Genomic DNA, 115,343 nt, shown 5'->3' on the forward strand with positions numbered 1-115,343 from the left:
TCGTGGCTGGCACTAAGTCATCAAAAAGCCACAGTTGACGCAGTTGCCGCGTTGAAAAAAACCGCCCCCAAAAGGGCGGTTTTTTATTGTGTTCGCGAAACCAGCGGGCTGAGTCGAAAGCGTCGAGTCAACACAGTAAGCCGGTCAGCAGGAGTCGTTTGCCAGCGAGGACGCTCATGAATTCTCCCAATGAGGTCCGTGCTCCACGCACTCAAACGTCTTGTAGATGAGATGTGCGGATTGCGCAGGTTTATTGGGTAGAATTCCCTCACACCGCAATTGCCTACTGACCAACAAGGCCCCTATGACAACTGGCTCGCGATGGGTTCAAACGCCTCGTGCACTTTGGTGCAGCGTGATTCACAGGCTATCGCGTGTCGGTCTACCGGTTGTGCCGCGCTCCTCGCGCTCGGCGTGCGCTGTCGCGCTGTGCGGCGTGTCGCTCCTCGCCGGTTTGCTCGCGGCGCCCGAGGCCCAGGCAGTCTATGCGATCGCGCAATACGGCGAGCCGAAATACCCCGCGGATTTCAAGCACTTCGATTACGTCAACCCGGATGCGCCGAAGGGTGGCACGCTGGTGCTGGCCAATCCGAGCCGGCTTACCAGCTTCGATAAATTCAATCCGTTCACGCTGCGCGGTAACCCCGCACCGGGCGTCGACCTGATGTTCGAGAGCCTGACCATCGGCAGCAGCGACGAAGTGGCGTCCGCCTATGGTCTGCTCGCTGACGACATCAAGATCGCGCCCGACGGCCTGTCGACCACTTTTCACATCAACCCGCGCGCGCGCTTTTCGAACGGTGATCCCGTCACCGCGGACGACGTCAAGTTTTCTCTCGACACGCTGAAGAGCCCGCAGGCCGCGCCGCAATTCGCGTCGATTTTTGGCGAGATCACACGCGCAGTGGTTGTTGATCCGCATACGATCCGCTTCGAGTTTCATCAACGCAATCGCGAGTTGCCGTTGTTGGCGGGCAGCATGCCGGTGTTTTCGCACAAGTGGGGGCTGAAGCCGGACGGCAGCCGGATCGCGTTCGACCAGTTGGCGTTCGAGAAGCCGATCGCCAGCGGCCCTTATCTGATCGATCAGTATGAGAACGGTCGCACGATTGCCTACCGACGTGATCCGAACTATTGGGGCGCGACGTTGCCGGTGCGGGTCGGCATGAACAACTTCGATCGGATCGTCTACAAGCTGTATTCGGATAGCACAGCGCGGCTCGAGGCCTTCAAGGCGGGCGAGTACGACGCACTGGTCGAATACATCGCGCGCAATTGGGTGCGGCGCGACGTCGGCAAGAAGTTCGATAGCGGTGAGTTGATCAAACGCGAATTCCCGCAACACAGCGGCATTGGCATGCAAGGCTTCGTGCTCAATACACGGCGGCCATTGTTCCAGGACGTGCGGGTGCGCAAGGCGCTCGATCTCGCGCTCGACTTTCAGTGGCTGAACCGGCAACTGTTCTTCAATCAGTACACGCGCATCGACAGCTTCTTCGCCAATACGGAATTGCAGGCGAAGGGCACGCCTTCGCCGGGCGAACTGGCGCTGCTCGACCCGTGGCGCGCCAAGCTTGATCCGGCCGTATTCGGTTTGCCGCCAAAGCAGCCTGACACCGATCCGCCAGGCTCGTTGCGCGCCAATCTGCTGCAAGCGCGCGCGTTGTTGCAGCAGGCGGGGTGGACCTATCGCGACGGCGCCTTGCGCAACGCTAAAGGTGAGCCATTCCAGTTCGAGATTCTCGACGACTCCGGCTCGTCCGCGCAGTTTGAGCCGATCGTCGCGACCCTCATCCGCAATCTGCAGAAACTTGGCATCACCGCGACGTTTCGAGCGTCCGACTTCGCGGTCTATCAGAAGCGACTCGACGCATTCGACTTCGATGCAACCACGATCCGTATGGCGGATGTGCAAGTGCCCGGTTCGGAGCAGATCGACCGGTTCGGTAGCAAGGCTGCGGACACGCCCGGCTCGGACAATGTGATCGGGGTGAAGTCGCCGGCCGTCGATGCGATCCTGGGCGCGCTCGTGCATGCGCAGACACGCGAGCAGCTGATCGACGCGACACACGCGCTCGACCGCGTGCTGATGCATGGCTACTATGTGATTCCGCAGTGGTACAGCGCTTCGCACCGGGTGGCGTTCAAGCGCGGTCTCGCGTGGCCGAAAACGCTGCCTCTGTACTATGGCGCGGAAGGCTGGATCACGTCGATGTGGTGGTATGCACAGCCACAAGCGACGGAAGCGCCGCAAGCACAGTCGCACTGAACGCGTCCATTCATTCACCGCCTTCGCACCGGAAACGACGCCATGTGGAGCTACATCCTCAAACGCCTGCTGTTGATGATCCCGACCTTGCTCGGCGTGCTGACGCTGACCTTCGTCGTGATCCAGTTTGTCCCGGGTGGCCCGGTCGAGCAGATGCAGCACGAGCTGCGCAAAGGCGCGGAGAATGGTGCGCCGTTCGGCCTGCGCACGCATACCGGTGTCGACGCGCAGCAGATCGCGCAATTGAAAGTGCTCTATGGCTTCGACAAACCGCCGCTCGAACGCTACGGCCTGATGCTCAAACGCTTCTCGACGTTCGACCTTGGCCAAAGCTATTTCCGCCACCAGAGCGTGTGGTCGCTGATCATTTCGAAGTTGCCGGTGTCGATCAGCATCGGCTTATGGACGTTCTTTCTGACGTATCTGATATCGGTGCCGTTGGGCATCGCCAAAGCGGTGCGCAACGGTTCGCGCTTCGATATCGCGACGAGCCTCGTCGTGCTGGTCGGTTATGCGATTCCGGGTTTTGTGCTGGGTGTGCTGCTGCTGGTGCTATTCGGCGGCGGCAGCTTCCTGCAGTTGTTCCCGCTGCGCAATCTCACTTCGGACAACTGGGCGCAACTGAGTTTGGGCGGCAAGATCGTCGACTACCTGTGGCACATCACGTTGCCGATCACGGCCTCGGTGGTGGGCAGTTTCGCGGTCGTCACGATGCTGACGAAAAACGCCTTCCTCGACGAGATCCGCAAGCAATACGTGCTGACCGCGCGCGCCAAAGGTTTGTCGGAAAAACGCGTGCTGTGGAAGCATGTGTTTCGTAACGCGTTGCTCCCGTTGATCGTCGGCTTCCCGGCGGCGTTCATCGGTGCATTCTTCACCGGCAGCCTGCTGATCGAGACACTGTTTTCGCTCGACGGACTCGGCCTGCTGTCGTACGAATCGGTGGTGCGGCGCGACTATCCGGTCGTGCTTGGCACGCTCTATCTGTTCACGCTGATTGGTCTCGCGACCAAGCTGATTTCCGATCTCTGCTATGTGTGGGTCGATCCCCGCATCCAATTCGAACAACTGGAGCGCTGATGAATCGAGCCCGTCTTTCAGCCGATGCGGCGGCGCGCACCGAACCGGCTCGCGCGTTCGTATCACCCACGCCCGCGCGCCGCGTCTGGCAGCGTTTTCGCCAGCAGCGTCTTGGCTACTGGAGTCTGATCATCTTCGTCGTGGCTTTTGCAGCGAGCCTCGCCGGGCCGCTGTGGTCGAACGACAAGCCGCTCGTAGTGCGCTACGAAGGTCAGTTGTATTTTCCAATGTTCAAGACCTACGCGGAGACCACCTTCGGCGGCGACTTCCCGACGCCCGCCGACTATCTCGATCCGTATATCAAGCATCGTTTCGACACGCCTGGTAACTTCGCCGTGTATCCGCCGAACCGGTACTACTACGACACGCTGAATTACTTCTCGAAGGCGCCGAACCCGGCGCCGCCATCGCGCGATAACTGGTTCGGCACCGACGACCGTGGTCGCGATCTCTTCGCGCGTCTTCTGTACGGATTTCGCGTGTCGGTGGAATTCGCGCTGGTGCTCACCTTGATCGGCACCGTGCTCGGGATTGCCGCGGGCGCCGTGCAGGGTTACTTCGGAGGACGTATCGACATCATCGGGCAGCGTCTGATCGAAATCTGGAGCGCCATGCCGGAGCTTTACCTGCTGATCATTTTCTCGTCGATCTTCGAGCCGGGGTTCATTCTGCTGATCGTGCTGCTGTCGCTGTTCGGCTGGATCGGTTTATCGGATTACGTACGCGCGGAGTTTCTGCGCAACCGTCATCAGGACTATGTGCGTGCGGCTCGAGCGATGGGGCTCTCGAACTGGCAGATCATGTGGCGGCACGTCTTGCCTAACAGTCTGACGCCGGTGATCACGTTTCTGCCGTTCCGCATGAGCGGCGCGATTCTCGCGCTCACCAGCCTCGACTTTCTCGGCCTCGGCGTGCCGTCTCCGACCCCGAGCCTCGGCGAACTGCTCGCGCAAGGCAAAGCCAATCTCGACGCGTGGTGGATCTCGCTGTCCACGTTCGGCGTGCTGGTTGCGATGCTATTGCTGCTGACGTTCATGGGCGACGCGCTGCGCAACGCGCTGGACACACGCATTTCCGATGCCATGCGCGCAGGAGGCAACCAGTGAGCGCCATGGTACAGAACGACGCAAAACAGGCTCTGACGCCGCCGCTGCTGGAACTCGATCATCTGCATGTGACCTTCGGCGACACCGTCGCGGTGAGCGACGTGACGCTCGCGATTCAACGCGGCGAGCGGGTCGCGCTGGTCGGCGAATCGGGCTCGGGCAAGAGCGTGACCGCGCTGTCGATCCTGCGTCTGTTGAGCGACGCGCAGGTGAGCGGGTCAATCCGTTTCGATGGCCAGGATCTGCTTGCGAAAAGCGAGCGTGAGATGCGCGGCATGCGCGGCTCGGACATCGCGATGATCTTCCAGGAGCCGATGACGGCTCTCAATCCGCTCTATACGGTCGGTGACCAGATTGCGGAGACGATCGTCGTGCACGACGGCGTCACGGCGAACGAGGCGCGCAAGCGCGCGGTGGCGTTGTTGGGACGCACGGGCATTGCCGAGCCCGGCAAGCGTGTGAACAGTTATCCGCATCAGCTCTCAGGCGGTCAGCGGCAGCGCGCGATGATCGCGATGGCGCTCGCGTGCCGTCCGCGCCTGTTGCTGGCCGATGAGCCGACAACGGCGCTCGACGTGACCATCCGCGCGCAGATCGTCGAGCTGCTGCTGGAACTGCAACGCGACGAAGCCGAGAAGCGCGGCATGGCCGTGCTGCTGATCACGCATGACCTGAATCTGGTGCGCCATTTCGCGCAACGCATAGCGGTGATGGAGCAGGGCGTACTGGTGGAAAGCGGATCGGTCGAGCAGGTGTTCGAGTCGCCGCAGCATCCGTACACGCAACGTCTGCTGGCGAGCCGCCCGCAACGCACGGTGGTCCCTGTGCTGCCGATCTCGCCGGTGCTGCTGGAAGCGCGCGATGTCTCAGTCGATTTCAAAACGAAGCTGCCAGGCTTTAGCGGCTGGTTTCGCTCGGGGCATTTCCGCGCAGTCGCCGATGCGAACGTGTCGGTGCGCCAGGGCGAGACGCTGGGGATCGTCGGCGAATCGGGTTCGGGCAAATCGACGTTGGCAATGGCGCTGCTCGGTCTGCAACGCACGGTGCATGGCGAGATCGAGTTTCAGGGCAGGGCGCTCGGCAGCTATCGCGGCGCCGAACAGACCGCCTTACGCTCGAATATGCAAGTTGTCTTTCAGGACCCGTTCAGTTCGCTGTCGCCGCGGCAAACCATCGAGCGGATCGTCGGCGAAGGGCTCGCGCTGCATCGGCCACAAATGGGCCAGGAGGCGCGGCGCGACAAGGTGGTCTCGGTGCTGCGGGAAGTCGGTTTGGACCGCACGGTGCTGTACCGCTATCCGCATGAGTTCTCCGGCGGCCAGCGTCAGCGGATTGCGATCGCGCGGGCTCTGGTGCTGGAACCGCGCATCCTGATCCTCGACGAACCGACCAGCGCGCTCGACGTGTCGATCCAGCAGCAGGTGCTGAAACTGCTTGCCGGGTTGCAACAGAAGTACAACCTCGGCTTCGTTTTTATCAGTCACGATCTGGCCGTGATCGGGGCGATGGCGCATCGCGTCGCGGTCATGCAAAACGGATCGATCGTCGAAAGCGGCGACGTTGAGCAGATTTTTGCGACACCGGAGCACCCTTACACCCGAAAGCTGCTGAAAGCGGCGCTGGACCACTGATTTTGCACTCTTTCACCAATTGGGTGCGTGTCTCGATTGTATTTTTCTATTTGTTTTGACACGTGAATACTTACTGGCTAGTATCGACCAAACTTTTTTCCGTAGCCCACTGATTTTTAGGCAAAAAATACCGACCAATGCAGCACAGAAACCTAACCCAGGCTTGCACGCGCGTCGTCGCCGGGATGTTCATTGGCGTCTTGATGGCAGCAGCTCCCGGCGCGTTCGCCGACGAAGTAAGCAGTTTTAATCAGAATGCCTCATTTTCGACCCCGAGCGGGTCGAATTCTTTGTCCCCCCTCAATTCGCAATCGGCCGCTCCTGACAGCGACGGCGGCGCCAAATCGTTCCTGTCCGGCATGGCCGGCAAAGCGGGCGACGTGGTGGTCGGCGCGCTGAACATGATCGGCGTTCGCTACCGTTGGGGTGGTAATACGCCCGATTCGGGACTCGATTGCAGCGGCTTCGTTCGCTACGTGTTCCAGGACACGCTCGGTATGGCGCTGCCGCGCCGAGCCGAGGAAATGAGCCGCGTCGGCGAAAAAGTTCGCGTCAGCGACCTGAAGCCGGGCGATCTGGTGTTCTTCAATACGATGCGCCGCACGTTCTCGCATGTCGGCATCTACATCGGCGACAACAAGTTCGTGCATTCGCCTTCCACGGGCAGCACGATTCGCGTCGACGATATGGATAGCGGGTATTGGGAAAAGCGCTTTACTGGTGCACGCCGGATCGAGACCTCCTATCAGGAAGGCGAAGATCTGCGCAAGCGCGTGAATGCGTCGATCGGCGGTAATCAGTAACTGATTCAGTTCGCGCCAGCGGTTCTGGTGCGACAAAAAAAGCCTGCTTCGTTTGAAGCAGGCTTTTTGCGTTTTGGGCGCTTACCGATGTGGCACGGAATCTTCCGCGCGCCGGCCGGTATAACCGGCGCGATCCTTCCGGGTTACACCGCGGCGCGGCTTGCGGCCATCTTGCGTTGCAACTCGGGCATCATCTTCGCCACGGCTTCCTCGCCGGCCAGGATCGCTGCGTTACGCTGCGAGAAATCACTGCCGCTCATCGCTGCCAGATTCGGCCGGATCACGATGTCGGCGTACTTGTCGAGTTCATAGGCCTTGATCGTCTGGCCCATGATCGTGAAAGTCTGCATCAGCACGTCGAACGAGCTGGCTGTGAGGCCGCTTTCCGGGCGCTGCGAGATGTCCACGGCGATCACGAAATCCGCGCCCATCTTGCGCGCGAATGAGGCGGGCACCGGGCTCACCAGGCCGCCGTCCACATACTCGTGACCGCCGATCTTCACCGGCTCGAAAATCGACGGCACGCTGCATGACGCGCGCACCGCAATGCCGGTGTTGCCACGCTGGAACAGGATCGGCTGGCCGGTCTTCAGATCGGTGGCGACCACGCCGAGCGGCTTGGCCATCTTCTCGATCGGACGGTTGTTGAGCGTCGTATTCAGGTAGTTCTGCAGCGCGACGCCTTGCAGAAAGCCGCGCGTGCGAAACGGCATCGCCCAGTCGCTGATCGACGCTTCGTCCATGGTCAGCGCGAGCTTGTTCAGTGCAAAGCCGTTCATCCCCGAGGCGTATAGCGCGCCCACCACCGAACCCGCGCTGGTGCCGGCCACGAGGTCGACCTGGATATTGCGCGCCTCGAGTGCCTTGATCACGCCGATGTGCGCGAAGCCGCGCGCGGCGCCGCCGCCTAGTGCAAGGCCGACGCGGATCGGCCGCTGCGGTTTGTCGAGCGGTGGCGGGTTGACGGTGGGCGTGGTGGCGACCGGCGTGCTATCGGTCTTGCTGCCGCCAGTCGTGGTGCAGGCGGCGAGCACCGCGGAGGCGGCCGCCAATGAGAAGTTGCGACGGGCAAGGCGAGGGGATGACGGTTTCAACGGGTTCTCCAGCAACGGCAGGGGCGGCGCGATCGGCACAACCGGTGCCGCGATCAGGCGGATAGTCAAACGGACGGAATGGCCGGTGGCGATTCCATGCGCCGTGGTTCTATCCCCACCCGCAGCGCGCGCACATCATAAATCAAAGCTCCGGGCACGCGTCGCTCCGGTAATGAAACGTTGCAGAGGAAACGCTCAAGCCTCCCGAGGTGCGCTTGCCGTGCGTCCTGAGTACTGCCACTGGCCATTCGGACGAGGGCAGGCACCGCGTGTTCGGAAGGTATAATTCGGCTCTTGAATTTATTTCCTTCGTGTCCGTGCAAGGCAGCTTTCTGCTGCATGGACGCGGTCCGCTGCCGCGCTTCACTGGCCATGTTCGCCACGGCGCCGGCGCCTGTCTTCCGAGTAACCGCTAATGACCACCTCCGTCCGTACCCGTTTCGCACCGAGTCCCACCGGCTTCATCCACCTCGGCAACATTCGCTCCGCGCTTTATCCGTGGGCGTTCGCGCGCAAGATGAAAGGGACCTTCGTGCTGCGGATCGAGGACACCGACGTCGAGCGTTCCAGTACCGAAGCGGTCGACGCCATTCTCGAAGGGATGGAATGGCTCGGCCTCGATATCGACGAAGGCCCGTTCTACCAGATGCAGCGCATGGACCGTTATCGCGAAGTGCTCAAGCAGATGCAGGGCGAGGGGCTCGTGTACCCGTGCTACATGTCGACGGAAGAACTGGACGCACTGCGCGAACGCCAGCGCGAGGCCGGCGAAAAGCCGCGCTATGACGGCACCTGGCGTCCGGAACCCGGCAAGGTCCTGCCGGAGCCGCCGGCCGGCGTGCAGCCCGTGCTGCGCTTCCGCAATCCGCTTTCTGGTGTAGTCGCATGGGACGACGCTGTGAAAGGCCGTATCGAGATCTCGAATGAAGAACTCGACGACCTCGTGATCGCGCGCCCGGACGGCACGCCGACCTACAACTTCTGCGTGGTGGTGGACGATCTGGACATGCGCATCACGCACGTGATTCGCGGTGACGACCACGTGAACAACACGCCGCGTCAGATCAACATTCTGCGTGCGCTCGGCGCCGAACCGCCGGTTTACGCGCACTTGCCGACCGTGCTGAACGAGCAGGGCGAGAAGATGAGCAAGCGTCACGGCGCAATGAGCGTGATGGGTTATCGCGACGCCGGCTTTCTGCCGGAAGCGGTGGTCAACTATCTGGCGCGTCTGGGCTGGTCGCACGGCGACGCGGAAATCTTTACGCGTGAACAATTCGTCGAATGGTTCGATCTGGAGCATCTGGGCAAGTCGCCGGCTCAGTACGACCACGACAAGCTGAACTGGCTCAACGCGCACTACATCAAGGAAGCGGACAACGCGCGCCTTGCCGAGCTCGCCAAGCCTTTCTTCGCCGGGTTGGAGATCGACGAAGCTGCCATTGCGCAAGGCGCCGATCTGACGTCGGTGGTGGGCTTGCTGAAGGACCGTGCATCGACGGTGAAGGAAATCGCCGAAAACGCGGCGATGTTCTATCGCACGCCGGCGCCTGACGCCGAGGCGCTCGCGCAGCACGTCACGGATGTGGTGCGTCCGGCGCTTGCCGATCTGGCCGCTTCGCTCAAAACGGTCGAGTGGACCAAGGAAGCGATCGCTGCGGCGTTGAAGGCCACGCTCGGCGCGCACAAGCTGAAGATGCCGCAACTGGCCATGCCGGTGCGTCTGCTGGTGGCGGGCACCACGCATACGCCTTCGATCGATAGCGTGTTGATGCTGTTCGGCCGCGATGTTGTCGTGAGCCGTATCGAAAAAGCGTTGGCTTAAGCGCGTTCGCGTTTGCATTAAGAGGGTTTGCATGCGACTTGCGAAAAAAGTCGCATGCAATTGCGCAAAGGGTATTTACAAAGCGCAAATTGGCCTCTAAAATCTCGTTTCTGTTCTGCAAGGGGGTATAGCTCAGCTGGGAGAGCGCTTGCATGGCATGCAAGAGGTCAGCGGTTCGATCCCGCTTACCTCCACCATCAAATCAAATTTGATGTGCCGCAGACAGTCACTGAAGTCCGAAAAGCCCTGATAAGTCAGGGCTTTATCTTTTTCCGGGGTGGAAGCATTCCGCCCTGTTCCGACATGTTCCACGATTTGCACGTACCCAAACTCGTACCCCAAACTGGGTCGCGTTGATTTCCTGTTTTGGGGTACGTCGTGGGACAACTGACTGAACGACAAATCCGCTCTGCCCGGCACCGCGACCGGGAGAGACGCGGTGAGGCACGATATGCGCGGGCGCCGCGTCAGCTTTTCGGCCACCCGAATGCCTGAATCGATTTGACTGGGTGCGCAATTGAAACCGCAGCGCGAATTTTGCCGGGCATCGGTACATCGACGACATGCCAGCGTCCAGCCGCCGGCAGATCGACGAAGGTTGCCGTGGCGTTGGCGCGGAGGGTCAGCGGTTCGATATCGATGGATGGCCGCTTTAAAGCGTTCGACAGGCTGCTGTAGCGCGCGGACTGAAGAGCCTCGTCCGCGTAGCGGAATCGGTCTGCGTGACGATCCGGCACCCCAGTCGGCCAGATGCTCGCACGGGCCTCGCCTGGTATGGCCGTCTCGTTTCCTGGCGTAGGCATCGCGACGCCGAGGCCGAGCGCGCCCGAAGCGATGCCGATCACGATCCAGATTCCGCCGTATGCGATGTCGATCGCAACCGGGTGGCTGTCGGGAGGAAGCTGAACGCCCGGTTGCTCGGCATGGTCATCGATGAATTTCACCTCGTGCGGGGCCAGGTCCAGCAGATTCGCCACGATCCAACGCAGCACCACGCGTGCGGCAACGAAACGTTTGCGCAGTGCGGAGTTTGGATTCAGCCTCGCGCGCCCACGCTCGGTTTCCGAGAGCCATCGGTCGCCTTCCTGGATCGAGACCGGCAGCCATCCAGCCCGGAAGCGCCACAGATGCAGTTCACCCGGGCGCGGCACATCGATCCAGGACGGATACTGCCGCGTCATCCGATGCGCGGAAAATGTGATCTCGCAGGGATCGGGCATGGCGTCGGAGGAACCGTCGTACGGCGTGCCGTACGCCCGGACAGGGAGGGGTTGGGCGAGTTGAATGGGCATGCTCAGCTCCTCCATGCCAGTTTGGCGTTCATCGCGTTTGTGCGTCCGACGAGTTCAACGTACGACGGGTCAGCGCAGGATCGCGGGCGATCGACGTTTCGGAAAACGGAATAGTCAACCAGCGTTGCGCGGCGTAACTGCGCGTACCGTCCGCGAAACGAGGCGAGGCGGGATCATCGGATTCCGACGACGCGATGAGCGTCTGTGCAAGCACGTCATCCCCGGCGAACGACACGATCTGCAGGTAGCTGTTGCCGTTCGGATTGACGTTCATCGAATAGGCACGGGAGTCGAACGGGTGCGCCGCGCATGCGGCCGTGAAGTAGCCGCCCGCGTCGCAGCCGCCGAACAGGGCGATGCGTTCGTCGTTGCGTTGCACGTAGAGCGCTGCGCTGCGCGGTGCATCGATCGCGATGCCGGCTTTCTCGAGCGCGGCCATGACGTCGTGCAGGGAGGCGGCGAGTCTGGCGGGGTCGGCCGCGATACCCGCGGGCGTGGTCAGCGGCCGGGCGGGGTCGAACGGCACGGCGTACAGTTGCGCGGGCGGAATCAATAGCAGACGCCGCCACCATTCGTCCCAGAGCGTCGCGCCGACCGCATTGGCCGAGGCGGTGTTGTCCCACGCGGCGAGTACGCTGCAGGCCTTGCGCAGTTCGTCGGAATTCACGCCGGCCGGCTGGCCGCCGTTGCACAAACGATCGAGCGCAGGTTGCTTGAAGAGGATGGCCGACATCGAACGGCTGTCCAGCGCGGCGCGGCTGAGCGCGTCGGCGGAGACGCCGGCCGGATTGCTTTGCAACTGTGCGGCGATCGCGTGGCCGAGACGGGTGCGCAGCGATTGCTGGCCACCCGTTGCGCCGACCACCTGAGCAAATCCGGTCAACGGCGCGGCGGGGTTGCTGAGCCAGTAACTGCCGTTGAAATTGCCCGCGTAGTCACGCCTCAACAGGCTCGGCATCTGTGCGACCGGCAATGCGCCGCGCTGAACCGAGCCGCTTTCGACACGCCAGTCGCAATCGCTGCGTGAACCGTCGAGGAACGGCACGCCCGGCATCGAGTGGGCGAGCGCTTTACCCACGGGCGGCGTGCAACGCTGCGCAAGCTCGTCGGGCACGTTCGGTACCGCGCCGATGTCCGCATACCACACGCGCGGGTCGCCGCGACCAATGGCGAGCGTATTCACCCACGGCACCGCCGCGTTCTTCTTCTGGATGCGGATGAAGTCGTCGAGCGAAGCCGCCTGGTCCCATTCGAGGAAGTTTTCGAAGACGCGGAAATTGTCCGCGTTGATGTCGCGCAACGCGAACGCCTGCTGTGCGTTCCATGCGAGTGCCGGCGACATCGCGCCGAGATTGACGAGCGGCCCGAAGCGCGAGCGATACAGCGTGCGCGAAACGGCATGAAGCGAACCGTCCGCGGCGCGCACGTCGACGCTCACGCGCGTGGGCGTCATCGCCTCGGCTTTGCCGTCGACCTCGTATGTGGTCGGCGAGCCCGCTACAAGATTCAGCTTGAACAGGCCGAAGCGCCTGGCGGTGGAGACCGTATGCGTCCACGCGACATTCTGGTTGAAGCCCATCACAATCAACGGCACGCCGAGAAAGGAGACACCGCTCACATCGAGCTTGCCGGGAATGGTGAGTTGCGCCTGGTAAAAACGGTCGGGACCGTTCCAGAACCAGTGTGGATTGCCGAGCAGCATCGCGCTGCCGCCGCGAGTGGCATCCGCTCCGAACGCAAGGCCATTGCTGCCGATGCCGGCATGGCCGCCGAAGTCTGCGAGCGGCGCGTTGGCGGCGAGCGTGGCTGCGGCGGACGTGAGCCCTTGCTCGTGCAACGCGCCCTGCTGCGACTGCGGAGCGGACACGGGCGGCTGTGCCGTCGCGATCGCTGCGACGAAGCGGGTTTCCCCGCCCGCGAGGTTCGCAGCATAGAGGCGCCGGTAAACATCCGCCACGTTGATCTTGCCGGCCCAGGGCGCGGCACGGCATGCCGCGTTCGCTCCGGGAAAATCGCCATGCGCAAGATCGCCGACATACCGGTTGTAGCCCGCGACGAAGCCGTCGATCAGCGACCGCATATCGGCAGTCTGGTTCTTGCGATAACGCGCGACTGCTGCATCGTCGTCGACAAAACGGAAGAAGAAATCCGCGTCGAGATTGGTTGGCTGTCCGAAGGTAGCGTCGGTAGTCGGGCGCGCATCGGCGCCGAAGTAGCGCGAGCGTTCGCCACGATAGGTGACGAATCCGTCTGCCATCGTGCACAGGTTATCCTGCGCCTGCACGTAGCCATAACCGTAGCCGAGGCTGCCCCAGTCGTCGGCTTTCAGATGTGGAATGCCGAGCGCCGTGCGACGGATCTCGACCTGATAGGGGCCCGTGAGCGCGGCCTGATCGGCGCTCGGGGCGACACAGCTTTGCAAGCCGAGGGCGACGGGCAAGGCGGTCAGCAGACGGGCAAAACGGCTGCAACGGCTCAGAAAAACGGTCAGAGGCATGAGATCTTCACAGACAGGCTGTTATCGGTGACGGGAACGCGGCCGCGGCGCCGCATCATGAGGCACTGGCCGCAACCTGCGAAGCTGCCGGCACGCGCACGGGCCGAACCTCTTCGACAATGCGGCCTTCTTCGAGCCGGATGTAGTGGTCGGCAGCGCTGAAATAGCGATCGTCGTGCGAAATCACAATCAGGGTCTTGCCCTGGCGTTTCAGGTCCGGGAGGATTTCGGTGTAGAAGATGCGCCGGAAAGTCGGGTCCTGGTCGGCGGCCCATTCGTCGAGCACCATCACCGGGCGGCGTTCGAGATAGGCGTGCACGAGAGCGAGCCGCTTGCGCTGCCCGGTCGACAGATCGGTGGTCGTGAACGCGCCGTCGCGTACCGAGACCTTGTGGGCAATCTCGAGCCGTTCGAGATATTTTTGTGCTTCGGCGGTGAGGGCGGCTTCGCCGGGAATCAGCGTGTCGAACAGGTAATAGTCGGAGAACACCGCCGAGAAAAGCTGGCGGTAGTCGTCGAGATGTTCGTCGCGCACCGCTTCGCCGTTGAGCAGCAACTGTCCTGCGTCAGGCTGATACAGTCCGAGCAGAAGCTTGATCAGCGTGGTTTTGCCGCAACCGTTCTCGCCGACGATAAAAAGCGTCTCGCCGCGTTCGATCGTGAGGCTGAGCGGCCCGAGTTCGAAGCCGCTGCCCGCGCTGTCTGTATCGCTTGTGCCGCTATCCGCGGCGGGGGCATCGCGTTCGTCCTGCGGCCGGGCGAAGCGATAGTGGGCACCGGCAAGCGCGATCGTATCGAACACATCGGCGAGACGCTCGGGCGAGCCGGTTTTGTGGCCGGCGACGAGCGACGGCTCGCGGGTCGAAAACCGGGCGGAGAGTTCGGCGATGCGCTGAAATGCAACTTGTGCGCGGCCGATCGACGGCAGCGCGCCGACGATCTCCTGGATCGGCCCTTTCATATACAACAGAACCAGCACGAAGCCGGTGATGATCGTGCGGTCCGCGCCCGGCGACCACGTCTGCAACGTCAGCATCAGACCGACCACGATAAAGAACAGCAGCGAACCGAATGCATTCGCGCTGACGAAGACATTGGCGGCGCGCACGCGCAGCCGGAAGATCGCCTCGATGGTGCCGGACAGTTCGTGCTCGAAGACGAAGCTGCGGCGCTGGCCGTTCAGACGCAGTTCCTTGGCGCCTTCAGTGATCGAGCGATAGTGTTTCTGCAGGCGATCTTCGGCTTCGCGCGCCGCGCCGAAACGGCGAATCCCCACGCGCCGCGCCAACGTTTGCACGATCGAGCCGAGAGCGATGGCGACGAGCGCGATGACCAGCAACATGGGTGACAGCACAAACAGATAACCGAGACAGCCGACGATCGTCGCGGTGGCGATGGCGAGGCTCGAGAACATGAACGAAAACGAACTGATCGTATCGATGTCCTGATTCAGTGCGGTGATCAGCCGATGGCTGCGAAACTGTTCGATCTGACCGATCGGCGCGGCCATGATCTTTTCGCACAGATTCTTGCGCAGCATCGCGATGACGCGCTGGCCGACGAGGTTGTTGCCGATGTCCGAGATGACTTCGCCTGCAAGCGCCAGCACGCACAGTCCGGCGAAGCTCCACAGCAAGGTTGGCAAGGCCGCGGCGCCGTCATGCAGCGTGCGATTCGTGACTGCCAGCAGGGCGGCGGTGGCGATGCCGCTCGCGGCGCCCATGGTCGTGGCGAGTACGGTAATCGGCCAGAGTCGCTTAAGCAATCTGAGCAGTTCCGCAAGCATCGTGTTCTCCTGGAATATCTAAAGTTCTAGTGCAAAAAGACTGAATGGTGGGTCGTGCAGGCGTGCTTTAGCGGCGCCGGCCGAGCAGCCACATCAGATAAGGTGCGCCGATCAAGGTCGCGACAAGGCCCGCCGGCAGCTCGCGCGGCATCAGCAGCGCACGGCCGAGCCAGTCGGCCGTGACGATCGTCAGCGCGCCGATCGGCGCGGCCAGCAGCACTTGCTGCAATGGCCGGCGCGCGCCGAGAAGACGCGCGAAATGCGGCGCGGTCAAGCCGACGAAAGACAGCGGACCGACGACCAGCGTGGCGGCAGCCGTCAGCAGCGCGATCAGACATAGCAGCGTAAAGCGGGCGCCGCGCGTCGATACGCCGAGCGCGCGCGCCGATGCTTCGCCAAGCGGCAGGATCTGCAGCCAGCGGTTACACAGCGGCGTCAACGCGCACAGGACGACGCACAGAACGAGTGCGAGCGCCGCGTCGATTGGGGTGATCGTGTAGGTGGAGCCGGCGAGCCATTGCAGCAGCGTCGCCGCTCGCTCGCCGCCACTCGCAATCGCCACCGCGACCACCGCCTGGAACAAGGCGCCGATGGCAATGCCCGCCAGCAGCACGCGATCGGGTGCGAAGCGCGAGCGCTGCGAAAACCAGAGGATCGCGAGCAGGGCGCTCAAGGCGCCTGCTGTGCTCGCTGCGATACGCTCGATGTGTCCCGCGTCATTCCATCCGATCACCAGCGCGATCAGACCGAGTGCCGCGCCGGCGCTCACGCCGAGCACCTCGGGGCTGGCGAGCGGATTGCCGGTCACCCTTTGCATCAGCGTGCCGGCTACCGCGAGCATGGCGCCCGCGGCAAGCGCGGCGGCTGCGCGCGGGACGCGCCAGATGGCCACGCGCGAGAACTCGTCGAGGCTGCTGAAATGCCAGCCATGTGGGCCGTGGCCGAAATCCAGCGCGAGCGCGGAGACGACGAGCATGAGCAGTGCGATGCCAAAGAAACGCCGCCGCAGCGAAGCAGGGGGCACTGAATGACTGCGGGCGATGTCTTCGCTGCTGGCCGGCAGCCGCGTGGCCCGATGCATCCGGGCGAGCAGCATCAGCATCAACGGTGCGCCGAACAACGCGGTCGCCGCGCCGGTCGGAATCAGATCGCCCATCGCGCCGGACAACTGTTGCACCGCTTGATCCGTGAGCCACAGAATCAGCGCACCGCACAACGGCGCGATCACCAGACGCTGCGACAGGCGGCGCGCGCCCACCATCTGTGCGAGCGCGGGCGTGGCCAATCCGACAAAGCCGATGACCCCGACCGCACTGACGACGGCCGCGCTCAGCACCACCGCGAGCGCCAGCGCGACGAGCCGCATGCGGCGCAGCGACAGACCGAGACTGCGGGCATTGGCGTCGTCGAGACCGAAGAGCGTCATGGGCCGTAGCAGCAGGAACGCGATCCCGCCGCCGATCGCGAGACGCGATGCGAGCATCGTCACGTTGCTCCAGTCCTGCTGGATGAGCGAGCCGCCGCCCCAGATGAACAAGCTCTGCAGATACGGTGCGTAAAACAACTGGAGCGCGACGCCGATCGATCCGCAATACAACGTAACGACGAGTCCCGCGACCGCGACCGTGACCGGCGCGAGCCCGCTGCGCCAGGACAGGCCGAATACGATCGCTGCAGTAATCAGCGCGCCGCCGAGCGCGACCCACTGGCCGGCGCCGCCGAGCAGCGCGGGCGCCCATAGTGTGGCGACCGTCAACGCGAGTTGCGCGCCGGCCGAGACGCCGAGCGTCATCGGCTCGGCGAGCGGATTGCGCAATACCTGCTGGAAGACCGTGCCGGCGAGTCCGAGAATGGCGCCGCACAACCAGCTGACCACGAGACGCGGCAGCCAGCTATCGTGGGCGATGATCTGCTGGATGTCGTGCGTATCCGGCGACCACAGCGCGTGCCACCACAGCGACGGCGGCAGAATCGCAGAGAGACTGTCGATGCTTAGCGCAACGGCTGCGGCGAGCACGAGCAAAGTCAGCGCGGCGGGCAGCCACGGACGTGTCACGAGATGCGGTGCGTGTGGGCGGGCGATATTCATAGGCGTGCCTGCGTTGCCACCGCGGCGTCGGTTGCCGGGGCGCGCGTGAGCGTAGCGGTCAGCGCCTCGGCAAAGCGCGCGGCCGAAGGCAGCATGCCGAAGCCCCAGAACGGCGGCAGCATGGCGACACGTCCCGCGGCAACCGCGGGCAGCGCGTGCCACAGGCGGTTCGAGCTCAATGTGCGCGCGACGCCGTTCGGCAGCGGATCGAAATAGAGCACGTCCGCGGTGGGCGATACGGCGAGTTTCTCGAGCCCGGCCACGCCGATACCCCAATAATCGGTCGGACCATGCCAGGCATTGGCGACATCGAGCGCATCCATCACGTCCTGGAACAGACTGCGCGCGCCGTACACGCCGACATGCCGGCCATCGAAAAAACGGATCAGATAGAGCGGCCGCTGTGGATCGGGTCCTTGCAGCCGGGCGCGCCGCGCTGCGATTTGCGTGCGGCTTCTGGCAAGCACGCGCTCAGTCGCGTCGATCAGCGCGTGGCCCGCGCCGGTGCGGCCGCACAGTTCGGCCAGTTGCAGCGTGACGTCCTGCGAATGGCGATAGGGCGCGCCGGTGTCGGTATAGACGGCGAACGCACGCACCGGCGCGATACGCTCGAGCATCGCGCGCTGTGATTCCTGGCTCGAGTTGATAAGAATGAGATCGGGCGCGAGTTGCTGTAAAAGTTCGAGGCTCGGCGCGAGACGCAGCCCGACATCGGGCACGTGTGCCGGCACGAGCGGGGTGACCACGCTGTCGTTATAGGCCTCGGTCTCGGCGACACCCACGGGCGTGATGCCGAGTGCCAGCAGCGTTTCGACCAGTCCCCAATCCAGCACGACGAGGCGCGGCGCGGGCGCTGGCGTGATGAGGTTCGCGGCCGCGCGCGCGCCGGCTAGCGGGGTGCCGAGCAAGGGCGCCAACACGGCGGAACGGAGAAAATCGCGGCGTCGCATATCAGCGCGCCACGCCGAGCCGGCTACCGTTATGCGGATGCACAACGATATCCATTGGAATGCCGTAAATCGATTCGAGCACGTCGGCGCGCATGAGCGCTTCGGGCGTGCCGCTTGTCAGCAGGCGGCCGCTATGCAATGCGATCAGTTCGTCGCAGAAGCGCGCGGCCAGATTGATGTCGTGCAACACGATGACCACCGTCAACGCGTGGCTGTCGGTCAGTTCGCGCAGAAGCCGCAGCACGTCGATCTGATGCGCGATGTCGAGTGCGGATGTGGGTTCGTCGAGCAACAGGCACGAAGCGCCTTGCGCGACCAGCATTGCAAGCCAGACGCGTTGCCGTTCACCACCCGACAGATGATCGGCCAGTTGCGACGCGAAGCGCGCCGTGTCGGTGAGATGCAGTGCTTCGTCGATTTTTGCGTGATCCGCCGCACGCAGGCGGCCGAGCGCGCCATGCCACGGATAGCGGCCCAGCGCGACCAGCTCACGCACGGTCATGCCGGTGCCGGTGGGCGGATTTTGCGGCAGGTAGGCCACCTGCCGCGCGAAGTCGCGGGCGGGCCACGCGGCGACGCCGGTGCCGTTCAGGCGCACCGTGCCGCGCGTGGGCGCCTGTTGACGCGCGAGCAGCTTGAGCAAGGTGCTCTTGCCGGAGCCGTTGTGGCCGATCAGCGCGATCATGCGTTCCGCGTTCAACGAGAGGGTGAGCGGTTGCAACAGGACCCGGCCGTCGGCTTCGAACGACGCGCCGTCAAGCTGGTATAACGCGCGGGGCGCCGGCCCGGCGGTGTCGTGATGTGCCAGGCTCGCCGGTCGCTGTTCGAGTTGCTGCTGGGTCATGTCGTTCAACACGCTTTTCCTTTTTGCTTACCAGCGGTAGCGGGCGGTGGCGAGGACTTCCACTCCGTCGCCGTACGTGCAGGTCGCCGAGCTGAAGCAGGACGCGACGTATTGACGGTTGAACAGGTTCTTCGCGTTCAGCGAGAAGAGCCAATGCAGACCGGTGTCGTAGTGGACAGTCGCATCGAACAGCGTCACCGACGACACCTTGATCGAATTGGACGCGTCGTAGCTGGAGCCGAGATACCGGACGCCACCGCCGAAGCCCAGGCCGCGCATCGGCCCTGCATGCAGGGTGTAGTCGAGCCATGCGGACGCGATGTTGCGCGGGATGCCCCACACGCGCTTGTTCTGAAGCGACGTCGTATCGCCCGAGATGGTCGTCGTCGTGTCGTTCGACTCGGTGGTGACGTCGTTCAGGTAGGTGTACGACGCGACGAGATCCAGGTTGTTCGTCAGGCTCGCATGACCTTCCAGTTCCAGGCCGCGCGCGCGCACTTCGCCGGCTTGCGTGTAGTAGCCCGAGTGGTCGAGGTCGGAGGTCAGCACGTTATGTTCGGTCAGGTTGAACAACGACGCCGTGATAAAGCTGTTGTAGCCAGGCGGCTGATACTTGACGCCTACTTCATACTGCTGCGCGGTGGTCGGCTTCGCCATGCCGCCGCCGTAGAGCTGTCCCACCTGCGGGTCGAACGACTTCGAGAAGCTCGCGTACGGCGCGATCCCGCTGTCGAACAGATAGACAAGACCGGTGCGCCACGTGAACGCACGCGCTGATTGCGCTTCGTAAGAGGCGGTGACGGGATTGTTGTCGTCGGCTGAAACCCAGTCTTCGCGCGCGCCGATCAGGAAACGCCACTTGCCCCACGCCATCTGGTCTTGCGCGTAGACGCCAAACTGTTTCTGGCGAATCTGGTCGTAGGAGGTTTCGGCCGGCATCGTGTTGTTGCCGTAGACCGGGTCGAACACATTCAGCGACGATGCGTTGAACGCGGCACCCACGTCTTCACCATAGAGCACGCGCTGGAAGTCGAAACCGAACAGCATGGTGTGCGAGACCGGGCCGGTATTTACCTTGGCTTGTGCCTGATTGTCGATGCTGAAGACCTTGGCGCTTTCCTTGTTGAAGAACGTGTAGCGGTTCAGCGTGGTGTTCGAACCGGAGGCATAGCCGTACGGGAACACGTTCGCGAGATCGTCTTTCACGTAGGTGTAGTGCGTGTTCTGGCGGAACGTCCAGGTCGGATTGAACCGATGTTCAAACTCGTAGCCCACCGAAAGCTGCGTGCGCGAATGATGATCGAAGTCAGGATCGCCCACGTTCGTGTGCGACGAGATCTGGCCTGCCGGGTTGAACAGTACACTGCCAACCGCGGGGACGAAGTTGTAATAGCCGACGTCCGGATCACGCTGGTACTTCGCCAGAACCGTCAGCGTCGTGTTTTCATCCGGCTTCCACGTGACGGCCGGCGCGATGTAGATGCGCTTCTGCCGCGTGCCTTCTACCTGAGTGCGCGTGTCGAGCCCGGTGGCGGTGAATCGGTACGTGAGCTTGCCGTCGGTGGTCACCGGGCCACCCAGATCGACGCCCGCCTGCATGCGATTGTGGCTGCCGGTGGTCACGAAGACTTCGTGAATGGGCGTGGCGGTAGGTTGCTTGCTGACGAGGTTCGCTACGCCACCGGGCGCGGCCTGACCGTACAGGACCGATGCCGGACCGTGCACGATGTCGATGCGCTCGAGCCCGTACGGGTCGAAACTCGGGATCGCGTAGCCGAAGCTGACATCGCTCGGCATCCGGGCGCCGTCCAGATACTGCTCGAGGTAGAAGCCGCGGCTGAACAGATAAGACGCGCCGGCCGCCGAAGCGCCGCGGATTTCCGGCAACACGCTGGCGGTGTAGCGCAACGCTTCAGCAACCGTCTGCGCACCTTGTGCGGTCATCTGGTCGCTCGTCACTACCGACACCGATTGGGGCGTCTCGATCAGCGGCGTGTCCGTCTTGGTCGCCGTCACGGCCGTGATCGGCACGTAACCGTCAGCCGATCCGACGCGCGAGTTGTCCCGATTGCCCGTTACCTTGACGGTCGGCAAGCTGGACACTTCGGCGGTTTTGCCCACCGCGTCGTCCGTTGACGATTGTGCGTACACCGCCGATGTTCCGCTCAGCAGACAGAACAGCAACGCATTGCTCAGCGCGGTCGATCCGCGCACCCCGGTACTCATGTTAATTCCCCAATTGACTGTTAATGATAGTGAGAATGATTCGCAATAAATATAAAACTGCTGGTTTGGCTAGCTCTTGATGGCTATCGATACATCTTTGAACCGGGTGGGGGTACGACGGAAGTGCGGGCCGTTACGCAGGCCGCATAGCAATATAATCTGATAGCCTGTCGTCAGTCAGGACAACATTGACATAAAAATGGACATAATTGGCTGAATCGATGTATCAAACGAAAATAAAGTGTTTAGTTGGGCCATGACACGACCCAAACTGCAAACGTTCGGCGAGAGTTTTGCCGGTCGAAAAGTGATCGCGCAAGCGATCGACTACGTCGACGGAACGCATGAAATCGCCCACTGTCATCATCGCGCGCAACTGGTCTACGCAACCAGCGGCATCGTGCGTGCGATTACGCCGCTCGGTCTGTGGATGCTGACGCCCGGCAACGCCCTGCTGATCGGATCGCAGATCGAGCATGAATTGCATATGGTCGGACAGGTCTCCATGCGCACGCTGTACATCGAGCCGGACTCGCTCGCGCCGCAAAAACAGGAGTGCCGTGTGATCCCGGTCGGCGATCTGCTGCGCGCCACGATTCTCGGCATGTTCGACTCCGGTCCCGATGAAGCCGGCGAGAGCCGCACGGCTCTGATCGTGCCGTTGATCCTGCGTCTTCTGGAAGATGCCGCCGACGCTGCAGACGCCGCAGACGGCGCGCGCACCGCGCGCCTGCCGCTGCCTGCCAATGCCCGCCTGCGGAACATCTGCGAAAGTCTGATCGCGCAACCCGCTAGCAACGACACGCTGGAGTTGTGGGCTGATCGGGTCGGCGCCAGTTCGCGCACGGTTGCCCGGCTGTTTCGGCAGGAAACGGGCATGAGCTTCGGGCAGTGGCGCGAACAGTTGCGCCTTGCTGAGGCGATGTCCAAACTGTCGGTCGGCCACGCGGCGAGTCAGGTTGCGCAAGACCTGGGTTATGCCGACGTGCGCACCTTCACCGTGATGTTCAGGCGCGCGTTCGGCAGCACGCCCCAGAAGTTCCGCCAACAGTTCCGCGAACCGCCCGCCATATGACGTAGCGCGAGCGTACGCGGCACGGGTCTCCAGCAGCAGGCGCGATGTCATTCGAATAGTCCACGTACGCTGTCGAGCAGCATCGGGTGATGCATGATGCTGGTGTGTCCAGCGGGGATTTCCGCCAGCACGGTTTCGCTTGCGCCGGTGCGCGACGACCAGTCGCGCGGTTTGCCGCTGTCGATCGATTCGGTGGACCACCAGAGCGAGAGCGGTGTGCGTAGCGCCGGCATCCGGAAGGTCTCCACAATACGGCCGTGCTCGAGAATTACGTCGCAGGCATCTTCGAATAACGTACGCTCGGCGGCGTTCACACCGCGCGCGGCATGCTGTGCAATCCAGATCCGTAACGCTCGGACTTCGGCCTGCACGTTGTCGTCGAGATCGCGATCGGGCAGTGCGTCGATGATCCCGGCGAGCGCGACCTGTTCACCGCAACGCTCCAGTTGCTCGACCATCGACATCACCACCCGTCCACCGAACGACCAGCCGAGCAACCGGTAGGGCCCATGTGGTTGCACCGCACGGATACGTGCAACGTAGTCGGCTGCCATGTCGTCGAAGTTTTCCGCATACCAGGTGCTGTCGCAGAGCAACGGTGCCTGCAAACCGAACAGTGTCGCCTTGCCGTTCAGCGCTTTCGCGAGCGACCGGTATTCGGCCACCAGGCCGTGGCCCGCATGAATACAGAACACTGCATGCGGGGCGCTCAGATCGTTGAGCGGGACAATGCCCGCAGGAAGCGGCCCGAACCGCGCAGCATGTTCTTCCGCCGCCGCCGCCGCAGCAGCAGCGGAAGGCGGCGGTGCGAGCCGTGAGCGCGCGAGGGCGCCGAGTGCGACCTCGAGACGAACGCGCTGCATCCACAGCGCGAAGACCGCGCGATCTTTTTCGACTGCCTCGGGGGAGTCCTGCAGGAGCGATGGGACGAGTTCGTAAGCCGCTGATTCACCCACGTCGGGGCGCGCCGTTACATTGTGCGATTGAGCAGGCGCGGCATCGGCGTCGGCATCGATCAAACCGAGCAGCACGTCCTCGAAGCGGCGCGTGAGCCGCGTTACGCTCGCCTCGCTCAGCACGCCGGGGCTGTACCGCCAATGCACGCTCAGGCGGTCAGCGGAGATCAGCGCGCCGATATCGAGTGCGTGATCCATCGTGTCGCTATCGTCCGCTTGCGCGCCGGAGCGCTCGCCGGCAAAGCCGAAGCGGCCATCTGAAGGGAGTGCCTGATCGAATCGTCCGAGATAGTTGAAGCGCAATGACGCAACCGGCAGTGCGGCAATCGCCGCGCGGCTTGCGTCCTCGCCGAAGTACTGCAGTGCGCCCCACGAAAAGCCTTTGTCGGGCACCGCGCGCAGGACGTCGCGCACCATGCCGAGTGTGTGCGCCGGGTCGGCATGGTGCGGCAACGCAAGCGGATATTGCGTCGTGAACCAGCCGACTGTGCGGCTCAGATCCACGTCCTCGATCAGATCTTCCCGGCCGTGGCCTTCGAGATCGATCAGCAGGCGCGCTCCGCCGGCCCATGGCCCGAGCGTCTGCGCAAGCGCTGCCAGCAGGATTTCCTCGGTGCGCACGCCGTCCGCACGTGAGCCGCGCTGCAGCAGCTGCTGGGTCGCGTCCACCGTCAACTTCACTGTCACCACGCGGCTTGCCGACAGACGCCGGTCGCCTTCACCCTCGAGCGGCAGCGCGGCGGTCGCGCCATGCAGCATGCGCTGCCACCACGCCAGTTGCCACAAACGTTCGGCCTGCTGCGCGTAGCTGGATTGATGCGAGGCCCAGACGCTCCACGGCGTCGTGATAGCCGGCAAGGCGGCATCCGGGCGTTCATACAGCGCCTGCAACTCTTCGAGCAGAACGCGCCATGACACGCCGTCGACAACCAGGTGATGAATCACGATCAGAAGACGCCGCTCTGCGCCCGCTTCGAAATACGCCGCGCGCAGCAACGGCCCGTGTTGCAGATCGAGGCTGCGATGCAGCGCCGCACCGGCGGTGGCGAGGTCGGCTTCCCATGTCTGCGGCGCGAGCAGTATGTGGTGCAACAAGGCTGCCGTTTCAATAGAGGCGACGCGTTGCCGCCAGCGCGGTGCGCTGCCGTCCGGCACGCTGACGTCGCGTTCGAACCGCAGGCGCAGCGCGTCGTGCCGCGCGACCCATTGCTGCAGCGCGCCTTCCAGCGCGGCGGGATCGAGCGCGTCGCGTACTTCCAGCAGGACCGCCTGATTCCAGTGCGCGAGCCCGTGCGGATGCTTGTCGAAGAACGCGGCCTGGATGGGCGTCAGTGGCTGCGAGTCGCGCAGTTCGGCGGCGCTTGCGGACTGCGCGTCTGCATCGACATCGCGCGCCACCTGTGCCATTTGCGCGATGCTCGGATGTTCGAACACCTGCTTCGGCGTCAGCACGAGACCCGCGGCGCGCGCACGGGCCAATAGTTGCAGACTCAGAATCGAGTCGCCACCAGCCGCAAAGAAATTGACGGTCACGCCGCCGACCTCGCATCCCAGCACCTGTTCCCATATCTCCAGCAACACCTGTTCGCGCCGGTTGCGTGGCGCCACGCGCTCCGCCGCCGGCGCCGTGACCGGTGCGGGCGCCGGCAATGCGCGGCGATCGAGCTTACCGTTCGCCATTGTCGGCAGACGCTCGAGCGTGATGAAGGTGGCCGGCATCATGAATACCGGTAGCCGCTGCGCGAGCGCCTCCTGCAGCGCGCCGGTTTGCGCGTTGCCGACGACGTAGGCGACCAGTTGCTGCTGTTCGCCGTTCGCGTGCAGGACGACGGCCGCTTCGGCCACCTCCGGGCAATCACGCAACGCCGCTTCGATCTCGCCGGGTTCGATGCGCTGGCCGCGCAGCTTGACCTGCTGATCGAGCCGGCCGAGAAACAGGATCGCGCCGTCTTCGCGTACGCGGCACAGGTCGCCGCTGCGATAGAGGCGCGCGCCGGGCGGCCCGTCCGGATCCGGCACGAAGCGTTCAGCGGTCAGCGCCGCGCGGCCGAGGTAGCCGCGCGCTACGCATGCGCCGGTGATGCACAGCTCGCCTGCGCCGCCGTGCGGCATCCGGTTGCCGTCGGGATCGAATACGACGGCGCCGCGTCCCGGATAAGGGCGGCCGATCGGTACGACCGCCTGCGCGGCATCCGCGCCGCACGTGACGTGGTGTAACGCGGCGATCGCGGTCTCGGTCGGTCCGTACAGATTGTCGAGTGCGATGTGCCGTAGTGGCCCGCGTTGCCAGCGCTCGAGCGCGTCGCCCGGCAAGGCCTCGCCGCCCACCGTGACCTGGCGCAGCTCGCGCAGCGCTTCGGCAGACGGCGCGCTGCGCTGCCACTGCTGCCAGAGCGCCGTGGGAATGCGTGCGAAAGTGACTTTGCCGTCGACGAGCGCCGCATTCAGCGTGTCGAGCGTCCACGCCTGCGGCCCACGCATGCGCACGGCGCCGCCGGCGAGGAGCGCCGGCAGGAGCTCGTGCAACGCGACATCGAAATTGATCGTCGACGATTGCAGCATCACGTCGTCGGCGCCAATGCGGTAAGCGTCGCAGAAGTCACGCAGATGCAGGCTCAGCGCTTCGTGATCCAGGGCGACGCCTTTCGGACGGCCGGTCGAGCCTGAGGTATAGAGCACGTAGGCGAGTTGGCGGGGATGCACGGGCTCGTCCCAACCAGTGGCGTCTTCATTGGCGACGTCGTCGATATCGATCTGCGGGCGGGCGGCGAACAGTTCGCCGAATCGAACCCCAGGTTGGCCGCCGGGTTGGTCACCAGACGGATCACTGCGGGCGCGATCCACGATGACGGCGACCACGCCCGCATCGTCGAGCATGTCACGCAGACGCTCACTGGGGTAATCAGGGTCGAGCGGCACGTACGCGCCGCCCGCTTTCCACACCGCCAGCAACGCGGCCGGCAGTCCAGCCGACCGTGTCATGCAGACGCCCACGCGCGCATCGCGTCCGACGCCCACGCTTTTGAGGCGGCGCGCGATCCGGTTGCTCCACTGATCGAGCTCACCGTAGCTCAGCATCGCGTCGCCGCAGTAAACCGCGGGCGCGTCGGGTTGCGACGCCGCGCGAGCAACGATGCGCGGCACCACGGGCAGAAACGGATAGCGCAGTTCGGCCTGCGAAACGAGCGCCGCGCCGGACAACGCGATGTCGCCAGGCTTGAGCGCCGGGTCGCCGACGAGTTGTTCGAGCACCGCGCGATAGTCGCGCGCGAAGCGTTCGATGGTGGCGGCGTCGAACATGTCGCGCGCGTAGCCGAAAATCGCCCGCAGGCTGTCCGGCGCTTCTATCACGTTGAGCGTGAGGTCAAAGCGTGCCGTGCCGGCGTCGCTGTCCACCGGCGTGGCACGGAGGCCCGGCAATTCGATGCGCGCGGCCGGGTCCGCGTAGTCGAGATTGAACATCACCTGAAACAGCGGTGCGTGAGACAGATCACGGTCGGTCTGCAACCGGTCGAGCAGATGCGCGAACGGCAGGTCCTCGTGCGCCTGGGCCTCGAGCACGGTATCGCGCAGTGTGCGCAATTGCTGCTGCGCCGGCAGCGATGCCGATATCCGGCTGCGGATCACCAGCGTGTTGACGAAAAATCCCATCACCGCGTGCGTCTCAGCGCGTTGACGTCCCGCCACCGGCACGCCGACCCAGATATCGGCTTCGCCGCTATAGCGATGCAGCAGCAGGTTGAAGGCGTGCAGCAGCGTCATGAACAGCGTCGCGTCGTTGCGGCGCGAGAGGTTTTTCAGCTGGGTCGCGAGCACTGCGTCGAGATCCAGCGCGTGACGCGCGCCACTGCCGTCGCGCAGCGCCGGTCTGGGCCGATCCGCAGGCAGCGACAACACGGGCGCGGTGCCCGCCAGTTGAGTGGTCCAGTACGACATCTGCCGCGCCAGTGTGTCGCTGTCGATCCACTCGCGTTGCCATAGCGCGACGTCGCTGTACTGAAGCGCGGGTCCTGCGGACGATAGGGCGTGGCCGCGCTGCGCCTCGCCGTAAAGCGAGACGAAGTCGCGAATCAGGATACCCATCGACCACGCGTCCGAGACGATGTGATGGATCGCGATCTGCACCACATGCGACTCGTCGCTTATCCGCAGCACCTCGAAACGCAGCAGCGGGTCACGTTCGAGGTCGAAGGGCAGCGCGGCGTTGTGCAATAGTCGGGCGCGTAAGCGCGCCTCGCGGTCTTCAGCGCTGGTGTGGCCCGCCGTCGCGCGCAGATCCTGATAGACCGCGCGTATGCCCGTGTCCGCTGCGCGGGCAAACTGGAATGGCACGCCGCCGTCTTCTCCGAAACCCGCTCTCAATACTTCATGACGCTCGACGAGCGCCGCGAGCGCTGCATCGAGCGCGGCCGTATCGAGCGGCCCATCGAGGCGCAGCGCGCGCGAGATGGTGTACGCGTTGCTGGCGGGGTCGAGCCGCCACAGGAACCACAAGCGTTCCTGGGCGTGCGACAGCGGCGCACGTGCCGGCCGGATCGCGAGCGGCACGATCGGCAGGATCGACCCGTCGATGCCGTGCTCGCGCAGCCGCGCCTTGAAGCGGGCCCGCTTGTCGGCGGGCAAGGCGGCATAACGCTGCGCGATTTCGAGGTTTTCTTGACTTGCGTCGGTGGGCATAGGGTGTCTCAAGTTCTCAATCCAGTTCGGCCAGCAACTGTTTCATCGTGTCGCGTTGGGCGGCTTGCGCCACCCGGGTTTGCGCCTGCGCATCGGATGCCTCGCGCAGCGACTCTGCAAGCCGCGCGACGGTGGCTTGCGCGAGCACGGCGGCGAGCGGCACGGTTTGCTGCAAGGCGCGCGTGAGCCGCGCGGCGATCTGCACAGCGAGCAGGGAATGGCCGCCGAGGGCATAGAAGTTGTCGTGCACGAACACCGTCGGCACGCCGAGCACGTCCTGCCAGACCTCGGCGATCGTCTGCTCGACCGGATTGCGCGGCGCGACCGCGGGCGCGTCTGCCGGCGGCGCGGGCGGTGGCAACGCGCGGAGGTCGAGCTTGCCGTTGGGCAGCATCGGCAGGCGCTCGAGCATGACGAAGGCGCCAGGTATCCACGTTTCGGGCAAGCGCGCGCTTAGCGCCTGGATGAGCGACTCGGTCTCGACCATGCCGACCACATAGGCGATCAGGCGCTGATGCTCGCCTTCGCCGTGCAGCGCGACGAGTGCCTGCGTGACGCCCGCGCAACTGCGCAGCGCCGCTTCGATCTCACCCGGCTCGATACGCTGGCCGCGCAGCTTGATCTGCTGGTCGATCCGGCCGAGAAACTGCACCGTCCCGTCCGCGCCGAAGCGGCACAGGTCGCCGGTTCGGTACAGACGTGCGCCGGGCAAGCCGTCTGGATCGGGAACGAACTGCATGGCCGTCAGACCCGGCCGTCCCAGATAACCGCGCGCGAGACAGTCGCCGCTGATGCACAGTTCGCCGATGCCGCCGTGCGGAACCCGCACGCCGTCGTCATCGAGCAGCGCGACGCCGCGGCCAGGATAGGGACGCCCAATCGGCACGATCACGTGCGCTTCGTCGGCGGCGCCGGTGCGGTGATAGAGCGCCGCGACCGCGGTCTCCGTCGGACCATACAGGTTGTCGACGTGGATCGCCGCGAGCGGACCGGCGCGCCAGCGGGCGAGCGTATCGCCGGCCAGCGCTTCGCCGCCGACGGTGATCTGCCGCAAGGATTGCAACGCCGCCGCGGGCGGCGCGGCGCGCTGCCATTGCTGCCACAACGAGGTCGGAATGCGAGCGAACGTGACGCCGGCGTCGACGAGCGTCGCGTTCAGCGTATCGATGTCCCACGCATCGGGGCCGCGCATTTCGACGCGGCCGCCTTGCAGCAGCGCGGGCAGCAACTCGTGCAAGGCGACGTCGAAATTGATCGTCGACGATTGCAGCACGACGTCGCCGGCGCCGATCCCATAGACAGACTGGAAGTCCGCCAGATGCAGGCTCAACGCACGATGACTGAGCGCGACACCCTTGGGCTTGCCGGTCGAGCCGGAGGTGTAGATCACATAGGCGAGTTGTTCCGGCTCGATCGGTTGATGCCAGACTTCCGGCGCTGCGTCTTCTGCGCTCATGACGCCGTGGTTCGCTTCGGCCGCATCGGCGGTATCGATGCGGATCACCTCGCGTCCCGCGAACAGCGCGCCCAGTTGCGCGACGCACGCAGCATCGGCGACCACGTGGCGCACGTCGGCATCGTCGAGCATGCCGGCCAGACGCTCGCGCGGATAGGTCGGATCGAGCGGCACGTAGGCACCACCGGCCTTCCAGATGCCGAACAGCGCCACCGGCAGACCGACGCCGCGCGTCACGCATACGCCGACGCGCTGATCGCTGCGCAGGCCCGCGCGCTTGAGCCGCGCGCCGATGCGGTTGCTCCAGTCGTCGAGTTGGCGGTAGCTCAAGGTCGCGCCGCGGCAGGCGAGCGCGATGGCGTCCGGCTGGCGGGCGGCGCGCGCGCTGAAGCGCGGCATCACAGGTTCGAAGTCATAGCGGCGTTGCGGCTGCGAATCGAGCGTCTCGCCGGACAACGCGATGTCGCCGAGCCGCGCAATGCGACGCACGTGCGCCGGGTCGCGATCCACCACGGCGGCGGCCAGTTGCGTCAGGATCCGCTCGTAGTCCGCGGCGAGCCGCTCGATCGTCGTACGCTCGAAACGCTCGCCGTCCCACGCCCATTGCAGGTCGATCCGTTCGCGTGGCAGCACGGCGAGCGTCAGCGGGTAATGGGTGCGATCGGCGCTCTGCTGCGCGCGAACCGTCAGGCCGTCGCCGTCCGCGTCGAGCGCTCGATCGAGCGGATAGTTTTCGAACACGAACAGCGTGTCGAACAGGTTGTCGCCACTGCGGCCGGTCCATTGCTGGATGCGCGTGATCGGCGTGTGTTCGTGCTCGCGCAACGCGTGGTTCAGCGTGTGCAGCTCGCGCAGCCAGTCGGTGGTTGGCGCACTGGCGGGCGCGTCGACCCACAGCGGCACGCTGTTGATGAACAGGCCCATCATCCGTTCGACACCGGGCAAGTCCGCCGGGCGGCCGGACACGGTCACGCCGAAGGCGGCGCGATGACGGCCGCCGTAGCGTGCGAGCAGGATCGCCCACGCGCCTTGCATCAACGTGTTCAAGGTCACCTGGGCGCGCTGCGCGGCTTGCAGCAGGCGGGCGTGCAGACCGCCGGCGAGCCGCGTCGACCAGTCATGCGAGCCAGGTTCGCGTTGCTGCGGACGCCCGAGGCTAGGTGCAAGCAACGCCGCTTCGTCGGCGTGACTTGCGAGGGTGCGCCACCAGTCGGCATGATCGCGGGTGGCGGTGTCGTGTGCGAGCCAGCGGACGTAGTCGCGATAGGGTGCAATAGATGCCGTCGGCGCACTGGAAGCGCGGGTCGCGAGCTGCGCTGCGTGTGTGCCGCTGCGCGTGCGGGCCCGATACGCTTGCGACAGCGCATTGAGCAATTGCGCGCTGCTCCAGCCGTCGAGCAACGCATGGTGGCTGGTCCACACCAGATCGTGTGCACCGTCAGGCCGCGCGAACAGCGCGACACGCATCAGCGGCGCGCGGCCCGGATCGAAGTCGCTGCGCAGATCGGCGCCGAGCCATTGCGCGAGGCGGGCATCGTAATCGGTGGCGTGGGCACGCCAGTCATGCGTCGCGAATGGCACGACGGCATGTCGATGCACCACCTGAAGGGGGCCGCTTTCCTGGCCGAGTTCGAAATGCGTGCGCAGCACCGGATGCTGGTCGAGCATGTCCTGCCAGGCAGCGAGTAACGCGCGTGGGTCGAGCGCGCCGTCGAGCGTCAGGCGCAACTGGTTCAGGTACATGCCCGCGCCGGCCGTGAGCAGGCTATGAAACAGCAGACCTTGCTGCAGCGGTGTCGCCGGATAAATATCTTCGATGTCGCCGAGCGGCAGCCGCATGGCTTCCAGCGTGGGTTGGCCGATACGCGCGAGCGGGAAGTCGGCGGCGGTGGCACCCGGCGGCGCATCGACACAATGCGCGATCAGTTCGCGCAGCGCCTGCGCGGTTTGCGCGGCGAGTCGTTCGACCGCGTCCGCGTCCAGTACGTCGGGACTGAAGCGCCAGTGAAGATCGAGCACGCCGTCCACCACCAGCGCGGTGATGTCGAGCAGGTGGTCCATGGTGTCGGCGCCCGCAAGCGGCGCACCGGCGAAGTCGTGAGAAAAGTGCAGACGCGGGGCGCCATCCGGTGAATTCACCGTGTGACTGCCGGCGAGCGCCTGATCGAACTGGCCGAGATAGTTGAAGCGGACCTGGGCGCGAGGCCAGAGCGCGAGTGTTGCCTGACGCCCGGCGTCGGTTATTCCGTCGAGCGAGGCGCTTCTGCCGGCCTCGCGCAAATGACCGAAATTAAGCCCTTGTTCCGGCACGGCACGTAGCGCCTCTTTGACCGCGATCAGTGTCGCCGCCGGCGTCTGCGCGCGCGGCAAGGCGAACGGGTATTGAACCGTGAACCAGCCTACTGTTCGGTCGAGATCGACGGTATCGAGCGAGGTGCTGCGGCCGTGAGCTTCAAGATCGATCAACACCGGCGCGTCATGACTCGACGACGCGCCGAGCGTTTGCGCAAGCGCCGCAAGCAGCAGGTCGTCAGGACGGGTGCGATAGGCATGCGATGTGTGTTGCAACAGACTACGCGTGCTGGTTGCGTCGAGTTCGATGCTGACCGTGCGGCTCGCGGCGAGACTGCGATCGACCATGCCTCGCGCGGGCTCGCGGACGAGGTGGTCCGGCAACGCACGTTGCTCAGCCGTGAGCGTGTGCGCCCAATAGTCGAGTTCCGCGGCAGCCGGTGCGGCACTGTTCGCCTGGGCGTTGACCCAAGCGCTCCAGGGCGTTGTGAGGGTGGGCAAAGGTTGGTCGGCGTAGAGCGCGCGCAGGTCGTCGAGCAGAACGCGCCACGACACGCCGTCGACCGCGAGATGATGAATCGCGATCAGCAGGCGGCGGCGTGAGCCCGCTTCGAAATAGCCGGCGCGCAACAGCGGACCGTGCTCGATGTCGAGACTTTGCTGGATCGTCGCGCCTTGCTGCGCCAGCGCGTTGTCCCAGTCGGCGGAATCGAGTTCGACGTGGCGCAGCAGCGCAGCGTCCTCGCGAGCGACCACACGCTGCTGCCAGCGCGGGGCGTCACTGTTACCGTTGCCATTGCCGTCGCGCGTGAAGCGCAGTCGGAGCGCATCGTGACGCTGGACCAGCGCGGTCAGCGCGTCGCTGAGGCGGTCGGGATCGAGCGCCTCAGCGGTGTCGAGCAGCACGGACTGATTCCAGTGCGACTCGCCATCCGGACGTTTCGTGAAGAACGCTGCCTGGATCGGCGTCAACGGCAACGCATCGTGGTGCTCGGCGGCGCGGCTTGTCGCATCGGCGCAAGCAGTCATGAGCTGGGCCTGCTGCGCGATAGTCGGATGCTCGAAGATCTGTTTGGGCGTGAGATGCCAGCCGGCGTTGCGCACGCGCGAAATCAGTTGCAGGCTCAGGATCGAATCGCCGCCGGCTTCAAAGAAGTTGACGGTGACGCTGGCCACGGGATGGCCGAGCACGGTCTGCCAGATATCGAGGAGGGCGGCTTCACGGGGCGAGCGCGGCGTGATCACGGGCGTGTCGTCGTCCTGCCATTCGGGTTCAGGCAATGCGCGGCGGTCGAGCTTGCCGCTGGGCGTGAGCGGCAGCGCATCGAGCGTGACGATGGCCGAGGGCAGCATGTGCGCCGGCAGTGAACGGGCGAGCCGGGTTCCCAGCACACGGGTGTCCGCTTCGCCGGTGATGTAGCCGATCAGGCGCTGCTGCGCGCCTTCGCCCCTGATCGCCACGGCGGCGTTCTTCACGCCGTCGCAGGCACAGAGCGCGGCTTCGATCTCGCCGGGCTCGATCCGGTAGCCACGCAGCTTGACCTGCTGGTCGAGGCGGCCAAGCGGTTCGGGGCGGCCATCGTCGCGCAGCCGGCAGAGGTCGCCGGTGCGGTAGAGGCGGGTACCGGGCGCGCCGTCGGGATCGGGCACGAAGCGCTCGGCGGTGAGAGCGGGGCGGCGCAGATAGCCGCGCGCGAGATTGCGGCCGCCGATGCACAGCTCGCCGAGTCCGCCGTCGGGCACGGCGAGGCCGTGCGAGTCGATCACGCGCAGCACGGTGTCGGGCAAGGGATCGCCGTGAGTGATGGGCTGAGCGGTGAAGACCTGGGCGCCGGCGGAATAGATGGTGGTCTCGGTCGGGCCGTACAGATTCCACAAGGCCACGCCGCGGGCGATCAGCGCGGCGGCGAGATCGGGGTGCAGCGGTTCGCCGCCGCTCAGGCCGAGCAGCGGGCGGTGCGGCACGGACAGATCGGCGCGCCAGCCGGCTTCGAGCAGCATGCGCCAGCCGCTGGGGGTGGCCTGGAAGACGGTGGCGCGGCTCGCTTCGAGGCGAGCGGCGAGCGCGATGCCGTCCCGGGCGGTCTGCGAGGAGACGAGTTCGAGCGGCACGCCGCGCACGAGCGGCAGACAGAACTCGAGCAGGGAGATGTCGAACACGGGTGCCGATTCGCTGAGCCAGAGATCGTCATCGCGCAGGCCGGGGCGCAGATCGATACTGGCGAGGAGGCGGTCGAGCGCGCCGTGGGTGACGCCGACGCCTTTGGGCCTGCCGGTGGAGCCTGAGGTGTAGATGACGTAGGCGAGCTGGTCGGGGTGGAGGGCGGGTAGTGTGTGGGTGCGGTGACCGGAGTGGGAAACGCAAGCGTGCCGCACGGCGGCGAGCTCGACCACCTGACGCCCGGCAAACAGCGCGGGGCTGTGCTGATCGGTAACCGTAGCGGCATCGGCGAGCACATGCAGCACCTGCGCATCCTCGAGCATCGCGGCGATGCGCTCGGGCGGATAGGACGGATCGACGGGCAGATAGGCCGCGCCGGCCTGCCAGACGCCGAGCATGGCGGCGAGCAGCGCGGGGCCACGGGCGACGCAGACGGCGACGCAGGCGTCGCGCTGCACGCCGTCGCGCAGCAGCCGCTGGGCGATGGCCGAAGCCTGGTCAAGCAGTTCACGATACGTGAGGCTCTCCTGCTCACCGGCAAGGGCAACGGCATCAGGTCGCCGCGCACCGGTCTGTGCGATACGCTGGCTCACTGGCACAAACGTATAACGCGCAAGCGGCACCGCCTCGCGCTTCGGCGAACTCACTGTCAGCGAGCGCAATTCGACCTCAGGTCGAGCAATCACCTGATCGACCAGTTCGACGAAGTGATCCGCCATCTGCTCGATCGTCGACGCCGCGAAAATATCATCGGCGAAATCGAAGTGGAGGCGCGCGTAATCCGCTGCGCCGGTGACGTCGAGTTTCAGATCGAACTGCACCGCATCCGCTTGCGCATCGCGCGGCTCGATCCGCAAGCCGGGCAACGCTTGCGTTGGCGCTGCCGCCTGCTGATAGTTGAACATCACCTGAAACAGCGGCGTCGTGTTGCGTTCGCGGTTCGGTTGCAACGCTTCGACGAGCCGCGCGAACGGCAGGTCCGCGTGAGCGTGCGCGTCGAGCGAGCGCTGCCGGACGTGCGCGATCAGCGCGGCGAACGTGTCCGCGCGGCTGATGTCCGTCGTCATCACCAACGTGTTCACGAAGCAACCGATCATCCGTCCAGTCTCGACTTGCGTGCGGCCCGTAACAGGTACGCCGACGCGGATCTCGTTCTGTCCGCTATAGCGTTGCAGCAGGACGTCGAGTGCCGCGAGCATCACGATAAAGAGGCTAGCCTGGTGCGCTTCGGCGAGATGACGCAGCGCCTGTATCCGCGCGGTGTCGAGTGTGCGGACGGTGCGGCCGAGTCCACGCCGCCGCTGTGCCGCGCGCGGCTGTTTGAGCGGCAGTTCGAGGGCGGGATCGGTTTCGCCAAGCAAGTCGCGCCAATAGCCGAGTTGGCGCGCGAGCGCCGTGTCGTCGCCGTGCAGTCGCTGCCAGCGCGCGTAATCGCCGTATTGCACGCCCAGTTCGGGCAGCGCGGTGAAATCGGCGTGGTCCAGCGCTGCGCGATACAGCGCGATTAACTCGTCGATCAGCAGATCGACCGACTCGCCGTCAGCGATGATGTGATGCAGGGCGAGATGCAGCACATGGTGTTCGGCGTCGACGTGAATCAGCGTGACGCGCAACAGCGGATCGCCAGTCAGATCGAACGGTGCACGCGCGGCATCGCTCAAACATGACGCGACGCCGGACTCACGTGCGTCCGGCGCGTTCGTACGCAGATCGTGCGCTGTCCATGTGTAGCGCGGCGCGGCATGAACCTCCTGATAGCCGACACCATCCTCTTCGCCAAACGACGTGCGTAACGCCTCGTGCCGCAGCGACAGCGCGTCGAAGGCGCCGCGCAACGCGACGGCGTCGAGCGCCCCATGCAGATTCACCGCGCACGTGATGTTGTAGGCGGTGTCCTGCGGATCGAATTGCCAGAGGAACCAGAGCCGTTCCTGTGCATGCGACAGCGGCACGCAGGTTTGCGCAGCCGGACGCCGCACGAGCGCTTGCCGCTGCGGTTGGCCATCAGGATGCCCGCTGGCGAGCGCCGTTTCGAGTTGCGCGGCGAGCGCGCCGAGCCGCGGATGATCGAAGAAGATGCGCAAGGGCAGTTGCACGGCGAAGGCCTGTTCGATTCGCGCCGCAAGCTTGACTGCCAGCAACGAATGGCCACCGCGAGCAAAGAAATCATCATCGGCATCGACATGGGAGACACCGAGCACCTCGCGCCAAAGATCGGCGAGGCGCAGGCCGACCGGCGACAGCGGCGGTACTGGCGCATCGGTATTTGCACCGGCACTCACGTGTTCGGCGCCGAATGCCGCATCGTCCGGAGCGGGCAGCGCGTGGCGATCGAGTTTGCCGTTGATGGTGAGCGGCAGCGCGTCGAGCACGACATAGGCCGACGGCACCAGATGCGCCGGCAGATACGCTGCGGCATGCGCGCGCGCAGCCTGACGCAGCGTGACCGCGTTGCGGCGTGCGACCAGGTAGGCGATCAATTGCACGCCCCGTTGCGGATGCTCACGTGCGATCACTTCAGCCGAAGCGATATCCGGATGGCTCAGCAACGCCGCGCGCACTTCGCCGGGCTCGATACGAAAACCGCGCAGCTTCACCTGTGCATCGTTGCGGCCGAGATAGGCGAGCTCGCCATCCGGCAGCCGTCGCGCGACATCGCCGGAGCGATACAAACGCGCGCCGGGAAGACCGAACGGATCGGGAACGAAACGCTCGGCGGTCAGTGCTGGACGATTTGCATAGCCACGCGCGAGACCGGCGCCCCCGATATACAGTTCGCCCTTCGCGTTTGGCGGAACCGGATTCAGGTCGGCATCGAGCAGATGCAATTGCAGATCGTCGAGTGCGCTGCCGATAGGGCTCAAAAGCGCCTGTGTCGTGCCGTGAATATCGTTGTCGCGCAACACGCGATGGGTGACATGCACGGTCGTTTCGGTAATCCCGTACATGTTGACGAGCGCCGGCACATGCGCGCCGCGCGCGCGATGCCATGCGGCTAGCGCCGCGGGTTCGAGCCGTTCGCCGCCGAACACGATTACGCGCACGTTGGCGAAAGGTTCGGACGCCGCGAGATCGGCCTGCATTAATGCATCGAACGCGGACGGCGTCTGGTTCAACACCGTCACGCGCTGCTCACACAGCAGGCGCTGCAGCGCAGCCGGTTCGCGCGTTGTCCAGTACGGGACAACGACGAGCCGGCCGCCATGCGCCAGCGCGCCGAACAGCTCCCACACCGAGAAGTCGAAGGCGTGCGAATGGAATAGCGTCCAGACGTCGTCGGGACCGAAATCGAACAGCGCAGCCGTGCTGTCGAACAGGCGCGCCAGGTTCGCGTGCGTGACGCCGACGCCTTTCGGCCGCCCGGTCGATCCGGACGTGTAGATCACGTAGGCGAGTTGTTCGGGATGCGGCGTCGTTTGCTGCGGCAAAGCTTCCGCGTCAGCGGTTTCGATATCCTGCAACGCAGCTGCGTCGACGATCGCCACGCCGTGTTCCGTAGCCCACGCGCCGAGTGACGCGATACCTTCGGCATCAGCGACGATGCAGCGTATGTTCGCATCGAGCAGTGTGTCGTGCAGGCGCTCAGGCGGATAGCGCGGATCGAGCGGCACATAGGCTGCACCCGCTTTGAGAATGCCGAGCGCGCCTGCGACGAGCGCAAGCGAGCGGCCCGTGCAGAGGCCGATGCGGACATCGGGCGCCGGCGTCACGCCGGTTCGTTCGGCGAGGCATCGGCCGATCCGGTTCGACCAGCGATCGAGTTCGCGGTAAGTCAAGGCGCCGGTCTCGCCGGTCACAGCCTCTGCATTGGGCCGCGAGCACACGTGGTCGGCGATTCGCTGCAACACGCCGCGTGGGGCATGAGCTTGCTGCGTGACTTCAATGGCGGAGATAGGTAGCGACGCCTGCGCACTGTCGCTCAGGCGCAGGTCGGCGATGCAAAGATTCGCGTTGCGCGCCAGTTGCGAGAGCAGTTCGGCATAGTGATCGGCGAGGCGTTCGATCGTCGCGGCATCGAAGCGGTCGGACGCATAGACGATGTTCAGCCGCGCGCCGTGATCGTGTTCGACGACGTTGAACGACAGGTCGAATTGCGCGGCGCCGGTTTCGATTTCGCGCGTTGTGACGCTCAAACCCGGCAGCGACAACAACGCCGCGCGATCGCTGCGCTGCATGCTGAACATCGCATGAAAGAGCGGCGTGTCGTCGGTGCGCGAAGTCTGCAGCGACCGGACCAGACGCGCGAATGGCAGCGCGCGATGCGCCTGCGCGTCGAGCAACGTCTGGCGTGTCTGCGCGAGCAGCGTGCCGAAAGGCAGATTGCCCGCCACCTGCTGACGCACTACCAGCGTGTTGACGAAAAAGCCGATCAGGTTTTCGGTTTCGACACTGTCGCGTCCGCTCGACGGTACGCCGATGCGCAGATCGCTCTCGCTGCTGTACCGGTATAACAGCGTGCCGAAGGCGGCGAGCAGCGCCATGAAAAGTGTCGCGCCTTGCGCGGCGGCCTGGGTTTGCAGGCCCGCCAGCAGCGCCGCGTCGATCTCGCGCCGCACGCGGCCGCCCGCCGCGCTCGGCTGATGCGCGCGCGGACGGTCGACCGGTAACGGGGACGGTGGCGTGTGCGTGCCGAGTTGCGCGCGCCAGTAGTCGATGTGCGTTTGCAGCGCGGCGTCGTCGAGCCATTCGCGTTGCCATGCGGCGCAGTCGCGAAATTGCAGCGTGGGCGCGGTGGTGGGCGCTGGCGCTTCGCTCGATGCCTGCCTATAGGCTTGCGCCAATGCCCGGATCAGAACGCTCATCGAATGCCCGTCGGTGACGATGTGATGCAGGGTCAGCAGCAGGACGTAACGCGAGGCGCCGATACGGAACAGATCGGCGCGCATTGGTGGACCGGCTTCAAGGTCGAACGGCTCGACGGCTGCGCGGCGCAGCGCGGCATCGAGTGTTGCATCGAGCGCGGTGCCGTCGGCGCCGCGCAGATCGTGCAGGCGACAAGCGGGCCGCGGCGTGCCTTCCGCCGTCTGTCGCAACTCGCCATCCGCACGCTGAAAGAAGCGTGTGCACAGACTCTGATGCTGCTGCGCGACGCTGCCTAGCGCGTGATCGAGCGCTGCGGTGTCGAGTTCGCCGTCGAGCTCGATCGCGCCCGGCATGTGATAGGCCGGGTTGTCCGGTTGCAGTTTCCACAGGAACCACAGGTGCTCCTGTTCGAACGACAGCGGCGCGTCGCCGCCGTGCGCAGCACTTCGGGCGATGGGCACGATCGGCAGCGTCGCCGGATCGATGTGCTGTGCGGCCACACGTTGCCGGAAAGCGGCGCGACTCTCGGGCGGCAGTGCGGCGTAGCGGAGCGAGATGGCCTGCATTTGCGGAGTCGGTTGGGTCATAAAGTCAGAATCAGTGTCGGGTCGGTGAGCCATGGCGTTACTCGGTTACTCGAGGTCCGCCAGCAGTTGGCTTAGGGTGGCGGCGCCGCTTTGTGCCGCGTCGGCTTGCGCGTCATCGGCGTCGAGGTAGTCGGCGAGCCCGCGAATCGTCGGGTGACGGAACAGCATGGCGAGCGGCACATTGCGCGCGACCATCTGGTTGATGCGCGCGGCGACCCGCACGCCGCTGATCGAATCGCCGCCGGCTTCAAAGAAGTTGACGGTGACGCTGGCGACGGGATGGCCGAGCACGGTCTGCCAGATATCGAGGAGTGCAGCTTCACGCGGCGAGCGCGGCGTGACCACGGGCGTGTCGTCGTCCTGCCATACGGGTTCAGGCAATGCGCGGCGGTCGAGCTTGCCGCTGGGCGTGAGCGGCAGCGCATCGAGCGTGACGATGGCCGAGGGCAGCATGTGCGCCGGCAGTGAACGGGCGAGCCGGGTTCCCAGCACACGGGTGTCCGCTGTGCCGGTGATGTAGCCGATCAGGCGCTGCTGCGCGCCTTCGCCCCTGATCGCCACGGCGGCGTTCTTCACGCCGTCGCAGGCACAGAGCGCGGCTTCGATCTCGCCGGGCTCGATCCGGTAGCCACGCAGCTTGACCTGCTGGTCGAGGCGGCCAAGCGGTTCGGGGCGGCCATCGTCGCGCAGCCGGCAGAGGTCGCCGGTGCGGTAGAGGCGGGTACCGGGCGCCCCGTCGGGATCGGGCACGAAGCGCTCGGCGGTGAGAGCGGGGCGGCGCAGATAGCCGCGCGCGAGATTGCGGCCGCCGATGCACAGCTCGCCGAGTCCGCCGTCGGGCACGGCGAGGCCGTGCGAGTCGATCACGCGCAGCACGGTGTCGGGCAAGGGATCGCCGTGAGTGATGGGCTGAGCGGTGAAGACCTGGGCGCCGGCGGAATAGATGGTGGTCTCGGTCGGGCCGTACAGATTCCACAAGGCCACGCCGCGGGCGATCAGCGCGGCGGCGAGATCGGGGTGCAGCGGTTCGCCGCCGCTCAGGCCGAGCAGGGGGCGGTGCGGCACGGACAGATCGGCGCGCCAGCCGGCTTCGAGCAGCATGCGCCAGCCGCTGGGGGTAGCCTGGAAGACGGTGGCGCGGCTCGCTTCGAGGCGAGCGGCGAGCGCGATGCCGTCACGGGCGGTCTGCGAGGAGACGAGTTCGAGCGGCACGCCGCGCACGAGCGGCAGACAGAACTCGAGCAGGGAGATGTCGAACACGGGTGCCGATTCGCTGAGCCAGAGATCGTCATCGCGCAGGCCGGGCCGCAGATCGACACTGGCGAGGAGGCGGTCGAGCGCGCCGTGGGTGACGCCGACGCCTTTGGGCCTGCCGGTGGAGCCTGAGGTGTAGATGACGTAGGCGAGCTGGTCGGGGTGGAGGGCGGGTAGTGGGTGGGTGCGGTGACCGGAGTGGGAAGCGCAAGCGTGCCGCACGGCGGCGAGCTCCACGACCTGACGCCCGGCAAACAGCGCGGGGCAGTGCTGATCGGTAACCGTAGCGGCATCGGCGAGCACATGCAGCACCTGCGCATCCTCGAGCATCGCGGCGATGCGCTCGGGCGGATAGGACGGATCGACGGGCAGGTAGGCCGCGCCGGCCTGCCAGACGCCGAGCATGGCGGCGAGCAGCGCGGGGCCACGGGCGACGCAGACGGCGACGCAGGCGTCGCGCTGCACGCCGTCGCGCAGCAGCCGCTGGGCGATGGCCGAAGCCCGGTCAAGCAGTTCACGATACGTGAGGCTTTCCTGCTCACCGGTAAGGGCAACGGCATCAGGTCGCCGCGCCCCGGTCTGTGCGATACGCTGGCTCACTGGCACAAACGTATAACGCGCAAGCGGCACCGCCTCGCGCTTTGGCGAACTCACTGTCAGCGAGCGCAAGCGACGCGGTGCGGCATCCGCCTCAGCCTCGGCACACGTCGCCAACTGATCGAGCAACTCGACATACCCCAGCGACAACCGTTCGACGCCAGGCTGGTCGAGCCGCAAGCCGTCCCATTCCCATTCGAGCTTGAGCGCGGGTTGCGGCACGACCATCAGCGTCAGCGGATAGTGCGTGCGACCGATCGACTGCACGGCGCTCACGCGCAAGCCGTCGCCCGTATCGTTATCGCTGGCTATATTCAGCGCGTCGAGCGCGGCATCGAGCGGATAGTTTTCGAACACGAACAGGCTGTCGAACAGCGCATCACCGCTGCGCCCGACCCAGCGCTGCAATTGCGCGAGCGGCGTGTGTTCATGGCGGCGCATCTCGACCGACTGCGTCTGCATGCGACGCAACCAGCTGCCGACGTCCTCGGCGCCAGGCACGCTCGCCCACACCGGCAAGCTGTTGATGAACAGCCCCAGCATCTGTTCGGCGCCGTCGAGCGATTCGGGCCGCCCGGACACGGTCGTGCCGAACGCCACCTGTTCGCGATTGCCGTGTCGCGCGAGCAGCAGCGCCCACGCGCTCTGCATCAGCGTATTGAGCGTGACGCCAAAGGTGCTGGCGGCCGCGCGCAGACGCGCGTCGCGTGCCGCGCCCAGTTCGCGATCCAAACGATAGGCGCCAGGCTGAGGGACTGCGGGTCCCGCGACGGAGGTCGTCAGCGTCGCCGGGTCTTCGCAAGCCGCTGCGGCTGCGGACCACCACGCGCGGGCGTCCGGTTGTGCCGCAAGCCATTCGACGTAAGCGCGATACGGCGTAGCGCGTTGCACCGGCTCGGCGCGCGAGTTATTCAGCGACACTTCCGTTGCATCCGACGCGTCCGACTCACGATACCCCTCGCCAATTTCCGCGAGCAAACGCGCGGCGCTCCAGCCATCGATCAGCGCATGGTGAGTGGTCCAGATGAGATCGTGAGCGCCATCGGGCCGTGCGAACAGATCGACGCGCATCAGCGGCGCACGCGCCAGGTCGAAGCCGCGCGCGAGGTCGTCGTGCATCCAGGCGGCGAGTCGCGTTTCGTATGCCGCAGCGGTTTCTGCTCCCGCGCCGTGCACACCGAACGGCAACTCGACAGCTCGCTCGACGACTTGCCATGCATCGTCGTCGCGCCATTCAAAACGCGTGCGCAGAATATCGTGCCGCGCAACCGCGCGGTGCCAGACAGCCTGCAAGCGCGCAATGTCGAACGAGCCGGCCAGCGTCAGCCGTCGCTGCGTGACGTACATGCCGCCGCTTCCACCGTTGCCGTTCCTGCTATCGGGCTGGGCCAGGCTGTGGAACAGCAGACCCTGCTGCATTGCCGTGGCCGGATAGGCATCCTGAACCTGCAGCGGATCGAAGCCGAGCGCGGCAAGCGCGTGCGCATCGAGCGGTACGACCGCTGCCGTCGACGGTTCGTCGACGCCGGCCGGACCCACTTGCACGACGGCGCAGAGTGCGCGCACGGTCGGCCGGGCAAACAGCTCGCGCGAGGTGAATACAAGACCAGCACGGCGCGCCTGAGCGACGACCTGGAACGCGCTGATCGAATCGCCGCCGGCCATGAAGAAGTTGTCGTCGATACCGAGCGCCGGTTGACATAGCACTTGCCGCCAGACATCGAGCAGCGCATGTTGCAAGGGCGTTTCAGGCGCTGCACTAGCGTCCGCCGACCGGTGCTCTACCGGCTCGGGCAGCGCCGTGCGGTCGATCTTGCCGTTGCGTGTCAACGGCAGCGCGTCGAGCAGACAGATGGCTGCGGGCACCAACGCTGCCGGCAAGCGGGCGGCGAGCGCATCGCGCAATTGTTCAGCATCGAGCGTGTTGCCGACCGCGTAGCCGATCAGGCGCATCCGTTGCTGCGAATCCGCACGGCCGATCACCACGGCGTCGCGCACACCGGGCAGCGCGCGCAATTGCGCGGCCACTTCGGCGGGTTCGACGCGATAGCCGCGAATTTTCAGTTGATCGTCGACGCGGCCGAGGAATTCAAGCTGACCGTCGTCGAGCCGGCGCGCCTGATCGCCGGTGCGATAGACGCGTGCGCCGGGCACGAACGGATCGGGCACGAATCGACCGGCGGTGAGCGCCGCTTGCTGCCGATAGCCGCGCGCCAGCGCGACACCGCCCGCGTGGATTTCGCCACGAGCGCCCGGCAGGGCGGGATGACCGTCGGGGTCAAGCAGATAGACGCGCGCGTGATCGAGTGGGCGGCCAAGCGGCAACCCGTCGTCGGCGCCGCGTTCGGACGTCATGATGCCGACGGTCGACTCGGTCGGTCCATAGTGGCCAAGAATGGCGCACTCGGGTTGCAGCAGCGAGACACGCTCGAGCAGTGCACGGGAGCTGGCTTCTCCACCCAGCAGCAACGCGCGCTTCGGCAATACCGCCTGCGCATCCGCCGCATGAAGCAGGCCTTCGAGATGGCTCGGCGCGATCTTGAGCAGATCGGCCGGATGCGTGCGGCACCAGTCGGCGTACGCGTCGGCATCGAAGGCACGCCGATCGTCGATCAACTGCAGGGTCCAGCCCGACCACAGCGCCGCCATCAAGGTCGAGTGGCCGAGATCGGCGGCCGGTGTCGACAGATACGCGGCGCTGCGAATGCCATCGGGCAGACGGGCGAGTAGCGCCTCCGTGTACGCGGCAAGCGAGCGGTGTGAGACCAGCACGCCCTTCGGCGTGCCGGTCGAGCCGGACGTGTAGATCAGGTAGGCAGCGAGATCGGCAGGCAGGGCGGCCGGTGTCGGCAAGGTGGCCGATGCGGCGCCCGGCATGGATTCGCATTCGGGCGTGCATGCCACCAGCGCCACGTTGTCCGGGCGCCAGTCGGCATCTGCATCTGCGATCAGGCAATGCGCCTCGGCATCGCGGATTTGCCAACCGAGCCGTTCGCCTGGCGCGGCCGGATCGAACGGCGCATAGACGCCGCCCGCGCGCCACACGGCGAGCATTGCAACGATCAATTCCGCGCGGCGCGGCAAGACGACGGCCACGGTTGTTTCGGTACGCACACCGGCTGAGGCCAGGCGCGCGGCGAGGGCGCCGGACAGACGCCAGAGCGTCGCCCAGTCGAGCGTGCGGGTTTCATCATGCAATGCGATTGCGGTGGGTTGGCTGTGCACATGCTGGGCGATGCGCTTGAGCAGGCCGCCTTGCCATGCTGCAGATGCCGCGGTTTCTGGCGTCGACTGCGCCGACGTGATGTCTTTCGTGCTCCCGGTGATTTGCGCGTCGCTGGGCAGATGCAGTGCGCCGAGCGTGCGCGCGGCATTGGCCGTGAACATCGCGAGCGCCTGCTGCAATTGCGCGAGCAGACGCCGCACGGTCGCGCCGTCGAAGCGCTGCGATTGCGCGGCGAGCGTCAGCGTCAATTCATCGCCCGGTACCGCGATCAGGCTCAGCGGGAAATGATTGCGGCCATCGTGCGCATGACCGTCCGCACCGGTGGCGAGCCGCTCGATCGCGAGGCCATGCACGAGCGGCGTGCGCAGCGATACATCGAGCGGATAGTTCTCGAATACGAAGATGCTCTCGAACAGGGGTTCGCCCGCGGCGCCGGTGATCTCGCGCTGCAATTGCGCGAGCGGCGTCTGTGCGAGTTCCTGCAACGCGAGATTGCGCGATTGCAGTGCCGCCAGCCAGGCGTGCACGGTCATCGCCGGCGGCAATTCAACCGACAGCGGCAAGGTATTGATGAACAGGCCCACCGTGTCGCCGGCGCCCGGCCAGCCGTCGCCGCGGCCCGACACGGTGACGCCGAACGAGACCTCGCGCCGGTTCGCGTGACGCGACAGCAACCATGCCCACGCGCCCTGGATCAGTGTGTTCAACGTGACACCGGCAGCGCGGGCGAATTGTTCGGCCTGCGCCGTTAGTGCTTGCGGCAGCCGCACGGTGTGTTCGAGCGGCTGTCCGTGGTCGGCGCTGTCGGGCAGGCTAGCGTCTGCGTGTGAAGCGTGTGGAATGTGCGGAGCGTGTGATGAGGCCGCCAGCGGCAGCGGCGTGCGCGACCAGTCCGCGAGCAGCGGACGCCATTGCGCCAGCGCGTCGCCGTCGCGATTCTGCTGCTCGAGCCAGCGCACGTAGTGGCTGAATGCTGGCGCGGCGTTTGGCGTGGGTATCGAGGAGGTGCGGCTCAGTGCGGCGTCGTATGCTTGCAGCACGTCGCGCAGCACGAGCCCGATGCTCCAGCCGTCGAGTTGCGCGTGATGGAAGCGCCACACGAACCAGCGGCATTGCGTGCCGCGCTCGATCAACAGCAACTGCGCGTGCGAAGTCTGCGCAAAATCGAAACCGCGTGCCTGCACCTCGCGCCATTGCGTCGCCAGGGCGTCGCGCGCGTCGCCTTCGCTCAGATGGCGCCAGTCGAGCGAGCGCACGTCGACGGCGGCATGCTTGCGCACCAGTTGCACGGGGGCGTCGAGGCCGTCCCAACGGAAGTCGGTACGTAGCGCGGGATGCCGGTCTATCACACTTTGCCATGCAGAGACGAACGCGTCGGCTGCGAACGGCCCGTTCAGTTCGAACACGCGTTGCAAATAGTAGGGGTCGCGCGCCGAACGTTGAGCGAGCGATATCAGGCCTTGTTGCAGTGGCGTTGCGATGCACAGGTCTTGCAGCGCCGCGCGTTGAGTCTCGGTCAATTGCAGTGCGTCGCTCAATGCTGCATCGAGTGTTTCGTCAAGCGGCGGGTTCGTGGGCGTAGCGGCAGGATTCGGCGCGTTTGCGAGAGCTTGCTCGACAGGCGTGGCGACTCGCGCCAACTGCTCGATGGTCGGGTGCTGAAACACCTGCTTCGGCGTCAGCGCGAGGCCTGCGTCCAAGGCGGCGCCGACCATCCGTAGACTAACGATCGAATCGCCGCCCGCCGCGAAGAAATCCGTCGTGACACCGAGTGCGGCGGACGGCAGCAGCGCGCGCCAGATCGTCAGCAACTGCGCTTCGAGCGCGTTGCGCGGCGCGATCAGCGTGGCGGTATCGGCGGCGGGCGCGGGCAGGCTACGCCGATCGAGCTTACCGCTCGACGTGAGCGGCAACGCGTCGAGTACGACCCACGCGGACGGAATCAGCGCTGCCGGCAGACGCTCGGCCAGCGCGCTACGCCATTGCGTGTGATCGGCCACGTGACCGTCTGCACAGACTACATATGCAACGAGATGAGGCGCGTCGCCGTCGTGACGCAGGACCACGGCTGCGTCGCGCACCTCGTCCAGCGTGCGCAGCGCGGCTTCAATTTCGGCCGGCTCGATCCGGTGTCCGCGCAGCTTCAATTGCTGATCGAGGCGGCCGAGATAATCGAGACCGCCGTCGTCGCGGCGCCGGCACAGGTCGCCGCTGCGATAGAGCCGCGCGCCGGGCGCGCCGAACGGGTCGGGCACGAAGCTCGCAGCGGTCAAGGCAGCGCGGCCGAGATAACCGCGCGCGAGGTTATCTCCGCCGATGCACAACTCCCCCACCGCACCGGGCGGCGTCGGCAAGCCGTCTGGATCGAGTACGCGCAACGCGGTATCGTGCAGCGCCGCGCCCAGCGTGATGGGTGCGGCGCTTGTGACCGGCGCCATGCTCGACCAGATCGTCGTCTCGGTCGGGCCATACATATTGGAGAGCGTCATACCGCGTTCGAGCAGCGCGGCCGCCAGATCGGCCGGCAGCGCTTCGCCGCCGCATAGCGCCTGCAGTGGGCCGCGCAAGACGAGGCCGGCGCGCGCTTCACTGTCGAGTAGCATGCGCCAGCCCGCTGGCGTCGCCTGCATGACGGTGGCGCCGCTTTGCTGCATGAGCCGCAGCAGACGGGCGCCATCGAGCACCGTGTCGCGCGAGGCGAGTTCGACGCGCGCGCCGCGCGTGAGCGGCAGATGCAACTCCAGTCCGGCAATGTCGAACGATAGCGTGGTCACGCTGAGCCAGACGTCGCTGTCGTCGAAATCGAGGTGCGCGGCGACGCTCGCGAGCAGGCGGTCGAGACTCGCGTGCGTCACGCACACGCCCTTCGGTTCGCCGGTCGAGCCGGATGTGTAGATCACATAGGCGGCCTGCTGCGGTTCGACCGGCTGCGGCCAGCCCTGCGACGCTTCGTTGTGCACGTCGCTGACGCGCACCAGCGTGCGGCCGGCGAGGCAATCGGCGAGGCGGGTTGCGCTGGCGTCGTCGGTGACGACGAGATCGATGCCGGCATCGTCGAGGATGCGGCGCAGACGGTGCGGCGGATGATGCGGGTCGAGCGGCACATAGGCGGCGCCCGTTTTGGTGATGCCGTACAAACCGGCGACCAGCGCGTTCGAACGTTCGACACACAAGCCGATCCGTTGCTCCGCGCGCGCGCCGAGCGACTTGAGGCGGCGGCCGATGCGGTTCGACCAGGCATCGAGTGCGGCATAGCTCAGCGCGTCGCCTTCGCAACTGAGGGCCGGTGCCGCCGGTTTGCGCGCGGCCTGCGCGGCGAGGCGTGCGCCGATCGGCTGGAAGCGATGGCCGGCGACGCGGCGCAGCACCTCACGCGACGCCTCGGCGGCCACGTTGCCGCGCGGCATGATGTTGCCGACTGCCGGGTCGTCGGCCTCGCTCAGCGCGGCGAGCACGTCACGCCAGTCGTCGGCGAGCCGGGACAGTAGCGGCGTTGTGATCCGCGCGCCATCGGCGAGCCAGACGACGCGGCCTTGCGCGTCGTTCGAAACCAGCATGGTCAGCGGATAGTGAGTGCGTTCGGTCGATTCGACCCGGCTTACGCTCAGACTGCCGAAGCGGCCACGTAACGCGGCGTCGACCGGATAGTTTTCGAACACGAGCAGGCTGTCGAACAGCGCGTCGCCGCTTTTGCCGCTCCAGTGCTGCAGATCGGCCAGCGACGTATGCTCGGCCTGGTGGCGCTCCGCCTGCGCGGTGTGCAGCGTGGACAACCACGTCGATACGCGTTGCGCGGCCGGGACTTCGATCCATACGGGCAAGCTGTTGATGAAGAGGCCGACCATCCGGCCGGCGCCCTGCAACTGCGCGGGACGTCCCGCGACCGTACTTCCGAATGCAACGTGGCGGCGGTTGCCGCGCCGCGCGAGCACGAGTGCCCAGGCAGCCTGCACCAGCGTATTGACGGTGACGCGATGGCGCTGCGCCGCTTCGCGCACCCGCGCGACGAGTGCCTCGCCCAGTTGCTGCGTGAGCGTCAGCGACGCGCCGTGTTCGCGCGTTGCGCCGGCGGCCGGCGGCTGATGTTGCAGCAAGGTGGCCGGTTCGGGATGGCGGGCGAGTTGCGCCAGCCACCAGTCGCGTGGCGGCGTCTGGGCGGACAGCCATTCCACGTAGCGGCGGTACGGCAAGACTTCGGGCTGCGGCAACGGCTGCCCGGCGACGCGCGCGACGTAGTCGTCGGCGATTTCGCCCAGCAGTTGCGCGCTGCTCCAGCCATCGAGCAACGCGTGATGAATCGTGCGGACCAGATCGTGACAGCCGTCCGGACGCGTGAAAAGCGCAAGACGCAGGAGTGGTGCGTGGGCCGGATCGAATCCGCGTTGACGGTCGGCGTCGCACCAGACTTGCAGGTCGCGCTCATACTGTGCCGGGTCGCAGTCGGACCAGTCGTATTCGACGAACGGCAACGCGGCGCTGCGCTGCACGAGTTGCAACGGATCGGCGCCGGCGGGCACGACGAAACGCGTGCGCAGAGTATCGTGCCGCGCGAGCGCGGCGGCCCATGCCTCGCGCAGCGCGTCGCGATCGAGCGGACCTGCGAGGGTCAGCCGCAACTGATTGACGTAGAGGCCGTGGCCGTCGTCCATCAGCGCGTGGAATAACAGGCCCTTTTGCAAGGGTGTGGCCGGGTAGAGATCCTGGACGTTCGCGGCGTCGAGCCGCAGTGCGTCGAGCGCGGGCTGATCGAGTCGCGCGAGCGGGAAGTCGGCGGTATCGAGCGGGACGTCGCCCTTCATGCTGCGCGCAGCGAGCGCGGCGAGTTGCGCCTCGAAATCGGTTGCGAGCGCTTGAGCGACATCCGGCGAGATCTGCGCCGGGTCGTAGCGCAGGGTGGCTGTCAAGCGGCCATTCGACACCCACGCATTGATATCGAGCGCGTACTCGAGCGGCGTGTGGTCGGCGATCGCGGCGCCGAGCGGCTCGTCGAGCGCGAACGAGAGCAGGCCCGCGAGTGCGCCGGTTTGCGGCAGGCTCTGATCGAAGCGGCCGAGATAGTTGAAGCTGATCTGCGGCCTCGCGAGCGCTTCGGCGAAACGTTCGCGCATGTGGTGCCAGTTTACGCCGCGTGACGGAATGGCGCGCAAGGTGCGGGTCGCCGCGACGAGCGGGTCGCTTCGCAGATCGAACCATGCCGGATAGCGCGTGGTGAACCAGCCGACCGTGCGGCTCGTGTCGTGCGCGGCGCTACGGCTTTCATGCGTGCTTGTCTGCACGTCCTGCGGATCGCTGCTGTGAAATTCGCGGCCATGGCCTTCTAGCGACAGCAAGGCGCCGTCTGCGCCGCTCCATTGACCGAGCGATGCGCTCAGCGCGGCGAGCAGCAGTGTTTCGGTTGTGGTGCGTGCGGCGAAGGGCGCGTCGCGCAGCAGCGTAGAGGTGAGCTCCGCGGACAACTGCAGTGTGTGCGTTGCGCTATCGCGAACCCGGCGCTGCTCATCCGGCTGCTCATCCTCCTGCTTTGCCTGCCAGGCTGGCGAACCACTGACAAGCGCTGCTTTCTTGTCATCCGGCAGTGCGGTTCCACGCAAGCACGGCGCTGCCAGCATGCGTTGCCATGATGCGTATTCCGCGTCGAGCGCCGCCGCTTCGGGCGCGCTCTGCTGCAACGCGACCCATGCGCTCCAGGGCAAGCCGCCCGACAACGTGACCGGCTGCTGCTGGGCAAGCTGTTCGTAGGCCAACTGGAACGATTCGAGCAGCACGCGCCACGATATGCCATCGACAGCCAGATGATGGATCGTCAGCAACAGACGGCCTTCGCCGCGCAGTCTGACGTACGCCGCTTTGATCAGGCGTCCGGCTTCGATATCGAGGCTTTGCTGCAACGGCGTGCCGATCGCGAGCAGACGCTCGGGCCATTGCGGGGACTCGGTGCCTCCGTCGACATCGATCACGTCGAGCAACGCGGCGGCGTCCGGCACCGAAGCGGATGCTTGCACCTGTTGCTGCCAGCCGTGAGCGTCACGGAAGAATTTGAGGCGCAGCGCATCGTGCGCGACGACGACCGCGTGCAGCGCCTGGGCGATTAAGCTTGCATCGAGTTCGCCTTGCACGCGCAATGCGACCGTCTGATTCCAGTGCGACTCTCCGTGCGGAAAGCGCTCGAAGAACCATGCCTGAATCGGCGTGAGCGGCAGCGGTACGTGCCGCTCGGCCGGCAGTGCGAGCGCGCTCGCGCTGCCCGATTCGGCGCCTGGTGGCAACTGGGCGAGTCGCGCGATGACCGGCTGGGCGTAGAACTGCTTCAGGTTGAAATGCAGGCCGCGCTGCGCGGCCCGCGCAACCACCTGCAGGCTCAGGATCGAGTCGCCGCCGATGGCGAAGAAATTGTCGTCGATACCGATGGCATCCGTGCCCAACACGGCGCGCCAGATCGCCAGCAATTCGGCTTCCTGCTGGTTGCGTGGCGCACGAGCGGCAAGCTCGCCTTCACCATGCCCGCTGGACTCCCTCGGGTCGGGCAAGGCGCTCCGGTCGACCTTGCCGTTCAGCATCAGCGGCAGCGTCGCGAGTTGCATCAACACGGCCGGCACCATGTGGGCCGGCAGGCGTGCTTCGAGCGTATCGCGCAGCGCGCCCAAATCGAGGGAGGCGGCGCCGGCCACATAGCCGATCAAACGCAGATGGCCATCCTTGCTGCGCGCTTCGACGGCGGCATCGCGCACGCCTTCGCATTGCCGCAGCATGGCTTCAATCTCGCCGGGCTCGATGCGAAAACCACGTAGCTTGATCTGCCGGTCGATCCGGCCAAGGAAATCGAAGCCGCCGTCGGCGCGGCGGCGGCACAGGTCGCCACTGCGGTAGCAGCGTGAACCGGGCACGCCGTGCGGGTCCGGCACGAAGCGCTCGGCCGTCAGGGCGGCCTGACCGATGTAGCCGCGCGCGAGCGTGGTGCCGCCGATGCACAGTTCGCCCACGGCACCGACCGGCACGGCATTGCCATCGGCGTCGACCACCTGCGCGCTGCGCGACGGGAATGGCACGCCGATCTGCACGATGGGTTGTTCGGCGTCGGCCGGGCCGGTACGGCGGTAGAGGCAGGCGACCGTCGTTTCGGTCGGGCCGTACAGATTGTCGACGTGAATCCCGCGTAGCGGGCCGGCGTTCCAACGCGCCAGCGCGTCACCCGGCAGCGCCTCGCCGCCGACGGTGATCTGCCGCAATGCACTCAGGCTCTCGCGAGCGGGCGGCGTTTGCAGCCACTGCTGCCAATAGGCGGTCGGCATGCGCGCGAAGGTGACGCGCGAATCGATCAGGCACTGGCTCAAGGTGGCAAGGTCCCACGCCTGCGGACCGCGCATGACGACGCGGCCCCCCCGCATCAGTGCGGGCAGCATCTCATGCAAGGCGACGTCGAAGTTGATCGTGGACGATTGCAGTTGGCAATCGTGTTCGGTAATGGCGTAGGTGGCGATAAAGTCGGCGAGATGCCGCGCCAGGGCGCCATGGCTGATGGCGACGCCTTTCGGCATGCCGGTCGAACCGGAGGTGTAGATGACGTAGGCAAGCTGTTCCGGATGCGAGGTCGCGAAACGACGTACTGGCTGAGACAGATCGGGATTCGGTGCCGCAGCGATGTCGAGTGTCGCGCAGGCGCTGAAGACGTCGGCGAGTCCGCCAAGACAGGCGCTGTCGCCGACGACCATGCGTACCCGTGCATCGTCGAGCATGTGGCGAAGGCGTTCGGCCGGATAGACCGGATCGAGCGGCACGAACGGCGCGCCGGCCTTCCAGATGCCGAGCAGGGCGGCGATCAGGGCGGGCGAGCGTTCGACGCACAGGCCCACGCACGCGTCGGCGCCGATGCCGGCTTCCAGCAGGCGCTGCGCGAGTTGGTCCGACCAGCGGTCGAGCGCGCCGTAGCTCAGTTGCTGCGCGTCGCATTCGAGCGCGATCCGTTGCGGATGAGTGTCGGCCGCGTGGGCGAACTGGACGGTGACCGGCAGCGGCACGGCTTCGGCCGTTTCAGCCGTTCCGGCGGCCAGCGTATGCTGCGAATCGGCATGCGTGGCGGCCGGCTGGTGCAAGACGAAATCGCGTACGTCGAGGCTCGCGCCTTCGACCGCCTGCGCGACGATGGCGAGATACGCATCGGCCAGTTGCTCGACGGTTTCGCCATCGAACAGATCGACCGGATAGTCGAATGCGATCTGCACGCCGTTATCGTCGCGCGCGAGATTCAGCGCGAGATCGAACGGGGTCGCCTCGGCGCCGTGCTCGAAGCGCTGCAATTGCAGCGTCGTCGAATGCAGGGCGTCGCGCCAGTCGACCTGGTCGAAGTTGAACACGGTCTGGAACAGCGGCGTTTGCCCCCGTTCGCGATGCGGTTGCAAAGCTGCGACCACGCGATGGAACGGCACGTCCTGATTCGCTTGCGCGTCGAGCAGGGCGTTGCGCGTACGGCGCAACAGAGCGTCGAACGACAGTGCGCCCGCGAGCGCAACGCGCACCACGATCGTATTGACGAAGTAGCCGATCGTGCGTTCGGTGGCGGCGTCGCGTCGGCTATTCAGCGGCACGCCGATGCGGATATCGGTCTGCCCGCCGTAGCGATAGAGCAGCGCGGCGAAGGCGGCCATCAGCGTCATCGGCAGCGTGACGCCGTGGTTGCGTGCAAGGCGGCCGGCGCGCGCGATGCATTCGGCCGGCAGGCGCCGCGTGACGCGAGCACCGGCCGACGCGCGTGTCGCGTCGCGACGGGCACCCGACAGAATGATTTCCGCGCGTGTGTCGCCGAGTTGCGCGCGCCAATAGGCGAGTTGTTCGTCACTGCGCGTGGCGCTCAGGACACGGCGTGCGTGCTCGATGCTGGCGAAATACGTGGAAGTCTGGGCGCCGGGGGACGCCTCGCGTCCTTCGTAGCACTGAAACAGCGACTCGACGACCAGCTTGAACGACCACGCGTCGGCGACGATGTGATGCATTGTCAGTTGCAGCACGTGCTCGTCCGGGCCCACACGCACGAGCGTGGCGCGCAGCAACGCGTCCTCGCGAAGATCGAAGGGCGCGTGCGCAACCGCGATCAGATGATCCTGGAGATGCGCCTCGCGGCTCGCGGCATCGAACGACGTGACGTCGGCGACGTGCCAGTCGAAGCGCGGCGCGGCGCTGCAAACCTGATGCGGCACGCCGTCGTGTTCGTCGAAGCGCACCCGCAGCGCGTCGTGACTCGCGCAGACTTGCGCGAGGGCGTCGTGCAGTCGCGCTGCGTCGAGTGCGCCGCGCGCACGCAACGCACCGGACACGTGATACGCGGTGCTCGCCGGATCGAGCTTCCACTCGAAGTAGAGACCTTCCTGGGCCGGCGACAGTGGGAACGTCGCGCCGGTCGCGACGATGCCGGCATGCGTGCCGGTGGCGTCGGTCTGCACAAGCGTTGCGGCCGAGGCGCTCGCGTTTTGCTGTGCCAGCCAACTGGCTTGCAGCGCAACTGTACGTGCCTCGAAAACGAGTCGCACGGGGGGTACCACGCCGAATGTCTCGCCGATCCGCGCGGTCAGTCGTGCGGCTTTCAGCGAGTCGCCGCCGAGATCGAAGAAGTCGTCGTCGATGCCGACCCGTGCGTGCCCGAAGACGGCCTCCCATACCCCGGCCAGACTGTGCTCCAGCGCTGACGCCGGTGCGCGATAGGGCGCGCGTGCCAGCGTGGCGCCCACGTCCTCGGCACGCCGATAGACGGCAACCGTGGGCAGCGTGCGTTCGCGCCAGCCGGCGGCGCAGGCGCTGCGGCGCAGTTTGCCACTCGAGGTGCGCGGCAGCTTGCCGGGCGCAAGCAACAGAATCACGCTAGCCGGTTCGCCGTGGGTTTCGGCAATCGCCCGATTGATCTGTGCAAAGAGTTCGGTGGGATCGGCCTTCGCGACGGCATGTGAAACTTCGGCGGCGATGCCGATGCCTTCAGTGCCATTCTCTGTTGCCGCGAACGCGATGATCCGGCCTTTGCGAACGCGTTCGACCCGCTTCGCGAGCATCGCCTCGACATCCTGCGGATAAGTGTTCTGTCCACGGACGATGATCAGATCCTTGACGCGGCCGGTGACGAACAATTCGCCGTTCAGCACGCAACCGAGATCGCCGGTACGCAGCCAGTGCTCAGCCGGCGCGTCGCCTGTCACGAACGTTTCAGCGCTCGCTTCCGGATTTTGCCAATAGCCGGTTGCGACGCTCGGCCCGCTGACCCAGATTTCGCCGATCTGACCATCATCGAGCACTGCATGCGATCCGGACTCGACGACGCGCACGCTATGTGCTTGAGGAACCCGCCCGCAACTCACTAGCACGACGCCTTCGCCCGTCGTGTTGAGCGCACCCTCGCTGAGCGCTTGCGGCGCGACGTGGCGCACGGTCATCCCCTTGCCGGGCTCGGCACCGCTCACGAGCAGGGTGGCTTCGGCGAGACCGTAGCAGGGGAAGAGCGCGTTGGCGTCGAAACCTTGTGCGGCGAAATGGCCGGCGAACTGGCTGAGCGTCTCCGCCCGAATCGGCTCTGCCCCGCAGAAGGCGACGCGCCAACTGTCGAGTGCGATCCCTTCGAGTTGTGCGGCGCGTACGCGATCGGCGCACAACTGGAACGCAAAATTCGGCCCGCCGCTGACCGTGCCGCGATACGCGGCAATCGCCTTCAACCAGCGGATCGGTGCTTCGAGAAAATGCTGCGGCGTCATCAGGACGAGCGGAAAGCCACCGAACAGCGGCGCGATGAGGCCGCCGATCAGACCCATGTCATGAAACAGCGGCAGCCAGCTGACCATCGTATCGGCGGGTGTGAAGGCCATTGCGGCGCTGATCGCGCGTTCGTTCGCGACGAGGTTCGCGTGGCTGACCATGACGCCTTTCGCGGTGCTGGTCGAACCCGAGGTGTATTGCAGAAAGGCGATCGTCGTACCGTCGATGTCAATGGGTGCGTTCGACGTTGCGGCGTTGCTGCGCATCGGGTCGTCAACCGGCAGCGTGAGTGGTGTGACGGCTTCGCTGCCAGGCTGCGCGTACTCGTCGGCGAGCGCGTGAACGGCGCCCGCGTGCGCCAGATCGGTGAGCAGCAGACGTGGCTGGGCGTCGTCGAGAATCGCCAGCAGCCGTTCGAATTGCTGCGCCTGGGTGGGCTCGGGCGGATACACCGGTACGGCCGCAATGCCGGCATGCAGACAGGCGAGAAACGCGACCGGGTAGTCGAGTCCCGACGGCAGCAGCAACATGGCCCGGTCGCCTGGCGCGGCGTGGCTACGCAATGTGGCGGCGAGTTCACGGGCGCGGGTGTCGAGTTCGCGATAGGTCAGCGTGCGCTCGTCGCGTTCGCCGTCGGCGAGAAAGCGGATGGCGATCTGCTCAGGTTGCCGTTCGAGGTGCCCGGCGAGCGCGTCGAGCAAGGTCGCTGGCGGCTTCGCTACCGCCGAATGTGCGCTCGTTAAGGTCGATGCGGGCGGCGCCGCCTGCGTCCCGCCGTGCTGGTTCGATTCGATCGCGGCTTGCATCAAGCCAGGATTGCGCCGCAGGAACGGGCACGCGCCGAAGTTCGGTGTTTCGTCGTCGGGCAGAAAATATTGCTTCCACTCGCGATTGTCCGTGTCGCCGAAATAGCCGAGATCGGCGTGCGGTGGCACTTCGTCCCAGATGTTCAGGCGGCGGCGCACTTCGGAGCGCGCCTGTGTGCTGATTGCCCGGTTCGTGACCTTATCGACGAACACGGCGCGCGGCTGGAACAGCAGCACCATGCCGGGCCCGAGGTTGCGGCTGTGACGCGCGCCGAACGACGGGCACGCGCACACGACAAAAGTCTCCAGACCGGCGAAGGAAAACTCCCAATCCGGATGCGACGGGTCGAGTTGCTGCCCCACCTTGGGATCGGGGTCGCGGTCGTGGAGATATTGCAGCGTGTGCCAGAACGCGTCGTGATAGGCCTCGTGCGAAAGCGGCTGTGCGTCGGGCTCGAAAAAGATTGCGATGTTGTTCTTTTCGTACTGCGGCAGCGTGGCGAGTTCGGCAAAGGCCGCCATGGTGTCCGGCAGTGACGAGATGTCCTTGCCGTCGACCCACGAGTAGAACATTTCGCCGCGTTTTTCCGCCTGGGTGCCGAAGAAACATGGATAACCCGGGTCCATCACGTCGGCGCGCAGGCGCTCGTACGATGCAGGCAACCAGCCGGGTAACGCACGATCGAACGTGCTTGCGCCCACTCGGCGCCCCAGGATGATGCGGGAGCGCCAGTCGGATACGTCAATCGTGTCGCTTTCGAGATTCGGGCGAACAGGGTCCTTTTCAGGCTGCATCAGGTGCTCCAGATGTGCGTGTGCTAACGCCGGCTTGCGATGTGCGAGCCGGACGGCTTGATCCGGGGGGACAGGCGGCTCTGTGATCGAGCCTTGAGTGAACGGCGTGGGCGGGATTCAGGTGCGGCCCGAGTCCCGCCGGCCGATGTGCGTCAGGTGGTTGCCGTTGTGACGGCGGCGCTGCCCGCAGTCGATGGATCGGTGAGTTCGGCGATCCACTCGTCCGGAATGATCGGCTGGTGATACGTGCACGAATCGGACTCGACTGTCGAGCCGTGCAGACGCCCGTCGGGAATCAGCACCATGTCGCCGGGATGCATCGAAAGCTTCATGCCGAGGTTGCCCCAGAACAGCATGTCGCCGCTTTCGATCACGACCAGCCGATGTTCGTTGTGCACGTGAGTGGTCGAGCAGAGTTCATGAGGTTCGATGAACGTGTCGCGGTCGATGTCCGGAAAATCGATCTCGATCTTGTCGTAGATCCGGCGTGCGTACTCGCAATACGTTTCAATCGACGATAGCCAGTCCAGTTGTTCGCCGAGGTCCCAGCGTGCGCGCTGCGCCAGCAATTGCGCGCCGGCCACGCCCTGCGCGAACTGGTGCAATGCCTGCTCGCCGTGCCGCGCGATAAGCGTGTCGATCGTGCGTTCGAAGCGTGTTTGCAGGTCCGCGCGCAACGTCTCGACACTAGCGCCTGCGGCGGCGCCGGGCGCGATGTGGGCACAGGCTTTGAGCAGCGCGCCGCCAAAGGCGAGATGCTCGGCCTCGGCAACGAACGCCGCGCCGGCGAGCGCGAATGCGCGGTCCGGCCGCGAGCCGAGTGCGTAGAGCAGATTGCAGCGGGCCAGCGTGGTCGGCAGATAGAACTGCCAGTACGAATGGGTCTGGCGCGTGACGCCGCACATGCCGGCAATGCGCGCGAAGGTTGCGTCGTCCGGCAGCTGGCTCGATAGACTCGGGCGAAGTTCGGGATCGAGCCAGTCGAAATAGTTGGAGCCAGCAGCCCGTGCCAGCGCGGTACGGCGCGACGGCAGTGTCGCCCAGCGCTGAATGACGATGAAGCGCAAGCCTTCTTCGAGGAAGTCGCGCTGCAGCAGTCTGTCGAAGCGTGTGCTCCAGAACTGCAGTTCGTCATTCAGGGTTGCGGTGAGGCGTGTGCTGAGCGTTGCGCGGGTTTCGCCGGGTTGCGCCTGATCGCCCAGATAGTCGAATGCGTACGCTTCCAGGTAAGGGCGGATCTGCGCGCCGATGATGCGCTGTTTGTCGGCGTAAAACGAAGCACAACGCTGTTGCTGGTCGAGACTGCGGCCCGGTGCGCGGGCGATGTCGAGCTCGTTTAGCGTCAACAGCGTGCGGTTCGTGGCGAGCGACGGCAACCGGCTGACGTTGTCGGCGCGTACGGGTTTCTGGTACTGCAGAAAGTTGAAGTCTTCCGGCCGTAGCGGTCGCCGGTAGAAATCGTCGTCCAGCACCAGTTCATCCACCGATGCGCTGCGGAATGGATCGCACGCTGCGAATTCGCGTAGCAGCGACAGAAAAGTTTCACGCTGCGGATGCTGCGCGGCGAAATCGAGCAGGGCGGGGAAGACGGTTGGGTTCATGGGAAAGCGACTCCATTGCATTGAACAGGGCGGCTATGAGCGCAGCGAGCAGGTAACGCGCTGCGCGTACCGCTGGCGGCCGCGTTAGCCGATAGATTGCAGGTCTGCGTGCGTCTGCTCCAACGTGGCATGCCGCAACGAAACAGCGATCGCGTCGATCAGTTCGGCGCGATGACTGTCGATGAAAAAATGGCCGCCGTCGAAAATCGAGCGATCGAAGGCGCCGCGGCTCTCGTCGCGCCACGCATCGAGCTTGAGCACATCTTGCGTGACGTCGTCGCGACTGCCGCCGAATGCGTGGATCGGACAATCAAGCGGATTCCGTGTGCCGGGGCGCGGCGCGCGCCACGTGCCATACAGATGAAAATCGTTGCGCACTACCGGCACGATCAGTTCGACAAACTCACGATCCGCCAGCAACTCCGCCGAGGTCTGACCGAACGCCTTCAATTCGTCGAGCACATCCTGCTCCGGGCACACCAGCCAATCCGTTCTAGCCACGTGATGCGCCGGCGCGGGACAGCCGGACACGCCGAGCCAGCAAGGCTCGACACCGGTCCGCTGACACAGCGCGTGAGCTAACTCGAATGCGAGCAGCGCGCCGAGGCTGTGTCCGAACAATGCGAAAGGGCGATCGGGCTGTGAGCGCACGTCGGCGACCAGTCGGTCGATCAGACGCCCCCAATCCGGCAACAACGCCTCGTCGAGACGCACGCCGCGGCCAGGTAAATGCAATGGCGCGATCCGTAGCCACGACGGTGCCGCTTGTGGCCATTCCCGATAGACGGCCGCCGCCCCGCCCGCATAGGGCAGGCAAAACAATGTGATCGGCTGCATGGAAGGTGCGTTAGTGCGTTAGTACATCAGTGTGTCGCCGCGCCGACGGGGGCTGCACTCGCGGTTTCAGCCGGAGCGTCCATCGCCTGGCGCAGACTGAGCGGGCGCATGTCGACCCACACTTCGTCGATATATGCGAGGCATTCGGCTTTGGTGCCCTGCTTGCCCGCGGTGTTCCAGCCAGCCGGCAAGTTTTTGTAAGTAGGCCAAATTGAATATTGTTCTTCGTGATTCACGACTACGTCATAAACGGTATTTTCGTCGCCCCAGCTCATATTTTCCTCGTTAGTAATCCAAATTACCTATGCCAAAGGAATAGGTTTTTAGAGTGGTTGAATTGCATGCGCGAAAGGGTTCGCGAACCGCTAGCATTGCGAATTCTTTCGGCGGTATCTCTATTTTCTTGCGTGGATACGCGGGCTTGAAGATTGATAAGCAGAATAGGGCAACGTAGGAAGTCCGTCAAGGAATGAGAATGATTCTCATCTTCATTTCGGGGTTATTGGTCGATCGCCTCGCGCGACAAGAGCTTCCGGAGCGGACGACGATGGAATCTGTACCGCGACCCGGCATCACGGATGCAGTACAACCCGGCGAAGGTCGGCATGGCGGCCTCTCTCAATCTTGATATGGTTGTGTTCGCGTCTCGGCGATCTTCTGTTGATAGAGCGGCTTTTGCACTTGGCACACATGGGCTAGGTGCTTCGGGTGCATAGGCATCCGAAGGCCGTCTGGATGTCGGATAGGGCGGTGAAAGAAAATTCTTGCGCGGTGAAAAGGTAGCTGCGTATAATTGCGTTCTTCGCTGCTGTGACTTCCGGGACAAGTTGCAAGAGGGTGTTTCAGAGCGAGATGTTGTTGGAAAGCGTCAAATCGTAGATCATGTACCCCAAGTCGTACCCGATGGGGCTCGTGATTCACGAGAGCCTTTGGTGGCGCAGGTCTGCAGGGAATTTTTCGATCCCGCTTACCCCATCAGAGCAGAGTGAAGTCGTTCCGAAGTCTGGAGCTTGTAGCAAAAAAGACTTCACAAACAGCTGTAATGTAGTTAGAATATCGGTCTTTGCTGCTGACGAAAACGAAGTTAGCGTGAATTAGCAGCAAGATAAAGACAAATCTGAAAAGATTATGTCCCCTTCGTCTAGAGGCCTAGGACATCACCCTTTCACGGTGAGTACAGGGGTTCGAATCCCCTAGGGGACGCCAAACATCAGCGTCGCTTGGTAGTAGTAAAGCAGCGCAGCTTGCAGAGAAAAAACCAACGCTCGCAAGTCATGATAGGCAAACTGGAGTGGTAGTTCAGTTGGTTAGAATACCGGCCTGTCACGCCGGGGGTCGCGGGTTCGAGTCCCGTCCACTCCGCCAGACAAAGCCCGTTCATACAAACCTGAACGGGCTTTTTCATTAAAGGTGTAAGCAGTACGTTGTCCCCTTCGTCTAGAGGCCTAGGACATCACCCTTTCACGGTGAGTACAGGGGTTCGAATCCCCTAGGGGACGCCAGCAACATCGGCGTCGTTCGGTTAGCAGTATGAGCGGTGCAAGTGGTAAATGAGCCAGGCTCATTTGCCACGGTGCAAAAATCTGGAGCGGTAGTTCAGTTGGTTAGAATACCGGCCTGTCACGCCGGGGGTCGCGGGTTCGAGTCCCGTCCGCTCCGCCAGATTTTAAGAAGCCCACTTCGAAAGAAGTGGGCTTTTTTTATTTCCGCAGCCGGTTCGCCTGGGTATCGTCCGGGTATGCTCGGGACAAACAGCCATTGCCAGCGCGCGCGGCCTGTTTTACCGTTGACCCGACTCATCTTCGTCGTTCCACCATGTTCGATCCAACCGAAGCTCCGTCACCGTTTCATCTGCGCCCGGCCAGCATGGACGATTTCGAGTTCGCCGAGGCGCTGACTCGCAATAACATGGGCGGCTACTATCGTCGGCACCATCTGGTGTGGCGTGGCGATCTGTTTCTCGGCAGTTGGCGCGAGTCGGAGAATTTCATTCTCGAAGTGGGCGGCGCGCCGATCGGTGTGCTGCGCATCACCCAGGAAGGCGATTCGCTACATATCCGCGACGTGCAGATTGCCGAAGGGCATCGGCGCCTCGGCGCCGGCACGTATCTGCTCGATATGTCGCATCAATGGGCGCGCGAGCGCGGGCTGCGCGAGTTGCAGTTGCGCGTGTTCGTCGACAATCCTGCCGCGCGGCTGTACCAACGCAAGGGGTACAAGCTGGCGGGGCCGCGTCTGGCGCAACTCGGGGCGATCCGTCATCTGGCGCGGCGCGTTTGACGCACTGCGGCGAGTGGTTGCCGGTTACGCTTTACGCCGTCACTTTTGCGCGGTCTCTTCGTCCGCCTCGCTATCGCCGCGATCTCCACTCTCTACACGATGTTCAGCGCCACGCTCGATGAACGCTCGTGGGCTTTCGCCGAATGCTCGCCGGAACATCGCAGAGAACGCACTCTGACTCTGATAGCCCAGTTCCTGCGCTACATGTGAAAGCGGCCGCCCCTGGCTCAACAGCGGAATCGCGCGCGCGAGAATGGCCTGCTGACGCCATTGCGAAAAGCTCACGCCCAACTCCTGACGAAATAGCCGCGCAATCGTGCGCGTACTCGCTCCCACGCTCGATGCCCATTGTTCGAGCGATTCGCCATGCGTCGGGTCTGCGATCACGGCCTCGCACAATGCGCGCAAACGCTTTTCGTTCGGCATCGGCACGGATAGCGGCAGCGGCTCCGAACGCGTCAGTTCATCGAGTGCAAGAGCGCCTAGCAATTGTTCGCGCGTCGCCGAGATGCCTGGTGTGTCGAGCGCGGCGATGACTTCGCGTAGCAGATCCGATACTTCGACCACGCGCGGCGTATCCAGTCCGGCCGGAACCGTGCTTTCGGTGATGTAGAGCGTGCGCAGAAATGCATCTTCGACTGCGACCACTTCGTGTGTCACGTGCGGCGGCACCCAGATCGCCCGGGATGGCGGCACCATCCATGTCGTGCCGGTCGTCGCAACCCGCAGCACGCCGCGTGATGCATAGGCCACTTGGGCCCATGCATGCGTGTGTCGCGCGATGCGCCAGCCCGAAGGCATCAGCCGCGAGCGCACGCGGATCGGGTGCGTTTGCGTCGGCTGGAATTCGGGAGGGATGTCGGCGAAGTGGACCTGGCTCGACAGGGCTGAGTCAGTGGACGAATTCATCTTGAAGATCGATCCAATGGATGGAACGCAAAAAACGCAGTGGATGTATGCGCGCAACCCGCAAGCAGGGAGCGCTCACGCATAGAGCCATCAAGCGCGGACCTGAGCGCGCGGGCCAAGCAAGACCCAAAGGCCCAGACCCAAAACCACCGCGAGCCTCTCATTGTAGGTGTTACGTCGGAGTCAACGTTGCATAATGTCCCGATTGCAGGGATCCCGAGGAGAAGGTCATGAGTTTTGCAACCGCCGACTTGTGCGACGCACACGAGGACCAACTGGCGCTGGGCACACTGCGCGTGCTCGAACCGGTCTTTCATCTCTTCAGCCGTGCCGAGTGTTTCAGCGGCGAGGCGGTCACGCTAAAGGTGTTCGAAGACAACGCGCTCGTGCGCGCCACCCTAGAGGAGAAGGGCGCCGGCCGGGTGCTGGTCGTCGACGGTGGTGGCAGTCTGCGTTGCGCCCTCGTGGGCGGCAACCTCGCGCAAATCGCCGAACAGAATGGCTGGGCGGGCATCGTGCTGAACGGCTGCGTGCGAGACGCGCTTGAGCTCAATGAAGTCAATGTCGGCGTCGCGGCGCTGACGACCTGCCCACGGCGTGGCAAGAAGCTCGGCGCCGGCGAGCGCGACGTGCCGGTGCAATTGCCGGGCGCGCTCGTACGCCCGGGCGAATGGATCTATGTGGATATCGACGGCGTGCTGGTAGCGAGCGCGCCGCTGAACTGAACCCTAGGCAACAGCCGGGGGCAAGCCGAACTCATCATCAAGGAGAACAAACGACGATGCAGACCGTTTTTGTATACGGCACGTTGCGAGCCGGTGAAGTGAACGATCTTAGAGAGGCTGCGGCGCGCAACGAGATCGCCGCACCGAATCTGCTCGGCACGGCCACGGTGCGCGGCCATCTATTCGACTTCGGTCTGTACCCGGGCCTCGTGGTCGACGAAGCGGGCGTAGACGTCACGGGCGACGTCTACGAAATCGACGATGAACTGGTTGCGGTGCTCGACGAGATCGAAGCCGTGTATCCCGGCGTCGAAGATCGATTCCTCGCGCGGGAAGTGATGGTGAAAGTCGACGGTAACGTCGTGAACTGCCGCTTCTATCCGGTTGCGCCTCAGGCGGCGAAGGGCCTGCCGGAAATCAGGTCAGGTGATTGGGTCGAGTACCGCAGCACGCGTTGACAGGTTGTATGGCTGACCCACGGCGAGCGCGCCGCAGCATAACCGACGCATGACACGCACATCGCGAGCGCATAACAGGCGCACAACGAGTACATAAAAAAACGGCCCGGCAGGCATACGCCTGTCGGGCCGCCCGGTCGGTCAGCCTTGCGACCCAGGCCGCTCTTTCATCTTGCGTGGCTGGTGAAAGCGGGCCTGGTACGACGTCGTTATTGCTGGTAAATCAGGCTCATGCATGAGGCGTTTCAGATGCCTCAGATTTCCTCGTACAGCGGCAGCGTCAGGAAGTCGGTGAACTGCTCCGACGTCGACATCTCTTCGAAGATTTGTGCAGCGCGATCGTACGGCTTCGTATCCCCGCCGACTGCCTGCTTCACCTTGTCGAGCTCCTGTGCCGACAACTCGCGCACCAGCTCGGCCGTGACCTTGCGGCCGTCTTCGAGCTTGCCCTTCGGCGAGCGAATCCATTGCCACACTTGCGAGCGCGAGATCTCGGCGGTGGCGGCGTCCTCCATCAGGTTGTGAATCGGCACGCAGCCATTGCCTGCGAGCCACGAACCCAGGTAGTGAATGCCGACGTTGATGTTGTTGCGCAAACCGCCTTCGGTGATCGGCGCTTCCGGGCGGAAGTCCGTCAGGTCGGTCGCCGTGACGAGCACGTCGTCGCGTTGCTTGCCGATCTGATTCGGCTTGTCGCCGAGCACCTTGACGAATTCTTCCATCGCGATCGGCACGAGGCCCGGATGTGCGACCCAGCCACCGTCGTAACCGTCGCCGGCATCGCGCGCCTTGTCCGAGCGCACGCCACCCATGGCCTTGTCGTTGGCGGCCGGATCGTTCTTGATCGGGATCAGCGCGCTCATGCCGCCGATTGCCGGCGCATTGCGGCGATGGCAGGTCTTCAGCAACAGCAAAGCGTACGCACGCATGAACGGCGAGGTCATCGTGATCTGCGAGCGGTCGGCGAGACAGAAATCGCGGTCGTTCTTGAACTTCTTGATCGCCGAGAAGATGTAGTCCCAACGGCCGGCGTTCAGACCCGAGCTGTGTTCGCGCAGCTCGTACAGGATCTCGTCCATTTCGAAGGCGGCGACGATCGTCTCGATCAGAACGGTCGCGCGAATCGTGCCGCGCGGCACGCCGACGGCTTCCTGTGCGGCGAGGAAGATGTCGTTCCACAAACGCGCTTCCAGATGGCTTTCCATCTTCGGCAGATAGAAGTAGGGCGCCGTGCCGCGCGCAACCTGTTCCTTCGCGTTGTGAACCATGAAGAGCGCGAAATCGAAGATGCCGCCGGAGACGCGCTTGCCGTCCACGGTCACATGCTTTTCGTCCAGATGCCAGCCGCGCGGACGCACGATCAGCGTGGCGATCTTGTCGTTCAGCGTGTACGACTTGCCGTTCTGTTCAAGCGAAATCGTGCGGCGCACCGCGTCCTTCAGATTGATGTGACCGGCAATCTGGTTGTCCCAGCTCGGCGCATTCGAATCTTCGAAGTCGGTCATGTACGAATCCGCGCCCGAATTCAGCGCGTTGATGATCATCTTGCGCTCGACCGGTCCGGTGATTTCCACGCGGCGGCATTGCAGATCCTGCGGCAGCGGCGCGATTTTCCAGTCGCCTTCACGCACGCTCTTCGTTTCGGCGAGGAAGTCGGGGCGCTCGCCGGCGTCGAGACGTTTGGTGCGTTCCACACGCGCCTGCAGCAGTTGCTGGCGGCGCGGTTCAAACGTGCGGTGCAGCGCGGCGACGAGTTCGAGCGCTTCGCGAGTGAGGATCGCTTCATAGCCCGGCTTGATCTCAGCCGTGATTTCCATGCCCTGCGGCAGCGACAGCGATGATTGCGATGACAGCGGATTCGCCATAGTTTCTCCTTGGTCGGTCAGATTGCAAAGGTGCAAATGTTGAGATGCGGTTGAATTGCGTCCCGGGATCGAGGTGGTAGCTGTCATGCGCCAGGGCTGTGGCGTGTGCGGCTGCCAGCGGGATTGCCGGTGCTGCCCGTGCCGCCATTGCGGCCGGGCGACGCGAGGGACTTCAGAAAAGCGAGCAGATCGTTCATGCCTCCGCCCGCGCCATGCGGCGTGACGCCCAGTTCTTCGACTGGTGCGTTTTGCCGGTTAAGCCAGAAAGTTGTGAAGCCGAACCAGCCCGCGCCTGCCACGTCCCAGCCGTTCGACGACACGAAGACGATCTCGCGCGGTTCAGCGTTGAAGGCTTGCGTGCCGAGTGTGTAGGCCGCGGGCGAGGGTTTGTAGGCGCGTACCGTGTCGACGGACAGGACATGGTCGAACAGGCGCGTCATGCCGGCGCTCTTCACGGCGATGTCCAGCATTTGCGGATTGCCGTTCGAGAGGATTGCGAGACCGGGTCTTGTTGAACTTGCGTCTGCCCCGGCTTTGGCGCCAGCAGGCGCGGATGCGGATCCGGACGACGCTGAAGGCGCGTCGCGCAACTGGCGCAGCGCGGGCACGGCATCGGGAAAAGCGGACAGGCACGCATATTCGTCCATCAGACGCTTCTCTGCCGCACGGCCCAGTGTGAGATGCAGTTTCTTGGCGGCGAAGCGCAAGGCGTCGAGCGTGATGTCCCAGAACGGCCGGTAATGTGCACCGGGCGCACCGGCCGGATCGGCGAGCGTGCGCAGCTGCGTGTATTCGATCTGTTTCTGGCGCCACAACTGCGAGAGCGCGTCGCCGTGGCCCGGGAACATCTGCTCCGCGGCAGCGATCACCGAATGCACGTCGAAAAGCGTGCCGTACGCGTCGAAAATCACTGCTTTGGGGAAGGGTGTCGTTGTGGCCGACATTGCCGTGCACTCCTATCAGAGGTCAGGATGGATTGTATTAGTGATGCCATACGCTAAAAAAGAGGCTAAACATCACTTGATCTTTTACTTTCATACACCTAATCTGACGCGCACCGACCACTTTGCTGCACAAACGCCCCCAAAGGGACATCCTTCGAGGCGCGCGGCTCCGTTCCCCATGGATCGTTTCAAGCAGATCGAGACTTTCGTTACCGTCGCGGCCAAAGGCAGCCTGTCCGCCGCGGCGCTCGCCGAGGGCGTCGCGCCCGCGATCATCGGCCGTCGCATCGATGCGCTCGAAGAGCGTCTCGGCGTCAAATTGTTGGTGCGCACCACGCGCAAGATCACGCTGACCTTCGAAGGCTCGGCGTTTCTCGAGGATTGCCAGCGCGTCATCCATGACATGCAGAACGCCGAGGCCAGCGTGTCGGCGGGCGGCGTGAAGGCGAGTGGCCATTTGCGGCTGTCGGCGCCGGCCGGGTTTGGGCGCCGGCATGTTGCGCCGTTGGTGCCGGCCTTCACCGTCGCGCATCCGGATGTATCGATTACGCTCGACCTGTCCGACCGGCTGGTCGACCTCGTCAACGAGGGCTTCGACTGCGCCGTGCGTCTGGGCGAGTTGCCGGATTCGTCGCTGGTGTCGCTCAAGCTCGGTGAGAACCGCCGCGTATGCGTGGCTTCGCCGTCGTATCTGAGCCGGCGCGGTTCGCCGCACTCGCTGGCCGATCTCGCACATCACAACTGCCTCGCGCTCGGCGCGAGCGCCAACCAGCAGCGCGGCTGGATGTTCCAGCAGGGCGACAAGGTCGTGTCGATCAAGGTGTCCGGCACGATGGAATGCTCGGACGGCGCCGTGCTGCACGAGTGGTGTCTCGAGGGTTACGGGCTCGCATGGCGCTCGTGGTGGGAGGTCGGCACGGATATCGCGGCTGGCCGGCTGGTGAGCGTGCTCGACGAGTTCGCCGCGCCGCCGATCGGCATCCATGCGGTTTTTCCGCAGCGCCGGCATTTGCCGCTGCGGGTCCGGCTGTTTCTGGACTTTCTCAAGCATACGTACGGCCATCCTGATTACTGGGGCGAGGGCGGCTGAGTTGCCTCTGCGGTCCGGCGGTCCGTTGATCAGGCACAACGGCCCCTTATGCCGTCCTGCACAATCGCGACACACGACTGCTATGCGAATCCGCGCAGCGGGTTTTCGATATGCGGACAGACCCGCACGACGGCCTTGAGCGCGTTTCTGCGACCTACAATCGATTGAAGCGGTTTCCAAGCCGCGCCTCGTGGGACGCTGACGCCGCGCTGCACGCAGCCGGCGACGGAGGGCATCATGTTCAGGCACATCCTGGTTCCGACCGATGGTTCAGACCTGTCACGCAAAGCGATAGACGGCGCCATCGATCTCGCGCAGGCCGTCGGTGCTCGCGTTACCGCCTACGCGTGTCTGCCGCAATATCCATACTCGCCGTTCTCCGATGTAGTGATCGAGCCGCCGGTCGAGTTTCTGCAGCGCAGCGAGCGCGAAGCGCACGTGCACCTGAGAGAAGTGGAACTGGCCGCGCGCCGCGTCGGCGTCGCGTTCGACAGTCGCACGAGCGTGCATCCGGCGCCGTACCTCGGCATCATCGAAGCCGCGGAGCAGGGCGCCTGTGACGTGATTTTCATGGCGTCGCATGGACGGCGCGGCCTCGGCAGTTTGCTGATCGGCAGCGAGACGCAGCGGGTCCTGACGCATACGAAGATCCCGGTCATCGTGTACCGCTGAGGCGCGCGTTCGCGATTCCCGTCACGCGCAAAACCGGCATAGCAAAAAAACGCGCCGGCGATGAGGCCGGCGCGTCCGATGCTCGCCGCACAATGCGTTGTGCTGACTTTTTCTCCACTGCCGCCATCTCTCCCAGATTCCAGCCATCAGGGCAGACCGGCGTGCTTCCGCCCTGATGGCTGCTCCTCCCTGACAGCGGCTCTCTAACGGAGCCGCTTTTTCGTCTGCCTTGCCGTTCCCGCGATCAGACTGCAGGGTACTTAAGCGACCTTCTTGTCGAAGAACTGTTCGTCTTCCGTCGAACCGTGCAGCGCGGTCGTCGATGCATCGCGCTCGACCGTTTGCGTCACGGCGTCGAAGTAGCCGGTGCCGACTTCGCGCTGGTGCTTGACCGCGGTGAAGCCCTTTTCGGCCGCAGCGAATTCAGCCTGCTGCATTTCGACGAAGGCGGTCATCTGGTTGCGGGCATAGCCGTGCGCCAGGTTGAACATCGAGTAGTTCAGCGCGTGGAAGCCGGCCAGCGTGATGAACTGGAACTTGTAGCCCATTGCACCGAGTTCGCGCTGGAACTTGGCGATGGTTGCGTCGTCCAGGTTCTTCTTCCAGTTGAACGACGGCGAGCAGTTGTACGACAGCAGCTGGTCCGGGAATTCCTTGTGGATCGCGTCGGCGAATTTCTTCGCGAACTCGAGGTCCGGCTTGCCGGTTTCACACCAGATCATGTCGGCGTACGGCGCATAGGCGAGGCCACGCGAGATTGCCTGTTCCAGACCCGGCTTCGTGCGATAGAAACCTTCTACCGTGCGTTCGCCCGTCAGGAACGGCTTGTCGTTGTCATCCACGTCCGACGTGATCAGGTCGGCGGCTTCAGCGTCGGTGCGAGCCAGCAGCACGGTCGACGTGCCGGAGACGTCGGCGGCCAGACGAGCAGCGGTCAGCTTGGCGATGTTTTCGCGGGTCGGCACGAGCACCTTGCCGCCCATGTGGCCGCACTTCTTCACCGAAGCGAGCTGGTCTTCGAAGTGCACGCCTGCGGCGCCCGCTTCGATCATGGCCTTCATCAGTTCGAATGCGTTCAGCACGCCGCCGAAACCGGCTTCCGCGTCGGCCACGATCGGGGCGAAGTAGTCGATATAGCCTTCGTCGCCCGGATTCTTGCCTTCTGACCACTGGATCTGGTCAGCGCGCGTCAGCGTATTGTTGATGCGCTTCACGACGAGCGGCACCGAGTTCGCCGGGTACAGCGACTGGTCCGGGTACATTTCACCGGCCACGTTCGCATCGCCCGCCACTTGCCAGCCCGACAGGTAGATCGCCTTCAGGCCGGCCTTGACCTGTTGCATCGCCTGGTTGCCGGTCAGCGCGCCGAGCGAGTTCACGAACGGCTCGTTGTTGACGCTTTCCCACAGCTTTTCCGCGCCGCGCTTGGCAAGCGTGTGCTCCACTTGCAGCGAGCCGCGCAGGCGGATCACGTCTTCGGCGGTGTACGTACGCTTCACGCCTTTCCAGCGCGGATCGGTTTCCCATTGCTGCTGGAGTTGCTTGGCTTGTTGTTCGCGCGACATGGTGTGCTCCTTGGTTGCCTGTAATGGATAGATGACTCTTGTCTCTTCGTCGAAGCGCTTGGCCCGTTGAGGCGTTTCGTTTCGTGAAGTCTTATATAAGAGTCTAGGCAAATCGACCGTCGCGCAATAGCTGCCGAGGAGCGTTTTTTTAATATTTATTTTTGTTAAAAATCAATTGCTTGCGTCACGCGTTTCGCATTAAGAAACGTCTTTTCCCATCTTGCAATAGGCCTTGTTGTGCCTTGCAGCACGATTTTTTACGACGCAAAAAAATTTTCCACATCGTGAAATTTCGCCGGTGCCCAAAATGTGGACGAAAAAAAACCGGTGCCTGAGCACCGGTTCTTTTCAGACTGACGAACTGCGCGAGGCCGTTCGTGTCTTTTCAGGCCGCCCTACGCGCTAAACGAGCCACGTAAATAGGCTTGCCTGGTGACTGCCAGGCAGTCGCTGCTTAGCTGCCGCGACGCGCCGTACGCGGGCCGTCGCTGCGGCGTGCGCCGTAGCCGCCGTCACGCGAACCACCGCCGAAGCCGCCTTCACGTGAACCGCCGCCGAAGCCGCCTTCACGCGAACCGCCGCCAGCCGACTTGCCGGCCCAGCCGCCGCCATTGCCGCTACCGCTGCGCGAACCGCCGCCGTTACCGGCCGGCTTGCCTGCGCCGCTGCCGCTACCGAAGCGACGGCCACCACCGTTGCCACCGCCCGGACGGCCACGGCCGCCAAAGCCAGGACGGCCACCGCCCGACGGAGCCGACTTGCGCGGCTCGAAGCCTGCGACGACATTCACCGGCAGCGGGGTGCGCACGAAACGCTCGATGCGCTTCAACGCGCCTTGTTCCGCGTGGTGCACGAGGCTCACTGCGATACCCGAGCGGCCAGCACGGCCGGTACGGCCGATGCGGTGCACGTAGTCTTCAGCGAACTTCGGCAGGTCGTAGTTGAACACGTGCGTGATGCCCGGGATGTCGATACCGCGAGCGGCGACGTCCGTTGCCACCAGCACGCGCACACGGCGCTCGCGCAGAGCCTTGATCGTGCGGTTACGCGCGCCTTGCGGCAGATCGCCGTGGAGAGCTGCCGATTCGAAACCGGCGTCGGCCAGACGGCCAGCCAGTTGGTCAGCGTCCATCTTGGTTGCCGTGAAGACGATAGCCTGGTCGAGGCCTTCGTCACGCAGCAGATGGTCGAGCAGACGATCCTTGTGATCGCGGTCGTCAACATAGTGGACGGTTTGCGCGATGTTGGTACGTTGTTCGAGGCGTTGAACGATCTCGATGCGTTCCGGATCCTTCAGCAGGCGGCCGGTCAGCGAGCTGATCTTGCCGTCGAGCGTAGCCGAGAACAGCATGGTTTGACGCGAAGCCGGCGTAGCGGCAACGATCGTTTCGATGTCTTCGATGAAGCCCATGTCCAGCATGCGGTCGGCTTCGTCGAGCACGAGGATCTGCAGTTGCGACAGATCGATACGGCCGCGTTCCAGGTGGTCGATCAAACGGCCCGGCGTAGCAACCAGGATTTCCGGGTTCTTTGCCAGCAGCATCAACTGTTGACCGTAAGCGACGCCGCCCAGAATGCTGACGGTGCGCAGACGCTTGAGGTGCTTGCCGTACGTGGCAGCGGCGGTGGTGACCTGCATCGCGAGTTCGCGGGTCGGCGTCAGAACCAGCATGGTCGGACGGGCAACCGGTTGCGGACGGCGCGTGCGGGCACCGTCAGCCGGACGCGCTTCACGCGGCTGGCTGGCTTGTGCTTTTTGCAGTTGCGAAAAACGTTCGATGGCGGGCAGCATGAACGCGGCGGTCTTGCCCGAACCGGTCGGGCTCGAGACCATCAGATCGCGGCCGGCGATGCCAGCGGGGATCGCGCGTTGCTGAACCGGAGTCGGGTTTTGATAACCAGCGGCGGTCAGGGCGGAGACGACATCCGCGGAGAGACCGAGCGACGCGAACGACGGGCCGGTCGGCGCTGCGGCTTCTGCGGCGACAGCTTCCGGAGCGGCAGCAACAGCTGCGGCTTGTGCGGGTGCGTCGGCGAAACCGAGGGCTTGATCGGCGATGGCGTTCAACGGGCTGCTGGGGGTATTGCTCGAAGTCATGAGAATCCTTGGTACACAGGGAATTAAAACGTCGGCGCCAATCGGCATACCCAAGTCGTCGGATTCAGCGAGCAAAGAAGCAGCGAGCAAATCGAAAAACGGGGGCAGCTCGCGACAATGAAGGCGAGCTTTTCGTTAGAAGCTGTATCGGATGCGACATGCCAACACGGCGTGCCGCCAGCCTGGGACATGATCGCCCGTAGGGGGCTAGGCAGGAGGGGACAGGTTCTAAACTGGATTGGAGCTAAACGCTACGAGGCGCTGCGCCGCAAAGGCCGCTAGAGGAAAGCCGGGCAAAGCAGTGAAGCGCAGGCAGCATTGTATAGGGTTTTGTTGCACTGCGCCACTGTTAGGAAGTTTCCTGGGGGAAAACTTTCATCTGGCTGCCCGAGTGGGCTTAAGGAGCCGGCCTGCTGGGCCACACCTAAGGACTTGCCCGCGGGGCTGCCGCGGCCAAGTCCGGGCGACGGATTTAGCCGCGGGGTCAGATTCAGGCGGCGGTGCCGCTCTTGAGGGCTTCGATCAGTTCGACGTATTGCTGCTTTGCGGCGTCCGGCGCGGTGCCTTTGAGCGCGGCCCACGCATCGTACTTGTATTTGCCGACGATATCGGTGAAGCCGGGTTTGTCGCCGTGGACGTCGCCGTCGATCGCCTGCTTGTAGAGGGCATAAAGGCGCAGAAGGGTAAGGTTGCCCGGACGCTCGGGCAGTTGCTTGGCGTCTTCCTGGGCCTGGACGAATTGCGCGTTGATGTCTGTCATGGTGGTTTTTGCCCGGCTGGCGGGGTTGGTTCTGGCTGGGCCGATGATCATAACAACTGCATGCGGCAGCGGGGCCGAGGGCTTATTCCAAACATTCTTGCCCGCCCGGCAGGCACACCCAAAACCGCATCTGCACGCGCCGTGCCGATTACAATACGGTCCATGACTCAAACTGTGCTTCTTGCTCTCGATACCTCGACCGAATTCTGCTCGGTAGCGCTCCTGTCCGCCGTCGGCGGCGCGGCGAGCCAGACAGCGGACCAAGGCAACGCCGAACCCCGGATCTGGATGCGCCACGAGCAAACCGGCGCAGTCTCCAGCACGCGCCTCTTGCCCGCAATTCGCGAACTTTTCGACGAAGCTGGCCTGAAACTGGCGGACTGCCACGCCATCGCCTTCGGCTCCGGCCCCGGCTCATTCACGGGTCTTCGCACCGCGACGGGCGTCGCTCAAGGCCTCGCGTTCGGCTTGAACCTGCCGGTCGTGCCGGTCAGCACGCTGCTGGCCTGCGCGGAAAGCGCACGGTTGCGCGATCCGTCGGCGACCCGCGTGCTCGCCGCACTCGACGCCCGGATGGACGAAATCTATTGGGCCGACTACGCCTGGGACGCGGCCGTTGGCGAATGGCGCACGCTACAGGCGGCTTCGCTGGACGCGCCGGAACGGCTCGTGTTGCCCGACGTCCCATTCACTTTGGCAGGCAACGCTGCTGCGGCCTTCGGCGCGCGGCTGCCCGCCGTCGCGGCTGCGCGAACCGTCGACAGCGAAGCGCTGCCGCATGCTGTGCCGCTCGCGCACGCGGCGTTGCGCGCGTTTCGCGCCGGCCGCACCGTGCCCGCGGATCAGGCCGCGCCGGAATACATTCGCGACAAGGTTGCCCAGACCACGGCGGAACGCGTCGCCGAAAAAGCCGCCAAGGCCGAACAGGCTGCCAAGGTGGCACATGAAGCGGATCAAGGTGAGGGCCGGCAATGAGCGGGGTGTTGCTGGCGGATCGCTATATGTCGCCGATGACCGAAGCCGATCTGGACGAGGTCGCGGCTATCGAAAAGATCGCCTACGAATTCCCCTGGAGCCGCGGCAATTTCGGCGACTCGCTGCGCAACGGCTATTTCGGCATCTGCATGCGTCACGTAACGGGCTCGCTGATCGGCTATTGCGTGCTGATGCCGGTGGTCGATGAAATGCATCTGCTCAATTTGTGCGTGACGCCCGCTGCGCAAGGTGCCGGCGCCGGGCTCGCGCTGCTGCGTGAAGCGGTGCGCATTACGCGCGCTGAAAAACTCGAAGGTTTGCTGCTCGAAGTGCGGCCCTCGAATCACCGGGCGATCCGGCTTTACGAGCGGTTTGGCTTTGCGTCGATTGGCCGGCGCAAAAACTATTATCCGGCGCGGCATCGCAGCCGGGAGGACGCCATCGTGATGCGTTTCTCGTTTGCCACGGAGGGCGCAGATGGCGCTGCATGAATCGGTACTGGAAGAGTTCGGACTCGCGCCGCTGTGGGTGCGTCGCGGGATGTCGGCGGCGCAGGAACCCGTAGTCGAAGCCGCTGCCGAGCAGGGCGGTGCCGGGTTGGCGGATCAGGTAGCGCGTCGCGAAGATCCGCGGATGACGGGGAGTGAACCATCGTCGTCCATGCTCGCTCAGGATGGCCGGGACGTCGCGCGGCCCGCGATGCGAACCGGCGAAGCTGGACAAGCCGATTCGGCACAACTGCAGGGAGAGCGCCGTGCGCCGGTACGCGCGGATCAAGCGCCGCCACCTGCGGAAACGCGCGATCGATTCGATCGTCAGACTCCCGCACGTGCAAGCGATTCGTCACGGCCCATGCCGGCGCCTGTCGAAACGCGGCAGCCACCGCAGCAGTCTCGTACACCCGAGCCACCGCCGTTCGACGCACCACCCGACGACGATTTCGCATGGTTCGACGACCAGCCGTCCCACGCTCACGCTCCCGTTGAAGCGCGCCGCGACGCGCCCGAGCCCTCATCGATCCAGACGCTCGACTGGGACGCATTGAGCCAGCAGGTCGCTGCCTGCGAACGCTGCCGTCTGTGCGAGAAACGCACGAACACGGTATTCGGCGTCGGCGATCGCAACGCCGACTGGATGCTGATCGGCGAAGCGCCGGGTGAGAACGAAGATCGGCTGGGCGAGCCGTTCGTCGGCCAGGCCGGCAAGCTGCTCGACAATATGCTGCGTTCGCTGACGCTCGCGCGCGACAGCAACGTCTATATCGCTAACGTAATCAAGTGCCGCCCGCCGGGTAACCGCAATCCTGAGCCGGACGAAGTCGCGCGTTGCGAGCCTTATCTGCAACGCCAGGTCACGCTGGTCAAGCCGAAAGTGATCGTCGCGCTCGGCCGCTTCGCCGCGCAAAGTCTGCTCAGGACCGAAGCCAGCATTTCGTCGCTGCGCGGCCGCGTGCACGAATACGAAGGCGTGCCGGTTATCGTCACCTATCACCCGGCGTACCTGCTGCGCAGCCTGCCCGACAAGGCGAAGGCCTGGGCGGACCTGTGCCTCGCGCGCGACACGTGGCTCGCTGCGGGCGGCGTGCCGTCCAACGCGGCAAAGTGACGGACGCGAACGGGCCGGCGGCGCGCTTTGCCGCCGCGCCCGGCACATCGGCGGCGGTCCTCGAACAGTTGCTCGATACATTGCACGAACCGGCCGTGCGCGATCTCGCGTGGCTGCTGCTGAGCGCCGATTTGTTGCGCGCGCAACCACCGGTTGGTGCGCTCGCGAGTCCTTTCGACACGCCGCAGGAAGCTGACGCAACCGTCGACTGGTTACGCGCGCTGGACGCCGATCCGGCCGACCTGCACCGCGATCTCGCCGCGACGCGTATCACGCGTCTTGGCCGCTACGCCGAGCGGTTGCTCGGATGGTTCCTGCAAAACGGGCCGGCGACGCGGCTGGTCGCGGCCGGCGTGCCGTTGCGGCGCTCGGGCGTCACGCTCGGTGAATGCGATTTTCTCGTGCAGACGCAGCAGGGCGCGCGGCTGCATTGGGAGCTGGCGGTGAAGTGCTATCTGCATGCGGGCGAGAGCCGCGCGCAGTCGGCCACGCAATCGGTGGCGCGCTTAGCCGATTACGTCGGCCCGAATCTGAAAGACCGCTTCGATCTGAAGCTCGCGCATGTTCTGAATCATCAACTGCCGTTGAGCGCGCGCGAAGAGTTCGCATCGGTCGGTCACACAGGGCCGTGGACGCCGCAGATGTTCATCAAAGGCTGGCTGTTCTATCGTGCGGGCGAGACGCCGGCTGATCCTGTCGAACTCGATCCGTCGCATGGACGAGGCTGGTGGGTAACCCGCAGCGAATGGGCAGACTTTGCCGAGGCGCATGCGCAAATGTGGCGTGTGTTGCCACGGTTGGAATGGCTCGCGCCGCGGCGGCATAAAGAGGGTGCAGCCCAGGCCGCAGGGTTTGCTTTCGTCGATCAGCAGATGCTTGCTAAACAAACATCACATCAGCATGGACCAACGATGGTCGCGGCGTTCGCCAGTGACGGCGCGGGTACTATTGCAGAACTTTCGCGCGGCTTTATCGTGCCGGACGATTGGCCAGAGCAGGCGCAGATCTACGCGCGGAAGTAGCAGGACTGTTGGCGAGATTGACGCCGAGCTACCCGACGCGTGGCCGTTGCCTTCCGATCAGATTCGCCGTTGAACCCAGCGTCTGAGTCGAACGGGCCGCATCGCCAGGCGTAGCCATGCGCGCCCCTGTCCCAGCCCCTCACCACCACCGATAAAAATGATGCACCGGCCCGACGCCTCTGCCGACATCCAGCTGATCGCTCGCCTGCAACGCGCCGGTCAGATACAGCTTGGCGTCGGCGACCGCACTCGCCAGATCAGCGCGCTGCGGAATCAGCGCCGCAATTGCCGATGACAGCGTGCAGCCCGTCCCGTGCGTATTCTTCACCGGCACGCGTGGGCCGCCCAAACGCAGCGTGCCGCTTTCCAGTATGAGCCAGTCGGGACTGTCCGCCGCGCTCAAATGACCGCCCTTCATCAGCACCGCCCGCGCGCCAAGCGCACGCAACGCTTCACCTTGTTCGACCATCCCGGCTTCGTCGGTGGCAGCTTGCACGCCCAGCAAAGCCGCGGCTTCCGGCAGATTCGGCGTCAACAGATCGGCCAGCGGCAGCAACTCGTCGCGCACCGCTGCAACCGCATCCGGCAGCAACAGCGCGTGATTGCTCTTCGAAATCATCACCGTGTCGAGCACGACGTGCTTCGGTTTGTGCCGCCGCAGCGCTTCGGCGACCGCACGCGCGATGCCCGCATTCGCCAGCATGCCGATCTTCACGGCATCGATACGGATGTCGTCGAACACCGCATCGAGTTGCGCGGTAATGAAGGCGGGCTCCGGCGCATGAATCGCCGTGACGCCACGCGTGTTCTGCGCGGTGAGCGCGGTGATCACGCTCGCGCCGTAAGCGCCGAGCGCCGAGAAAGCCTTCAGATCGGCCTGAATGCCGGCGCCGCCGCCGGAATCGGAACCGGCGATCGTCAGCACATTGGGAATGGGTTGAGTCATGGCAAAGCGAGGAAAGGGGGAAGGCGCGGGCACTACCAGGAGCAGTACCCGCCGCGGGTCAGTGCTTGACTTCGCCGATTAGCGCGACCGAGTCAAACGCGCGCTGATTCGCCTGGTGGCGGCGCATCACGAACCACATCATCACGCAGACGAAGGTGCCGAATAGCACGATCACCGCCGTAACCGGCACATCGAGCCACACCAGCACGGCGTACAGGCACAGCATCACGAGCACCGAGAGATTTTCGTTGAAGTTCTGCACGGCGATCGAGTGCCCTGCCGACAGCAGCACGTGGCCGCGATGCTGGAGCAGCGCATTCATCGGTACGACGAAAAAGCCCGACAAGCCGCCGACGATCATCAGGAAGATATACGCGACGATCAGATAGCCCGGCACATGCACGCGGCCGAAATACAGGCCCCAATGCGTGGGGAACAGATCGCGTGTGTAGAAGGCCATCAGCATGACGGCGATACCCATCATGATTCCGACCGGAAGTACCGTCAGCGACTTCTTCAATGGCACGCGCGAGGCGGCGTAAATCGCGCCAACTGCTACGCCCACCGCAACTACCGCTTGCAGAATGGCCGCTTCCGAAAGCGACATGTTCAGCGACACCTCGGCCCACTTCAGCACGATGAATTGCAGCGTCGCGCCGGCGCCCCAAAAAAGCGTGGTGACGGCGAGCGAGATCTGACCGAGTTTGTCACGCCACAGCACGAGAAAGCAGTCGGCGAAATCGGTGACCAGCTTGATCGGGCCGCGTTCCTGTTTCGGATAGCGTGCGCCGGTGTCGGGAATGCGCAGATTGAAGAGCGCCGCGATCACGTAGATGGCCATGATCACCAGCATCGCTGCTTCAGCGGGCGTGTTGACGGTAGGGATGTGGTGCCTGAGGATCGGTGCGGCAATGTGCGGGCTGATGAGCGCGCCGCCGAGCACGGTGCCGAGAATGATCGAGCCGACCGTGGTGCCTTCGATCCAGCCGTTCGCCGCGACCAGCCGGTCAGGCGGCAGCAGTTCGGTAAGAATGCCGTATTTGGCGGGCGAGTAGGCCGCCGCGCCGAAACCCACGATGCCATAGGCGATCAACGGATGCGCGCCGACCAGCATCGTGATGCAGCCAACCACCTTGATGGTATTGGTGACGAACATCACGTGGCCTTTCGGCCGGGAGTCGGCGAAGGCGCCCACGAAGGCGGCCAGAACGACGTACGACAGCACAAAGAACAACTTGAGCAGCGGCGTCATCCAGTTCGGGGCGTGGAGATCTTTCAGCAGTGCGATAGCAGCGATCAGAAGCGCATTGTCGGCCAGCGACGAAAAAAACTGCGCGGCCATGATGGTGTAAAAACCTTTTTTCATCTGATGCGATGCTGTCCTCGCTGCGGTCTGTCCGCCCCGGCCGTGTGCAAAGCGTCCGGGCTTATACCGTTCGAAATGGGTTGTGCGCACGGCTTTATATCATGAAAATAGCTGGATTCGGACTAGCAGAATCCTTGATCGCACCGCCCAGCGGGCTGCCGAGCACTGAAAACGCCCTGTAAGCTCCTGATTCGCAAGCGTCTTTACGAAAATTACCCATGCCGCGCCCCCTCTCAGCCACGATCCACACTGCCGCACTCGCCAATAACCTCGCCGTCGCCCGGCGCTACGCACCAAAATCCAAGATATGGGCCGTGGTCAAGGCAAACGCCTATGGGCATGGCCTCGCGCGTGCTTTTCCCGGCTTGCGCGCAACCGACGGCTTTGGTCTTCTCGACCTGGAAGAGGCGGTGAAGTTGCGTGAATTGGGCTGGGCCGGCCCGATTCTGTTGCTCGAAGGCTTCTTTCGCCCGACCGATATCGACGTGATCGACCGTTACAGCCTGACCACGGCGCTGCACTCGGACGAGCAGCTGCGCATGCTCGAAATGGCGCGCCTGTCCAAGCCCGTCAATATCCAGCTGAAGATGAACACCGGCATGAACCGCCTCGGTTACACGGTGGAAAAATTCCGCGCCGCGTGGGAGCGCGCGCGGGCCTGCCAGGGCGTCGGCCAGATCACGTTGATGACCCATTTCTCGGATGCAGACGGCGAGCGTGGCGTTGCCCATCAGATGGAAGCGTTCGAGCGCGGCGCGCAAGGCATTGCCGGCGCGCGCAGCCTGTCGAATTCGGCGGCCACGCTGTGGCATCCCGAAGCCCACTTCGATTGGGTCCGCCCGGGCATCATCATGTACGGCGCGTCGCCCTCGGGCGTGACGGCCGCGATCGCTGGCACCGGCCTGCAACCGGCCATGACGCTCGCCTCCGAACTGATCGCCGTGCAGACGCTCGCCGAAGGCCATACGGTCGGCTATGGTTCGGCGTTCAAGGCGCGTGGGGCGATGCGCATCGGCGTAGTGGCCTGCGGTTACGCGGACGGTTATCCGCGGGTCGCGCCGGAAGGCACGCCGGTGATCATCGACGGCGTGCGGACGCGGATCGTCGGACGGGTGTCGATGGACATGCTGACCGTCGACCTGACGCCGATTCCGACAGCCAATGTCGGCTCGCGCGTCGAGCTGTGGGGTACGTCCCTGCCGATCGACGACGTCGCGCAGGCGTGCGGCACGATCGGCTACGAGCTGATGTGCGCGGTGGCGCCGCGCGTGCCGGTGCGCGCGGAGTAAGGCGCGGCACTGACTGGCTGGCTGTGTGGGCCGCCGCACTGGCGGTCTCCATGACGGTGCAAAGACAATCCCAAAGACGGTCGCAGTGAGGTCCCCGGTGAGCTGGAGTTGAAACTGCTCAGCGAGGACCCCAGCGAGCGCATCAATCCAAAGAACAGCAACACAGGCAAGGGCGCGTGGCTAAACAGAAGACGTTGTACATCTGCAGTGAATGTGGCGGCCAATCGCCGAAGTGGGCCGGACAGTGCCCGTCATGCAATGCGTGGAACACGCTGGTGGAATCGGTCGCGGAGGCGCCGTCCACGCATCGCTTCCAGTCGCTCGCGAAGAGTGCGCCGGTGCGGCGTCTCGCCGATATCGAAGCGTCCGACGTGCCGCGCTTCTCGACCGGCGTCAGCGAATTCGACCGTGTGCTTGGCGGTGGTTTGGTGCCGGGCGGCGTGGTGCTGATCGGCGGCGATCCGGGCATCGGCAAATCGACGCTGCTGCTGCAGTCGCTCGCGGAAATTGCCGCGGACAAACGCGCGCTTTATATCAGCGGCGAAGAATCGGCCGCACAGATTGCGTTGCGTGCGCAAAGACTTTCGTTACTGGAACCCGGCTCGAAGGCGAGCGAATTGCAACTGCTGGCGGAAATCCAGCTTGAGAAAATTCAGGCGACCATCGCCGAGCAGCGGCCGGACGTCGCGGTGATTGACTCGATTCAAACCGTTTACTCCGACGCGCTGACCTCGGCGCCGGGTTCGGTCGCGCAGGTGCGCGAGTGCGCGGCGCAATTGACGCGCATCGCCAAACAGTCTGGCACCACGATCATCATGGTCGGCCACGTGACCAAGGAAGGCGCGCTCGCCGGGCCGCGCGTGCTCGAGCACATTGTCGATACGGTGCTGTACTTCGAGGGCGACACGCATTCGTCGTACCGCCTCGTGCGCGCGATCAAGAACCGCTTCGGCGCGGTCAACGAACTCGGCGTGTTCGCGATGACCGAGCGCGGTCTGCGCGGTGTCGCCAATCCGTCGGCGTTGTTTCTGTCGCAGCACGAGCAATCCGTGCCGGGCTCGTGCGTGCTGGTGACGCAGGAAGGCACGCGGCCGCTGCTGGTCGAAGTGCAGGCGCTGGTGGATGCGGCCAACGCGCCGAATCCGCGGCGCCTTGCCGTGGGGCTGGAGCAGAACCGGCTGGCGATGTTGCTGGCGGTGCTGCACCGGCACGCCGGCATTGCCTGTTTCGACCAGGACGTGTTCCTGAACGCGGTGGGCGGCGTGAAGATCACCGAACCCGCCGCCGACCTCGCCGTGCTGCTCGCGATCCATTCTTCGATGCGCAACAAGCCACTGCCCAAGGGGCTCGTCGTATTCGGCGAAGTGGGCCTCGCCGGCGAAATCCGGCCGTCGCCACGCGGTCAGGATCGTCTTAAGGAAGCCGCCAAACTGGGCTTTTCGGTGGCGGTCATTCCAAAGGCCAATGCACCGAAACAGCCGATTGAAGGCTTACAAGTTGTTGCGGTGGAACGGATCGAACAGGCCATCGATCGGGTCCGCACGCTTGACTAGACGGGGTTCCGGCGCCTGCGGGCGCCTGTCCGTCCGTAATGGCCAGTAAATATCTCCATATTGGCTGTAACCTACCCGACATTCCTTTTTCCTAAGCTGGCAGGGTATTGCATCCCTTCTGATGCCCGAAAAAGGATCGCGCCTTGAAACAGTCATACGAAACCGTGGCCGAGCGGCCCATGCAGGTGCGCGGCTGCCGCGTCTCCGAGCCGATTCGCCAGCCTTGGGGTGGTGCCTGCCGGATTGTCGAGTGGATCGACACGACCGGGCAGATTTCGCGCCGGGTAGTGGCCGAAGATGTCACCGCCGCCGAAGTTCGCGCGACGATCAACCGTCACGTGGAAGGCCGCAAGCATGTCCTGTACGACGACGAAAAAACGCCGCGCCAGGTTTTGCCGCGGCAAACGGTGGTGCGGCGCTAAGGTTTTGCACTGCGAGGTAGTGCTTAACCGTTCTGGCCTTCGTTCATCGCCGCGTACGCCTCGCGGTTGAACAGTGGGTGCTGCGCGGCTTCCGCTGGCGTCAGTACCGGCGAGACGCAGCAGTCCAGCGATTCCAGCAGCAATACCCATTCTTCCAGCGGCCGTTTGATGATCAGGTCGGCCAGCTCCTGCGTCAGCGCAGCGGCGTCCGGGCCGCCGATCGCCTGGCCGAGGCTCCAGTGGCGCGTCGCCCATTCGGGCCGGTCCAGCGCCATGCATAGCGTTTCCCAGAACTTCAGTTCAAGCGCGCCGACCGCGAGCCAGCGATTGTCGAGCGTCCGGTACAGGTTGTAGCAGGGCACGCCGCCATTCAGCAGACTGGCGCCCGCCGCGGGCGCGGCGCCCTCATTGGCGAGCGCCACTTGCGCGACGACGTTGTGCGCATAAGTGGCGTGCGTCATCGATACGTCGACGAAGCGGCCTTCGCCGCCACGCGACACGTGCCATAGCGCGGCGAGAATCTGCGTCACCGCGCTCAACGCGCCGCCGAGCAGGTCGGCGATCTGGAAATTCGGCAGGATCGGCGTGCCGTCGCGGCCCGCCAACTGATCGAGCACGCCCGCGTAGCCGATGTAGTTGAGATCGTGACCGGCATGGTCGACAAACGGACCGCTGGCGCCGTAACCGCTGATCGCGCAGTACACCAGCCTCGGATTGAGCGCGCGCAGGGTTTCGTAGCCGACGCCGAGGCGCTCCATCACGCCGGGACGGAAACTTTCGATCAACACGTCTGATTCGGCCGCCAGCGCGCGCAATACATTACGTCCTGCATCCGATTTGAGATCGAGGCGCGTTTCGCGCTTGCCACGATTTACCAGCCGGTAAAACGCGCCGGGGCGGCCCGCTACGCGGTCGCCGGACGACTGCATCATCGTGCGGGTGGGGTCGCCGGCGCCTGGCGCTTCGATCTTGAGCACTTCTGCGCCGAGTTCTGCGAGCCGCAAGGCGGCGACCGGACCCGGCAGCAGTCGCGTCAGGTCCAGCACACGCAGGCCTTGCAGCGGTGCAGGCGCCGCTGCGGACGACGGCGCAACCGATGGCGCGGCTGAAGCATCAGACGACTCAGACGAGGACGCAGACGAGCTCACGGGTGACAAGGGCTACCTCCGATCGATGCCGGCGCGGACCGCGAACAGTCTGCCGCTAGCCGATTTGTTCGAGTTCCTCGTGAGTCTCGAGCCATTCGGCTTCGAGCGTTTCGAGGCGCGCGTTCACATCTGCCTGACGGCGGATCGCTTCCGTCAGTTTGCTCTTCTGCTCGGGCTCGTAACTGGCCGGATCGACGACGAATGCATCGAGCTTCGCCTTCTCCGCGTTGAGCGCGTCCATTTCCTTTTCGATCTTGGTGATGCGGCTTTGCAGCGGTTTTTTCAGGTGCGCGAGCTTTTGACGCGTTTCCGCTTCGAGACGGCGTTGCTCCTTGCGATTGACGCCGCTGTCCGCGCTATCCGCACCGTCTGATGCCGTGCCCGCCTTGAGCGCTGCGCGCTGGTCGGCGGCATGTTGCAGCAGCCAGTCGCGGTAGTCGTCGAGATCGCCGTCGAACTCCTGCAGACGATGCTTGGCCACCAGCATGAACACATCGGTGGTGGCGCGCAGCAGATGCCGGTCGTGCGACACCAGAATCAGCGTGCCCTCGAATTGCGCGAGCGCCATGGTCAGCGCGTGACGCGTTTCGAGATCCAGGTGGTTGGTCGGTTCGTCGAGCAGCAGCAGATTCGGCTTTTGCCAGATGATCAGCGCGAGCGCCAAACGGGCTTTTTCGCCGCCTGAGAAGGGCGCGATTTTCGCGGTCGCCATCTCGCCGGAAAAGTTGAAACTGCCGAGGAAGTCGCGCAACTCCTGTTCGCGCGTATCCGGTGCGAGACGCGCCAGATGCTGCAGCGGCGTGTCGTCCGGACGAAGCGTTTCGAGCTGATGCTGCGCGAAGTAGCCGATGCGCAGACCTTTGCCTTCGCGCACATGGCCGCCGAGCGCTTCGAGCGTGCCGGCGAGCGTCTTGATCAGCGTTGATTTGCCCTGGCCGTTCGCGCCGAGCAGGCCGATGCGCTGACCGTTCTGAATCGACAGCATCACATGGTCGACGATGGGAATTTCGCCGTCTTCACCGCGATAGCCGCAGCGCACGTCTTCCATCACCATCATCGGATTCGGTGCGGAATCGGGCGTGCGGAATTCGAACGTGAAGGGCGAGGACGCATGCGCCGGCGCGATCATCTCCATCTTTTCGAGCGCCTTCACGCGGCTTTGCGCCTGGCGTGCCTTGGTGGCCTGCGCCTTGAAACGGTTGATGTAGCTCTGCAGATGTTCGACCGTGCGCTGCTGCTTCTCATACGCGCTTTGCTGCAAGGCGATCTGCTGCGCGCGCAGGATTTCGAACTGTGAGTAGTTGCCGCCGTAACGCTTGATCTGCTGATGCTCCAGATGCAGCGTGACGTTGCAGACTGAATCGAGAAATTCGCGGTCGTGCGAGATCACGATCAGCGTGCCCGGATAACGGTGCAGCCAGTCTTCGAGCCAGACGATCGCGTCGAGATCCAGGTGATTGGTCGGTTCGTCGAGCAGCAGCAGGTCGGAGCGGCACATCAGCGCCTGCGCCAGATTCAGCCGCATGCGCCAGCCGCCCGAAAAGCTGCTGACCGGCTCGCGCGTTTGTTCGAGCGTGAAGCCGAGGCCGAGCAGCAAGGCCTCGGCGCGGGCGGGCGCGGTGTAGCCGTCGGCGTCCGCGAACGCGGCGTGCGCTTCGCCTTCCGCGGCGCCGTCATGCGCGGCCGAGGCTTCGGCAATGCACGCTTCGATCGCGCGCAGGGCGGCGTCGCCGTCGAGCGTGTAGGCGAGGGCGGTTTTGTCCGCTGCGGGCGTTTCCTGCGCGACGTGAGCGATCTGCCAGTTCGGCGGGATCGAGAAATCACCGGCGTCGGCGTGCAGTTCGCCGAGCAGAACGGCAAACAGCGTCGACTTGCCCGCGCCGTTCGCCCCCACCAGGCCGGCCTTCTCGCCGGGATTGAGGGTGAACGTGGTGTTTTCAAAGAGCGGCTTGGTGCCGCGCGCGAGGCTGAACTGGTTAAAGCGGATCACGAAGAGGCCGACTGAAGAAAAACGCTATTTTAGACTGCTGGGGCTGTCACCGGGCGCCCGGCCAGGATCGGCCATTCGGCCGACTGTACCGGCGCGGCTTTTGGCATAGACTGACGGCTTTCACGGGGGAGCATATGACATCGATTTATTCGTTTTCCGCACGTACGCTTGGCGGCGAGGAAGTGAGCCTCGAGCGCTATCAGGGCAAGGTCTTGCTGATCGTCAATACGGCAAGCGAATGCGGGTTCACGCCGCAGTACGCGGGTCTGCAGAAGGTTTATGACACGTACGCGGCGCGCGGCCTCGCGGTGCTCGGTTTTCCGTGCAACCAGTTCGGTAAGCAGGAACCGGGTGACGCTACGCAGATCGGCAGTTTCTGCGAAAAGAATTACGGCGTGACCTTTCCGATGTTCGACAAGATCGATGTGAACGGCGCCAATGCGCATCCGCTGTTCCGCTATCTGACGGGCGAGGCGCCGGGCTTGCTGGGGCTCGAAGCGATCAAATGGAACTTCACCAAGTTCCTGATCGGCCGCGACGGCAACGTGGTGAAGCGCTATGCGCCGCTGACCAAGCCCGAGGCGATTGTCGAGGATATCGAAAAGCAGTTGTAAGGCACGGCGCGGTGGCAGGGACGCTACAGGATCGGTGAGAACAACCGCGCCACGTGCATCAACACGCGCCGCAGCGCGCTCGCGTTGCGGTACTCGGTGCGGTCGATTTCGAGCGACTCCGCGAAGTCTTTGAGCAGCATCGCTTCGACATCCTTGGCGAAGCCGCGGTCCACGGTCAGCACCATGATTTCGAAGTTCAAGCGGAACGAGCGGTTGTCGAGATTGGCGCTGCCGATGGCCGCCGCCGCGCTGTCGATCATCACGACCTTCTGGTGCAGGAAGCCTGGCTGGTAGCGGAAAATGCGGATGCCCGCGCGCAGCGAGTCGTACGCATACAGTTTCGAGGCGGCGAACACCACGCGGTGATCGCGGCGGCACGGAATCAGAATGCGCACATCCACGCCGCGTAGCACGGCCAGTCGCAACGCGGAGAATACGGCTTCGTCGGGGATGAGATAAGGCGTGGTGATCCAGATCCGCTCGCGTGCCGCATTGATCGCTTCGACGAAGAAGAGCGAGCAGGTTTCCTGTTTGTCGGCCGGACCGCTCGGCACGACGAGGCAGTGCATGCCCTCGTCGGAAGGCTGGAAAGCCGGCATGGCGAACTCGGGCAACTGCTGGGTCGCCCAGTGCCAGTCTTCGGTGAACACGAACTGGATGCTGGCGACAGCCGGGCCGCGCACTTCGATATGCGTATCGCGCCATGGCGACAGGGGGGGCTTGCTGCCGAGATATTCGACACCGACGTTATGTCCGCCGACAAATGCGCGCTCACCGTCCACCGAGACGATCTTGCGGTGATTGCGGAAGTTCAGCTGCAGGCGATTCACGAAGCGGCGATTGGTGGCGAACGGGTGCGTCTCCACGCCGGCCGCGCGCAGCGCCGCCACGTAGCGGTGGGGCAGATCGAAACTGCCGATGCTGTCGTACAGGAAATAGACGCGCACGCCTTGCTGCGCTTTCGCGATCAATGCGTCCTTAAGCATCTCGCCGAGCGCGTCGTCACGCACGATAAAGAACTGCACGATCACGTAATTGCGTGCGCCTTCGATCGCTTCGAAGATCGCCTCGAAAGTGGCGGCGCCGTTGACCAGCGTGCGCACGGAATTGCCCGGCAGGAACGGCATGCCACCGAGGCGCGTGAGCGAATGCACGAGTCTCGCGCCAAGTTCCTGGGTAGGCAGCCCGGCCGACGAGGCCAGCGTGTCCCATGCCTGAGGATGGGCGCGGGTGCGCAGCAATTCGTTTTCGATGCGGCGAGCGTCCGCATACCCCTGGAATTTGCTGCGGCCGAGGAACAGATACGGCACCAGCGTCAGATACGGCATCGCGACCAGCGACACGGCCCATGCGATCGCGCCTTGCGATGTGCGGGTGTTCAGAATCGCGTGGCACGCCGCCACCACGCCGAGAATATGGGCGAGGGCGACCAGCGTGCCGATGTGAAGCAGGTCGAATTCCATAGGCGGACGAAGGGTTGGCAAGGCGCTACCGCTGCTGCCCGATGGCGCAGCGTGCAGCTGACCGCGCCCATCTTACCGAACGTGCGTGAGTTGGGGTGGTGTGATGGTTCAGCGTCTTCGGGGATTCCGCGAATGCGGGGTGTGCGGGGGGAGGCGGGCGGTGCTGGCCTGTGCGGCCAGGCGCTGCGACACGCGCGGCAGGCAATGAACGTCTGCCGCGCGTGTGGTGCGATAAACCGGTCCGGAGATCTGGCAACCGGCGGTTCAGCGATAAAACGTTATACCGGCAGGTCCGCGGCCTGAATCAGGAACACGTTGTCGTCGCCGGCACTCGTCGACAGCCAGACCAGATCGAGGCCGCCGAAGGCCGCTTCGACGTTCGCGCGCTCGTTGCCGATCTCGACCACCAGCACGCCGTCTTCGGTCAGCCAGTTGCGCGCTTCGGCGATGATCCGGCGCACGATGTCCATGCCGTCCGCGCCGCCTGCCAAAGCCATGTCCGGCTCGTGCTTGTACTCGGCGGGCAGTTCCTGCATGGATGTGGCGTTCACATACGGCGGATTGCTGATGATCACGTCGTAGCGGCGCTCGGCGAGCGGCGCGTACAGATCGCCTTCGAAGAGGGCGATGCGGTCGTCGAGATGGTAGTCCGCGACGTTGCGCGTGGCGACTTCGAGAGCGGGAGCGGAGAGATCGACGGCGTCGATATCCGCGTTCGGGAAGGCGTGCGCCGCGAGAATCGCGAGGCAGCCGGAGCCGGTGCACAGTTCGAGCACGGCGCCGACCTGTTCAGGATCTTCGACATACGGCTGCAGACCGTCCTGCAGCAACTCGCCAATGAACGAGCGTGGCACGATCACGCGTTCGTCCACGTGGAAGCGAAAGCCGTGCATCCACGCTTCCTGCGTGATGTATGCGGCCGGCACGCGTTGGCCGGCGCGGCGCTCGATTACGTTAAGCACGGCGTCGACCTCGGCCGGAGAGAGACGCGCGTCGAGGAATGGCTCCAGCAGATCGAGCGGCAGATGCAGCGTGTGCAAGATCAGATAGGCGGCTTCGTCGTAGGCGTTGGCCGAGCCGTGGCCGAACGACAACTCGGCCTGGTTGAAGCGCGACACCGCGAAACGCAGCAGGTCGCGGACAGTGGAAAACGGGAGCGTCATCGCAGAAATTCCTTGGTCAGGCGATCAGTTGTTCGAGCACGCGGCGATACACGTTCTTCAGCGGCTCGATGTGTGCGACTTCGATGTGTTCGTCGATCTTATGGATGCTGGCGTTCAGCGGGCCGAATTCGATCACCTGCTCGCAGATGCGGGCGATGAAGCGGCCATCCGAGGTGCCGCCGGTGGTCGACAGTTCGGTCGTGACGCCGGTTTCGTCCTTGATCGCTTTAGCCAGCGCGTTCGAGAGGTCGCCGCGCGGCGTGAGGAACGGCAGGCCGCTCACGGTCCATTGCAGGTCGTATTCGAGATTGTGTTTGTCGAGGATCGCATGGACGCGAGCCTGCAAGCTTTCCACTGTGCTCGCCGTCGAGAAGCGGAAGTTGAACATCACGTCCGCATGGCCCGGAATGACGTTGGTCGCGCCGGTGCCGCTATGGATGTTCGACACCTGCCAGGTGGTGGGCGGGAAGTACTCGTTGCCGTCGTCCCAGCGTTCGGCGACCAGCTCGGCCAACGCGGGCGCGAGCAGATGCACCGGATTTTTCGCCAGATGCGGATAGGCGATATGGCCTTGCACGCCCTTGACGATGAGCTTGCCCGACATGGAACCACGCCGGCCGTTCTTCACCATGTCGCCGAACTGCGCGCTCGAGGTCGGTTCGCCGACGATGCAGTAGTCCATGCGCTCGCCGCGTGCCTGCAGCGCCTCGACGACCTTGACGGTGCCGTCGGTGGCGGGGCCTTCTTCGTCGCTCGTAATCAGGAAGGCGATCGAGCCACGATGCGCCGGGTGCGCCGCGACGAACTCCTCGCTTGCCACCACGAAGCCGGCGATCGACGACTTCATGTCCGCCGCGCCGCGGCCATAGAGCTTGCCGTCACGATGGGTCGGCTCGAAGGGTGCCGAGTGCCATTGTTCGAGCGGGCCGGTCGGCACGACGTCCGTGTGGCCGGCGAATGCGAGCAGCTTGCCGCGCGTGCCGTCGACGCCGCGTTTGACGGCCCATAGGTTGGTCACGCCGTTCGATTCGATCGTCTCGTGCTCGAAGCCGAGCGCGGACAGGCGCTCGATCAGGAGGCGCTGGCAATGCTGGTCGTCGGGCGTGACAGACGCGCGCGCGATCAGTTGTTCGGTAAGGGCGAGGGTGCCGGACATGGATTCAGTACAAGCCACTTTGAAATGAAAAAATGCCGGCTGGCGGTGGGACACCGCAGCCGGCAACAGCTTTTAAGCAACACGGCGAGGCCGCGTTTTACTACTCGTTGCACTCGATCGAGGCGCTGAGCCTGGCGTTCAGTCCCGCGCGTCGAGTCACGCAAGCGGGACTGCGCGCTAACAATCAGCGTCAGGCAAACAGCGCCGTGTATTCGTCCGCGGAAAAGCCGAGCGACTTGACCTTTCCGTTGACCACCAGCACCGGCCGCTTGATCACCGACGGCTTGTGAATCATCAACGCGATCGCGCCCGGCTGCGTTTCCGCCGCCGCCTTCATGTCGTCAGACAGGCCACGCCAGGTCGTGCCGCGACGGTTCAGCAATGCGTCGAGCTTGACGTCCTTCAGCCAGTCCTGAACCAGCGGCTCAGTCACGCCGTGCTTCTTGAAGTCGTGGAACTCGAACTCGACGCCGTGCTCTTCGAGCCACACACGAGCCTTCTTCACAGTGTCGCAGTTCGGGATGCCGTAGACGACGGTCTTGGTGCCGCGTGCCATCAGTCGCCTCGCAGCAGCTCGTTCAGGCCGACCTTCGCGCGAGTCTTGGCGTCGACCTTCTTGACGATCACGGCGCAGTACAGGCTATGCGAGCCGTCCTTCGACGGCAGGTTGCCCGCCACCACCACCGAACCCGCCGGAATGCGGCCATACGTGACTTCGCCGGTTTCGCGGTCGTAAATCTTGGTGCTTTGACCGAGGTACACGCCCATCGAAATCACCGAGTTTTCTTCGACGATCACGCCTTCCACCACCTCCGAACGCGCGCCGATGAAGCAGTTGTCTTCGATGATGACCGGGTTCGCCTGCAGCGGCTCCAGCACACCGCCGATGCCCACGCCACCCGACAGGTGGACGTTTTTGCCGATCTGCGCGCACGAACCGACAGTCGCCCACGTGTCGACCATCGTGCCTTCATCGACATAAGCGCCGATGTTGGTGTACGACGGCATCAGCACGACGTTCTTCGCGATGAACGAGCCGCGGCGCGCGATGGCGGGCGGCACGACGCGGAAGCCGCCGGCGGCGAAGTCTTCAGCGGTGTAGTTGGCGAACTTCGACGGCACCTTGTCGTAGAACTGTGAGTAGCCGCCAGCCGGTTGGACCACGTTGTCTTCCAGGCGGAACGACAGCAGCACGGCTTTCTTCAGCCATTGATTGACGACCCAGTCGCCGTCCTTCTTTTCGGCCACGCGCAGCGCGCCCTTGTCCAGTTGCTCGATGGCGTGGGCGACGGCTTCGCGCACCTCGGCCGGCGCGGCCTTCGGCGACAGGTCGGCGCGGTTTTCCCAGGCGGTATCAATGATCTGCTGAAGTTGTTGCGACATATGCGTGCTTTTCTGAAGAGTTGAAGTCTGAAGAAGGGAGTGCGGTGCGCGGGGTTGCCGAATATGAAAATTCGCGAAAAACCTCAACCCGCGAGCGCGCGGCAAAAATCGACGATCCGTTGTGCGCCCTGCGTGCATTCGTCGACATCGGCGACGAGCGCCATGCGCACGAAATTGCGGCCGGGGTTCACGCCATGCGCAGTGCGCGCGAGGAACGAGCCCGGCAGAACCGTCACATTATAGTCGGCGTAGAGGCGCTGGGCGAACTCGGTGTCCGTGAGGCCCGTGCGCGAGACGTCCGCCCACAGGTAGAACGCGGCGTCCGGCAGGCGCACGTCGAGCACCTCGGCGAGCATCGGCGTCACGGTGGAAAATTTCTGCACGTACTTCGCGCGGTTCTCGCGCACGTGCGTTTCGTCATTCCAGGCCGCGATGCTGGCACTCTGGAACACCGTCGACAAGGCTGTGCCGTGGTATGTCCGGTATAGCAGGAAGTCTTTCAGGATCGCCGCGTCGCCTGCCACGAAGCCCGAGCGCATGCCTGGCACATTCGAGCGCTTGGACAGGCTCGACAGCATCACAAGGCGTTCGAAGCCGCGGCCAAGCTTGTGGGCCGCTTCCAGGCCGCCGAGCGGCGGATTGGCTTCGTCGAAGTAGATTTCCGAGTAGCACTCGTCCGAGGCGATCACGAAGCCGTAACGGTCCGACAGGGCAAACAGCTCGCGCCAATCGTCGAGCGTGAGCACGGCGCCCGTGGGATTGCCCGGCGAGCACACGTACAGCAGCTGCGTGCGCGCCCAGATGTCGGCTGGCACGGCTGAATAGTCGCAGGCGAAGTTGCGCGCCGGGTCGCTATTCACGAAGTACGGCTGCGCGCCGGCCAGAAGCGCCGCGCCTTCATAGATTTGGTAGAACGGGTTCGGACAGAGTACGATCGCAGGCTCGCCGTTCGCGTTGAGCTTGGGGTCGATAACCGTTTGTGCGAGCGCAAAAAGCGCCTCGCGCGAGCCCGCCACCGGCAGCACCTGGGTGGCCGGATCGACCGGCGGCAGGTTGTAGCGCTGGGTCGCCCATTTCGCGATCGATTCGCGCAGTGCAGGCGAACCGATGGTGGCCGGATACGCCGCCAGGCCGCCGAGCGAGGCGATCACCGCGTCGCGAATCAGCGCGGGCGTGGGATGTTTCGGTTCGCCGATGCCGAAGCTGATGTGCGCGAGGCCGGCCGGCGGCGTGACGTCCTTGAAAAGCGCACGCAGCTTTTCGAACGGATAGGGCTGAAGGGAGTCGAGTAGCGGGTTCACTGGGCGGATCGAGCCTGATCGAAGATGGGCGCAGAGGAAGGCAGGCACGCATGCTGACCGTAAAACGCATGAAACACGCGAAAAGGGCGGCAGCGGCGGCGAACGAATGATTATAGCGTGGCGGCGCGTACGGGAAATTCGTGGTGGCGCCCCGGGTGTAAGACGCGGCGCAACCCGCCAGGCGGCGCAGGCAATGCGACGCAGCGGGAACGACGCGAACCGCAGACGGTTCGCGCAAAAAAGAAGCAGGAGCAGCAATGTTTGTAGCAGCAATGGAGACATCCGCACGATTCGGACGAAGCGGGCGCAAGAACGCCGCCGTCTGTAAAGTCAGCAACATCGCCTGCAGGAGCAGCAACCGCCGCGGGGGCCTTGCATCATGAGCAACTGGCTTCGCACAGGCTGGCCCACGCTCGCGATCATGCTGGGCGCCTCGGTATGGGGGATGATCTGGTACCCGCTGCGCATGCTGAATGCGCTTGGCGTGACCGGCACGGCGGCAAGCGCACTGACGAGCGCCGCCGGTTGTCTGTTCGTTCTGCTGGTGCGCCATCGTGCGCTCAAGACAGTGCGCTGGCACTGGCTGCTACCGGCCCTTGCGCTGGCAGCCGGCGTAACCAATCTCGGTTTCGTGTGGGGCTCGATCCACGGCGAGGTGATGCGCGTCCTGCTGCTGTTCTATCTCACCCCCGCCTGGACCGCGCTCTTTGCGCACTTCATCCTGCACGAACGGCTGACCTGGTCGGGCGCAGGCCTTGCCGCGCTGTCGCTGGCCGGCGCGATGACCATGCTGTGGTCGCCGCAACTGGGGCTCCCGGTGCCCGGCAACCTGGCCGAATGGGCGGGACTCGCGGGCGGCATGGGTTTCGCGATGAGCAACGTCCTGATCCTCAAGACGAGCCGCGTGCTGCCTGAGATGAAGCCCGAAATGCGCACCGCGACGATCTTCGGCGGCGCGGCGATTTTCAGCGCCTGTGCGTCGCTGTTCGAGGCGATGCCGGCACCGCCAACCGGCGCGCATCTCGGCACGGCCGCGTTACTAGTGCTCGGCCTCGGTTTTCTGCTGGCGTCGAACAATATGCTCGTGCAGTACGGACTCGCGCGCGTGCCGGCCAATCGGGCCTCGATCATCATGCTGTTCGAGATCGTGGTGACGGCTTTGTCCGCATGGCTGTTCGCCGGCGAGTCGCCGGGCCCGCGCGAATGGGCAGGCGGCGCGTGCGTCGTGCTGGCGTCGGCATTGTCCAGTTGGGTGCACCGGACCAAGGCTTTACCGCCCGATCCGGCTAATCAGGATGCGGGTCTTGATGTTGACCGAGACGTCGACCGCGACGCCGACCTCGGTGCGGACCGTAAGGACGCTAAGAACCGCTCGCGCGCGATGGTATGATTGCCCCTCATTAGCTGGCGCATGCCTCATCGCGTGCAGTTGGCGCCCGTGTCGCGGGGGTTCGCGGGCCGTTTCGCTGCATCGGCGAACGGCTGGCGCGGCCTTCACGAGCCACCTTTTATTTTCCCTTTTCAAACAGCGAAATCGCCGTGCGTCTGACCTCGATCAAACTCGCTGGCTTCAAGTCATTCGTCGATCCCACGCATTTCCAGGTCCCGGGCCAGCTTGTCGGCGTGGTCGGACCGAATGGGTGCGGCAAGTCCAACATCATCGACGCCGTGCGCTGGGTGCTCGGCGAATCGCGCGCTTCCGAGCTGCGCGGCGAGTCGATGCAGGACGTGATCTTCAATGGCTCGACCGCGCGCAAGCCGGGTAGCCGCGCCAGCGTCGAACTCGTGTTCGACAACGCCGACGGCCGCGCCGCCGGGCAGTGGGGGCAGTATGCCGAAATCGCCGTCAAGCGCGTGCTGACGCGCGACGGCACTTCGAGCTACTACATCAACAACCTGCCGGCGCGTCGCCGCGACATCCAGGACATCTTTCTCGGCACCGGCCTCGGGCCGCGTGCGTACGCGATCATCGGGCAGGGCATGATCGCGCGCCTGATCGAGGCGAAGCCGGAAGAGCTGCGGGTGTTCCTCGAAGAAGCCGCGGGCGTGTCGAAGTACAAGGAACGCCGCCGCGAGACGGAGAACCGTCTGCACGACACGCGCGAGAATCTGATCCGCGTCGAAGATATCGTCCGCGAACTCAGCGCGAACCTCGAGAAGCTTGAGGCGCAGGCAATCGTCGCGACCAAGTACAAGGATTTGCAGGCCGACGGCGAAGAGAAGCAGCGTCTGTTGTGGCTGCTGCGCAAGAACGAAGCCGGCGGCGAGCAGGAACGCCAGCAACGCGCGATCGAACAGGCGCAGATCGACCTCGAAGCGCAAACCGCGAAGCTGCGCGAAGTCGAAGCGCAACTCGAAACGCTGCGCGTCGCGCATTACTCCGCCAGCGACGCGATGCAGGGCGCGCAAGGCGCGTTGTACGAGGCGAATGCCGAAGTCAGCCGCCTCGAGGCCGAGATCAAGTTCATTGTCGAATCGCGTAACCGCACACAGGCGCAGATTGCCGCGTTGACCGCGCAGCGCGAGCAGTGGCAGTCGCAGGCGCAGAAGGCGCAAGACGATCTTGCAGACGCTGAGGAACAACTGGCCGTCGCCGACGAAAAGGCCGCGCTGGCTGAAGACGAGGCCGCCGCCAAGCATGATGCGATGCCGGCGCTCGAAGCGCGCTGGCGCGATGCGCAGACCGAACTGAACGCCGAGCGCGGCGGTATCGCGCAGACCGAACAGGCACTCAAGCTCGAAGCCGCGCATCAGCGCAATGCCGATCAGCAATTGCAGCAGTTGCAGCAGCGTCACGAACGGCTGAAATCGGAAGCGGGCGGTCTGGATGCCCCCGACGAAGCGCAGCTCGAAGACATGCGCGCGCAGCTCGCCGAGCACGAAGAAATCCTGCACGACGCGCAGGCCCGTCTTGCCGACGCGCAGGAAACGCTGCCGCGTCTGGACGGTGAACGGCGCGCTGCCCAGGAACGCGTGCAGTCGGAAAGCGCGCAGATTCATCAGCTCGACGCACGCCTTGCCGCGCTCAAGCAACTGCAGGAAAACGTCCAGACCGAAGGCAAGATCCAGCCGTGGCTCGAAAAGCACGAGCTGAGCGGCTTGCCGCGTCTGTGGAAGAAGCTGCACGTCGAAGCCGGTTGGGAAGCCGCGCTCGAAGCGGTGCTGCGTGAGCGGCTCGCCGCGCTGGAAGTGTCGAACCTCGACTGGGTCAAGGCGTTCGCCACCGACGCGCCGCCCGCCAAGCTCGCGTTCTACGCGCCGCCCGCGGCTGGTCAGCCGGCTGCTGCGCCGGCGGGATTGCGTCCGTTGCTGTCGCTGGTCCGTATCGACGACGCAGGCATTCGCGCCGTGCTGAATGACTGGCTCGGCCTCTCCTTCGTCGCTGACGATCTGCAACAGGCGCTCGCCATGCGCGCGCAATTGCCGGAGGGCGGCTCGTTCGTCGTCAAGGCCGGCCACGTCGTGACGCGCGTCGGCGTCCAGCTGTACGCCGCCGATTCCGAACAGGCCGGCATGCTGGCTCGTCAGCAGGAAATCGAAAACCTGGGCCGTCAGGTGCGCGCGCAGGCTTTGCTCGCCGATGAGGCGAAGGCCGCCGCGATCCGCGCCGAAGCCGCGCACACGCAAGCCGCGCAAGCGTTGACCGATGTGCGTCAACAGTCGGAGCGCGCAACCCAACGCGTGCACGCTTTGCAGATGGACGTGCTCAAGCTCGCGCAAGCGCATGAGCGTTACACGCAGCGGAGCACGCAAATCCGCGAAGAGCTGGAAGAAATCACCGGGCAGATCGAAGAGCAGCGCGCTTTGCGTGGCGAATCGGAAGCGAACTTCGAGCGTCACGATTCCGAACTCGCCGAATTGCAGGCGCGTTTCGAAGATCACCAGATGGCCTTCGAAGCGCTCGACGAATCGCTTACCGCCGCGCGCGCCCAATCGCGCGATCTCGATCGGGCCGCCACCGACGCGCGCTTCGCCGCGCGCAACATGGCGAACCGCATCGACGAATTGAAGCGCAGCATCCAGGTCTCGCACGAGCAGAGCGAGCGCGTCGCCGCGTCGCTGGAAGATGCGCGCGCCGAACTGGAAACGATCAACGAGCAAACCGCGCATACCGGTTTGCAGGACGCGCTCGATATCCGCGCGGTCAAGGAAGAAGCGCTGCACGCCACGCGTCTGGAGCTGGACGACCTGACGGCCAAGCTGCGTGCCGCCGACGAAACACGTCTGAGCGCCGAGCGTGCGCTACAACCGCTGCGTGACCGCATCAACGAATTGCAGTTGAAGGAACAGGCCGCGCGCCTGAACGGCGAGCAGTTCATCGAGCAACTGGCGGCAGCCGGCGTCGATGAAGCGGAGTTGCAGGCTAAGCTCACGCCGGACATGAAGCCGTCCTACCTGCAAGGCGAAGTTACGCGGATCAACAACGCGATCACGGCGCTCGGTCCGGTCAACATGGCTGCGCTCGACGAACTGAAGGCCGCAACTGAGCGCAAGACGTTCCTCGATTCGCAGTCGGCCGACCTGAACAACGCGATCGAAACGCTCGAAGACGCGATCCGCAAGATCGACGGCGAAACGCGCACCTTGCTGCAAGGCACCTTCGACGAAGTGAACCGTCATTTCGGCGAGCTGTTCCCGCGTCTCTTCGGCGGTGGCCAGGCCAAGCTGATCATGACCGGCGACGAGATTCTCGACGCCGGCGTGCAGGTGATGGCGCAGCCGCCGGGCAAGAAGAATTCGACGATTCACCTGCTGTCGGGCGGCGAGAAGGCCCTGACCGCTACCGCACTGGTGTTCGCGATGTTCCAGCTGAATCCCGCGCCGTTCTGTCTGCTCGACGAAGTGGACGCGCCGCTCGACGACGCCAACACGGAACGCTTCGCGAACCTCGTGCGCGCAATGTCGGACAAGACGCAGTTCCTGTTCATTTCGCACAACAAGATCGCGATGGAAATGGCGCAGCAACTGATCGGCGTGACCATGCAGGAACAGGGCGTATCGCGGATCGTCGCGGTCGACATGGAAACGGCGGCTGGTTTCGCCCAGAATATCGTTTAAGTTTTCGTTTAGGTTGATCATCGCGGGCGCCCGCGTTCAGCGCTGCGGCCATCGGCCGCGCGACACGTGGGGCGGGCGCAAAGCCGCGCAGACAGAAGAATTGCTGATGGAGCATGCATGGACGAGTTGACACTCGGTTTGATCGGCGCGGGTGCCGTGGTGGTCGGGGGCGTGGTCGTGTACAACGCATGGCAAGGCGCGAAGGTGCGCCGCAAGATGCCGCGTCCAATGCCGGCCGATACCGCCGAAAGTTTCGCGCGGGACGATCAGGAGGAGCAGAGCCCGTTTATCGAACCGGCCCGGCCGACCACGCGGCGCGAGCCGGTAGTGGGCTCGGAGCAGACGGCGGAGACCTCGGCGGCGCGCGTCGAACCGACTTTTGGCGCGACCGCCGCGCCGCTCGATACGCCGGCCGATATTCAGGCCGAGACGACTACGCCGAATGGCTATCCCGAAGCGGAAGGCATTGCTGAAGCCGAAAGCGGCCATGCCGCGACGGCCGATGAGCGGATCCTGCCCGCTGCCACGACGATTTCGTCGGCGCCGCCGGCTATCGTCGATCGCCGCATCGACTGCATCGTGCCGATTCGTTTGAACGGCCCGGTGGCCGGCGACAAGGTGATTCCGCTCGCGCAGCGTCTGCGCCGTGCCGGCAGCAAGCCGGTGCATATCGAAGGCAAGCTCGAAGGCGGCGCGTGGGAATTGCTGCAGAACGGCGCGCGCTATGAAGAGCTCCGCGCGGCCGCGCAACTGGCCAATCGGAGTGGCGCGCTCAACGAACTGGAGTTCTCCGAGTTCGTGACCGGCGTGCAGCAGTTTGCCGACGCGCTCGACGCGTCGCCGGAATTTCCCGACATGCTCGAAACGGTCGCGATGGCGCGCGAGCTCGACGGCTTCGCCGCGCAGTGCGATGCGCAGCTGTCGATCAACGTGCTCTCCGACGGCGCGCCGTGGTCGGCCAATTATGTCCAGGCCGTCGCGTCGCAAGACGGCTTGCTGCTCTCGCGTGACGGCACGCGCTTCGTCAAGCTCGACGCGAAGCAGAGCCCGGTCTTCATGCTGCAATTCGGCGACACCAATTTCCTGCGCGACGACTTGACTTACAAGGGCGGCCAGATGATCACGCTGGTGCTCGACGTGCCGGTCGCGGACGAAGACATCCTGCCGTTCCGCCTGATGTGCGACTACGCGAAATCGTTGGCTGAGCGTATTGGCGGCCGGGTGGTCGACGATGGGCGCCGTCCGCTGCCGGAAACCGCGCTGCTGGCGATCGAAAAGCAGTTGATGACGCTTTACGCGAAGCTCGAGCAGGCGGGTATTCCGGCGGGTTCGCCGGCCACGCGGCGTCTGTTCAGCCAGTAAGGGTTCCGCAATCGCGCAGTATTCGACGGCCGCACACTGTGCGGCCGTTGGCGTTTGGGGCGGCGTTTGGGGCGGAATAACGAACGCACGAAACTGGCCATTCGGCCGATGTAAAGGGGCACGCTTCCTGCGATAATCCAATGTCTGAATTCCTTTGAAGAAGCTTCCGACAGCATGGCCCGAACTCCCGCCTCCAACCCTGCAACCAGCACGCCCGCCGAGCGGGCTACGTGGCTGCGCGCGGAACTCGAACGCGCCAATTACGCGTACTACGTGCTCGACCAGCCCGACCTGCCGGACGCGGAGTACGACAAGCTGTTCAAGGAACTGGAGCGAATCGAGGCGGAGCATCCGGACCTGATCGTGCCGGATTCGCCCACCCAGCGCGTGGGCGGCGAGGCGTCGAGCGGTTTCGAGCCGGTCGTGCACGATCAACCCATGCTCTCGCTGAACAACGGCTTTGCCGACGAAGACATCGTCGCGTTCGACAAGCGCGTTGGCGACGCGCTCGGCAAGAACGCGAGCGAACCGCCGGTGCCGGTGGATTACGCCGCTGAACTGAAGTTCGACGGCCTTGCCATCTCGCTGCGTTACGTCGACGGCACGTTCGTCCAGGCGTCCACGCGCGGCGACGGCGCCACCGGCGAGAACGTCACCGAAAACGTCCGCACGATCCGTTCCATTCCGCTCAAGCTCAAGGGCAAGCGCGTGCCGCTGGTGCTCGATGTGCGCGGTGAAGTGCTCATGTTCAAGCGCGATTTTGAGCGCCTGAACGAGCGCCAGCGGGCCGCTGAGCAAAAGGAATTCGCTAATCCGCGTAACGCTGCGGCGGGCAGTTTGCGGCAGCTCGATTCGAAGATTACTGCGCAACGGCCGCTGTCGTTCTTCGCTTATGGAATCGGTGTGGTCGAAGGCTTTGAAATGCCGGCCACGCATAGCGAACTGCTGGACTGGTACAAGGAACTCGGCTTGCCGGTGAATGGCGAGCGCGCAGTGGTGCAGGGCGCTGAAGGCTTGCTGGGGTTCTTCCACGCGGTAGGCGAAAAGCGCGATACGCTGCCTTACGATATCGACGGCGTCGTCTACAAGGTCAACCGGCGCGATGAGCAGGACGCGCTCGGCTTTGTCTCGCGCGCGCCGCGTTTCGCTCTGGCGCACAAATTCCCGGCGCAGGAAGCGCTGACCAAACTCCTGGCCATCGACGTTCAGGTGGGCCGCACCGGTGCGATTACGCCGGTTGCGCGGCTGGAACCGGTGTTCGTCGGCGGCGCGACGGTCACGAACGCAACGCTGCATAACGAAGACGAAGTGCGCCGCAAGGATATTCGCATCGGCGACACGGTGATCGTGCGGCGCGCGGGCGACGTGATTCCCGAAGTGGTGAGCGCGTTGCTCGACCGCCGCCCGGACGACGCCCGCGAGTTCGTCATGCCTACGCAGTGCCCGGTGTGCGGCTCGAGCATCGAACGGCTGCCGGACGAGGCGATTGCGCGCTGCACGGGCGGCCTGTTCTGCCCGGCACAGCGCAAGCAGGCGCTGTGGCACTTCGCGCAGCGGCGAGCGCTGGATATCGACGGGCTCGGCGAAAAGATCATCGATCAGCTCGTCGAGCAGAATCTGGTGCGCACGCCGGCCGATCTGTTCAACGTCGGCTTTGCTACGCTTGCTGAACTCGATCGCTTCGCTGAAAAGTCCGCGCAGAATCTGCTCGACTCGCTGGAAAAGGCCAAGCACACCACGCTGGCGCGCTTTATTTACGCGCTCGGTATCCGGCATGTGGGTGAATCGACAGCGAAAGATCTCGCCAAGCATTTCGGCTCGCTGAATCCGATCATGGACGCCTCGGTCGAAGAATTGCTGGAGGTGAACGACGTGGGCCCTGTGGTGGCCGAGTCGCTTCATCAGTTTTTTGCCGAAGAACACAACCGCACGGTGATCGAGCAACTCCGCGCACCGGGCAAGGTCACCTGGCCGGAAGGACCGCCCGCACCAAAGGCGCCGCAAGGCGTGCTGGCCGGCAAGACGGTCGTCCTGACCGGCACCTTGCCGACGCTCGCCCGTGAAGAGGCGAAAGAAATGCTCGAAGCGGCCGGTGCGAAAGTGGCCGGTTCGGTGTCGAAGAAAACGGACTACGTGGTGGCGGGGGCCGAAGCGGGCAGCAAGTTGGCGAAAGCCGAGGAACTCGGCGTTCCCGTACTCGACGAAGATGGTATGCGTAAGCTCCTGGAGGGGCAGTTATGATCCGCGAAATTCTCAAGATGGGCGATCCGCGCCTTTTGCAAATTGCCGACCCGGTCGACCACTTCGACACCCCCGAGTTGCATGAACTCATCAAAGATATGTTCGAGACCATGCACGACGCGAACGGCGCGGGGCTCGCCGCGCCGCAGATCGGCGTCAATCTGCAGGTGGTGATCTTTGGTTTTGGGCACAACGAACGCTATCCGGATGCGCCGCCGGTGCCGGAGACGGTGCTGATCAACCCGACCATCACGCCGGTGTCGCAGGATATGGAAGAGGGCTGGGAAGGTTGCCTGTCCGTGCCGGGCCTGCGCGGCGCCGTGAGCCGGTTTTCGATGATCAAGTATCACGGCTTCGATCAATACGGCAAGCCGATCGACCGCGTCGCCGAGGGCTTTCACGCGCGTGTCGTGCAGCATGAGTGCGATCACCTGATCGGCAAGCTATACCCCATGCGGATCAACGATTTCGCGAAGTTCGGTTTCACGGAAGTTCTGTTTCCGGATATGGATCCGAATAGCGACGACTGAGGCTGCGGTGTTCTGCGCGCGTGCGTTGCAGGCATAAAAAAACCCACGTTTTCACGTGGGTTTTTTGTTGGGCGAACGTATCTGAGCGTCAAGCTCCCCGCATCAGAACGACTCGTCCGCCGACAGATAACGCCATTGACCCGGCGGCAGTGCGCCCAGCATGACCTGACCCATCCGCACGCGCTTCAGGCCGATTACTTCGAGGCCGACCAGCTCGCACATCCGGCGGATCTGGCGTTTCTTGCCTTCGCGCAGCACGAAGCGCAGTTGCTCGCCGTTTTGCCAATTGACCTGGGCGGGTTTCAGCGGCACGTCGTCGAGCGAGAGGCCGTGGCACAGGAGCGCGAGGCTTTCCGGCGGGAAGTGGCTTTCGACGTCGGTGGTGTGCTCGCCGAACGACACGCGCACCAGATACTCCTTGTCGATCTCCGAATGGCCGCCAATCAGCTGCTTGGCAATGCGGCCGTCCTGAGTCAACACCAGTAAGCCCGTCGAATCGATGTCGAGGCGGCCTGCCGGCGCGAGTTGGCGCAGATGCGAGACCGAGAAGCGGATGTCGGAAGTGTCGCCATCCCAGCGATTTTCCGGCGTGACCAGCGTGATCGCCGGTTGATAGCCGTCTTCCGCCTGGCCCGATACGAGGCCCACGGGCTTGTGGATCAAGACCGTCACCTGGCTCGCTTGCGCGGCTTCGGCGGCGGGGTCGATCTCGATGCGTTGATCCGGGCGAACCTTGGTGCCGAGCGTGTCGATCCGCTCGCCGTCGACCAGCACCCAGCCTTTTTCGATCCACTCGTCGGCTTCACGGCGCGAGCACAGGCCGAGTTCCGACATCAGCTTGGACAGGCGCAGCGTTCCCGGTGCGTCTTCGTAGTCGCGGCGCGGCGTGCGCGGAGCGGCATCGGTGTCATCGTCGCGTTCGGCTCTGGCTGCGGGCGCTGGGCCACGCGGCTTGTCGGCACGGGCGGGGCGGTTGTCGTCGTCGAAGCGGCGGCCGGCAGCCGGCAGCGCCTTGTCGAAGCTGCGAGCAGGGCGCTCGCCCCGCTCGCTACGTTCGTTACGTTCGTTACGTTCGCCGGCACGCGGCGGACGATCGCCGAATTCACGTTTGGCTGGGGCGCGTTCGCCACGGTCGTCACGCGGTGCGCGAGCCGGACGGTCCGTGCGGTCACCGTAGCCGCTTTTGACGGGCTTCGCGAAAGTGCGCTCGCCACGCTCGCCTTCAAAACGGCGCGGTGCTGCGCTGTCGCTGCGCGGACCGCGCTCGCCGCTGCCGCGCCCCTGCGGGGCGCCACGGTCGCCGCCAAAGCGGGGCCGATCCGAGGCGTCACGCGCCGGACGCTCGCCACGCGGGCCACCTTCCGACGGACGGCCTGCACCCGGGCGCGGACCGCTGAACGAGCGGCGTTCGCCTTCGTCGCGGCGCGGGGCACGGTTGCCTTCGAAACTGCGCGGTGCGCGTTCGCTGCGATCGCCGGCACCTTCGAACCGGCGCGGAGCGCCTTGGCTGCGTTCACCGTCAGCGCGACGCGGGGCGCGTTCAGTGCGATCACCACCACCTTCAAACCTGCGAGGTGCACGTTCACCAAGGTCACGACGCGGAGCACGGTCGCTGCTGCCCTCAAACCGACGCGGAGCACCTTGGCTGCGTTCACCGTCAGCGCGGCGCGGAGCGCGTTCGCTACGATCGCCGCCACCTTCAAACTTACGGGGCGCACGCTCGCCATCGTCTCGACGCGGCGCACGGTCGTTGCCCTCAAACCGGCGCGGAGCACCTTGAGGGCGTTCACCGTCAGCACGGCGCGGAGCGCGTTCGCTACGATCACCGCCACCTTCAAACTTACGGGGCGCACGAGCGCCCTCATCCCGACGCGGTGCACGATCGCCGCTACCTTCAAATCGACGCGGAGCGCCCTGGCTACGTTCACTGTCAGCACGGCGCGGCGCACGTTCGCTACGATCGCCACCACCTTCAAACCGGCGCGGCGCACGCTCACCATCGTCCCGACGCGGAGCACGATCGCCACTGCCCTCAAACCGGCGCGGCGCACCGCCGTCCCCTTCGCGCCGCGGCGGACGATCCGACGGCGCCCGGCGCGCAGCGCCAGCATCCCGCTCACGGGAAAACGATCCTTCAGCCCGTGGCGCACGCGCCCCGGCGCCTGCCGGCTTGCCTGCACCTGCCGGCCGCTTGCCGCCACCCGCTGCGCCAGCGCCTTCGCCCCGTGCCCCGTTGAACCCTGCCGTCGGCGTAGACGGCCGTGGCCCGGTCGGACGCGTCGGCTTACGCGCCGAGTTGCTTCCGGTACGGACAGGGGCGCGTTCGGACGAAGCCGGCCGCGGGTGCTTGGCTGTTAATTTGACTCGCATGAAATCTCACACTGCAATCGCGCGCAGCAGTTCGGTCTCGACCTGAATTTGCAGGCGGTTGTCCGACAGACCGTGTCCATCCAGCAGGAACACGTCTTCGACACGTTCGCCGAGCGTATTGATCCGCGCCGACGCAACGCCGACCCGGTGCTCGGCCAGCACGCGCGCGATTGAATAAAGAAGGCCTGGCCGGTCGTTCGCAGACACGGACAGGATGTAATATTGGCCGCGCTCGTCGGCCCGAAGATCGACGCGCGGCGTCACAGGGAAGGTCCGCGACAGCCGTGACAACCGGCCTTTCGACGGTCCCGGAAGCAGGGTGCCGTCACCGGCGAGGCGTGCGGTCAGTTCCTGTTCGACCAGATTGGCAATATCGCGATAATGCACGTCTTCTTCGGTGTGCGCGACGAGGAAATTATCGAGCGCGTACCCGTGGCGGGTCGTGCTGACCCGCGCATCGAGCACCGACAAGCCATTGCGGTCGAAATACGCACAAATGCCGGCGAACAGATCGGGCTGGTCTTTCACATACACCAGCACCTGAAGCGCTTCGCCGATCGGCGAAGGACGCGCCCGTACGATCGGCGTCGCGGTTTCGACGTGCCGGTACAGCACACGGGTCTGCCACGCGATATCCGCGGCGTCGTGGCGCAGGAAGTAGCCGATATCCAGCTTGTCCCACAGCGCCTTTTGCGCGCCTTCCGGCACGGTTTCGAGGCGCAGCAGGGCAAGCGCTTCTTCCTGGCGCGATTTCAGTTCCGAATGCGCGTCAGGCCGGGCGCCGCCGAGCACCGCCAACGTTGCGCGGTAGAGGTCCTCGAGCAGCTTGCCTTTCCACGTGTTCCAGACTTTCGGGCTGGTGCCGCGAATGTCGGCCACGGTCAGCAGGTAAAGCGCGGTGAGCCAGCGCTCGTTGCCGACCAGTTCGGCAAAGCGCTTGATGACTTCGGGGTCGCTCGTATCCTGCTTCTGCGCGACCTGGCTCATGGTCAGATGCTGCTGCACCAGCCAGACGACCAGTTCGCCGTCCTCGCCTTCGATGCCATGGTTGCGGCAGAAGCGCCGCGCGTCGGCCATGCCGAGCGTGGAATGGTCGCCGCCGCGGCCCTTGGCGATGTCGTGAAACAGCGCCGCCACGTACAGCACCCACGGCCGGTCGAAATTGGCGATCAACTGACTGCAGAACGGATATTCGTGCGCGTGCTCGGCGACCGCGAAGCGGCGCAGATTACGCAGCACCATGAGGATGTGCTGATCGACCGTATAGACGTGATACAGATCGTGCTGCATCTGCCCGACGATGCGCCGGAAGTTCAGCAGATAGCGCCCGAGCACGCTGGTCTGGTTCATCAGTCGCAGCGCGTGCGTGATGCCGGCGGGCTGCTTCAGGATGTCCATGAACAGGCGACCGTTTTCCGGATCGCGCCGCCAATGCTGGTCCATCACGTCGCGAGCGTTGTAGATCGCGCGCAGCGTGCGCGCCGACAAACCCTTCACGCCCGGCGTCTGTTCGTAGAGCAGAAAAGCTTCGAGGATCGCGTTCGGCTCGCGCTGGAAGACGTCGTCGCTGGCGATTTCCAGCATGCCCTGCTTCTCGACGAAACGGTCCGAGAGCACGCGCGTGATGCCGCTTGTGTTCGGGAAGAGCTGCGCTTCGATGTTCTGGATCAGGATCGTGGCCAGCTGCGTAACGGCTTTGGCGGACCAGTAATAGCGGCGCATCAACTGTTCGCTGGCGCGCTTCGTCGCCGTTGGCTTATAGCCGAAGCTTTCGGCCACCGGCGTTTGCAGGTCGAACACCAGAATGTCCTGACGACGGCCGGCGATCACATGCAAGCGGGCGCGCAGCGTTTTCAGGAAGCCTTCGTTGCGGCGCAGTTCGCGCGCTTCTCGCTCGGTGATCAGGCCGCGTGCTTCGAGCTCGCGCCAGCTGCTGCCGAAGCCAGCTGCCTGGGTAATCCACAGAATCAGCTGCAGATCGCGCAGGCCGCCCGGGCTTTCCTTGATGTTCGGCTCGAGCGCATACGGCGTGTCCTGAAATTTGGCGTGCCGCTGACGCATTTCCAGCACTTTGGCCTGGAAGAACGCGCGCGGGTCGAGCGTTTCGCGGTAGCGCTTCGCAAAGTCGTCGAAAAGCAGGGTGCTGCCTGTAATGCGCCGCGCTTCGAGCAGCGAGGTGCGCACGGTGACGTCATTGGCAGCTTCTTCGACACACTGCACCACGCTGCGCACACTGCTACCAAGTTCGAGCCCCAAATCCCACGCGAGGCTGATAAAACGCTCGATGCGTGCTTCCAGATGCGCGATCGGCGCGTCGGGCAGCAAGACGAGAATGTCGATGTCAGAATGCGGCGCGAGTTCGCCCCGCCCATAGCCGCCGACCGCGAGCAGGGCCAACTCGGGCGGCAACTCGCAGGTATTCCAGGCGGCGCGCAGCGACTCGTCCGTGGCGCGCGCCAGGGCGGCCATCAGCGAGTCGACGTTGGAGGCTGTCTTGAAGCGTTCCAGCAACTGGGCTTTGGCCACTTTGTAGTCCGCCTTGAGCGACGTGGCATGGGATTGGGCGACGGCTGGAACACTACTCATTGGCAGGCGGGCGGGTGGGGGCGGAAGTCGTTCAGGCCGTGGCTGCGACAACCGGCGGACGCGCGGGCGTGCCAGCCGAGACAGTCAGCACGTCGTAACCGGTTTCGGTGACGAGCACGGTGTGTTCCCACTGTGCCGACAGGCTGCGGTCCTTGGTTTTGACGGTCCACTGATCCGGCATGGTGCGGATATCGCGCCGACCGGCGTTGATCATCGGTTCGATCGTAAAGATCATGCCGGTTTGCAGCTCGAGCCCGGTGCCGGGACGGCCGTAGTGCAGAATCTGCGGGTCTTCGTGAAACACCGTGCCGATGCCATGGCCGCAATATTCGCGCACCACGCTGTAGCCTTGCGCTTCGGCATGCTTTTGGATGGCGTAGCCGATATCGCCGAGATGGGCGCCCGGGCGAACCTGATCGATGCCGAGCCACATGCATTCGAAGGTGGTTTGCACGAGGCGCCTCGCCATGATCGAGCCTTCGCCGACGATGAACATCCGGCTGGTGTCGCCGAAATAGCCTTCCTTGATCACCGTGACGTCGATATTCAGGGCGTCGCCGTTCTTCACCGTCTTGTCGCCCGGAATACCGTGGCAGATCACGTCGTTGACCGAAATGCAGGTGGCTTTCGGGTAAGGCGGGTAGCCGGGCGGCTGATAATTCAGCGGCGCCGGAACCGTGCCTTGCACCTGGAGCATGTATTCGTGACATAGCCGGTCGAGTTCGCCGGTCGTGATGCCGGCCGTGACGAACGGCGTGATGTAGTCGAGCACTTCGCTAGCGAGCTTGCAGGCGACGCGCATCTGCGCGATATCGTGTTCGTTTTTGAGCGTAATAGCCATGAGTCGGGCCTGAAATGCGATTTATTGCAAGATTATCGCACCATATTCCCGCTGCCGCAGGGTTTTGCCACGGTTTTGCAATATGGTGGTGGGCGTATAGGTGCAACCCGCCTGCGGCAAACGGGAGCTACCGCGCAGGTTGAGTCGGCCGATAGTCACGTGCTATAATCTTTGGCTAAGTCGATCTCTGTCTTATTTTGTTGCTCTATTGGTCACTCTGATGAGCGCAAACTGGCAGGAAAGGCGCCTCGTAGCGATAGTTGCCTGCGCTACGGGTAAGGCGGTATCAAGGCAGCAGACTCGCAAGCCGGCGCACCCAGGGTGTCCGTCGCGTTCAGCCAGAACGGCAGCGCGGCAGATACGGCAGCCGGCTTAAGACCCAACCCTCGCGGAGATTTTCATGGCAGTTACCATGCGTCAAATGCTGGAAGCCGGTGTCCACTTCGGTCACCAAACGCGCTTCTGGAACCCGAAGATGGCCCCCTTCATTTTCGGCCATCGCAACAAGATTCACATCATCAACCTCGAAAAGACGCTGCCGATGTACAACGACGCGCTGAAGTACGCGCGTCAACTGGCAGCGAATCGCGGCACGATCCTGTTCGTCGGCACGAAGCGTCAATCGCGCGACACGATCGCTGAAGAAGCACAACGCGCTGGCATGCCCTACGTCAACGCACGCTGGCTCGGCGGCATGCTGACCAACTTCAAGACGCTGAAGGTTTCGATCAAGCGCCTGAAGGACATGGAAGCATCGCTGGAAGCTGGCGAAACCGAACGCATGAGCAAGAAAGAAGCGCTCCTGTTCGAACGCGAAATGGCCAAGCTGCAAAAGTCGATCGGCGGCGTGAAAGACATGGGCGGTATTCCGGACGCGATCTTCGTGGTCGACGTCGGCTACCACAAGATTGCCGTTACCGAAGCGAACAAGCTCGGTATTCCGGTCATCGCCGTGGTCGACACGAACCACTCGCCGGAAGGCATCGACTACGTGATCCCGGGTAACGACGACGCTTCGAAGGCTGTCGCTCTGTACACGGCTGGCGTGGCTGACGCAATCGTCGAAGGCCGTGCTAACGCGGTCAACGAAGTGGTGCAAGCTGCTCGCGGCGGTGACGGCGACGAGTTCGTCGAGGTCAACTCGGAAGCGTAAAGCTGCCCCGTGTCCGGCAAAAAAGGGGGCTTTCTACAGGCCCCCTTTTTTTAAGCCGCGACAAAGTGGTGTGCTGTGAGTAGTGCTGAAACGTAGTCCGTAAAAAATACGTGCGACGTTGAAACGAATTCTTGCCGCCGGTATCGAAGTCCGGGCGGCGTGTGACAAGACGGAACTCAAGGAGCAAATGATGGCGGCAATTACCGCAAGCATGGTTGCAGAACTGCGCGCAAAGACCGACGCGCCGATGATGGAATGCAAGAAGGCGCTGACGGAAGCTGAAGGCGACATGGCGCGCGCTGAAGAGCTGCTGCGCGTGAAGCTGGGCAACAAGGCCAGCAAGGCGGCGTCGCGCGTGACGGCTGAAGGCGTGGTTGCGTCGTTCATCGGCGGCAACGCTGGTTCGCTCGTCGAACTGAACTGCGAAACCGACTTCGTTTCGAAGAACGACGACTTCCTGGCATTCTCGAAGACGATCGCTGAACTGGTCGCCACGCAAAACCCGGCTGACGTCGCTGCCCTGTCGGCACTGCCGCTGGACGGCTCGACGGTCGACGCAGTGCGCCTCGCACTGGTCGGCAAGATCGGTGAAAACCTGTCGATCCGCCGTTTCGTGCGTTTCGAAACCTCGAACAAGCTGGCAGCGTACCTGCACGGCACGCGTATCGGCGTGCTGGTCGAGTACACCGGCGCGGACGAGCAGGTCGGCAAGGACGTGGCAATGCACATCGCCGCCATGAAGCCGGTCTCGCTGTCGTCGGACGACGTCCCGGCGGATCTGATCGCCAAGGAGCGCAGCATTGCTGAGCAGAAGGCTGCTGAATCGGGCAAGCCGGCTGAAATCGTCGCCAAGATGGTCGACGGCAGCGTGCAGAAGTACCTGAAGGAAGTGTCGCTGCTGAACCAGACGTTCGTTAAGAATGACAAGCAGACAATCGAACAGATGCTGAAGGCTGGCAATGCGAGCGTGCAGAAGTTCGCGCTGTTCGTGGTCGGCGAAGGCATCGAGAAGAAGCAGGACGACTTCGCAGCTGAAGTGGCCGCTCAAGTCGCTGCTGCAAAGCAACAATAAGTATCGCTTAAGCTTCAGTTAGTACTGTTGGACCCGCGGCGGAGCAAGACTTTGCCGCGGTCGGCAGCGCCGCAAGGCTGCACGCGGGTGACCCTCGCGGCGCACGCCGCTGGCGGACCCCAGGGTTCGTCAATTTGGCGACGCTTGCCCGAATCAGCATTTCACCCCTACATTAGTCCCTTGTTGTTGCCCTGTTCTGCGCGATCTGGATACCTCTATGCCCACTGCCTATAAACGCGTCCTGCTCAAACTCTCCGGTGAAGCTCTGATGGGCGACGATGCCTTCGGCATCAATCGCGCGACCATCGAACGAATGGTAGCGGACGTGGCCGAAGTGGTCCGTCTCGGAACGCAGCTGGCCGTGGTGATCGGCGGCGGTAATATTTTCCGCGGCGTCGCGGGCGGCGCGGCCGGTATGGATCGCGCCACGGCTGACTACATGGGCATGCTGGCCACCATGATGAACGCGCTGGCGCTGCAAGACGCAATGCGCCACGCCGGCATCGAAGCGCGCGTGCAATCCGCGCTGCGTATGGACCAGGTGGTCGAGCCTTACATCCGCCCGCGTGCGATTCGCCAGCTCGAAGAAGGCAAAGTCGTGATTTTCGCGGCCGGTACCGGCAACCCGTTCTTCACGACCGATACGGCCGCCGCGCTGCGCGGTTCGGAAATCGGCGCGGAAGTCGTGCTGAAAGCCACCAAGGTGGATGGCGTTTATTCGGCCGATCCCAAGAAAGACCCGAGCGCGACCCGTTACACCACGATCAGCTTTGACGAAGCCATCGGCCGCAATCTGCAGGTGATGGACGCCACGGCGTTCGCGCTGTGCCGCGACCAGAAGCTGCCGATCCGGGTGTTTTCGATCGTCAAGCCGGGTGCGCTCAAGCGCATCGTACAAGGCGAGGACGAGGGCACCCTCGTCCACGTGTAAACTCTCGTTCACATAACGTGGGCTTTAACGCGAGCCCAGGCCGCCGCATAGTGCGCGCGCTGGCCGGCTCGCACCGTTTTGAAGGTTCGGAGGTTTAAAAATGTCTGTGGCTGATATCAGGAAGGGCGCTGAACAAAAGATGCAGCGTTCCATCGACGCGTTCAAGAACGACCTGTCGAAGATCCGCACGGGCCGTGCACACACGGGCCTGCTCGATCACATCCAGTGCGATTACTACGGTTCGCCGGTGCCGATTTCGCAGGTCGCGAATCTGACGCTGATCGACGCACGCACGATCGGCGTGCAGCCGTGGGAAAAGAAGATGGTCCAGGTCGTCGAAAAGGCGATCCGCGAGTCGGACCTCGGTCTGAACCCGGCTACGCAAGGCGACGTGATTCGCGTGCCGATGCCCGCGCTGACCGAAGAACGTCGTCGCGAACTGACCAAAGTGGTCAAGAGCGAGGCAGAAACGGCCAAGGTCGCTGTGCGTAACCTGCGTCGTGATGCAAACGAGCAACTGAAGAAGCTCGTGAAAGACAAAGAAATTTCTGAAGATGACGAGCGCCGTGCAGGTGACGACGTTCAGAAACTGACGGACAAGTTCGTCACGGAAATCGACAAGCTTGTAGTGACCAAAGAAGCCGAGATCATGACGGTCTGAGGCCGGTTGGCTCAGCACCTTCAAGATATCCACTTCTTTTTTTGCAGTCACTGTCCCGACGGCCATGACCTATACCAGCTCAACCGTGCGCGTGCCTGATGTCGCCGCGGTGCCGCGACATATCGCGATCATCATGGACGGCAACGGCCGTTGGGCGACCCAGCGCCGTCTGCCGCGCGTGGCCGGCCATACGCGCGGCGTCGACGCAGTGCGTGCGGCCGTCGAGGCCTGCGCCCGGCAGGGCGTCGAATACCTGACGCTCTTCGCCTTCAGCTCGGAAAACTGGCGCCGCCCGAACGACGAAGTGTCGTTCCTGATGCGCCTGTTCGTTACCGCGCTGGAGCGCGAGATCGGCAAGCTGCACGCGAACGGCATCCGCCTGCGCGTGGTTGGCGATCTGTCCCGATTCGATACGCGCATTCGCGACCTGATCAAGCGCGCGGAAACCAAAACCGCGCGCAATACGCGTCTCACGCTCACCATTGCCGCCAACTACGGCGGTCGCTGGGACATCATGCAGGCCACCCGCAAGCTCGCCGAACAATCGGCGCTGGCGGGCAAGGCGGTCGAGGTGAACGAAGATTCGTTCGCCGAACACCTGTCGATGGCCTATGCGCCGGAGCCGGACCTCTTTATCCGCACCGGCGGCGAACGCCGCGTCAGCAACTTCCTGCTGTGGCAACTCGCCTACACCGAGTTCTACTTCACCGACACGTTCTGGCCGGATTTCGACGCCGACGCGCTCGGCCACGCCATCGCATCCTACGCGGAGCGTGAGCGCCGCTTCGGCCGCACCAGTGCTCAACTCGAGCCGCAATCGCAGAACGTCGATTCGCTTCCATGCTAAAAACCCGTGTCATCACGGCGATCATCCTGCTGGCGATCTTCCTGCCGGTCACGCTGTTCGCGCCGGTGGGCGCGTTTGGCGCGCTGATCGCCTTCGTCGTCGTGTTCGCCGCGTGGGAGTGGGCGCGTCTGCTGAAGCTCGGCGGCGCGGGCCCGGTCATTTACGCGCTGGTCGCTGCGGTGGCGCTGGTCGCGAGCACGCGCCTCGGCACCGGCGTCGAGGAACCCCGGCCGCTCTTTCAGGCGGCCGCTATTTTCTGGGTGATCGCGGGGCCGTACGTGCTCCTGCGCAAGCCGACCCTTGCGCAAGGCGCCTGGCGAGCGTTTCTCTTTCTTGCCGGCATTGTGGTATTCGTCGCGTGCTGGCATGCTCTCGTCGCCGCACGCATGCAGGGCGTGGCCTTTGTGCTGTCGCTGCTCCTATTGGTATGGCTGGCCGATATCGGCGCATACTTCTCCGGAAAAGCTTTCGGAAAACACAAGCTGGCGCCTGCCATCAGCCCGGGTAAGACTTGGGAGGGCGCGATCGGCGGTTGGCTGGTGGTGATGATCGTCGCGGCGGCGGCGGTCTTTTTGCACGCGTTCGAGCCGACCCTGTATTCTGCGCTGCTGGCGCAATGGGGCGCCGTACGTACGTTGCTCGCACTGACCCTGCTGGTGGCGTTCAGCGTGGTGGGCGACCTGTTCGAATCCATGATGAAACGCCAGGCCGGAGTGAAAGATTCAAGCGGCCTGTTGCCTGGGCACGGTGGCGTACTCGACCGCATCGACGCATTGTTGCCGGTGCTGCCGCTTGCCATGCTGCTGCTCGGCTAGAGAAAGAGATATGCAAAAACGTCTGACATTGCTCGGTTCCACGGGCTCGATTGGAGACAGCACGCTCGACGTCGTCGCGCGTCATCCCGAACGCTTTTCGGTTTACGCGCTTACGGCGCATCGCAACGGCGACAAGCTCGTCGAGCAATGCCTGCGCTTTCAGCCTGACGTCGCGGTAGTTGGCGATGCCGATACCGCTGCGCAGGTCGCGGCGAAGTTGCGAGAAGCCGGTTGCAAGACGGAAGTCACTTACGGCCCGCAAGCGCTCGTTGACGTGTCGAAGAGTGAAAGCTGCGATACGGTCGTAGCCGCGATTGTCGGCGCTGCAGGCCTCGCGCCGAGTCTCGCTGCCGCGCGCGCCGGCAAGCGCATTCTGCTCGCCAACAAGGAAGCGCTGGTGATGTCCGGCGCGATCTTCATGGACGCGGTGCGTGACAACGGCGCCGTGCTGCTGCCGGTCGACAGCGAACACAATGCCATTTTCCAATGCTTGCCGCGCGAAGCCGCACAGCATGGCGGCGTCTCGAAGATCATCCTGACCGCGTCAGGCGGCCCGTTCCGCACGCGCGAACCGGCCACGCTGGTCGACGTCACGCCGGACGAAGCCTGTAAGCATCCGAACTGGGTCATGGGCCGTAAGATTTCGGTCGACTCCGCCACGATGATGAATAAAGGCCTCGAAGTGATCGAGGCGCACTGGCTCTTCGATCTGCCGGGCGAGCGAATCGAGGTGCTGATTCACCCGCAAAGCGTGATTCACTCGATGGTGTCGTACGCTGACGGCTCGGTGCTCGCGCAATTGGGCAATCCCGACATGCGCACGCCGATCGCGCATGCGCTGGCATTTCCGGACCGCGTCGATTCGGGCGTGGCCCAACTGGATCTGCTGCAGGTCGCATCGCTGTCGTTCGAAAAACCGGATTACACGCGCTTCCCGTGTCTCGCGCTCGCCGTGAAGGCGCTGGCCGAGGGAGGCCTCGCGAGCGCGGCGCTCAACGCCGCGAACGAAGTCGCGGTGGAAGCGTTCCTGTCGCACCAGATCGGTTTCATGGCAATCGCTCAGGTCGTCGACGCCGTACTCAATGCGTTGCCGAACCGCAGCGCGCACGCGCTCGAAGACGTGATCGAAGCGGATGCGGCCGCGCGCCGCGCCGCTGCCGATTTCATCGCGCGCCTGCCTGACGGCGCCCGTCGCACGGAACGCGCCGTCCAGTGAGGCGCCTATGAACCTGCTGATCGAACTGCTTGCCTTCGCGGTGGCGATTGGCGTACTCGTGGTTGTCCACGAGTACGGGCACTACAGTGTCGCGCGTTTGTGCGGCGTCAAGGTGCTGCGTTTTTCGATCGGCTTCGGCAAGCCGCTGTTCCAGTGGGTGAGCCCGAAGACAGGCACCGAATGGACGATTGCCGCGCTGCCGCTGGGCGGCTACGTGAAGATGCTCGACGAGCGCGAGACCGGCGGGGCGCCGATTCCCGCTGAAGCCTTGCCGCATGCGTTCAACCGGCAGTCGGTGTGGCGCCGTTTCGCGATTGTCGCGGCCGGGCCGGTCGCGAATTTCCTGCTCGCCATCGTGCTGTTCGCCCTCGTGTTCGCCACGGGCGTGACGGAGCCGGCGGCTGTGGTGGCCGCGCCTACGCCGAATACGCCGGCCGCGCTGGCCGGTTTCGACGGTGGCGAAACGATTGTTGCTGTGCGTGCGGAGAACGCCGGGGAGTCCGAACGGGTGCGGTCGTGGTCCGACCTGCGCTGGAAACTGCTGGGCGCGGCATTCGATCACAAGCGCGTCGTGCTGAGCGCAAAAGATGCACACGGCACCTCGGATTTCCAGCTGGATCTGCGTGGCGTCACCGAGAAAGACGTCGACGACGACTTCATGTCGCGTCTTGGTTTCGAACCGGGTGGCGGCAAACTGACGGTCGCCGGGGTGCAGCCGGGTAGCGCGGCGCAAAAGGCAGGCCTTGCGGTGGGCGACCGTCTGCGCGCGATCAACGGTATCCCGACCGACAATGCCACAGCCTTCATCGCTTATGTAAAATCGCACGCCGGCACGCCCGTAACGCTGCAGGTAGAGCGTGGCGGGCAAGCCGCGGGCAAGCTGGAAGACGTTCGCATCGTCCCGCAGTCGCAGCGCGATGACGCGACCGGGCAGCAGATCGGCCGTATCGGCGCGGAACTCGCTACCCAGGTGCCGTCGATCGACGTGCGTTACGGGCCGGTCGAAAGCTTGCAACTGGGCGCGCGCCGTACGTGGGATCTGGCTGTTTATTCGGTGCGGATGTTCGGACGGATGATCGTCGGCGAGGCTTCGCTGAAAAATCTTTCTGGCCCCGTGACGATCGCCGATTACGCAGGAAAGAGCGCACGTCTAGGTCCATCTGCATTCCTGTCGTTCCTGGCCCTTGTCAGTATTAGCCTCGGCGTACTGAACCTGTTACCAATTCCGGTATTGGACGGGGGTCATCTGTTATATTATTTGGTTGAAGCTGTAACCGGCAAAGTTGTCTCCGATCGCTGGCAACTCGTTTTTCAGAGGGCGGGTCTCGCCTGCATCGTCGCGTTGTCGGCGATTGCGCTGTTCAACGATCTGGCTCGTTTAATCCATTTTTAAAGTGTCTGGCGGCGTTCACGATGGCGACCGCCCGACCTGATGCAGCTATACACACTGGGGAAGCACGTTGTTTAAACCTCATCGCTTTGTTCCAAAGACGGTTATAGCCGCGGCGTTTGCCGCGCATGGGCTGGTTGCTCACGCAACGACGCCCTTCGTGGT

Annotated in this window: 67 protein-coding genes, 5 tRNA genes and 1 pseudogene (2 of these 73 cut by a window edge); 40 read left to right on the top strand and 33 right to left on the bottom strand. The window is 64.4% G+C overall.

Annotated features, from left to right (window positions below):
- The 6 genes from KHO30_RS12245 to KHO30_RS12270 form a co-directional block, all read left to right on the top strand.
- A protein-coding gene (locus KHO30_RS12245) for a hypothetical protein (protein ID WP_093633381.1) crosses the window boundary here: on the top strand, positions 1 to 16 show its 3' end. It extends 332 nt beyond the left edge of the window; only the last 16 of its 348 coding nucleotides appear in the window; the start codon falls outside the window, past its left edge; the stop codon is at positions 14 to 16.
- Between the two features lie 288 nt (positions 17 to 304).
- The gene (locus tag KHO30_RS12250; RefSeq protein ID WP_244864015.1) at positions 305 to 2,269 is read left to right on the top strand and encodes an extracellular solute-binding protein; all 1,965 of its coding nucleotides are present in this window, start codon (positions 305 to 307) and stop codon (positions 2,267 to 2,269) included.
- A 42-nt stretch (positions 2,270 to 2,311) separates the two neighbouring features.
- On the top strand, positions 2,312 to 3,349 hold the full coding sequence (locus tag KHO30_RS12255) for a microcin C ABC transporter permease YejB (protein ID WP_200617879.1): 1,038 nt from the start codon (positions 2,312 to 2,314) through the stop codon (positions 3,347 to 3,349).
- The gene (locus KHO30_RS12260) at positions 3,349 to 4,455 is read left to right on the top strand and encodes an ABC transporter permease (RefSeq protein ID WP_093633378.1); all 1,107 of its coding nucleotides are present in this window, start codon (positions 3,349 to 3,351) and stop codon (positions 4,453 to 4,455) included. The genes KHO30_RS12255 and KHO30_RS12260 overlap by 1 nt, the downstream gene beginning before the upstream one ends.
- A 5-nt stretch (positions 4,456 to 4,460) precedes the next feature.
- Positions 4,461 to 6,086, top strand: a complete 1,626-nt coding sequence (locus tag KHO30_RS12265; RefSeq protein WP_244864080.1) for an ABC transporter ATP-binding protein — start codon at positions 4,461 to 4,463, stop codon at positions 6,084 to 6,086.
- Between the two features lie 137 nt (positions 6,087 to 6,223).
- Positions 6,224 to 6,889, top strand: coding sequence for a C40 family peptidase (locus KHO30_RS12270; protein ID WP_200650596.1), 666 nt, complete (start codon positions 6,224 to 6,226; stop codon positions 6,887 to 6,889).
- Between the two features lie 143 nt (positions 6,890 to 7,032).
- Here KHO30_RS12270 and KHO30_RS12275 read toward each other — a convergent pair whose 3' ends face one another.
- A complete protein-coding gene (locus tag KHO30_RS12275) occupies positions 7,033 to 7,983 on the bottom strand; it encodes a patatin-like phospholipase family protein (protein WP_093633642.1) in 951 nt (316 codons plus the stop codon).
- Positions 7,984 to 8,398: 415 nt separating this feature from the next.
- Here KHO30_RS12275 and gltX point away from each other — a divergent pair, with 415 nt between their 5' ends.
- Both gltX and KHO30_RS12285 read left to right on the top strand, forming a co-directional pair.
- Positions 8,399 to 9,808 (top strand): glutamate--tRNA ligase, encoded by a 1,410-nt coding sequence (gene gltX / locus KHO30_RS12280; RefSeq protein ID WP_211701161.1) that lies wholly within the window; start codon positions 8,399 to 8,401, stop codon positions 9,806 to 9,808.
- A gap of 121 nt (positions 9,809 to 9,929) precedes the next feature.
- Positions 9,930 to 10,005, top strand: a tRNA-Ala gene (locus KHO30_RS12285).
- Between the two features lie 270 nt (positions 10,006 to 10,275).
- Here the strand turns inward: KHO30_RS12285 and KHO30_RS12290 are convergent.
- From KHO30_RS12290 to KHO30_RS12320, 7 genes are all read right to left on the bottom strand, one after another.
- Entirely contained in the window at positions 10,276 to 11,100 is an 825-nt protein-coding gene (locus KHO30_RS12290; protein ID WP_211701162.1) for a 4'-phosphopantetheinyl transferase family protein, read from the bottom strand.
- A gap of 28 nt (positions 11,101 to 11,128) precedes the next feature.
- On the bottom strand, positions 11,129 to 13,597 hold the full coding sequence (locus tag KHO30_RS12295; RefSeq protein WP_211701163.1) for a penicillin acylase family protein: 2,469 nt from the start codon (positions 13,595 to 13,597) through the stop codon (positions 11,129 to 11,131).
- A 55-nt stretch (positions 13,598 to 13,652) separates the two neighbouring features.
- The gene (locus KHO30_RS12300) at positions 13,653 to 15,383 is read right to left on the bottom strand and encodes a cyclic peptide export ABC transporter (protein WP_211701164.1); all 1,731 of its coding nucleotides are present in this window, start codon (positions 15,381 to 15,383) and stop codon (positions 13,653 to 13,655) included.
- A 67-nt stretch (positions 15,384 to 15,450) separates the two neighbouring features.
- The gene (gene fhuB, locus KHO30_RS12305) at positions 15,451 to 17,472 is read right to left on the bottom strand and encodes a Fe(3+)-hydroxamate ABC transporter permease FhuB (protein ID WP_211701165.1); all 2,022 of its coding nucleotides are present in this window, start codon (positions 17,470 to 17,472) and stop codon (positions 15,451 to 15,453) included.
- Positions 17,469 to 18,422 (bottom strand): ABC transporter substrate-binding protein, encoded by a 954-nt coding sequence (locus KHO30_RS12310; RefSeq protein ID WP_211701166.1) that lies wholly within the window; start codon positions 18,420 to 18,422, stop codon positions 17,469 to 17,471. The genes fhuB and KHO30_RS12310 overlap by 4 nt, the downstream gene beginning before the upstream one ends.
- A 1-nt stretch (position 18,423) precedes the next feature.
- Positions 18,424 to 19,275, bottom strand: coding sequence for an ATP-binding cassette domain-containing protein (locus KHO30_RS12315; RefSeq protein ID WP_208620610.1), 852 nt, complete (start codon positions 19,273 to 19,275; stop codon positions 18,424 to 18,426).
- 18 nt (positions 19,276 to 19,293) lie between these two features.
- Complete coding sequence (locus KHO30_RS12320) at positions 19,294 to 21,492, bottom strand: TonB-dependent siderophore receptor (protein WP_211701167.1); 2,199 nt, start codon at positions 21,490 to 21,492, stop codon at positions 19,294 to 19,296.
- A 256-nt stretch (positions 21,493 to 21,748) separates the two neighbouring features.
- Between KHO30_RS12320 and KHO30_RS12325 the strand changes: the two genes are divergently transcribed.
- Entirely contained in the window at positions 21,749 to 22,567 is an 819-nt protein-coding gene (locus tag KHO30_RS12325; protein ID WP_211701168.1) for an AraC family transcriptional regulator, read from the top strand.
- Positions 22,568 to 22,614: 47 nt separating this feature from the next.
- On the opposite strand, the gene KHO30_RS12330 is transcribed toward KHO30_RS12325, so the two are convergent.
- From KHO30_RS12330 to KHO30_RS12355, 6 genes are all read right to left on the bottom strand, one after another.
- Positions 22,615 to 28,200: a non-ribosomal peptide synthetase gene (locus KHO30_RS12330; protein WP_211701169.1), complete on the bottom strand. Its 5,586-nt coding sequence runs from the start codon at positions 28,198 to 28,200 to the stop codon at positions 22,615 to 22,617.
- Between the two features lie 16 nt (positions 28,201 to 28,216).
- Positions 28,217 to 39,499 (bottom strand): non-ribosomal peptide synthetase, encoded by an 11,283-nt coding sequence (locus tag KHO30_RS12335; RefSeq protein ID WP_211701170.1) that lies wholly within the window; start codon positions 39,497 to 39,499, stop codon positions 28,217 to 28,219.
- Positions 39,500 to 39,544: 45 nt separating this feature from the next.
- The gene (locus KHO30_RS12340) at positions 39,545 to 56,905 is read right to left on the bottom strand and encodes a non-ribosomal peptide synthetase (RefSeq protein ID WP_211701171.1); all 17,361 of its coding nucleotides are present in this window, start codon (positions 56,903 to 56,905) and stop codon (positions 39,545 to 39,547) included.
- A 152-nt stretch (positions 56,906 to 57,057) separates the two neighbouring features.
- The gene (locus KHO30_RS12345; protein WP_211701172.1) at positions 57,058 to 58,506 is read right to left on the bottom strand and encodes a cupin domain-containing protein; all 1,449 of its coding nucleotides are present in this window, start codon (positions 58,504 to 58,506) and stop codon (positions 57,058 to 57,060) included.
- Positions 58,507 to 58,590: 84 nt separating this feature from the next.
- Positions 58,591 to 59,343 carry a thioesterase II family protein gene (locus KHO30_RS12350; RefSeq protein WP_211701173.1) on the bottom strand — a complete coding sequence of 251 codons (753 nt, stop codon included), beginning with the start codon at positions 59,341 to 59,343 and terminating at the stop codon, positions 58,591 to 58,593.
- Positions 59,344 to 59,369: 26 nt separating this feature from the next.
- On the bottom strand, positions 59,370 to 59,618 hold the full coding sequence (locus tag KHO30_RS12355) for an MbtH family protein (protein WP_093633364.1): 249 nt from the start codon (positions 59,616 to 59,618) through the stop codon (positions 59,370 to 59,372).
- An 855-nt stretch (positions 59,619 to 60,473) separates the two neighbouring features.
- Here KHO30_RS12355 and KHO30_RS12360 point away from each other — a divergent pair.
- The 5 genes from KHO30_RS12360 (at position 60,474) to KHO30_RS12380 (ending at position 61,623) form a co-directional block, all read left to right on the top strand.
- Positions 60,474 to 60,549: transfer RNA gene (locus KHO30_RS12360), tRNA-Glu, on the top strand.
- An 82-nt stretch (positions 60,550 to 60,631) separates the two neighbouring features.
- Positions 60,632 to 60,708: transfer RNA gene (locus KHO30_RS12365), tRNA-Asp, on the top strand.
- Between the two features lie 61 nt (positions 60,709 to 60,769).
- A tRNA-Glu gene (locus KHO30_RS12370) sits at positions 60,770 to 60,845 on the top strand.
- Positions 60,846 to 60,928: 83 nt separating this feature from the next.
- Positions 60,929 to 61,005, top strand: a tRNA-Asp gene (locus KHO30_RS12375).
- Between the two features lie 153 nt (positions 61,006 to 61,158).
- Positions 61,159 to 61,623, top strand: a complete 465-nt coding sequence (locus KHO30_RS12380) for a GNAT family N-acetyltransferase (protein ID WP_211701174.1) — start codon at positions 61,159 to 61,161, stop codon at positions 61,621 to 61,623.
- Between the two features lie 39 nt (positions 61,624 to 61,662).
- Here KHO30_RS12380 and KHO30_RS12385 read toward each other — a convergent pair whose 3' ends face one another.
- Complete coding sequence (locus KHO30_RS12385) at positions 61,663 to 62,532, bottom strand: AraC family transcriptional regulator (protein ID WP_093633363.1); 870 nt, start codon at positions 62,530 to 62,532, stop codon at positions 61,663 to 61,665.
- 230 nt (positions 62,533 to 62,762) lie between these two features.
- Between KHO30_RS12385 and rraA the strand changes: the two genes are divergently transcribed.
- On the top strand, positions 62,763 to 63,257 hold the full coding sequence (gene rraA, locus KHO30_RS12390; protein WP_200617913.1) for a ribonuclease E activity regulator RraA: 495 nt from the start codon (positions 62,763 to 62,765) through the stop codon (positions 63,255 to 63,257).
- A 56-nt stretch (positions 63,258 to 63,313) separates the two neighbouring features.
- Entirely contained in the window at positions 63,314 to 63,715 is a 402-nt protein-coding gene (locus KHO30_RS12395) for a gamma-glutamylcyclotransferase family protein (protein ID WP_093633361.1), read from the top strand.
- Between the two features lie 254 nt (positions 63,716 to 63,969).
- Here KHO30_RS12395 and aceB read toward each other — a convergent pair whose 3' ends face one another.
- Together aceB and KHO30_RS12405 are read right to left on the bottom strand one after the other, a co-directional pair.
- Positions 63,970 to 65,580, bottom strand: a complete 1,611-nt coding sequence (aceB, locus tag KHO30_RS12400; protein WP_211701175.1) for a malate synthase A — start codon at positions 65,578 to 65,580, stop codon at positions 63,970 to 63,972.
- A gap of 83 nt (positions 65,581 to 65,663) precedes the next feature.
- Positions 65,664 to 66,524, bottom strand: a complete 861-nt coding sequence (locus KHO30_RS12405; RefSeq protein ID WP_200652054.1) for a (S)-2-haloacid dehalogenase — start codon at positions 66,522 to 66,524, stop codon at positions 65,664 to 65,666.
- Between the two features lie 178 nt (positions 66,525 to 66,702).
- Here KHO30_RS12405 and KHO30_RS12410 point away from each other — a divergent pair, with 178 nt between their 5' ends.
- Together KHO30_RS12410 and KHO30_RS12415 are read left to right on the top strand one after the other, a co-directional pair.
- Positions 66,703 to 67,614, top strand: a complete 912-nt coding sequence (locus KHO30_RS12410) for a LysR family transcriptional regulator (protein ID WP_200617916.1) — start codon at positions 66,703 to 66,705, stop codon at positions 67,612 to 67,614.
- Positions 67,615 to 67,851: 237 nt separating this feature from the next.
- The gene (locus KHO30_RS12415) at positions 67,852 to 68,286 is read left to right on the top strand and encodes a universal stress protein (RefSeq protein WP_175053195.1); all 435 of its coding nucleotides are present in this window, start codon (positions 67,852 to 67,854) and stop codon (positions 68,284 to 68,286) included.
- A 260-nt stretch (positions 68,287 to 68,546) separates the two neighbouring features.
- Here the strand turns inward: KHO30_RS12415 and aceA are convergent, their stop codons facing one another.
- The 3 genes from aceA to KHO30_RS12430 all read right to left on the bottom strand — a co-directional run bounded on the left by aceA (position 68,547) and on the right by KHO30_RS12430 (position 72,709).
- Positions 68,547 to 69,851: an isocitrate lyase gene (aceA, locus tag KHO30_RS12420; protein ID WP_054041024.1), complete on the bottom strand. Its 1,305-nt coding sequence runs from the start codon at positions 69,849 to 69,851 to the stop codon at positions 68,547 to 68,549.
- 454 nt (positions 69,852 to 70,305) lie between these two features.
- Entirely contained in the window at positions 70,306 to 71,949 is a 1,644-nt protein-coding gene (locus KHO30_RS12425) for a DEAD/DEAH box helicase (protein ID WP_200652053.1), read from the bottom strand.
- Positions 71,950 to 72,439: 490 nt separating this feature from the next.
- Positions 72,440 to 72,709: an acyl-CoA-binding protein gene (locus KHO30_RS12430; RefSeq protein WP_054041059.1), complete on the bottom strand. Its 270-nt coding sequence runs from the start codon at positions 72,707 to 72,709 to the stop codon at positions 72,440 to 72,442.
- Positions 72,710 to 72,871: 162 nt separating this feature from the next.
- On the opposite strand from KHO30_RS12430, the gene tsaB reads away from it, so the two are divergent.
- Genes tsaB through KHO30_RS12450 form a run of 4 tightly spaced genes read left to right on the top strand, consistent with a single transcriptional unit; the run spans position 72,872 to position 76,311 of the window.
- The gene (gene tsaB, locus KHO30_RS12435; RefSeq protein WP_200617917.1) at positions 72,872 to 73,684 is read left to right on the top strand and encodes a tRNA (adenosine(37)-N6)-threonylcarbamoyltransferase complex dimerization subunit type 1 TsaB; all 813 of its coding nucleotides are present in this window, start codon (positions 72,872 to 72,874) and stop codon (positions 73,682 to 73,684) included.
- On the top strand, positions 73,681 to 74,175 hold the full coding sequence (rimI, locus tag KHO30_RS12440) for a ribosomal protein S18-alanine N-acetyltransferase (protein ID WP_093633354.1): 495 nt from the start codon (positions 73,681 to 73,683) through the stop codon (positions 74,173 to 74,175). Before tsaB ends, rimI begins: the two co-directional genes overlap by 4 nt.
- Positions 74,162 to 75,289, top strand: coding sequence for a uracil-DNA glycosylase (locus KHO30_RS12445; RefSeq protein ID WP_093633353.1), 1,128 nt, complete (start codon positions 74,162 to 74,164; stop codon positions 75,287 to 75,289). The genes rimI and KHO30_RS12445 overlap by 14 nt, the downstream gene beginning before the upstream one ends.
- The gene (locus KHO30_RS12450; RefSeq protein WP_211701176.1) at positions 75,286 to 76,311 is read left to right on the top strand and encodes a DUF1853 family protein; all 1,026 of its coding nucleotides are present in this window, start codon (positions 75,286 to 75,288) and stop codon (positions 76,309 to 76,311) included. The genes KHO30_RS12445 and KHO30_RS12450 overlap by 4 nt, the downstream gene beginning before the upstream one ends.
- A gap of 139 nt (positions 76,312 to 76,450) precedes the next feature.
- On the opposite strand, the gene thiD is transcribed toward KHO30_RS12450, so the two are convergent.
- The gene (gene thiD, locus KHO30_RS12455) at positions 76,451 to 77,257 is read right to left on the bottom strand and encodes a bifunctional hydroxymethylpyrimidine kinase/phosphomethylpyrimidine kinase (RefSeq protein ID WP_093633351.1); all 807 of its coding nucleotides are present in this window, start codon (positions 77,255 to 77,257) and stop codon (positions 76,451 to 76,453) included.
- A 58-nt stretch (positions 77,258 to 77,315) separates the two neighbouring features.
- Positions 77,316 to 78,623: a lysophospholipid transporter LplT gene (lplT, locus tag KHO30_RS12460; RefSeq protein ID WP_093633350.1), complete on the bottom strand. Its 1,308-nt coding sequence runs from the start codon at positions 78,621 to 78,623 to the stop codon at positions 77,316 to 77,318.
- A gap of 218 nt (positions 78,624 to 78,841) precedes the next feature.
- Here lplT and alr point away from each other — a divergent pair, with 218 nt between their 5' ends.
- From alr to KHO30_RS12475, 3 genes are all read left to right on the top strand, one after another.
- Positions 78,842 to 79,912: an alanine racemase gene (gene alr / locus KHO30_RS12465; protein ID WP_211701177.1), complete on the top strand. Its 1,071-nt coding sequence runs from the start codon at positions 78,842 to 78,844 to the stop codon at positions 79,910 to 79,912.
- A gap of 176 nt (positions 79,913 to 80,088) precedes the next feature.
- On the top strand, positions 80,089 to 81,465 hold the full coding sequence (gene radA, locus KHO30_RS12470) for a DNA repair protein RadA (RefSeq protein ID WP_054041018.1): 1,377 nt from the start codon (positions 80,089 to 80,091) through the stop codon (positions 81,463 to 81,465).
- Between the two features lie 143 nt (positions 81,466 to 81,608).
- The gene (locus KHO30_RS12475) at positions 81,609 to 81,887 is read left to right on the top strand and encodes a DUF2866 domain-containing protein (RefSeq protein WP_093633348.1); all 279 of its coding nucleotides are present in this window, start codon (positions 81,609 to 81,611) and stop codon (positions 81,885 to 81,887) included.
- A gap of 23 nt (positions 81,888 to 81,910) precedes the next feature.
- Here KHO30_RS12475 and KHO30_RS12480 read toward each other — a convergent pair whose 3' ends face one another.
- Positions 81,911 to 82,948: a CaiB/BaiF CoA transferase family protein gene (locus tag KHO30_RS12480; RefSeq protein ID WP_093633640.1), complete on the bottom strand. Its 1,038-nt coding sequence runs from the start codon at positions 82,946 to 82,948 to the stop codon at positions 81,911 to 81,913.
- 142 nt (positions 82,949 to 83,090) lie between these two features.
- On the bottom strand, positions 83,091 to 85,025 hold the full coding sequence (locus KHO30_RS12485) for an ATP-binding cassette domain-containing protein (protein WP_200617924.1): 1,935 nt from the start codon (positions 85,023 to 85,025) through the stop codon (positions 83,091 to 83,093).
- A 134-nt stretch (positions 85,026 to 85,159) separates the two neighbouring features.
- Between KHO30_RS12485 and KHO30_RS12490 the strand changes: the two genes are divergently transcribed.
- A complete protein-coding gene (locus tag KHO30_RS12490; protein WP_054041016.1) occupies positions 85,160 to 85,639 on the top strand; it encodes a glutathione peroxidase in 480 nt (159 codons plus the stop codon).
- Between the two features lie 23 nt (positions 85,640 to 85,662).
- Here KHO30_RS12490 and cls read toward each other — a convergent pair whose 3' ends face one another.
- The 6 genes from cls to dapC form a co-directional block, all read right to left on the bottom strand.
- A complete protein-coding gene (cls, locus tag KHO30_RS12495) occupies positions 85,663 to 87,102 on the bottom strand; it encodes a cardiolipin synthase (protein WP_211701178.1) in 1,440 nt (479 codons plus the stop codon).
- Positions 87,103 to 87,380: 278 nt separating this feature from the next.
- Complete coding sequence (gene prmB / locus KHO30_RS12500) at positions 87,381 to 88,265, bottom strand: 50S ribosomal protein L3 N(5)-glutamine methyltransferase (protein WP_054041015.1); 885 nt, start codon at positions 88,263 to 88,265, stop codon at positions 87,381 to 87,383.
- A 16-nt stretch (positions 88,266 to 88,281) separates the two neighbouring features.
- Positions 88,282 to 89,421, bottom strand: coding sequence for a succinyl-diaminopimelate desuccinylase (gene dapE, locus KHO30_RS12505; protein WP_200617934.1), 1,140 nt, complete (start codon positions 89,419 to 89,421; stop codon positions 88,282 to 88,284).
- Between the two features lie 190 nt (positions 89,422 to 89,611).
- Positions 89,612 to 89,977: an ArsC family reductase gene (locus KHO30_RS12510; RefSeq protein ID WP_093633344.1), complete on the bottom strand. Its 366-nt coding sequence runs from the start codon at positions 89,975 to 89,977 to the stop codon at positions 89,612 to 89,614.
- Positions 89,977 to 90,804, bottom strand: a complete 828-nt coding sequence (dapD, locus tag KHO30_RS12515) for a 2,3,4,5-tetrahydropyridine-2,6-dicarboxylate N-succinyltransferase (RefSeq protein ID WP_054041009.1) — start codon at positions 90,802 to 90,804, stop codon at positions 89,977 to 89,979. Before dapD ends, KHO30_RS12510 begins: the two co-directional genes overlap by 1 nt.
- Positions 90,805 to 90,887: 83 nt before the next feature.
- Positions 90,888 to 92,105 carry a succinyldiaminopimelate transaminase gene (gene dapC / locus KHO30_RS12520; protein ID WP_200617938.1) on the bottom strand — a complete coding sequence of 406 codons (1,218 nt, stop codon included), beginning with the start codon at positions 92,103 to 92,105 and terminating at the stop codon, positions 90,888 to 90,890.
- Positions 92,106 to 92,484: 379 nt separating this feature from the next.
- Here dapC and KHO30_RS12525 point away from each other — a divergent pair, with 379 nt between their 5' ends.
- From KHO30_RS12525 to def, 5 genes are all read left to right on the top strand, one after another.
- Entirely contained in the window at positions 92,485 to 93,495 is a 1,011-nt protein-coding gene (locus tag KHO30_RS12525) for a DMT family transporter (RefSeq protein WP_211701179.1), read from the top strand.
- A 149-nt stretch (positions 93,496 to 93,644) separates the two neighbouring features.
- Positions 93,645 to 97,163: a chromosome segregation protein SMC gene (gene smc / locus KHO30_RS12530; protein ID WP_211701180.1), complete on the top strand. Its 3,519-nt coding sequence runs from the start codon at positions 93,645 to 93,647 to the stop codon at positions 97,161 to 97,163.
- Positions 97,164 to 97,280: 117 nt separating this feature from the next.
- Positions 97,281 to 98,525, top strand: a complete 1,245-nt coding sequence (locus tag KHO30_RS12535; protein ID WP_211701181.1) for a cell division protein ZipA C-terminal FtsZ-binding domain-containing protein — start codon at positions 97,281 to 97,283, stop codon at positions 98,523 to 98,525.
- 174 nt (positions 98,526 to 98,699) lie between these two features.
- Positions 98,700 to 100,766, top strand: coding sequence for an NAD-dependent DNA ligase LigA (ligA, locus tag KHO30_RS12540; RefSeq protein WP_211701182.1), 2,067 nt, complete (start codon positions 98,700 to 98,702; stop codon positions 100,764 to 100,766).
- Positions 100,763 to 101,296, top strand: coding sequence for a peptide deformylase (gene def, locus KHO30_RS12545; protein ID WP_093633338.1), 534 nt, complete (start codon positions 100,763 to 100,765; stop codon positions 101,294 to 101,296). Before ligA ends, def begins: the two co-directional genes overlap by 4 nt.
- A 102-nt stretch (positions 101,297 to 101,398) precedes the next feature.
- On the opposite strand, the pseudogene KHO30_RS39825 reads toward def, so the two are convergent.
- The 3 genes and pseudogenes from KHO30_RS39825 to map all read right to left on the bottom strand — a co-directional run.
- Positions 101,399 to 103,123 (bottom strand): annotated as a pseudogene (locus tag KHO30_RS39825) (pseudouridine synthase); the annotation flags it as partial.
- Positions 103,124 to 103,672: 549 nt separating this feature from the next.
- Positions 103,673 to 106,252: a [protein-PII] uridylyltransferase gene (locus KHO30_RS12555; RefSeq protein WP_093633336.1), complete on the bottom strand. Its 2,580-nt coding sequence runs from the start codon at positions 106,250 to 106,252 to the stop codon at positions 103,673 to 103,675.
- A 31-nt stretch (positions 106,253 to 106,283) separates the two neighbouring features.
- Positions 106,284 to 107,093, bottom strand: a complete 810-nt coding sequence (map, locus tag KHO30_RS12560) for a type I methionyl aminopeptidase (protein ID WP_200617953.1) — start codon at positions 107,091 to 107,093, stop codon at positions 106,284 to 106,286.
- A gap of 400 nt (positions 107,094 to 107,493) precedes the next feature.
- Here map and rpsB point away from each other — a divergent pair, with 400 nt between their 5' ends.
- The 9 genes from rpsB to bamA form a co-directional block, all read left to right on the top strand.
- Entirely contained in the window at positions 107,494 to 108,246 is a 753-nt protein-coding gene (rpsB, locus tag KHO30_RS12565) for a 30S ribosomal protein S2 (RefSeq protein ID WP_054035183.1), read from the top strand.
- 190 nt (positions 108,247 to 108,436) lie between these two features.
- Positions 108,437 to 109,318, top strand: coding sequence for a translation elongation factor Ts (gene tsf / locus KHO30_RS12570; RefSeq protein ID WP_028199372.1), 882 nt, complete (start codon positions 108,437 to 108,439; stop codon positions 109,316 to 109,318).
- A gap of 217 nt (positions 109,319 to 109,535) precedes the next feature.
- Positions 109,536 to 110,249 carry a UMP kinase gene (gene pyrH, locus KHO30_RS12575; protein WP_011488865.1) on the top strand — a complete coding sequence of 238 codons (714 nt, stop codon included), beginning with the start codon at positions 109,536 to 109,538 and terminating at the stop codon, positions 110,247 to 110,249.
- 100 nt (positions 110,250 to 110,349) lie between these two features.
- Positions 110,350 to 110,910, top strand: coding sequence for a ribosome recycling factor (gene frr, locus KHO30_RS12580; RefSeq protein WP_054035184.1), 561 nt, complete (start codon positions 110,350 to 110,352; stop codon positions 110,908 to 110,910).
- 64 nt (positions 110,911 to 110,974) lie between these two features.
- Positions 110,975 to 111,757 (top strand): polyprenyl diphosphate synthase, encoded by a 783-nt coding sequence (gene uppS / locus KHO30_RS12585; protein ID WP_028199369.1) that lies wholly within the window; start codon positions 110,975 to 110,977, stop codon positions 111,755 to 111,757.
- The gene (locus tag KHO30_RS12590) at positions 111,751 to 112,572 is read left to right on the top strand and encodes a phosphatidate cytidylyltransferase (RefSeq protein WP_211701184.1); all 822 of its coding nucleotides are present in this window, start codon (positions 111,751 to 111,753) and stop codon (positions 112,570 to 112,572) included. The genes uppS and KHO30_RS12590 overlap by 7 nt, the downstream gene beginning before the upstream one ends.
- 10 nt (positions 112,573 to 112,582) lie before the next feature.
- A complete protein-coding gene (locus tag KHO30_RS12595; protein WP_211701185.1) occupies positions 112,583 to 113,788 on the top strand; it encodes a 1-deoxy-D-xylulose-5-phosphate reductoisomerase in 1,206 nt (401 codons plus the stop codon).
- A gap of 7 nt (positions 113,789 to 113,795) precedes the next feature.
- The gene (gene rseP / locus KHO30_RS12600; RefSeq protein ID WP_211701186.1) at positions 113,796 to 115,181 is read left to right on the top strand and encodes an RIP metalloprotease RseP; all 1,386 of its coding nucleotides are present in this window, start codon (positions 113,796 to 113,798) and stop codon (positions 115,179 to 115,181) included.
- Between the two features lie 67 nt (positions 115,182 to 115,248).
- Positions 115,249 to 115,343, top strand: the beginning of a protein-coding gene (gene bamA, locus KHO30_RS12605) for an outer membrane protein assembly factor BamA (protein WP_093633331.1). Its footprint extends 2,218 nt past the window's final position; 95 of the gene's 2,313 nt are visible here — the first part of the coding sequence; the start codon lies at positions 115,249 to 115,251; its stop codon lies off the right edge, out of view.

Origin of the sequence: Paraburkholderia aspalathi, from assembly GCF_905220735.1 — a bacterium.
Taxonomy (GTDB): Bacteria; Pseudomonadota; Gammaproteobacteria; order Burkholderiales; family Burkholderiaceae; genus Paraburkholderia; species Paraburkholderia aspalathi.

Excerpts from the sequence above, each read along its gene's own strand:
- KHO30_RS12250 (WP_244864015.1), top strand. The coding sequence starts at position 305 with ATGACAACTGGCTCGCGATGGGTTCAAACGCCTCGTGCACTTTGGTGC.
- KHO30_RS12255 (WP_200617879.1), top strand. The coding sequence starts at position 2,312 with ATGTGGAGCTACATCCTCAAACGCCTGCTGTTGATGATCCCGACCTTG.
- KHO30_RS12260 (WP_093633378.1), top strand. The coding sequence starts at position 3,349 with ATGAATCGAGCCCGTCTTTCAGCCGATGCGGCGGCGCGCACCGAACCG.
- KHO30_RS12265 (WP_244864080.1), top strand. The coding sequence starts at position 4,461 with ATGGTACAGAACGACGCAAAACAGGCTCTGACGCCGCCGCTGCTGGAA.
- KHO30_RS12270 (WP_200650596.1), top strand. The coding sequence starts at position 6,224 with ATGCAGCACAGAAACCTAACCCAGGCTTGCACGCGCGTCGTCGCCGGG.
- gltX (WP_211701161.1), top strand. The coding sequence starts at position 8,399 with ATGACCACCTCCGTCCGTACCCGTTTCGCACCGAGTCCCACCGGCTTC.
- KHO30_RS12290 (WP_211701162.1), bottom strand. The coding sequence starts at position 11,100 with ATGCCCATTCAACTCGCCCAACCCCTCCCTGTCCGGGCGTACGGCACG.
- KHO30_RS12295 (WP_211701163.1), bottom strand. The coding sequence starts at position 13,597 with ATGCCTCTGACCGTTTTTCTGAGCCGTTGCAGCCGTTTTGCCCGTCTG.
- KHO30_RS12300 (WP_211701164.1), bottom strand. The coding sequence starts at position 15,383 with ATGCTTGCGGAACTGCTCAGATTGCTTAAGCGACTCTGGCCGATTACC.
- fhuB (WP_211701165.1), bottom strand. The coding sequence starts at position 17,472 with ATGAATATCGCCCGCCCACACGCACCGCATCTCGTGACACGTCCGTGG.
- KHO30_RS12310 (WP_211701166.1), bottom strand. The coding sequence starts at position 18,422 with ATGCGACGCCGCGATTTTCTCCGTTCCGCCGTGTTGGCGCCCTTGCTC.
- KHO30_RS12320 (WP_211701167.1), bottom strand. The coding sequence starts at position 21,492 with ATGAGTACCGGGGTGCGCGGATCGACCGCGCTGAGCAATGCGTTGCTG.
- KHO30_RS12325 (WP_211701168.1), top strand. The coding sequence starts at position 21,749 with ATGACACGACCCAAACTGCAAACGTTCGGCGAGAGTTTTGCCGGTCGA.
- KHO30_RS12330 (WP_211701169.1), bottom strand. The coding sequence starts at position 28,200 with ATGCCCACCGACGCAAGTCAAGAAAACCTCGAAATCGCGCAGCGTTAT.
- KHO30_RS12335 (WP_211701170.1), bottom strand. The coding sequence starts at position 39,499 with ATGACCCAACCGACTCCGCAAATGCAGGCCATCTCGCTCCGCTACGCC.
- KHO30_RS12340 (WP_211701171.1), bottom strand. The coding sequence starts at position 56,905 with ATGCAGCCTGAAAAGGACCCTGTTCGCCCGAATCTCGAAAGCGACACG.
- KHO30_RS12345 (WP_211701172.1), bottom strand. The coding sequence starts at position 58,506 with ATGAACCCAACCGTCTTCCCCGCCCTGCTCGATTTCGCCGCGCAGCAT.
- KHO30_RS12350 (WP_211701173.1), bottom strand. The coding sequence starts at position 59,343 with ATGCAGCCGATCACATTGTTTTGCCTGCCCTATGCGGGCGGGGCGGCG.
- KHO30_RS12355 (WP_093633364.1), bottom strand. The coding sequence starts at position 59,618 with ATGAGCTGGGGCGACGAAAATACCGTTTATGACGTAGTCGTGAATCAC.
- KHO30_RS12380 (WP_211701174.1), top strand. The coding sequence starts at position 61,159 with ATGTTCGATCCAACCGAAGCTCCGTCACCGTTTCATCTGCGCCCGGCC.
- KHO30_RS12385 (WP_093633363.1), bottom strand. The coding sequence starts at position 62,532 with ATGAATTCGTCCACTGACTCAGCCCTGTCGAGCCAGGTCCACTTCGCC.
- rraA (WP_200617913.1), top strand. The coding sequence starts at position 62,763 with ATGAGTTTTGCAACCGCCGACTTGTGCGACGCACACGAGGACCAACTG.
- KHO30_RS12395 (WP_093633361.1), top strand. The coding sequence starts at position 63,314 with ATGCAGACCGTTTTTGTATACGGCACGTTGCGAGCCGGTGAAGTGAAC.
- aceB (WP_211701175.1), bottom strand. The coding sequence starts at position 65,580 with ATGGCGAATCCGCTGTCATCGCAATCATCGCTGTCGCTGCCGCAGGGC.
- KHO30_RS12405 (WP_200652054.1), bottom strand. The coding sequence starts at position 66,524 with ATGTCGGCCACAACGACACCCTTCCCCAAAGCAGTGATTTTCGACGCG.
- KHO30_RS12410 (WP_200617916.1), top strand. The coding sequence starts at position 66,703 with ATGGATCGTTTCAAGCAGATCGAGACTTTCGTTACCGTCGCGGCCAAA.
- KHO30_RS12415 (WP_175053195.1), top strand. The coding sequence starts at position 67,852 with ATGTTCAGGCACATCCTGGTTCCGACCGATGGTTCAGACCTGTCACGC.
- aceA (WP_054041024.1), bottom strand. The coding sequence starts at position 69,851 with ATGTCGCGCGAACAACAAGCCAAGCAACTCCAGCAGCAATGGGAAACC.
- KHO30_RS12425 (WP_200652053.1), bottom strand. The coding sequence starts at position 71,949 with ATGACTTCGAGCAATACCCCCAGCAGCCCGTTGAACGCCATCGCCGAT.
- KHO30_RS12430 (WP_054041059.1), bottom strand. The coding sequence starts at position 72,709 with ATGACAGACATCAACGCGCAATTCGTCCAGGCCCAGGAAGACGCCAAG.
- tsaB (WP_200617917.1), top strand. The coding sequence starts at position 72,872 with ATGACTCAAACTGTGCTTCTTGCTCTCGATACCTCGACCGAATTCTGC.
- rimI (WP_093633354.1), top strand. The coding sequence starts at position 73,681 with ATGAGCGGGGTGTTGCTGGCGGATCGCTATATGTCGCCGATGACCGAA.
- KHO30_RS12445 (WP_093633353.1), top strand. The coding sequence starts at position 74,162 with ATGGCGCTGCATGAATCGGTACTGGAAGAGTTCGGACTCGCGCCGCTG.
- thiD (WP_093633351.1), bottom strand. The coding sequence starts at position 77,257 with ATGACTCAACCCATTCCCAATGTGCTGACGATCGCCGGTTCCGATTCC.
- lplT (WP_093633350.1), bottom strand. The coding sequence starts at position 78,623 with ATGAAAAAAGGTTTTTACACCATCATGGCCGCGCAGTTTTTTTCGTCG.
- alr (WP_211701177.1), top strand. The coding sequence starts at position 78,842 with ATGCCGCGCCCCCTCTCAGCCACGATCCACACTGCCGCACTCGCCAAT.
- KHO30_RS12490 (WP_054041016.1), top strand. The coding sequence starts at position 85,160 with ATGACATCGATTTATTCGTTTTCCGCACGTACGCTTGGCGGCGAGGAA.
- cls (WP_211701178.1), bottom strand. The coding sequence starts at position 87,102 with ATGGAATTCGACCTGCTTCACATCGGCACGCTGGTCGCCCTCGCCCAT.
- prmB (WP_054041015.1), bottom strand. The coding sequence starts at position 88,265 with ATGACGCTCCCGTTTTCCACTGTCCGCGACCTGCTGCGTTTCGCGGTG.
- dapE (WP_200617934.1), bottom strand. The coding sequence starts at position 89,421 with ATGTCCGGCACCCTCGCCCTTACCGAACAACTGATCGCGCGCGCGTCT.
- KHO30_RS12510 (WP_093633344.1), bottom strand. The coding sequence starts at position 89,977 with ATGGCACGCGGCACCAAGACCGTCGTCTACGGCATCCCGAACTGCGAC.
- dapD (WP_054041009.1), bottom strand. The coding sequence starts at position 90,804 with ATGTCGCAACAACTTCAGCAGATCATTGATACCGCCTGGGAAAACCGC.
- KHO30_RS12525 (WP_211701179.1), top strand. The coding sequence starts at position 92,485 with ATGAGCAACTGGCTTCGCACAGGCTGGCCCACGCTCGCGATCATGCTG.
- KHO30_RS12535 (WP_211701181.1), top strand. The coding sequence starts at position 97,281 with ATGGACGAGTTGACACTCGGTTTGATCGGCGCGGGTGCCGTGGTGGTC.
- ligA (WP_211701182.1), top strand. The coding sequence starts at position 98,700 with ATGGCCCGAACTCCCGCCTCCAACCCTGCAACCAGCACGCCCGCCGAG.
- def (WP_093633338.1), top strand. The coding sequence starts at position 100,763 with ATGATCCGCGAAATTCTCAAGATGGGCGATCCGCGCCTTTTGCAAATT.
- KHO30_RS12555 (WP_093633336.1), bottom strand. The coding sequence starts at position 106,252 with ATGAGTAGTGTTCCAGCCGTCGCCCAATCCCATGCCACGTCGCTCAAG.
- map (WP_200617953.1), bottom strand. The coding sequence starts at position 107,093 with ATGGCTATTACGCTCAAAAACGAACACGATATCGCGCAGATGCGCGTC.
- rpsB (WP_054035183.1), top strand. The coding sequence starts at position 107,494 with ATGGCAGTTACCATGCGTCAAATGCTGGAAGCCGGTGTCCACTTCGGT.
- tsf (WP_028199372.1), top strand. The coding sequence starts at position 108,437 with ATGGCGGCAATTACCGCAAGCATGGTTGCAGAACTGCGCGCAAAGACC.
- pyrH (WP_011488865.1), top strand. The coding sequence starts at position 109,536 with ATGCCCACTGCCTATAAACGCGTCCTGCTCAAACTCTCCGGTGAAGCT.
- frr (WP_054035184.1), top strand. The coding sequence starts at position 110,350 with ATGTCTGTGGCTGATATCAGGAAGGGCGCTGAACAAAAGATGCAGCGT.
- uppS (WP_028199369.1), top strand. The coding sequence starts at position 110,975 with ATGACCTATACCAGCTCAACCGTGCGCGTGCCTGATGTCGCCGCGGTG.
- KHO30_RS12590 (WP_211701184.1), top strand. The coding sequence starts at position 111,751 with ATGCTAAAAACCCGTGTCATCACGGCGATCATCCTGCTGGCGATCTTC.
- KHO30_RS12595 (WP_211701185.1), top strand. The coding sequence starts at position 112,583 with ATGCAAAAACGTCTGACATTGCTCGGTTCCACGGGCTCGATTGGAGAC.
- rseP (WP_211701186.1), top strand. The coding sequence starts at position 113,796 with ATGAACCTGCTGATCGAACTGCTTGCCTTCGCGGTGGCGATTGGCGTA.